A 110237-nucleotide genomic window follows, 5' to 3' on the forward strand; every position below is an offset into this window, starting at 1 on the left:
TCTCCCAGGCGATGAGGCGGGGCTGATAGCAGAGCGCGCGCGTCCTGTCCATGCGCGACGCGGCTTAAACACCAGTGTAGACTCGGATTCATGAGCGAAAATGTCGACACATCGGGTCAAGCTTCGGGTCAGGCGGGCGCCAACTGGGCCGACTCCGCCGAGCAGCGGGTTCTAGACGAGGCCCTGCGCCTGGCGTCGACCGCCGGCTGGAACGCGGGCCTCGTCAGTCGCGCCCTGGCCGCGGCGGGCCTTTCCGAGGCCGAGGGCCAGCTCTTGCTGCCCGAGGGGCCGCGTGATTTGGCCGCCCTGCTGTCGCGACGCCATGACGCGATGGCGCTGCAGCGCCTGGGGGCTTTCGATCTGGCGACTCTGAAGATTCGCCAACGGATTCGCGAGGGCGTGATCGCGCGCCTGGACGCCGCTCAGGAAAACGCCGATGTCCTGCGGCCGCTGGCGGTGTTTCTGGCCTTCCCGACCAATCTAGCCCTTGCCGCCCGTCTGACCTGGGAATCGGCCGACGCGATCTGGCGCTGGGCCGGCGATACGGCGACCGACGAGAACCACTATTCGAAGCGGGCGATTCTCTCGGGGATTCTGGTCTCGACCCTGGCCGTCGACATGGCCTCGGGTCGGGACTCGGCGCTGTCGCACCTGGACGCGCGGATCGACAACGTCATGGCCTTCGAAAAGTGGAAGGCGGGCCTCAAGCCCATGGATCTCGCCAGCGAGATGGTCGGGGCGTTGGCGAAGATGCGGTACGGGGGGTAGTTATCTCGTTCCGACCTCCCCGGCGAATGCCGGGGTTCAGATTCATTCAGAGCGTTTAGCGTGTTCGCGCCTGTGCGCCGCGCTGTGCCGTCTCGGATTTGTAGGTTCGATCTGGGTCCCGGCATTCGCCGGGAAGATCGGAGCCTTTCACCCGCCAAACGCCGCCGTCAGGCGGTCGAAGTGGGCCTGCACGGGGCGGGGAGCCTCTTCGCTGGGCGATTCCACGTACATGCGGCGGTCCAGGTGCCGGACGCGTTCGTACAGGCGCTCCGAGCGGTGCAGCAGGTTCGTCAGGCCGAACGGCAGCTCCTCGATCGGCGCGGGATCGCCGATCGCCTCCTCGGCCATGCGGTAGTTCTCGGCGCAGGCGGCTTCCGGCGGCATCTCGCCTTCGCGGACGGCGCGCTGGACCAGCAGCCATGAGGCCACCTGCATCAGGCGCGTCGTCAGGCGCATGCTTTCGCTGGCGTAGCTCAAGGCCGCGTTGCGCGAGAGGATCTTGCTGTCATGCCGGCCAGCCCCGTCGAGATAGGCGGCAGTCTCCTCGACCAGCTGCATGCCTTCCTCGAACGTGCGGTCAAACAGTTCCGATCGGGCGAAGTCCTGGATGACTCCGGCGCGCCAAGGCGTATCGGCCAACGCGTTGACTTCGGTCATAGCTACTCAATGCCCCTTCGAAAGGCCGCGAGGATATCTCGCTCAGACCGAGGGAACTGCAACCCTCATGCCAGACGCCGATGTCCCGTTTCGCGACCCGCCCCCGTCGAACCGACCCGATATAAAGACCGTCCGAAAGCGGATTGGAACGCTTTAAGACGCCAGTAACCTCACCGAAACCTTAAAAGAACCGTTAGTCGAGGCGACCAAACAGCGCATTTGCCGCGTCGCGGCCGGCCTTCTTCTTGGCCAGTTGGGTCTTGGTGCGCTCGATCTCGGCCTGGAGCGCGGCGATGCGCTCTTCCAGCTCCAAGACGCCGTAGACTTCCAGATCCTCGTGCGCGGCCTCGTTCAGAGCGCGTCCGCTGAAGGCGCGCGGTTCCGCTGCATCCTCGAACATCGGCATTCTCCCTTTTCCGGGCGATATCTGACGCCTACCTAGGTCGCAAGGCAAGTCACACGAGGGAGCCGCCATGGGCGAGACGATGACCGCGATCGCGATCGAAGGCGGCAAAGGCCCCGCCGAGGCCCTCAAGGCCGTGACCGCCAACCGTCCCGAACCGGGACCGGGAGAGATTCTGATCAAGGTCGCCGCCGCCGGCGTGAACCGTCCCGACCTCCTGCAGCGCATGGGCTTCTATCCGCCGCCGCCCGGCGCGCCCGAGACCCTGGGCCTGGAGGTCGCGGGCGAGGTCGTGGTCGGCGCGGGCCGCTGGAAGGCCGGCGACAAGGTCTGCGCCCTGCTGGGCGGCGGCGGGTACGCCGAATACGCCGTGGTCGACGCCCGCCACGCCTTGCCGATCCCGGGCGATCTCGACCTGGTCCACGCCGCGGCCCTGCCCGAGACGGTGTTCACGGTCTTCGCCAATGTGTTCGAGCATGGGGCGCTCAAGGCCGGCGAGACCCTGTTGGTTCATGGTGGGACGTCCGGAATTGGGACGACCGCCATCGCCATGGCCAAGGCCGCCGGCGCCAAGGTCATCGCCACCGGGCGCGGCGCCGACAAGAAGGCCAAGGCTCTGGCGCTGGGCGTCGACATCGCCATCGACGCCAAGGCCGAGGATTTCGCCGAGGTCGTGAAGGCCGCTGGCGGCGCCGACGTGATCCTCGACATGGTCGGGGCCAGCTATTTCGACAAGAATCTCGACGCCCTGAACACCGGCGGCCGCATCGTCTACATCGCCAGCCTGGGCGGCTCGACGCTGGAGGTCCCGGTGATGAAGATCATGCAGAAGCGGGCGGTGATCACGGGCTCGACCTTGCGCCCCCGCTCAGCCGACGAGAAGGCGCGCCTGGCCGCCGAGGTCGAGCGCGTGGCCTGGCCCTGGGTGGCGGCGGGCAAGCTGAAGCCCATCGTCGACGCGACGTTCCCGCTTGAAGAGGCAGCCAAGGCCCACGCGCACCTCGAGGTCGGGGAGCATGTCGGGAAGGTGGTGCTGGTGGTCGACTAGCGGTCGCCGGTTCTGGGGCGCTGGTGGCTTTCGATCCCCGTTCCCTTTTTCCCAGAACCGCATTATAGCGTTTACAACATCCCGCCCGGCCGAAAGGCCGGGCGCCGTCATTTCTGGAGGACCGCATGTCCGACATCCTGATGCCCAAGGCGACCGCCGTCTGGTTGGTGGACAACACGTCGCTCAGCTTCGAGCAGATCGCCGATTTCTGCGGCCTGCACCCGCTGGAAGTGCGTGGCATCGCCGACGGTGAAGTGGCGCGCGACATCCGCGGCGCCGACCCGATCGGCAACGGCCAGCTGACCCGCGAAGAGCTGGACCGCGCCCAGGCCAATCCCGACTACAGGATGAAGGCCCAGGTCAGCCGCCACGCCGAACTCTTGAAGCCGCAGAAGAAGGCCCCGCGCTACACCCCGGTGTCGCGTCGTCAGGACCGTCCGGACGCCATCGCCTGGTTCCTGCGCCACCACCCCGAAGTGACCGACGCTCAGATCTCCAAGATCCTGGGCACCACCAAGGCCACGATCGAGCAGGTCCGCGCCCGCACGCACTGGAACGCGGCCAACATCAAGCCGGTCGATCCGGTGACCCTGGGCCTGGTCGGTCAGCTGGAGCTGGACGCCCTCGTTAAGAAGGCCGCCGAGAAGAAGGCCAAGGACGACCTCAAGAAGGGCATCCTGCCGGAAGACCCGACCCTGCGTCCCGCTTCGGAAGCCGGCCAGTTCGAGCCCGAGGTCGAGGAAGAGGAAGAAGACTTCCGGGCCAAGCGCGGCGAGATCAAGGCCGAGGACGTGTTCGGCCAGTCGACGGCTTACGTCGACGAGGAAGACGAAGACTAGACCGTCGAAACTGTCATCCCGGCCAAGCGCGGAGCGCGCCGAGCCGGGACCGCAACAAGCGCTAGCGCATCCGGTGGTCCCGGGTCTCAGCTACGCTCGCCCGGAATGACGGTTTTCACGGCGCGAAAAACAAAGGCCCCGCTCCTTGCCGGAGCGGGGCCTCTCGTTTTTTCGGCTGCTATGACGAGCAGCTAGTGCATTCGAGCCCTAAGGCCTTCGATCTCTTCCTTCAGCCTAAGCTTCTGACGCTTCAGCTCTCGAAGCAGCGTCGCATCGTAAACCGGTCGATTGGTCTCCTCCTGGATCTTGCGGTCGAGGTTCTCGTGACGGGACCCAAGCTCGCGGATACGGGATTCGATGGCCATGGCTCTCGGCTCCTTGCTGTTGGAGAGGAAAGTGAACACCCGCTGCGCGACGCTGTCAGATCACATATGATTGCAATCGGCGGCGCTTGACGGGCCCGTTTTTGCTCCCATGACGGACGAACATTCACCATGACCGACGTTTCGAAGACCGTTGATCGCCCAAGGGAACCGGCGCGATTGACGGTCGGCATCACGGGGGCCTCGGGCGTGGCCTACGGCCTGCGGACGCTGGATGCGCTGCGCGAGCTAGGCGTCGAGAGCCACCTGGTGTTGTCCAAATCTGCGGCGCTGACGCTCGCGCAGGAGGCAGACCTGACCGTCTCCGAGGTCAATGCCAAGGCCGACGTGGTCCATCGCGCGGCCGATGTCGGGGCCTCGATCGCCTCGGGCTCGTTCCGCACGCTGGGCATGATCATCGCGCCGTGCTCGGTGCGGACGATGAGCGAGATCGCCACGGGCGTAACGTCTTCGCTGCTGACCCGCGCCGCCGACGTGACGCTGAAGGAGCGCCGGACCCTCGTCTTGATGGTCCGCGAGACGCCGCTGCATCTGGGCCACCTGCGAACCATGACCAAGCTGGCCGAGATGGGCGCGGTGATCGCGCCGCCGCTGCCGGCCTTCTACGCCAAGCCCGCCTCGATCGCCGAGATGGTCGACCAGTCGGTGGGCCGGGTCCTCGACCTCTTCGACCTGTCCTGGCGGCCGGTGAAGCGCTGGGGCGAGGACCTTGAAACGATCACCGGCAAGGGCGCCCAAGGGGACGAAGGTTAACGCCGATGCGGATCTGGGACTGGGCTCTAGAGGTCTATGCGCGACAACCTGTCGCGGAGGCGTGCCTGAACCTGCAGGACGGCCACGGCCAGAACGTCCCGTACCTGTTGTGGGCCGCTTGGGCGGCCGGCGAGGGGCGCTCGGCGGACCTCAAGGAGGCCGCTCGGCTGATGCGCGCCTGGGACGCCGAGGTCGGTGCGCCACTGCGGGGCGTGCGCCGGGCCTTGAAGCCGCCGCGCCCGCCCGTGGACGACGCCGCCAAGGAGGCGCTGCGCGACGCGGTCAAGGCCGTGGAGCTTCAGGGCGAGCGCGTGCTGCTGGAAAGCCTGGAGGCTCTGACCGGCCCAGCCGGTTCGCCGGCCTCGCTGATTGACGGCCTCGTCGCCGCCGCGGAAGCCTCCGGCGACCCGCCGCGCCGGGCCGCCTTGGAGCAGCTGGCCAAGGCCCTTGAAAATAAGGCAGCTTAAGCGCTTTTACCGGTCGTCAGCCTTTCCCATCTATCTTTCTAACGGGCCCATCTGAGATCATGTCCATGAACGACGACGATCCGTCGGACGACTCCGACATCGCGATCGAACGCCGCCTCGCCGACCTGCGCGAGGAGCACAAGGATCTCGACGACGCCATCCAGGCCCTGGAAGAGCGCTACCAGCCCGACATGCTGCAGATCGCCCGCCTGAAGAAGAAGAAGCTGATCCTGAAGGACGAGATCATCCGTCTGGAAGACCAGCTGACGCCGGACATCATCGCGTAGTTAGCCAGCGACCGCCTTCACGCACGCGGCGCGGGCCTCGGGCGTCAGGTTCGCGGGAATCACCACCTTCTGGACCGTGACCTCGCCCGTCCCCTTGGGCAGGAAGCGGATCACGCGCGGCTTGCCGCTCTCCTCGACCGCGAAGCCGATCTCCACCGAGCCGTCGCCTGGCTTGCCCCCCTGACGACCCAGGAACTTCATCCCATCGCGGAGGCCCGCCGCGTAGGCGGGGCCGGCTGGATCGACGCCCGCGACCATCCGCGCCTTGCCCGTAGCGGCCAGATCGAACCCAAGCTGATACGTCGGGCGCGTGAGGGTCTCCACCGTCAGGCAGCCGCCAAAGACGTCGGCCGGCAGCAGAATTCGTTCGCCCTTGGTGATGAACCGCTCGATCTCGGGTGTCACGTCGACGCCCGCCACCTCCCGCGCGACGCGGGGGAACAGGTTCCCGGCGCCTAGGGGACGAGACCCCGGTGGCGTCTTGGCCGCACGGTCGCGTAGCGCCAGCATGACCCGATCAAGGCCGCCCTTGGTCTTCAGCTTGCCGTCCATCAGCACCGCCAGCTGCGCGCCGCGTTGGTACGGCAGCTTCTGAACGGCCTTGTCGTTCCAAAACTTGGCGACGATCTCGGCGTTGCTGGCGGTGATAGCGGGCGAGGTCGCGTAGGCGTCGAGAGACTCGTTCCAGGCGGCGGCGAAAGCCTCCAGATTCACCAGGCCCGAACGCAGCCCCAGCCGGCGCGCGTAGTAGTCGGTGAACCCCTCGCTGAACCAGTAGCCGCTAGGCTCGTTCGGGCCCTCGATCGCGCCGCCCAGGCGCTGTGCGTTCCAGGTGTGCAGGTACTCGTGGGTCAGGAACAGGCGATAGTCGTCCAGCTTGACGTTCTGGGTCGAGATGACCGCGAAGGCGTCGCCCAGGCCCGTTCCGCGGTAGGAGACCCAGCCCGGCGGCGAGGGCTGGCCCGCCAGGGTGATCAGGAAAGGCTCGCGGCCGTCGCCCCAAAACGTCCGGACCGCGCGGATCGACCGCGCCGCCATGTCGGCGAAGGCCTGGATATCGAAGCCGAACTGGCCTCGCATGGCCACGCGTAGCGGCGCGCCGTCGACGTCGCGCTCTACCTCGACCAGGTCGGGATAGGCCATGAGCACGCTGGGGCCGAGCCGTTCGATGGAGCCCGGCGCCTTGCTCAGGGCGGTCAGGTCGGTCGCGAGGCGGAGGGGTGAACCGGCCGGGTCCCAGGCGAACCTCGCTTGGTCTGCGCCTCGGTCCTCCGGCGTGGCGAAGAGGGTGTGGCCGATCACATAGAAGCCGTCGGGCCCGATGATCGGCTGGCCATAGTTGGGACCATCCAGCGGCGGGTCGCCTTGATAGGCGCTGACCACCCGATAACGCACCTTCAGGGGCGCGCGGGGCTTTGACCGGATCACCCAGGTCTTTTCATCCGGCGTCGAGAGCGCGCCGCCGCTCACGACGGGGTCCTTGATGAACCTCCAAAGCCTCTCCCCGCCGCCCCAGGCGTCCGGCAGGCGCAGGCGGGTTTCGCCATCGGCGTCGGCGGGCAGGGTGATCGTCACTGATAGGGCGGCGATCTTGCCGTTCTCGACCACCGGCGAGACGGCATAGGCGTCGACGGGCGGCGTCGCGGCCAGGGCCGGCGTGGCTATCAAGGCGACCAACGTCGCCGCGAGGCATTTGCGGATCAAGGAAAGCTCCCCCGGAACTTAGCCGCACACTAGGTTGGGCGGGCGGTCCGGGTCAGCTTAAACTTCTGTCAGATCGCGGCCCGCGCCGCCTCGATCGCCCGAACCGTATCGAGCAGCCGCCCTGGGGTGATCGGCTTTTCCAGGCGCGCGTCGGCGTGCTGGTCGGCTCTGAGCAAGCGGGTGTCGACGCCTGAGGCCATCAGGGTCGCGGCGTGGGGGCAAGTGCGCCGGACGGCGCTGATCAGGTCCCCGCCGTTCATACGCGGCATCGAATGGTCGGTGATGACCAGATCGGGGGAAAAGCCGGCCAGCGCCTCGAAGGCCTCCAGGCCGTCATGGCACAGCAGCACCTCGAAACCCGCCTCGGTCAGGGTGATCTCGTAGATCATCGACAGGACGGGATCGTCCTCGGCGATCAGAATTTTCTGCATCCGCCCCGCGCCGCCATGCTTAACAGACCCTGAAAAGCATAGTCTGCGAATGACTCGCGGTCGCCGCGCGATAAGGTCGCACGATCTTCGGTTGTCCAAGCGCCCGGCGGTCCGAAACGGACGCCCTGGTCTATGGGCCGACGCCTCCACAAACTGGCGATCCGCGCGGCCGAGCTCCGCCGACGCCGCCTCCCTTCGACTTTGAGGCGTTTGGTGACGTTTTGGACTTGCGCGGAGGGGGCTGCCCGCATACGGGGCGGCTTTCATCAACGGGATGACGCCGATGCCTTCGACCACCCCGCCCGTCGCCATCATCATGGGCAGCCGTTCGGACTGGCCGACCATGAAGGGCGCCGCCGATGCGCTCGACAGCCTGGGCGTGGCCTGGGAGGCCAAGGTGGTCTCGGCCCACCGCACACCCCAGCGCCTGTTCGACTTCGCCACGGGCGCGGAAAAGGCCGGCTACAAGGTGATCATCGCCGGCGCGGGCGGCGCTGCGCACCTGCCGGGCATGGCCGCTTCGATGACTAATCTGCCCGTGCTGGGGGTGCCGGTGCAGTCCAAGGCGCTGTCGGGTCTCGATTCGCTGCTGTCGATCGTGCAGATGCCCGGCGGTATCCCCGTCGCCACCCTGGCGATCGGCGAGGCGGGCGCCAAGAACGCCGGCCTGCTGGCCGCCCAAATCCTGGCCCTGTCGGATGCGAGCCTGGCCCAGCGCCTGGCCGCTTTCCGCGCCGCCCAGACCGATAGCGTCGCCGAAAGCGTCGAGGACTAAGGTATAGTGATGGCTGAGTTTCCCCTGGTCCCCGGCTCGACCATCGGCATCCTGGGCGGCGGACAGCTGGGCCGGATGCTGGCGCTGGCCGCCGCTCGCCTTGGCTTCGACGTGGTGATCCAGGATCCGGAGGAGGGCTCGCCCGCCGGCCGCGTCGCCGCCCGCCAGATCGTCGCGTCTTACGACGACCGCTGGGCCCTGAAACGCTTGGCCGAGGCCTGCGACGTCGTCACCTACGAGTTCGAGAACGTTCCCGCCGCCACGGTGGCCGAGCTGACGGCGCTTGGCGCGATGGTCTCGCCCGGCGCCAAGGCCCTGGCTGCGGCCCAGGATCGCGTGGCGGAAAAGAGCTTCCTGGCCGAGATCGGCGTGCCCACCGTGGCCTTCGCCCCCGTCCACGACAGCGAGAGCCTGGCCGAAGCGGTGGCCCGCATCGGCGCGCCCTCGCTGCTGAAGACCCGCCGCGAGGGCTATGACGGCAAGGGCCAGGCCTGGATCCAGCGCGCCAGCGAGGCCGAGGCCGCTTTCGACCGCATCGGCCGTCAAGCGGCGATCCTCGAGGCTCCCGCAGACTTCGGCCGCGAACTGTCGGTCATCGCCGCGCGCGGCCGCGATGGCGAGATCGCCTGTTATCCGGTCAGCGAGAACCACCACGAGGGTGGCGTCCTGCGCCGCACCGTGGCGCCGGCCAAGATCACGCCCGCCACCCGCGATCAAGCCGAGTCTATCGCCGCCAAGATCCTGACCGCCCTCGACTATGTCGGGGTGATCGGCGTGGAGCTGTTCGAGCTTTCCGGCGGCAAGCTGCTGGTCAACGAGTTCGCCCCGCGCGTCCACAACACTGGCCACTGGACCCAGGACGGCTGCGAGGTCGACCAGTTCGAGCAGCATATCCGCGCCGTCGCCGGCTGGCCGCTAGGGCCGACGGAGCCGCACCATCACGTCGAGATGACCAACCTCTTGGGCGCCGATGTCGAGGCCTGGAAGAAGCTGGCCGCCGAGCCCGAGACCCGCGTCCATCTCTACGGCAAGGGCGAGGCTCGCACAGGCCGCAAGATGGGCCACGTTAATCGCCTGCGGCCGCTGCGGGACTGAGGGCGTAGCGAGGCGGGGCCTGGGTCAGTCGGGCCTTCAACCGTAGCGCCGGCTTCTCGACCAGGAACCAGGACAGCGCCGCGCAGGGCAGGGCGACCGCCAGAGAAGTCACGAGGTCCAGCCGCCCATGCTGAGCCAGCATCTGCTGCAGCGGAAAGCTGTAGATGTAGAGGCCGTACGACAGGTCCGCCGGGATCTTCGGCGCCTCGATCATCCCCAGGCGAAGCACGATCAGCGGCAGGCCCAGGAACCACAGCGGGGTATTCAACAGGAGCGCGGTCGCGATCGTCAGCCAGGACGGCGCTCGCCAGTCACTGGCCTTTAGCGCCGCGCCGCTCAGGAACAGGAAGCCATTGGTTCCGGCTAGATAGGCCATGCGGAAAAGGTCGCTGTGGGCGTCCAGGCCCAGGGCGTGGATGGCGATGGAGCCCGCCGCCGCCGCCAGCGCCAGGACGGTCAGGACCTTCGGCGTCGCCTGGCGAAGCGCGCCCAGCGCGCCGAGCGCCAGATAGGCCGTGAATTCCAGCCGCAGCGTCCAGAGCGAGCCGTTGACGACGCCGGCCAGCGGGACGCTCATGAAGACCCCGGGCAGGTCGTAGGTCACCGCGTACAGCGTCAGGTTCCTTAGAACGTAGCCATAGACCTCGGGCGCGGAGAGGTAGTCGCTGGCCTTCAACATAGTGCTCACCGGACCGATGACGAAGGCTGTGACCAGCAGCGCCGCCAGCAGGCCGGGGAATATCCGCAGGGCGCGCTTGGCCAGGAAGGTCGCCAGGCTGGGCGTCCGCGCCAGACTGCCCGCCACCAGATAGCCGCTGATCGCGAAGAAGACGCCGACACCCAGAGCGCCCAGGTCCAGGCTGGTCCCGATCATGGCTGGCGGGCGGCCATCCAGAACCCGGGCGTGATGAGCCACCACCAGGATCGCGGCGATCAGCCGTAGATAATCAAATCCGCCCATGGTGAACTCAAGATGGAACCCCGCGCCAAGTTAGACGGGGCCAATACATATCCGGCAAGACATAAAAGGGGGATGCGCATGAGGCCAACGATCGAGACCGAACGGCTTATCTTGCGCATGCCGTCTCAGGCCGACTTCGACGCCGGCTGGGCCGAGTTCCACACCGACCCGGACTGTATGCGCTATCTGGGCGGCGCGATGCCGCGAAGCGTCGCCTGGCGCGCCTTGGCCCAGGTGGTCGGCATGTGGTCTCTGCTGGGCTTTAGTCAGTTCTCGGCGATCGAGAAGGCGACGGGGCGCTGGGTCGGTCGGGTCGGTCCCTGGCGTCCGGAAGGCTGGCCTGCGCCGGAAGTTGGCTGGCTGTTCCATCGCTCGGCTTGGGGCAAAGGCTACGCGACCGAGGCGGGTAGGGCATGCCTTGAGCATGTCTTCGAGACACTGGGCTGGGATTTCGTCAGCCACATGATCCACCCCGACAATCTTCCGTCGCAGGCCGTGGCTCAGAGGCTGGGCTCTCGCCTCGTCGAGATGGTCACCCTGCCGCCGCCCATGGATGTGGCCGGACAGACCCAGATGTGGGGCCAGACGGCGGAGGACTGGCGGGCGGCTCAGTCCGCCTCTTCCGGCGCGTTCAGGTCATCGGCGTTGAACGCATAGTCCAGCAGGTCGCCCGGCTTGCAGTCCAAAGCGGCGCAGAGCCGGGCCAGGGTGCGGAAGCGGATGCCCTTGACCTTGCCCGAGCGGAACAGCGACAGCTGGGTCTCGCTGAGGCCGACCTCCGCCGCCAGGTCGCGCGCCTTCAGGCCCTTGGCGACGATCAGGGCGTCCAGAGTGACGCGGACAGGCATCAGATCATCTCGTCGAGTTCGGCCTGCGCCGCCAGCGCCTGGTCCATGACGCGTCCCAGCAGGAACAGCGCGCCGCCGATCATGCCCAGCGTCATGCCGGCCACGTCGAAGTTCAGATAGCCGCCCTTGGTCTGACCGGCCAGCCTCATCAGGTTGGTGACGACGAAGACGCTGATCACGCCGCCGATCCCCAGCGAGATCCCGACCTTGCGCATCGCTCCGGGCAGCGCGGCCTGGAGCAGTCGGCCTTTGGACACCTCGCCCAGCGCCTGACCGATCGACCAGACCCCGAACAGGTAGCAGACCGCTGGCAAACTCCAGGCGATCACGCTCAGCGCGTTAGGCGCCAAGCGATGAGACTTGAAGGTGAGCGCCCAACCGATCGGGTAGAACACCCCGAAGAGCGCCAATATCGCGCCCACGCCAATCACCATGACCACGGCCAGCCAGCGGAACTGGCCGCACCGGCGGCGAAAGCGGTCGATGTCGTGCTGAGGCATGGCTTTTTCTCTGTGCGGGATCCTGTCCGTTCTTTAATCTTGACTTAAAGATCGACCCCTCGCAACTTTATATCTAACTTAAAGATCGAGGGGCGCTGAAGCATGATCGCCGCGATAAAGACCGAAGGCCTTTCCCGACGCTTTGGCGCGCGTCTGGCTGTTGACGGGGTGTCCATGACCGTGCCTGAGAGGGCCGTCTACGGCTTCCTGGGCCGGAACGGCGCGGGCAAGACCACCACGATGAAGATGGTGCTGGGCCTGCTGAAGCCGACCGCCGGTCGCATGCGTGTCCTTGGCCTGGACGTCGCCCGTCAGCGGATGGCCGCGGCGCGCAAGATCGGCGCCCTGCTGGAGGCGCACGGCTTCTACGGCAACTTGACCGGTCGCGAGAACCTGGCGCTGACGGCGACCCTGCTGGGGTTGGGCGCGACCGAGGTCGAGCGGGTGCTTGAGGTGGTCGAGATGCGCGCCGACGCGGGCCGCAAGGTCGGCGGCTACTCCCTGGGCATGCGCCAGCGGCTGGGCCTGGCCCGCGCCATGCTGGGCGCCCCGCCCGTTCTGCTGCTGGACGAGCCGACCAATGGCCTCGATCCCGACGGCATCGCCGACATGCGCCGTTTCCTGAAGAGCCTGCCCGAGCGCACGGGCGCGACGGTGCTGCTGTCCAGCCATCTGCTGGGCGAGATCGAGCAGACCGCTACCCACGTAGGCGTCGTCAACGATGGCCGCCTGGTGCTGGAGGGCGAGCTGGCGCGGCTGAAGGCGGACCTCGCTCCAGAGCTGATCGTGCGCACCGGCGACGATACGCGGGCCGTGAGCCTGCTGCTGGCGCAGGGCCGCTCGCCCGTCGCCGCCGAGACGGGCCTGACCGTCGCGCTCCGGCCCGGAGAGGACGCTGACCAGGCCGCCGCCGCCATCACCCGCCTGCTGGTCGAGAGCGGCGCGTCCGTCTTCGCCATCGGCCCGCGCGAACAGTCCCTGGAGGACATCTATCGCCGCGTCGCCGGTTCCCGTTCGCTCCAAACCGAGGCCGCCTGATGATCGCCGTCCTGTCTGTCGAACTGCGCAAGCTGAACCGATCCCTGGCCGCCGTGCTGGTGCTGGCCGCGCCGTCCCTGATCGGCTTCTTCACGTTCTTCGTCCTGCTGCGGAACAAGCACCCCTCGTCCTGGGAGAACTTGCTTCAGGCGTCGACGGGGATCTGGGCCTTCTTCATGCTGCCGATGAGCGTCACCGCCCTGACGGCCCTGGTCGCCCAGATGGAGCACGCTCCACGCGCCTGGGACCACCTGCGCGCCCTGCCCGTGGCGCGCTGGAAGCTCTACGCGGCCAAGGCGATCTGCGTGGTGGCCCTGGTCGCGGTCATGACCCTGCTGAACCAACTGATCGCCTGGGCCGCGATCTCCGGCGCGGCGGCGTTGAAGCCCGCCGTGGCGCCGACGGGGGCGCTCGATGTCTCCCAGGCGCTTCTGCTGAACGGCAAGATCGTGGCCGCCGCCCTGCTGATGATCGCCATCCAGCTGTGGGCGGCGCTGCGGTTCTCCAGCTTCGTCCCGGCCCTGGCCCTGGGGATCGGCGGGACCTTCTTCTCGGTGGTCGCGACTTCGGCCAAGCAGGGGGTGTTCTTCCCCTGGCAGATGCCGATGAACATGCTGGCGCGAGACGCCTGGCGCGTAGAGACCGCCCTGGCGCTGGGTGGCGGCCTGGGCCTGCTGGCTCTGATCGTCGCGGTTCTGCATCTGGCGCGGCGGGAGGTTCTTTAGCGCGCTCCGGCCTGCTAGAGGGCGTCGCGTCCACCGCGCGGAGCTCGCCATGACCGAACAAGCCTTGATCGGACTGATCGGGGGCATGAGCTGGGAAAGCTCGGCCCAGTACTATCGGCTGATCAACGAGGCCGTGCGCCTGCGGCTGGGCGGCGTGGCGTCGGCGCGGACGCTGATGTGGTCGTTCGACTTCGCCGAGATCGAGCGCCTGCAGCACGCGGGAAGATGGCCCGAGCTGTCCCGGCGTCTCGCCGATGCCGCGCGGGCGCTGGAGGCCGGCGGCGCCGACTTTCTCGTCCTCTGCACCAACACCATGCACCGCGAGGCCGACGCGATCGAGGCGGCGGTCCGTATCCCGCTGCTGCACATCGCCGACCCGACGGGCCAGGCGATCACGGCGGCGGGCCTGTCCAGGGTGGGGCTGCTCGGCACGGCCTTCACCATGGAGCACGACTTCTATCGCGGTCGTCTGGAGGCGAAGCACGGCCTGACCGTGCTGACGCCCGACGCCGAGGGCCGCGCCGCCGTGCATCGGATCATCTACGAGGAGCTGGTCGCCGGTCGGGTCCTGGACGTCTCGCGCGAGGCCTATCGGGCGGTGATCGCGCGCCTGGTCGAGCGCGGCGCCGAAGCGATCATCCTGGGCTGCACCGAGATCATGCTGCTGATCGGTCAAGAGGACAGCCCCGTCCCGGTCTTCGACACCACGACCCTGCACGCGATGGCGGCGGTGGAGCGGGCGCTGCTTCCGCTCTCCGCTCAGCGCGGCTGAGAACGCGCCTGAAGCGCCCGCCTAGTCGCGTGGCGCGGATGATGGCTCCGGCAGGCTATCCCCGCCCGCGCCCTCCCGCTCCGACGCGGTCCGGGCGAGCTCGGCGGCCAGGGTCTCGTAGAAGCCGTTGCGCGGGTCGGGCTTGGTCTCGGCCACGGGATCGTCCAGCAGCCACGGGAAGTCGCTGACCGCCAGGGAGGCGTGGGCCGCGACCATGAAGCGCCGCCAGACCGCCGCCGGGATGTCGCCGCCGACCACCCTGTTCATCGGCCGCTCGTCGTCATTGCCGACCCAGACGCCGGTGACGTAGTCGGGGGTGAAGCCGACGAACCAGGCGTCGCGCCAGTTCTGGCTGGTGCCGGTCTTGCCGGCGGCGAGACGGCCGAACTCGGCGCGGCGGGCGGTGCCCTCGGTGACCACCTTCTCCATCATCCGCACCATGATGCTGGCGTGGCCAATGTCGTAGACGCGGCGCTCGGCGGCGGGCGGCTGGTGGGCCCAAATCTCCTGACCGCCTTGCGTGCCGACGGACTCGATGAGGTAGGGCTCCAGCCGGACGCCGCCCAGCTGGAAGACCTGGAAGCCCGAGGTCAGCTGCAGCAGGTTCACTTCGTACGAGCCCAGCGCCACCGACAGGTCCGGCGCGTCTGGCAGGCTGGTGATCCCGAAGCGGCGGGCCAGTTCGCCGATCGCCGCTCCGCCGACCTCCTTCCCCAGCTGGGCGGCGATGGTGTTCGTCGAGGCGATCAGGGCCTGCTCGATGCTCATCGGGCCGCGATACTCGCCGCCATAGTTCTCCGGGGTCCAGTCGCCGAACGTCACGGGTTCGTCGACGCGGATGTCGGTCGGCAGCGCACCGCGCTCGACGGCGGCGGCGTAGACGAACGGCTTGAACGTCGAGCCGGGTTGGCGGCGCGCCTGGATGGCGCGGTTGAAGGGGCTTTCGACATAGTCCGTCCCGCCGATCATCGCGCGGATGGCGCCGTCGGCCGACAAGGACAACAGCGCCGCCTGCGAGACGCCTGAGACGGGTCCGTCCACGGCGATGGTTTGACGGATTGTTTCGGCCGCCTCGCGCTGCAGCAGCGGGTCGATCGTCAGGCGCACGACCAGGTCCGGGGCATTGGAGCCGGCGATCTTGACCGCCTCGGCCGTGGCGTAGTCCAGCACCCAACCGAAATCGCCCTCGTCCTGGCCGATGGGGGACAGGGCGGGCCGATCCTCCAGCGCCTCACGCTCCTCCTGGACGGTGATCCAGCCCTCGGCGCGCATATTGGCCAGGATCAGACGCGAGCGGGCCAGGGCGCGCTCCATGTCGCGGTTCAAGGCCAGGCGCGAGGGGGCCTTGGGCAGGCTGGCCAGCAGGGCCGCCTCGGACAGGGTCAGCTGGCTGGCCGACTTGCCGAAATAGGTCTGGGCCGCGCCGTCCAGGCCGTAGGTCCCGGCGCCGAAATAGATGCGGTTCAGGTAGATCTCGAGGATCTCGTCCTTGGTCAGCACCTGCTCCAGCCGCCAGGCCAGCAGCATCTCCTGTAGCTTGCGTTTGAGCACCCGGTCGGGGCTTAGGAACATGCCCTTGGCCAGCTGCTGGGTCAGGGTGGAGGCGCCTTGCACCGTGCGGCCGGCCCGCCAGTTGATCCAGGCCGCCCGGAAGACGCCCTGCACGTCGATCGGCCCGTGCTGGTAGAAGCGCCGATCCTCGGCGGCCAGGAAGGCCTGGGAGACGTAGGGTGGCAGCTCGCCGACCGTGACCCGGCGGCCATAGCGGGGACCGCGCGTGGCGATCACCTGGCCGTAGCGGTCCTCGAAGCGGATGGCCGGTGCGCGGTTCAGGGCGAACAGCGCCTCGCGCGGCGGCAGCTGGGGCGTGTCCTTGAGGTACTTGGACCAGACGACATAGGCGCCGCTGGCGGTGGCGAGAGCGGCGACCAGGATCGCGGCCAGCAGCCCGCCCAGGACCCAGGCCCAGACGCGCCAGGCGCTACGCGGCTTGGCCGGCTTGGTCTCGAAACGCAGCGGGGCCTCAGGCGGCTTTTCGGCAGGCTGAGACGCCGGCGTGGGGGCCTCCGGGGGTGGGGTCTCGTCGGTCGGCGGCGTCGAGTCGGTCACGGTTACGGTCAGGCTCTGTTTGGTCGCCGGATCATTCGGGTTTAGGACGAGGCCATGAGTTCAAGCAAACCTTTCTGGCGAACCAAGACGCTCGCCGAGATGACTGTTCCCGAATGGGAGAGCCTGTGCGACGGCTGCGGCCTGTGCTGCCTGGTCCGCTTCGAGGACGAGGACACCGGCGAGATCGTGCCTACCCGCGTCCACTGTCAACTGTTCGACGAGCACCTGTGCCGCTGCAAGGACTATCCGAACCGCAAGAAGACAGTGCCGGACTGCATCAAGCTGACACCGTACAATATTGAGGATCTGGAGTGGATGCCGCGCTCCTGCGCCTACCGGCGCCTGCATGAGGGCAAGGATCTGCCGCAATGGCACCCGTTGATCACCGGCGATCCGGAGAGCACCCACAAGGCCGGAATCTCGGTGCGCGACCAGACGGTGTCGGAGCTGTGCTTCGACGACGCCGAGGACGCGCTGGACTTTACGGCGACCGACCTGATGCGCGATCGCGGTGATGATCCGTATGAGCCGGAGGAGGAATAGCCCCTCTCCCCTTGCGGGAGAGGGTGGCCGCCGGAGGCGGTCGGGTGAGGGGTTACGCTACGCTGTCCGAAAGGTTTATCGACCCCTCATCCGTCAGCTTCGCTGACACCTTCTCCCGCAAGGGGAGAAGGAAACAGACGTCCAGACACAGAAAAAGCCGGCCCGCGATGCGCGGAGCCGGCTTTTCGTCGCCCTTACGGCGAGAAGGGTGTTTAGGCCTTCTTGCCGGTGAAGCCGGCGAACTTGGCGTTGAAGCGCGAGACGCGGCCGCCGCGGTCCATCAGCTGAGCGTTGCCGCCCGTCCACGCCGGATGGGTGCGCGGGTCGATATCCAGCGCCAGGTTCGCGCCTTCCTTGCCGTAGGTCGAGCGGGTCTTGTAGCTCGAACCGTCGGTCAGGGTGACGGTGATGAAGTGGTAGTCGGGGTGAATGTCTTGTTTCATGGCGGCGATCCAGACCGACTAAGCCGGCGAGTGAGAATGGGGTAAGCGCCAAACCGCGCACGCGCGGGGTGGCCCTCGAAGACGCGCGGCTATAAAGAACGCGCGCGATTTTGGCAAGGGACTGTTGATGACCGACGTGACCGCCGGCGACCAAAAGGCCGAAGGCCGCCCCGGCGCGGGGGCGGAATTGGTCCAGGGCATGGCTGAAGCGAAAGCCCGGCGGCCGCGCCGCAAGGACATCCGTCCCCTTGCCCACTTGCTGCCGTTTGTCGCCGCCCACAAGGGCGATGGGCTGGCGGCGGCCTTCTTCCTGCTGTTCTCGACGGGCGCCACCCTGGGCCTCACGGCGGCCTTCAAGGAGGTCATCGACCACGGATTCGCCAAGGGCCAGGGCGCGGCGATCAATAGCGCCTTCGTCGGTCTCGGCGCCGTGGCCATGGTGCTGGCGGTGGCGACGGCCCTGCGATTCTTTTTCATTACGCGGCTGGGCGAGCGCGTGGTGGCCGATGTGCGCCGGGCGCTCTATCGCCACACCCTGACGCTGGATCAGGAATATTTCCTCAAGACCCGCACCGGCGAGGTGCTGTCGCGCCTGACGACCGACGTCTCGCTGATCGAGCAGCTGGTCGGCGCATCGGCCTCGATCGCCCTGCGCAACATCCTCAGCCTGGTCGGCGGCCTCGGCTACATGGCGGTGGTCTCGCCCAAGCTGGCGGGCTTCATCGTGGCGATGGTGCCGGTGATCCTGGCGCCGATGTTCCTGGTTGGCCGCAGGGTTCGCAAACTGACCGTCACCGCGCAGGACCGCTTTGCCGACGCCGTCGGCTATGCCGGCGAGAGCCTGGACGCTCTGGAGACCGTGCAGGCCTTCGGCCGTGAAAAGGCCTCCTCGACCCGCTTCGCCGGGGCGGTGGAGGCGGCCTACAAGGCGTCGGTCAAGCGGATCGTCACGCGCGCCACCATGACCGGCATGGTCATCATACTGGCCTTCGGCGGCATCACCCTGTTGCTATGGACCGGCGCGCGCCTTGTTATGTCCGGCGAGATGACTGGCGGCACCCTGGCCCAGTTCGCCATGCTGGCGGTGATGGCGGCTGGCTCGATCGGGGCGCTGGGCGAGGTCTGGGGCGACGTCCAGAAGGCCTCGGGCGCCATGGACCGCATCTCCGACCTGCTGAACGCCCGGCCCGGCATCGCCGCGCCGGACGCTCCCAAGCCGCTGCCGACTCCCGCGCGCGGCGAGATCGCCTTCGAGAACGTCACCTTCGCCTATCCCGGCCGCCCGGACCTGCCGGCCCTGAACGGCTTTGACCTGTCGGTGAGGGCTGGCGAGACCGTCGCCCTTGTCGGCCCCTCGGGCGCGGGCAAGAGCACCGTGCTGCGGCTGCTCCTGCGATTCTATGACCCGCAGGCGGGCTCAATCCGCCTTGACGGCGTTGATCTGCGCGACGCCGACCCCGCCGAGGTCCGCGCGCGCATGGCCCTGGTCGCCCAGGACTCGCCGCTGTTCTCGGGCTCGGCGCTGGACAACATCCGCTTCGGCCGCGCCGACGCCTCCGACGAAGACCTGAAGGCCGCCGCCGAGGCCGCCCAGGCTTCGGGCTTCCTGTCGGCCCTGCCGCAGGGCTTCGACACCCCGGTGGGCGAGCGCGCCAAGACCCTGTCTGGCGGCCAGCGCCAGCGCCTGGCCATCGCCCGCGCCTTGGCCCGCGAGGCGCCGATCCTCTTGCTGGACGAAGCCACCAGCGCCCTCGACGCCGAGAGCGAGCGCCTCGTTCAGCAGGCTCTGCACGCGGCCATGGCCGGCCGCACGACCCTGGTCATCGCCCACCGCCTGGCCACCGTGCTGAAAGCCGACCGGATCGTGGTCATGGAGGAGGGCCGCGTGGTCGAGCAGGGCACGCACGCCGAACTCTTCGCCAAGGGCGGCCTCTACGCCCGCCTGGCCCGCCTGCAGTTCGGGGTCGAGGCGGCTTAAGGGTCACGGTTGAAGGATCACCGCCGTGACCGCGACGATCAAGACAACGCCCTCGAGTCCGTGGATGAGCACGGCCAGCCAGTTGCTCCGGAACGCCTGGGCGGGAAGGCTGTAACACAGGCAGCTGATGACAAGGCCCGGCATCAGCCAGAACTTGTGGGCGTGGTAGGCGGCGAAGAGGAGGCCGTTGCCGAGCCAGGCCCATCGACCCCAAGCCTTCTCCATGCGCGGCAGCAGCACCCCGTGGAAGAGCAGCGCCTCGCCGAGCAGGTAGTTGAAGAGGCTGGAGACGAGCGCCAAACCCAAGATATCCCAACGACCGCTCGCGGCCGGAACATCAAGGGTCCTTATGTCGGCGTAGGCTGGGGCCATCTCCAGCAGATGCAACCCAATCGGCGTGGCCTGGAAGATGCGCGTCACCAGATCATCGCCGACGAAGCCCAGCGCGACGAAGGCTGGGACCAACAGGAAGGCCAGCACCATCGGCTCTCCGCTCGGTCGCCAGATCGGGCTTGTCAGCCAAAGCCGCCGCGCCAAGGCGTAAGGACGGAATGGGACGCCCTCCAGCTTTAGGATGAGCAGCGACAGGACCAACTGCCACGCCATTCCGGCGACAACCAATCGCCAGAAGACCAGGCCAGGCATTGGATCGTCGGGCCTGATCAGTTGCGGTGCGACGCCCCACGCGAGGATAGCCATTGGCCCCGTCGCCGCAGCCCAGATCAGAAGAATTTTGAAGCTGTCCCACGCGAGGCGCGCGGGTCCGGCGAAGCGCGCGGGAAAGTACATCGGCACGAAGGGCGATCGCATGGCGTTGGCCCTAGAACCGACGGACCACAGAGACAAAGCCGCTGCTGGCATGGTCCTTGGCCATCAGCGGGCTATCGGTGATGTCATTGTCGAAGAGTTCGACCTCGGCGGCGGCGATCACGAAGAGGCGGTCGGTGACTTGGTAGCGGGCCTGGACGCCCAGCGAGGGGACCAACACACCACCCGACGGGGCCCTTGCCGTGCGGCCGTACTCGAAGGCGCTTAGCTTGCCGGCTTCCGTCTCGCGCAGGCCGTAGAGCCAGGTGGCGAGCTTCTCGTCCTTCCATGAAACGCCGGCGACGACATCGACCGATAGCTTTTCCAGCGGGCTGGCCGACAAGGCGAGATCCAGGTTGATTTCCTGACCCTTGGCCTGGTCAGTGACATCGCGCAGATATTCCAAACTCAGCGTGGCGGGACCAGCGGCGGCGCTGAGCCGTCCGCCCAGATCAACGCCAGCGTCGCGTTGTAGGAAGGAAAAGTCTCGCGTGTCCTTGGGATCGACGAGTTGGAAGCGCGGCGCGACCCGGCCTTCCAGCTTGAAATGGTCGCTACTCCAGGCGGTGACCGCCAAGCCCGACAGGTCGGCGGTAAACCGCTGCGTCTGATAGACGAACAGCGGCAGCGCGCCGGTCTGGGTCTTCTTCTTGGCGGAGGCGTAGGGGTTGGTGGTTGCATAGACGCCGGCCCCCAGCAGGAAGAGGCGTTCGGGCGGCTGTTCGGCCTCCTGGGCCCGCGCCGCGAAGGGCGTGAGGACCAGGGCGCAGGCGGCGATAGCTAAATAGCGGATCATGACTGTTCTCGTGCAATGAGCAGGATAGTCACGGTCATGAAGGGGCAGCCGCTCGCCGTCGTCCGGACGGGTAGGCTCGAAGCCTCAGCGCTTCCGAGCCTGACGGTTCGGACGTTGCGCGATCAGGGCCGGAAGGCGCTGGGCGGCTGTCCGGCGTGCTTCTTGACGGCGGCGTTGAAGGTGGAGCGCGAGTTGAAGCCCACGTCGTAGGCGATGGCCAGGATTGGTTCGTCCGAGGCCTTGATCCGCCCCACCGCTTCTTCGACCCGCCAGCGATTGACGTAGTCGAAGAAGCTCTGGCCCAGGTGATCGTTCAGAGTCTGGGACAGGTGGTTGGGCGTGATCGCCACGCGGCCGGCCAGGGCGCTCAGCGACAGCAGCGGATCGCGATACAGGTGCTCGGCGCGCATGGCCTGCTCCAGCCTGGCCGCGATCTCCACCTGGCGGGCCTCGGGTAGCGCCGAGCGGGCGTACTTCTCGGCCGGTGGCAGGACGTTGGGTGTCTCAGTTTCCTGGCTATAGATCGGCTTCTGCGACAGGCCGAAGAGGCCAATGGCGGCGGTCCAGCCCAGTTCGACTGCGGCGGCGGCGACGTCCAGCCAGGAAGTATTCGCGCCGATCGCCAGCACCGACTTGACCGCGCCCCAGGCCCAAGCTGTCAGCATCAGCAGCACCAGCGCTCGCAGCCAGCTCAGCGTCCGATCCTCCAGGTTCGAGAAAAGGTCCCGCACGCGCCGCACGTGCTGGCTCAGCACCACCAGGGCGGCGGCTAGGTAACCCAGGGTGACCCCCAGGAACAGCGCGACGAAGACGAGCTGGAGCACGCCGGCCAGCACGTCCGTCCCCACCCCTGCGCCACTGTAGACCGCCAGTCGCGTCGGGGCGGGCAGCAGGAAGAACGGCGAAGCCAGTAAAGCCGCGACCCCGGCCGGCCAAGCGATCCGCCAGACGCGGACCTGCGTCCAGCGTTCCGGTTCGCCGGTCATAGCCAGCACATAGGCCAGGATTGACGGTCCCTGGAACAGCGACAGCGCCCACAGAATGCCGGTCGTCCACGGATGGGCGGCATAGATTCCGGTGCGGTCCAACAGCAGGTCGATTCCCGATAGACCGCTCAGCAGCAGAAACATCGCCAGCGCCGTCGTCGGTGCGGTCCGCCAGTTGCGCCGCAGACCCAGCTGCGCCGCTGAAAAAAGGCCGATGGCCGCCGTCGCGGACGATAGGATCAGCGCCGGAGCGTCGAACGTCATCACGATGCCTCTTGCTGTTGCGAGGCCTATCTCGCCAAATCCGCCGGCGTCGTCGGCTCGCTGAGCAGGCGCTCCATCGCTTTCCAGCGCGCCGTCTCGCTCTTGCCCGCGCGTTCGACGTGGGCGCGGACCAGGTCCTGGCCCAGGCTGTAGTTGATGATGTAGGCGCGATAGGTCTCGATGAAGGACAGCCGCTTCTCGGCTCGCGCGGTCGAGCTTAGGCCGTACTTTGCCAGAGCCTTCACGGCCTCGGGCTTGCTCATCTTGCCGTCCAGATAGGCCGCCGCGATGGTGAGCTCGCTCTGGGCGAGCGCCGCCTTGGCGTCCATCAGCGCGCCGTAGGCCGCCGCCGTCTTGGGATCCAGGCCCGCCAGCGGATAGAGCTTGTCGCGCTCGAAGTCGGTCTTGGCCTTGCCTGGGAAGGCCAGTTCGATGCCGTAGTTGGCGCTGCCCTCGGCGATCAGCGACTGCGGCGAGAACAGCGGGTAGACGCTGAACTCGACCCAGCCCTTTTCCTTGGTCAGCTTCTCTTCCAGCAGGGCGTTCAGCACGTGGTGGCCGGGATAGCCTTCGTGGCAGCCCAGGTCCAAGGCGCGGCTGATATAGATCGGCAGGTCGGTGTTGATCTCGATCAGGCTATGGGCCCCGCCCTGGTACCAGTTGTAGCCGCTCCAGGGTTTCTTGGTGACGAACGACAGATCGAAGCGCTCGCCCTCGGGCAGCTTGATGTGCGCCTCGGTCTTGGCCTTACAGGCGGCGATGCCGGCCTTCATCACCGGCTCAAGCCGGTCGGTCGGGATCACGTAGCCTGCCTGGAAGGCGTCGACGCGGGCGGCCAGGTCGCCCTTGCCCGGCGCCAGCTTGTCGATCCGCGCCAGGATCGGGTCGTAAGCCTTCAGCGGCTTGATCACGGGCCGCACGCCGAACAGGCCTTCCGCCTCGTCCTGGAAGCTGAACTTGTCGCCGGCGATCATGGCCAGACGCGTCTGGGCGGCCTTGACCTGGCCCTTCAGGAATAGCTTGCGGCGGCGCTGGTCGGCGGTGAGGCCCTCGTCCGGAATCTTGGCCAGCAATGCTTGCAGCCGGTCGGCCTCTTTGCGTAGGACCGAGACCGGACGCGGCGACCCCTTGGCGGCGGCTTGCCAGTCCTTGGGACCGTAATAGGCGTCGACATAGCCCGGCTCGCGCTCGCCGGCTTCCAGCGTCAGGCGCACGAAGTCGACGGCGACCTTATCCAGCTTTTCCGAACCCGGCGAGGCCAGGGCGGAGGCGCTCGTCCCAAGGGCGGCGATGGCCGCGAGCGTGGCGACGGCGTGACGGAACTTCATGGAACTCTTCCCAGGGCGAAGGCCGGCACGCTGCACCGGTCCGCCCCTTCAGGGCAAGAGGGACGCTAGGCTCTCGCGGCGACGGCGAGGGCCGGGAAGTCGCTGAACACGCCATCGACGCCGGCGGCGTACAGCGCCTTCAGCACCGCGATCGTGTCGCCATGCTGGGCCAGGAACGCCGGGTCCTTGGGATCGCCCTTCCGTAGGGTCGTGGGCAGGAAGTAGTTCTCGGCCCGCACGGTCCAGGGGTGGACGACCAGGCCGGCGGCGTGGGCGTTCTTGACGAGGTCGGTGGCCGGCAGCAGAGCGTCCGCGCTCTGCGGGACAATCATGGTCTTCTCCGGGCCCAGGCCGTCGGCATAGACCGCGACGTCCTTCAGGCCCTGGGCGGTGACGAGGTCGGCGTATTTGACGTTCGGCAGGTCGGCCGGGCCGCCATCGCTGGCGACCAGGAAGACGAGGCGGGCGGGGGTCTTGGCGCGCAGGCGCTTCAGGGGGGCGACCTCAAAGCATTGGACGAAGACCGGCGCGGTGGCCGAGTTCAGGTCCAGGGCCTTCAGCTTGGCGACCAGGCGGTCCTCGGTCGGCAGGCCGATGGAAGCGAAATAGGTCGGGTGCTTCAGCTCGGGATAGACCCCGATCGTCCGGCCCGTGCGCTGGGAGCCGGCGCGGGCGATGGCGACCACTTCCTCGAACGTCAGCAGTTGGGCCTGGCCGTCATAGGCGGTGTTGGCGGGGCGAAGCTGGGGCAGGCGTTCGCGGGCGCGCAGGGTCTTGATCTCGGCGAGGGTGAAGTCCTCGGTGAACCAGCCGGTGATCTGCTCGCCGTCGATGGTCTTGGTGGTCTTGCGGGCGGCGAACTCAGGACGGCTGGCGACATCGGTCGTGCCGCCGATCTCGTTCTCGTGGCGGGCGACCAGGTGGCCGTCCTTGGTCGGGACGAGGTCCGGTTCGATGAAGTCCGCGCCCTGCTCGATCGCGCGCTCATAGGCCAGGGCTGTATGCTCGGGCCGCTCGCCGCTGCAGCCGCGGTGGCCGATGACGATCGGCTTGCGGTTCTGGGCGCGGGCCAGGCCGGGCAGGAACGTGCCGGCGAGGGCGGCGGTGGTCAGGGCGCGACGGGTCAGCAGGGTCATGGGCCGCGATTTAGCGCGCGGATGTGACGTTTTGGCTAGGCTTTGAAAACAGTCATCCCGGCCAAGCGCGAAGCGCGCCGAGCCGGGACCGCCGGAAGCTCCGAACCTGCCGCGCTCCCGGGTCTGCGCTGCGCTTCGCCCGGGATGACATGCTTCTTCTAAGCCGCCCGCAGTTTCTCCAGGATCTGCGGGTGCAGGTCCTGGTTCGAGGCCAGCAGCGACTTGCCGGACACCAGGTCCAGGTCGCTCTCGTCGATCGTGGTGATCTTGCCGCCCGACTCCTGGATCATCAGGATGCCCGCTGCGACGTCCCACGGATTGAGGTTGCGCTCCCAGTAGGCGTCGAAGCGGCCGGCGGCGACCCAGGCCAGATCCAGGGCGGCCGAGCCGAAGCGACGCACGCCGGCGACCTTCTGGCTGACCTGGTGCAGCTCCTTCAGGAACTGGCCATGGCCCGGCTTGCCGGCGAACGGCACGCCGGTCGCGAGCACCGACTCGTCCAGGTGACGGCGAGCCGCGACGCGCAGGCGCTTCTCGGCGCCCAGGAACGCGCCCTTGCCCTTCTCGACCCAGAAGAGGTCGTTGCTGATGGGATTGTAGGTCACGCCGGCGACGATGCCTTCGCCCTCGCGTTGCAGGGCGATGTTGACCGCGAAGTGCGGGATGGCGTGCATGAAGTTGGTGGTGCCGTCCAGCGGGTCGACGATCCAGGTGTGGGTCTTGTCGGTGCCCTCGACCATGCCGCGTTCCTCACCCAGGAAGCCATAGCCGGGGCGGGCCTTGGTCAGGATCTCGAAAAGGGTCTGCTCGGCCTTGAGGTCGGCGTTGGTGACGAAGTCGGCCGCGCCCTTCTTTGAGACCTGCAGTTCGGTGACTTCGCCAAAGTCGCGGGCCAGGCCACGGGCGGCTTTCCGGGCCGCGTCGATCATGACGTTCAGAAGGGCGGAAGGCGTGGCCACGGGCGGACTATCCTCAATGAAAGCCGTCGACGCCGGCCGGAAAGTCCGGCGGCGGAGCGGTAGGTCGACGGTGTGAAAGAACGGGCGCGGAACCTAGTCGTCCACAGACGCGAAGGCAAGGCGTGCCTGATCGGGCGGAATTAACGACGAAGCCCGTCCCCTAAACACCGATTTCCCCGGCGAATGCCGGGGCCCAGATCCTATGGCGCTTAGGATGACTGGAAGCGCTCCGCGCCTCTGGAGCCCGCCCTCGCGCCTTTCCAGCTGGGCCCCGGCATTCGCCGGGGAGGTCGGATGGGAGGGGGCTAAGGCAGCTCGACCTTCGGCAAGCTGTCCTTGGTCTCGCATAGCAGCTTCCCGGACTTGCCGACCGCGCCGGAGATGTCCTCGATCTTGGTTTCCTTGCGCCAGCCCTTGGGCAGGCCCTTGGTCCCGTCGAAGTCCATGCCCAGGTCCATCCACTTGTCGGCCGGGCAGTCCAGCGCGAACAGCAGGATCGGGCCCTTGCTGGCAGGCCAGTTGCGGTAGGGGCCGTTTGGCTTGCCCTCGGCGATGCGGGTGACGATCAGGCCGGTCGTCTGATCCACGCGGGAGAAGTCCGCGTCGTAATAGGTCTTGGTTTCCCCCGGCGCCAGTTTCCAGGTCTCGGCGGCCGCAGCGGTCGAGATAGCCAGGGCCGTTACGCTAAGCAAACACACTACGAGCCGCTTCATATCGAGCGTCCTCCCCAGGTTTTTGTTCGCTGGGGATGACGCTAGGCCTGTGTGCGGCGCGTCACAAGTCGGCCTGGCGACCTCGTTTTACTTAGGGGATTGCTGGGGGGGCTTTCTGGCGCGCTTCCAGGCGAGCAGCCAGGCCTTCGGCGATCGCGGCGTTGAGGGCGGCCACGGCGGCGGCGGGACCTTGCGGATAGGCCCAGACGCCGGCCGAGACGGCCAGGAAGTCCGCGCCGGCCGTCGACAGGCTCGCGGCGTTGGCGGCGGTGATCCCGCCGATCGCCACGCAGGGCGTCTCCATCGTTTCCTGCCAGATGGTCAGGATTTCGGGATCGGCGGTGGTCGGGGCGTCCTTGGTCGTGGTCGGGAAGAAGGCCCCGAAGGCGACATAGTCGGCGCCGGCCTCGGAGGCCTCCATGGCCAGGTGGCGGCTGTCGTGGCAAGTGACGCCGACCATCCGCTGGCCCATCAGCTTGCGGGCTTCCTTGTAGGGCATGTCCGACTGGCCGATGTGCACGCCGTCGACGGCCAGGCGGGCGGCGAGGTCGGGGCGGTCGTTCAGGATCACGGCCACGTCTCGGGCCTGGGCGATCGGGGCCAGCACGTCAACGGCGGCGGCGACCAAGTCGTCGGGCGCGTCCTTCAGCCGGATCTGCAGCGCGGCGACGTCGCCGCCTTCCAGGGCTTGGGCCAGCGTCCGGCCGAACGTCGCCAGGTCGGGCAGGGCGGGCGGGGTGATCAGATAGAGGCGGCAATCGAGCGTCATGCGCTGGCTTTAGGCTAAATCCTCTCCCTGTGGGAGAGGTGTCGACCCGAAGGGGCGAAGGAGAGGGGCGTATTCATCGACTTCCCCTCCGGTCGCTGCGCGACCACCTCCCCCGCTAGGGGGAGGATTTGAGCGTGCTCCATCCATCGCAATGAGAGTCAGTTGCAAAACCCTCGGCATTAAGCTAGATGAGAATGACACTCATTCGGTAGGGCGTTCTTCCTTGTACGTCTGCAACTGTAACGGCATTCGCGAGCGCCAGGTGCGCGCCGCCATCGACGCCGGCGCCCAGCGCCCGGCCGATGTCTTCCGTCATCACGGTTGCCAGGCGCAGTGCGCCAAGTGCGTCTGCGAGATGCGACAAATGATCCAGGAAAACCGCGAAGCCCTGGCCTACGCCGCCGAATAACGGCGAAAAACACGATTAAATCAGAGATCGCGAAGCACTCTCACAGATTTCTGTGAGAGCGCGAAACACTCGCAAATATTCAAGTTGAAGGCAGCTTCGGCTTGCATCAGGTTCCGGCCAACAGTGACTCTGAAGGAGGCCGCCATGCAGGGCGATCCTGGTATTATTCGTTTGCTCAACGCGGTGCTCACCAACGAGCTGACGGCGGTCAACCAGTATTTCCTGCACGCGCGGATGTACGACAACTGGGGCTTCAAGCGCCTGGGCAAGATCACCTATGACGAGTCGATCGGCGAAATGAAGCACGCCGACATGCTGATCAACCGCATCCTGTTCCTGGAAGGTCTTCCCAACCTCCAGGACCTGCACAAGCTGAAGATCGGCGAGACGGTCCCTGAATGCCTGAACTCCGACCTTCAGGTCGAACTTGGCGGCCGCGAGACGCTGATCCCCGGCATCATCCAGTGCGAGCAGGTCCGCGACTATGTCAGCCGCGAGCTGCTGCGTGAAATCCTCAGCGACACCGAGGAGCACATCGACTTCCTCGAGACCCAGCTGTCGCTGGTCAAGTCGCTGGGCGAGGCCAACTACCTGCAGTCTGCCATGGGCGAACTGCCGGCGTAGCGCCTTCTAGACCGACCGCTGCATGAACAGGCGCGCGCGCTCATCGAGGCCGCGCGCCACATGCTCGCGACGCACCGCCTGCAAGGCGGGCGAAAGCGTCTCGTCGGCGATATCCACAAATCCCAGACGCCGATAGTACGGGGCGTTCCACGGAACCTCGCGGAATGTCGACAGCGTCAGGCGCGCTCGCCCCGTTATCGCCGCGCGCTCGGCGACGGCGTCGATCAGGGCGGCGCCGATCCGCCGCCCCTCGAACGCCGGGGCCACATCGATCTGCTCGATATAGAGGCTGTCCTCCAGCGGGCGGAACATCACGAAGGCCGCTAGCTCTTCGTCGAGAGTCGCCGTCAGCAGGCCGTCCGTTGCGATGCGATCGGCGAGTACACTCGCAGACGTGGGGGCGTCACCGGCCAGGGCGTCCATCACGCCGAGGAAGCGTCGCGAGGACGCGCGCTCGAGGTCCTGGATCGCGTCGATCTCGCTCTCGAAGGCGGGGCGGATGGCGAGCGTCATGCCCGCCGTCTTATCCTAGGCCGAGGTCGGGGCGAAGGCGTCAGGCCGCTATCGCGGTCTGCTCGTCGAACTTCTCGACCAGTTCGCCCAGGCGCGAGGCCTCGCCCTTCAGCGAGTGCGCCGCGGCGGTGGTCTGCTCGACCATGGCCGCGTTCTGCTGGGTCATCTGGTCCATCTGGTTCACGGCGCTGTTGAGCTGGCTCAGGCTCGTGGCCTGCTCCTTCGCGGCCGTGGCGATCTCCGAAACCAGGGCCGATATGTCCGTAACGCGCTGGATGATGCTGCCCAGGGCCGAGCCGGTGCGGTCGACCAGGGTGACACCGACCTCGACCTTGTCGCTCGCCGCGCCGATCAGGATCTTGATCTCCTTGGCGGCGTCGGCCGAGCGCTGAGCCAGCGCTCGCACTTCCTGGGCGACGACCGCGAAACCCTTGCCGCTGTCGCCCGCGCGGGCGGCTTCGACGCCGGCGTTCAGCGCCAGAAGGTTGGTCTGGAAGGCGATCTCGTCGATCACCCCGATGATCTGGCCGATCTGAGATGAAGCGGTCTCGATCTCGCGCACGGCGATGACCGCGTCACGCACCGAAACCTCGGTGGCGCGGGCTTCTTCGCGAGCCGCGTCGACCATGCCGTTGGCGCGGCCGGCGCTGTCGGCGGCCTGACGCACGGCGCCGGTGATTTCGTTCAGGGCAGCGGCGGTTTCTTCCAGACTGGCCGCCTGCTGCTCGGTCCGGCGCGACAGGTCGTCGGCGGCCTGGGCGATCTCGGCGGCGCCGACATGGACGCCGCGCGACGAGGTCCCGATGTCGCCGAGGGTGGCGTTCAGCGTCTCGGCCGTGGCGTTGAAGTCGTGACGCAGGCGCTCGTAGTCGGCGTGGAAGGTCTTGTTCAGGCGCACACCGATCTGACCGCCGGCCAGTCGCGCGAGACCTTGCGCCAGGCCGTCCATGGCCTCGCGGCGGGCTTCCTCGGCCGCGCGGCGCTCGGCTTCGGCCGAGGCGCGGTTGTGCTCGGCGTCCAGGCGGGCCTGGTCCTCGCGGTCGCGCAGCGCCCGCCGCTCCAGCAGGTTCTCGCGGAAGATAGCGATGGCCTTGGCCATTTCGCCCAGCTCGTCGGTCCGCTTGGCGAAGGGTACTTCGTTCTCGTAGTCCCCCTTGGCCAGCTTGGCCATGTAGGCTGTGATGGCCTCGATGGGACGCACGACCGAGCGGCGCATGGCCCAGACGCCGCCCAGGATCAGGCCTGCCAGCAACAAGGTCAGGCCGGCCATCAGGCCAAGGTCCCAGACTTGCTTGCGATGGGCCAAGGCCTCGATGGCGGCGTTGTTGGCGGCGATCATCGGCGTGGCCTTGTCGACCATGGCGCGATGGGCGGCATAGGCGGTCTTCAGCTCGGCATAGGCCGCGTCGGCGGTCGGTTGGTCCCCGGCCTCGACGGCGGCGACCAGGCGGTCAGCGGCGGCGAGCATCTGCTTGGCGTGGCCGTCCGAGTCCTCCAGCAGGATCTGCTTGACCTCGGGATCGACATCCGTCGTCCGCCAATAGGCCGTGCGGGCGTCGTACTCGCCGCGCAGGCGCTTGATCTCGCCGGCGGCCCAGCGGGCGGCGTCGGGCGTGCGGGTGTAGTAGGCTGTCTGGGCGTCGAGATAGGCCTCGATCACGTACATGGGCGGCGGCAGGATGTCGGCCGTCAGATCCTTGCCGGCGACGATCTGTCCATATAGTGGCCCGCCCACGCGTTGGTTGGCGATCGCGTTCCACGAGCCAGCCGTCAGCAAAACGAGACCCACGGCCAAGGCCGCGCCGAACAGGGTCATTGCCCCGGACAACTTCAGACGCATGACGCCCACTCCCCCAGACTGGGGCTAGAAACGCCACATCAAGCGTGAACTGCGTCTTAACCACGCAGGTAGCCTACCCATATTGGGGTGCTTTGCGCGTTCGTAACGCCTTTGCGCGCAAGGTTTTTGCGATGGTCTGGCGAGGTTGCGGCAAATCGACGCAGGGGCAGATCAAGGTCCCGCGCACCATGCCGCCTGGGGTGTTCAGGGGCATTTTCGGGTAGCGCCGGGCCAGGATCGCGCCATGATGAAACGAGCGCGGCCACCCTGGAACCAAGGCTTGAGCCGGGCTGTTTGACTTTGCGAGTTTAACAGGGAGTTCCGCCATGCACATCGCCCACGGAAAGTCGCGCGAGCGCGCTCTGCCCGGCCGCGAGGCTTTCGAGCTGGAGCAGCGGAAGGACTTCCACCCGGTCGGTCAGATCGCGGTCGGCGCGGCTTTGGCCAGCGGCGTGATCGTGGCGGCCCTGATCATGGGGCGGCGGCACGAGAAGGTGCTGGACGATGAGATGTACGCCGTCGAGTTCGCCGAGATGCACGAGCCTGTGGCCCATCAGCCCAAGCCGTTGACCAGCCTGCTGTTGCCGCCGCTGTTCATTGCCATGACCCTGTCGGGCCTGCGCACCTGGAACGCGCCGTCCAGCCCGGCCCGCACCCGAGCCCTGACCATCTGGAGCCTGGTGCAGGGCTTCAACGCGCTGTGGCTGGGCCTGGGGGCCAAGCGCCTGGGCGGCCAGCTCAGCGCGGCGACGGCCTCGATCGCGGCCTCGGCGGCCTATGCGATCGAGGCGCGCAAGGTCGGCGGCGGCACGGCGCCGGACCTTGGCTGGATCGGCCTGGCGAACGCCATCAGCTCGCAGCTCTGGCGCAAGCCCGTGCCGCGCGCGCCGACGATCCATTAGCTACGCGGTGGACGGGCCTTCCGCGCGCTTGGCCAGCCGCTGAAGGCCGGCGAGGATCTCGCCGAGGTTCTCGCTGTCGCCGTGCTGGCGGATGATCTTCAGCGCCTGGATGTTCACCCAGACGGATGTGCGATCCCAGGTCGAGCGCTCGGTGAGCGCACGGATCATGTCGCATAGGCGCCGCGCGGACTGCTCCAGCGCGGACAGGCCGAACATGCCCGCCATCGAGCCAATACTCTCTGCCAGGCGCGAGGCGGTCTCGGGCGCGACCATCTCGCCAGCGGCGAGCAGGGCCGCGATATCGGTGTCGATCTGCGAGAGCGCGCTTTCGCGATAGGCTTCGGCGTTGGCCCGGGCGTTGGCCAGAGCCGTCTGCATGTCCATGCCGTCGGGCAGGTCGATGAAGCGGGTGAGGCGGCTACCGGTCACTGGAGCAGCGCCGCCGTCGCGCCGTCGATCGACGCGCGGTACGTCCGCTCATCGCCCACGACGGCGGAGGACGGGGCGCTGGAGAAGACCGTCGAGGCGCTCCACAGAATGCGATTCAGCAGCACGTTGGCCGAGAACGGCTTGGCGACGATGTAGTCGGCGCCGGCCCTGCGAGCCTTGTCGATCAGGGGGCGCGGCGTGTGACCGGTCAACACGATGACCACCGAGGGCAGCGCGCTGGCCGCCTGCCGTCGGCGCAGTTCGTCGATGATCCGCAGGCCCGCCTCGATGTCGGGAAAGGGGTCGACGATGATCAGATCTGGGTCGAACCGGGTGCGAGGCGCCTCGGCGTCGCTCAGGCTCGCGCGGCGCTCGAACTTGCGGAACCCGAAGCCCATCAGGATCTGGGTGGTGAGGTCCATGAAGCCCGCGTTCTCGTCAACGATCAGTACGCCCGCGTCCTGGAACCTGAAGCTGTGCTGTTGGTCGTTCACGTCGTCCCCCATCTGGAACAATGTGACGCAAGCGTTGATCGGTGGCGCTCAAAACACTCTTAACGGGTGTAAAGCTTATTGGCGAATTTCCGAGGCGAATTGTCGCATAACGTGTGGTTGTGGCCTTTCGACGCGTCGGCGATCAGGGAATCCGGAAGGCCTTGTCCAGACCGAACCGCCCGCCGCCTCGGGCGATCAGAAGCAGCAGCAGACCCGCCCACGAGAGGTGGGTGGGCCAGGCGTCGGGATAGACGAAGATCTGGATCACCGCTGTCATCGAGAGGAACGCCAGGGCCGAAACGCGGGTGAACAGGCCCAGCACCAGCAGGATCGAGAACAGGTGCTCGGCATAGGTCGCGGCGTAGGCGGCCACCTCGGGCGGCAGTAGCGGCACGTGGTACTCGCTTTCGAACAGGGCGTAGGTCCCGTCGGTGATGTGCAGCAGGCCGTCGACCTTGGTCCGGCCCGACAGGAAGAAGACGCTCGCGACACCCAGGCGCGCGACCAGCAGCAGCAGGTCTTCGGGCAGCAGCTTTTCAGCGATACGGGCGAGCAGGGTCATCGGCGCGCGAAGCGCCGTCGAAAAAGCGGTCATGGGATTTGTCCTTTAGAGAGGGCTGGCGAAGACGGCGTCGGCGATTAAGGCGGCGAACAGGGAAGCAAGCGGGGCTTCGGGATCGGCGCTCGCGGCGGCCTGGGCGGCCTCGCCGGCGGTGAGGCCGTCTCGGCAGGCGCGCAGGAACGCGGTTTCGGCGAGGCCGACCACGCGGCAGGCCGTCGCCTGGCCGCGTCGGACCAGCAGCAGGGTCTCAGGCGTCTCGGAAAGGTCGAGGTCCTCTGCGCCATCGCGGGCCGCGCGCCACAGGCTTGGCAGGCCTGCTTCGAAAGCGGCGAAGCGGACGCTGGGATGGAGGGCAAGCTGCGTGTCGGCCAGGCCCTCGGGCGCCAGACGCGACAGCGTTTCGGCGTCAAGCACCGGCGCTTCGGCCTCGAACAGCGCCTCGGTCCACAGGCGGTCCAGGTGGGCGATGCCGGCGAGGTACGGCAGCTCGGCGGCGGGCGGGAAGCGCTCCAGCCAGGCGGGAAACGCCGCGCCATAGTCTAGCAGGGCGGCGCTGGTCGGCGGCGCCTCGCGGGCGAACAGGGCGGCTGCGGCGCGGAACCAGTCCTCGCCGACCATCGACTGGACCGTGGGGAAATTCGCGGCCAAGGCGTCGACGCAGCCCTTGGCGATGGTGTTGCGATAGACGGTAAGGCCGGGGTGGTCCGTATCGTCCAGCCATGGCGACAGGGCCGCGCGCTGGCCGCCGATCGCGGCGACGAAGGCGTCCTGGAAGGCGAGCAGCTCAGGCATCCGCCATCTCCAGGGCGGAAAGCTCGGCGGCGGCGCGGTCGCGCTCGGCCATCAGCGTGGCGAAAGCAGGAATCTCGTCATCCCGCTCAATGAGCGTTGGGCGCGGGCCGACGCGGCGGATCAGGCGGCGATAGAGGGTCCAGACGGGCTCGGCCACCGGCGCGCCGTGGGTGTCGATCAGCAGGCCAGAGCCCCCGGCGTCGGGGCCGTGGCCCGCCAGGTGGATCTCGCCGATCGCCTCGGCGGGCAGGGCGTCCAGATACGCCTCGGCGCTGTAGCTAAGGTTGCTGGCGCTGACGAACACGTTGTTGACGTCGACCAGCAGGCCGCAGCCGGTGCGCGCGACCAGGGCCTTGAGGAAGTCGACCTCGTCCAGGTCGTGGCCGGTCAGGGGCAGGTACAGCGACGGGTTCTCGATCAGCACGCGACGACCTAGCACCGTCTGCATCTGGTCGATGTTGTCGGCGATGCGGGACAGCGCGGCCTTGGTGCGGGGAAAGGGCAGCAGGTCGGGCTGGTGCGTCCCACGATGGGTCGACCAGGCCAGGTGCTCGGAGACGACGAACGGCTCGAACCGGTCGACCAGGCGCTTCAGCGTGGCCAGGTGCGCGGGGGCCGGAGCGGCGTCGGCGGCCAGCGACAGGCCCACGCCGTGCAGCGAGAGCGGACGACGCTGGCGGATCGCTTCCAGCGCCGACAGCCTGGGACCGCCGGCCGACATGTAGTTCTCGGGATGGACCTCGAACCAAAGGCCCTGCGCCGTCGCCGCGAGGGCGTCGGCATAGTGCTCGGGTTTCAGGCCAAGGCCGGCGGTGGGGGGCATGGTGTTTCTCTCACAAAACCGATTTTCCCGGCGAATGCCGGGACCCAGATGGAAGACGCTGAAGTGGGTTCCCTAAGCTCGAAGCGGCTCCAATCAGCCCCAGCGTCTTGGGATCTGGGCCCCGGCATTCGCCGGGGAGGTCGGATGGTTGAGCGCCTTAAGCCTTCGGCGTCAGCGAGCCCATGCCCTTGGGGGTCTTGATCGTGGCGCACGTGCCCTTGGGCACCATCTTCCAGGCGTCGCCCTGGTAGTCGACCTTCGAGGTGCCAGCGCACGAGGTGCCCGCGCCCGCCTTGCAGTCGTTCTGGCCGGCCTTGGACACGCCGTAGCACTTTTCGCTGTCGCCCTTGGCCTTGTGGTCATCGGCGGCGGCCATCGAGACGCCGGCGCTGAGCGCGATGATGGCGGCGAGGGCGGCGGAAGCGGTGCGGTTCATGGAAATTCTCCTAAGCGTTTCGCGCCGAGGCGGCCCTATCACCGCTCGGTCGTGGGGAAATACGAAGCGGAACCATTCGAGGTTACACCGGTCGGTGAACAAATTTTCGACCGATCTTCCAGAGCAGGTTCCGGCCGCGCGGCCGGGTGTGTAACCATCGGGACTTCGCGCGCGAATAGGGGTGAGCGTGACGGAGACCGAGACCCGTTTGAAGGCGCTGATGCTGCGCGGGCTGGAGGGCGACGCCCCGGCCTATCGCGCCGGCTTGGCCCTGCTTGGGACCCGGCTTCGCGCCTATTTCGCGCGTCGGATGGCCGGCGCGCCCGGTGATGTGGAGGATCTTGTGCAGGAGACGCTGCTGGCGGTGCATCTAAAGCGGTCGACCTGGGACTCGTCCCAGTCGTTCACCGCCTGGGCGCACGCGGTGGCGCGCTACAAGCTGATCGACCACTGGCGGCGGCGGAAAATCCGCCAGACCCTGCCGATCGAGGACCACATCGAATTCCTGGCCGCCGACGAGCCCGAACCCTCGGTCGGGATCGAGCTGGATAGGGCGCTGGCCAGCCTGCCCGAGCGCCAGCGCATCCTGGTCTCCGACGTCAAGCTGACGGGCCTGTCCCTGGCCGAGGCCGGGGCGCGGGCCGGCATCTCCGAGGGCGCGGCCAAGGTCGCTCTGCACCGAGCCCTGAAGGCCCTGGCCGAAAGGATGCGCCGTGCGGACGGATGACTTGATCAACGCCCTGGCCGCCGACGGCGCGCCCGTCCGTCCGCCGCCCCGTCGCCTGGCGGCGGTCGCGGCCGCCGGAGCCTTGACCGCGCTCGTGCTGGTGTTGGCCTGGCTGCATCCGCGCCATGACCTGGGCCAGGCCATTCAGGGCGGCATGTTCTGGATGAAGGCGCTCTACACCGCCGCCCTGGGCCTGGCCGGCTATCTGGCGATCGAGCGGCTGTCGCGGCCGGCGGCCGGCGGGCGGCGCGGCTGGTGGGTGGGCGGCGCGGCCCTGGCGTTGTTCGCGGTCGCCGGCGTCGTCCAGGCGATGGGCAGCCCCGACATCCAGGCGGCTCTGCACATGCTGCGCGGCCATTCATGGCACTCGTGCAGCGTCAACATCCTGATCCTGGGCCTGCCGATGCTGGCGCTGGGCCTCGTCGCCGTGCGCGGCATGGCGCCGACCCAGCCCGTCGCCGCCGGCTTCGCCACGGGCCTGTTCGCTGGAGGCGTGGCGGCGACCGTCTATGGCCTGCACTGCCCGGAGAGCACCTTCACCTTCGTGGCGCTTTGGTACAGCCTGGGTGTGCTGCTGCCGGCGGCGCTTGGGGCGCTGGTCGGGCGGTGGGTTCTGCGGTGGTAGCGCATCGCGCTATTGGCGGCTCTAGATCGCGCCACCGAGTATGTGATGTCCAAGTAGCACCCTGTGATCATTCTGTTCTGGATGGATCTTTAGTTTCCGTATTTTCAATTAACCTGCGGCAGGTCGGTGTTTTGAAATACCTCGAAAAAACTCTATTCTTTATACTTTTAGGGGCGATGTTTATTGTAACGTTTATCGTTTACCTCGTTTTTGCGGAATTATATTTCATAGAATATAGAGGTCATTCCTTAATTTTGAGAAAATCTGTTTTTATATTCGGTATTATTGCCCCGTCGATACCGATATTTTTCGCTATGAAAAGAGGTGTTAATTGGATTTCTTGCTTTCTTGTTGCGGTGACATTATTTGTGCAGATGGCGTTGCCGCAAATATTGTTCGTTTTTTGAATTATTTCATTGATGTATGTGTTCTTTGATTTGAGATATTCTAAAATATCTGCGGCGAGTATTCAGTAATATCGTTATTCGCTGGCTTGAGGTGGAGGCATTGGCGTCCGCAAAGTTCGCGCCCGCCTACCCCCAACGAAAAAGGCCTCCCGGATCGCTCTGGAAGGCCCTTCGTCTCGACAATCAGCCTCACCCTACTCGGCGGCGGCCTTGGTCTGGCGGTCGCCGAACTTGGCGTGCAGTTCGCCCGAGGCGTAGCGCTTGGCCATGGCGGCGGTCGATAGCGGCTTGATCTTGTCAGCCCAGCCGGCCGAGCCGAACTCGGTGAAGCGGGCTTCGCAGACCTTGCGCATGGCTTCCTTGGCGGGCTTCAGATAGGCGCGCGGATCGAACTCCGAGGGCTTTTCCATCAGCACCTTGCGGATCGCGCCGGTGATGGCCAGGCGGTTGTCGGTGTCGACGTTGATCTTGCGCACGCCGTGCTTGATGCCGCGCTGGATCTCTTCGACCGGCACGCCCCAGGTCTGGGGCATCTCGCCGCCGAATTCGTTGATGATGTCCTGCAGCTCCTGCGGCACCGAGCTTGAGCCGTGCATGACCAGGTGCGTGTTGGGCAGGCGCTGGTGGATCTCCTCGATCACGTTCATGGCCAGGACGTCGCCGTCCGGCTTGCGCGTGAACTTGTAGGCGCCGTGGCTGGTGCCCATGGCGATGGCGAGGGCATCGACGCCGGTGGCGTGGACGAACTCGACCGCCTGGTCCGGATCGGTCAGCAGCTCGTCGTGGGAAAGCTTGCCCTCGAAGCCGTGGCCGTCCTCGGCCTCGCCCATGCCGGTCTCCAGCGAGCCCAGCACGCCCAGTTCGCCCTCGACCGAGACGCCGCACGAATGGGCCATCTGGACGACGCGGCGGGTGACGTCGACGTTGTACTCATAGCTGGCGGGGGTCTTGGCGTCCTCCATCAGCGAGCCGTCCATCATCACCGAGGTGAAGCCGTACTGGATCGCCGTGGCGCAGGTCGCCGGACCGTTGCCGTGGTCCTGGTGCATGCACACCGGAATGTTCGGATAGAGCTCGACGAGACCGTCGATCAGGCGGGCCAGCACGATGTCACTGGCGTAGTTCCGCGCCCCGCGCGAGGCCTGGATGATGACCGGCGAGTTGACGGCGTCGGCCGCCTCCATGATCGCCAGGCCCTGTTCCATGTTGTTGATGTTGAAGGCCGGTAGCGCGTACTCATGCTCGGCGGCATGGTCCAGCAACTGTCGCAGCGTGATGCGAGCCACGTAAATCTCTCCTGCAAGCGTGAAGTGGGTTGGGTCGTTTCTTGTTGTTGGGGCCGTGACGCTTGTGCGTTCTCTGCCCTTTCTCTTCAGTCTAAAGCGCGTCGGGGCGGTGAAAAACCGCACACACTTTCGCCTAACGCGCTTTCTCGTCAGTCTGGCACAGGCTGGACGCGGATCTGCACGATCCGCGCCAGCGAAGTTACTCTTTTAGGCCTCGAGCGCGGCGACGCCCGGAAGGGTCTTGCCCTCCATCCACTCCAGGAACGCGCCGCCGGCGGTCGAGACGAACGTCATGTCGGCCGCGACACCAGCGTGGTTCAATGCGGAGACGGTATCGCCGCCGCCCGCAACTGCAACGAGTTTACCCGACTTGGCGAGCGCCGCGACGTGTTTCGCCGCCGAAACGGTCGCCTTGTCGAACGGAGGCACCTCGAAAACACCCAGCGGGCCATTCCAGATCAGCGTCTGGCTGTCGTCGATCGCGGCCAGCAGGCGCTTGGCGCTTTCTGGACCGGCGTCCAGGATCAGGTCGTCGGCCTGGACGCCGTCCAGCGGACGGACAGCGGTTTCAACGCCAGGCGCGACCTTCTTGGCCACCACCACGTCGACCGGCAGCAGCAGCTCGCAGCCGGCGGCCTTGGCCTTTTCGATGATCTCGCGGGCGGTCTCGGCCAAGTCCTTCTCGCATAGCGAGGCGCCGACATCGTGGCCTTGGGCGAACAGGAAGGTGTTGGCCATGCCGCCGCCGATCGCCAGGCGGTCGAGCTTGGCGACCAGATTGTTGAGCAGATCAAGCTTGGTCGAGACCTTGGAGCCGCCGACGATGCCGATCACCGGCTTCTTGGGCTTGCCCAGCGCCGCGTCCAGGGCCTCCAGCTCGCGCTGCATCGACAGGCCAGGATAGGCCGGCAGCAGGTGGGCCAGGCCTTCGGTGGAGGCGTGGGCGCGGTGGGCGGCGCTGAAGGCGTCGTTGACATAGACGTCGCCATTGGCGGCCAGAGCCTTGGCGAACTCGGGATCGTTCTTCTCTTCGCCGGCGTGGAAGCGGACGTTTTCCAAGAGGGCCACGCCGCCATTGGCGAGGCCGTTCACGACCTGCGCGCCGGCCGGGCCGACGCAGTCGCTGGCGAAGGCCACCGGCGCGCCCAGCAGCTTGCTCAGCGGCTCGGCGACGAAGGCCAGGCTCATCTCCGGCACGACCTTGCCCTTGGGGCGGTCGAAGTGGGCCAGCAGCACCACCTTGGCGCCTTGCTTGGACAGGTAGGCGATGGTCGGCAGCGCCGAGCGCAGGCGGGTGTCGTCGCTGATCTTGCCGCCCTCGACGGGCACGTTGAAGTCCACGCGGACCAAGGCGCGCTTGCCGGCGAGATCGGCGGTGTCGAGGGTGCGGAAGGTCATCGGTCGTCCTGAATATCGAGCAAGGAAAACCCCCGCTCCTTGCGGAGCGGGGGCTGGGTATTTCGGTTCCTTAGAGGAACTTCGCCATCACAAGAGCGGTGTCGCTCATGCGGGTCGCGAAGCCCCACTCGTTGTCGTACCACGACAGCACGCGGGCCAGCTTGCCTTCGATGACTTGCGTCTGGGGCAGAGCGGCGGTCGAGCTGGCGGCGATGTGGTTCAGGTCAGTCGAGACCAGCGGCTCGGTCGTCGTGGCCAGCACGCCCTTCATCGGGCCGTCGGCGGCGGCTTGCAGGGCCTTATTGATCTCGTCGATCGAGGTCTCGCGCGCGGCGACGACCTTCAGGTCGATGACCGAGACGTTCGGGGTCGGGACGCGGATCGACGAACCGTCCAGCTTGCCCTTCAGTTCCGGCAAGACGAGGCCCAGGGCCTTGGCGGCGCCGGTCGAGGTCGGGATCATGCTGAGGGCCGCGGCGCGGGCGCGGTAGAGGTCCTTGTGCATGGTGTCCAGCGTCGGCTGGTCGCCGGTGTAGCTGTGGATCGTGGTCATGTAGCCACGCTCGATGCCGAACAGGTCGTGCAGGACCTTGGCGACCGGGGCCAGGGCGTTGGTGGTGCACGAGCCGTTCGAGACGACGATGTCGTCGGCGGTCAGGGTCTCGTGGTTGACCTTGTAGACGATGGTCTTGTCGGCGCCGTCGGCGGGAGCCGAGACCAGGACGCGCTTGGCGCCGGCCTTCAGGTGGGCGCTGGCCTTGTCCTTGGCGGTGAAGATGCCGGTGCACTCAAAGGCGATGTCGACGCCCAGGTCCTTGTGCGGCAGCTCTTCGGGGTTACGGATGGCCGTGACCTTGATCTTGCCCTGGCCGACGTCGATCCAGTCCTCGCCCGAGGTGACGACGCCCGGGAAGCGGCCATGGACGCTGTCGTAGCGCAGCAGGTGGGCGTTGGTCTCGACCGGACCCAGGTCGTTGATGGCGACGACCTCGATGTCGCGACGGCCATGCTCGGCGATGGAGCGCAGGACCAGACGTCCGATGCGGCCGAAGCCGTTGATGGCGACGCGAACAGCCATGGGTCATTCTCCGATTTGGCCGCCGAACGGGATCGATCGGCGTTCCCTATTTTCGCTGCGCGTTTTGCGGCCTGGGGGCGCGAAGTCAAGTCCGGGAGGCCGCGATTTGGAGGGTTGGGCGCCAAAATCGGGCGGCGCCAAGAGCTTGGCCCGTCCCCAACGAAACAAGCTTTCGCCCGCACGGAGCGCGGACAAAAGGCGGCGAATGCTGCTATGGGCTCTGCGTCGCCCAATTGTCGCCCCGCGCGACTGGCTTAGAGGGCATCGTTCTGTATGTTGCGCCGCATGATGGAAATCCGCCGATGATCCCGGCCGACGGTACGGCCCTCGACCTTGCCGTGCGCCGTCTGGAGCGCGCGATGAGCCAGCTTGAGCAACGCCTGGCGGCCAAGACCGCCGAGACCAAGCGCGCCCTGGCCGCCGCCGCCGCTGCTGGAGGCGCCAGCGGCGTCGCGCCTGGACTGTTCGAGGAAGACGAGAAGGCCCAGCTGGTCGCCGATCTGGAAGCCGCCCGCGAGCGCGAGAAGGCGCTGGAGGAAGCCGGCGAGCAGGCCTCGGTCGCGCTGGGGCGCGCCATCGCCGAGATCCGCGCCGCCCTGGGCGAGGACGGGGTCGCCAACGACCTGCACTCGCCCAGTGACGACGATGACCTGTTCGAAGACTCCGAGGAGGCCTGACGCATGGCCCAGGTGACGATCCAGGTGAACGGCCGACCCTACATCGTCGGCTGCGAGGACGGGCAGGAGCCGCATCTGACCGAGCTGGCGCGCCTGTTCGACCGCCAGGTCCGCCAGGTCAGCTCTGACGTGGGACAGCTGGGCGAGACCCGGCTCTTCCTGATGGGCGCCCTGCTGCTGGCCGACGAGCTGTCGGACATGAAGCTGCGCCTGGCCCACGCCCAAAGCGAGATCGCCCGCATGCAGCAGGAAGGCACGAAGGCCGAGATCGCCGCGATCCGCGCCCTCGACGCCGCCGCCGAGAAGATCGAGAAACTGGCGGCGGACTAAAGGCTTAGGCCACCCGCACCGGCAACATCGCCTCGACGCCCTCGGGCGCGAAGATGAGCTCTGGCTTGCCGCCCAGGTCGCCGGCAAGACCGCGCTCCAGGAGACGGGTCCCGAAGCCGCGATGCAAGGGCGTGCGAACCTCGGGCCCGCCGCGCTCTCGCCATCGAACCAAGGCGTGCTTGTCGTCCTGCGCCGCCCATTCGACGCTCACCCGTCCGCCCGGCGTCGACAGGGCGCCGTACTTGGCCGCGTTGGTGCCCAACTCGTGGGCCGCCAGGGCCAGGGCCAGAGCCGCGCCGGGCTCGACGCGCAAGGAAGGGCCCTTGATTGTGATGCGGTCGGGATCGCGGTCGTCTGTGAAGGGGCGCAAGGCCTCGCGCAGGATGTCGTCGATCACCGCGCCCGCCCATCGTTCGTTGGTCAGGACGTTGTGCGCTGCCGACATCGCCATCAACCGGTCCACGAACTGTTCGCGCGCGCGAGACGAAACCTCGTCCCCCCGCAGGGTTTGACGGGCGATCGACTGGATGGAGGACAGGGTGTTCTTCACCCGATGGTTCAGCTCGTTGATCAAGAGCTGCTGCTGGACCTGAGCCGTCTTGATGTCGGTCAGGTCCATGGCCATGCCCACATAGCCCAGGAACGTCCCGCTGGCGTCGATGCGCGGCTTGGCGTTGACCAGCATCCAGCGCCAGCCTTCGGGATGACGGCGGAACCGGGCCTCGAAGCTGTAGGGATCGGGCCCCTTCCGCGCGGCTTCCCGCCGGACCAGGATCTCGGCGACGTCGTCGGGATGGATCAGGCCGACCCAGGCATGGCCCATCAAGTTGGCCCGGTCGGCATTGGCCAGCTCGGCGAAGGCGGCGTTGACGAACTCTACTTCGCCCGAGGGCTCGGTCATCCAGATCGGCGCCGGCGCGGCGTCGGCCAGGGTGCGGAACAGAGCCTCGCTTTCGCGCAGCTTTTCGGCGGCGGCCTTCTGCTCTGTGATGTCGATGTGGACGCCTACCCACTCGCGGATTTCGCCGTTGTCCCCGATCAGTGGAACAGCCCGGACCCGGCAGTCGCGCCAGGCCCCGTCATGGCGCCGCACGCGCTGCTCGCATTCGAAGGTCCGCTTTTCTGCGACCGCCGCCATCCATCCCCGCACCGACAGATCGACATCGTCGGGATGCACGGCCTTGGCCCAGCCCAGGCCCTCGTACTCCTCGCGGGACTGACCGGTCAGCGCGGCCCAGGCCGGTTGCTCGCCCGCCATGCGGCCGCTGGCGTTGTTGGTCCACAGCACGCCCTGAACCGCCTCGACCGCCGCGCGGAAGCGCGCCTCGCTGGCGATCAGGCCACTCCGGGCATCCTCGCGGCGGGAGATGTCACGGATCAGGCCTAGCACTAGCGTCCTGCCGTCGGGCTCCTCCCAGCGGCTCATGGAGAGCTCGATCGCCACCTTGCCGCCATTCCGGCGGTTCGCGATCAGCTCGCGCCGCGCATCCAGCATGACCGGACGCCCGTCGGCGGAGAAGAGGCTTGGAGTGTCCTGGTCGGCGTTAGCGGTCGGACGGTCGAGGATCAGCTCGCCCAAAGGACGCTGCAGCACCTCCTCGCGGGCCCACCCGAACAGGGCTTCGGCCCGGGGGCTCCAGTCGATGACGGCGCCGTCCGCGTCCATCACCACGATCGCGTCCAGGGCTGTCTTCAGGACAGACTGCAGTTTTTCCAGGTCGGACACGCGTGTCTCGCAGGGCTTTGGGGCGCGGTTCGAACGCTTGGCGACTCAACAAAGGACGTCGCTTAGATGTGCAGCACACAACTCAACCGTTCCAAACGCAACTGCGAAGGCCAACGGCTCGCGTCACGGTCCCGCTGGCTTTCCAGGCTCCGAGCGCCTATCTATGTCATCGGCGGGTCTTGCTGTGGCTCTCGTCGAAGATTTCTATTCCCAGGGACCTTAATCTCTCTATCGGGACCTGTTCCCTCCCGTGGCCGTGGCTGCGGGAACACGGGGCCCACCTGTAACTAACAGGTTCGAGTGGATTGAAACGTCTTCACGGTTCTTCGCGGCGCCGCCACCTTTTCCTTAGAAGCTGTTATCCCGGCCAAGCGTCAAACGGATGCGCCCAGCCGGGACCATCAGAAGCGCCGGCGCTCGCCGCGTTCCCGGCTCGGCGTGCTTCGCACTTGGCCGGGATGACAGTATTAAGCGGCATGACCATCGCCGACCCCGTCGCGGCCAAGACGGCCCTGCGCGTCTTCCTGCGCAACCAGCGCAAGCAACTGGCGCGTGAGCATCCCCAGGCCGACTGGATGATCGCCGAGGTCGCCCGCGAGCCTCTCGCCGCCCAGTTCCCAGAGCCCGCCGGCAAGGTCGCGGCGCTGTATCACGGGCTGGGCTCGGAGCTGTCGCCGCTGATCCTGGCCGACCACCTGCACGAGGCGGGCTGGACCCTGGCCCTGCCGGCCGTCGTGGACGCCGACGCCCATCGGATGGTGTTCCGCGCCTGGACGCCGGGCGAGCCCCTCGTCCACGACAAGATCGGCCTGCGCGCGCCCAGCGCCCGACATCGGGTGCTGGAGCCCGATCTGGTGATCACGCCGCTGCTGGCCTTCCAGCGCGACGGCGTGCGGCTGGGGCAGGGCGGCGGCTACTATGATCGGGCGCTGGCGGCTCTGCGGGCGACAAAGCCGACCTTCGTGCTGGGCGTCGCCTATAGCGGTCAGCAGGCGGAGAATTTGCCGCACGAGGCGCACGACCAAAGGTTGGACGCTATTCTCACAGAAAAAGAGTATATCGCCGTCAAAGCCTGAGCCGCTGACGGCTCGATCCATATTGTTTCTTGGGACTCTCGATGCGTTTCGCCTTTTTCGGCGATGTCGTCGGCAAGTCGGGCCGGGATGGCCTGGCCGACCATCTGCCCGACCTTCGCCGCCGGCTCTCCTTGGAGTTCGTGATCATCAACGCCGAGAACGCGGCCGCGGGCTTTGGCATTACCGAGAACACCGCGCGCGAGCTGTTCGAGGCCGGCGCCGACTGCCTGACCCTGGGCAACCACAGCTGGGACCAGCGCGAGGCCCTGACCTATATCGTGCGCGAGCCGCGCCTGATCCGCCCTGCCAACTATCCGATCCTGTCGGACGCGCCGGGACGCGGCAGCCATCTGTTCCAGACGGACTCGGGCAAGACGATCTATGTCGTGAATCTGCTCGGCCGGGTGCACATGGACGCCATGGACGACCCGTTCGCCGCGATCGACCGCGAGCTGGACAAGGCCCCGCTGGCCCAAGTGGCCGACGCGGTGGTGGTCGACATGCACTGCGAGGCGACCTCGGAAAAGATGGCGATGGGGCACTATTGCGACGGCCGCGCCTCGCTGGTGGTGGGCACCCACACCCACGTGCCGACCGCCGACTGCCAGGTGCTGCCCGGCGGCACCGCTTACCAGACCGACGCGGGCGCCTGCGCCGACTACGACAGCGTGATCGGCAACCAGAAGGAAGAGCCCCTGCGGCGCTTCACCACCAAGATCAGCGGCGGCCGCTACCAGCCGGCCAGCGGCCCGGCCACGGTCTGCGGCGTCTTCGTCGAGACCGACGACCGCACGGGCCTGGCCGTGCGCGTGGAGCCGATCCGGGTGGGCGGGCGGCTGAGCCCGCACATCCCGCAGCTTTAGCGCCCAGGCTCAGCTTGCGGCTGTCACGATAGCGGTCTCAGATACGGCTCCCCCTCTAGAGGAGCTCCCCCATGACCGACGCCATCTACACCGCCCACGCTCACGCTGTCGGCGGCCGCAACGGTACGGCCAAGTCCGACGACGGCCATCTGGACGTCAAGCTCGCCTATCCGAAGTCGATGGGGGGCGACGGGAACGGGACCAATCCCGAGCAGCTGTTCGCGGCCGGCTACAGCGCCTGCTTCCTGGGCGCGCTGGGCCTTGTGGCCCGCAACCAGGGCGTCAAGCTGGGCGAGCACAGCCTGGACGCCGAGGTTGATCTGATCAAGGACGAGACCAGCTTCCACGTCGGCGTGCGTCTGAAGCTGACGGCCCCGGAGTTGGATCGCGACACCGCCGAAAAGCTGCTCGCCGCCGCCCACGCGGTCTGCCCCTATTCGAAGGCCACGCGCGGCAACGTCGAGGTGGCGCTGGAGGTCGCCTGATCCACGGCGCGGCGCGCACGGCCAGCCCGCCGGGGGTGACAAAACCCGCCTCCGGGGGCTAGAAGCGCGCCCACGCTTCTTTTTCAGACCAGAGACAGAGCCTCTTCAATGGCCGGCCACTCGAAATTCAAGAACATCATGCACCGCAAGGGCCGCGCCGACGCCGCGCGGTCCAAGCTGTTCTCCAAGCTGTCGCGTGAAATCACCGTGGCGGCCAAGACGGGCCTGCCCGACCCGGCCATGAACCCGCGCCTGCGCCTGGCCGTGAACAACGCCAAGGCCGAGAGCCTGCCCAAGGACGTCATCGACCGCGCGATCAAGAAGTCGCAGATGGGCGACGCGGCCGACTACTCGGAAATCCGCTACGAAGGCGTGGCCGCCGGCGGCGTTGGGATCATCGTCGAGGTGCTGACCGACAACAAGAACCGCGCCGCCGCCAATGTCCGCTCCTACTTCACCAAGATGGGCGGCAACATGGGGGCCACCGGCTCGGTGACCTTCAACTTCGACCGCGTCGGCCAGATCAGCTATCCGGCCAAGGCCGCGTCGGAAGACGACATGATGGAAGCCGCCATCGAGGCCGGCGCCGACGACGTCACCTCCGACATGGACGAAGAGGGCGAGGGCCACACGGTCTACACCGCCTTCGAAAGCCTGAACGAGGTGGCCGCGGCCCTGGAAGCCAAGTTCGGCGCGGCCGCCAACACCAAGATCGCCTGGCGCCCGAAGATGCAGGTGCCGGTCACGGGCGACAGCGTCGCCACCCTGATGAAGCTGCTCGACATGCTGGACGAGGACGACGACGTCCAGGCCGTCTACTCGAACGAAGACATCAGCGACGAAGACCTGGCCAAGCTGGGCTGATTTTCACGCGCCTTCTCCCCGTCGTGTCCCGCAGCTAGAGTGCCTCCCATGGTCTTGCGGGTTCACATCGACACCGATTGCGGCGTTGACGACGCGCTGGCGTTGGCCCTGCTGGCGCGCGCCCGGCAGGCGGTCGAGGTGGTCTCGGTGTCGGCGGTGTTTGGCAACACCTATGTAGACCAGGCGGCCGCCAATGCGCGGGGCGTGCTGCGCCTGGCCGGCTGCGGGGCCGAGGTCTATATCGGCGCCGGTTCGGGCCTGGCCAAGCGCCGGGTCGAGCGGATGCGCCCCGCCCACGGCGTCGACGGCCTGAACGGGGCGGGCTTCTCCCAGCGCTGGAAGCTGCCGGAGCTGGATCGCGGCCATTCGGCCAACTTCCTGGCCTTCGCCGCGCGCCGCAAAATCGTTGGCCTGTTCCTGGGGCCGCTGACCAACCTCGCCAAGGGTCTGCTGGAGGATCCGGCCGCCTTCCGCGACTGGCGCCCCACGATCACGGCCGGCGCCTTCGCGGTCGAGGGCAAGGCGGCGGGCGGCGCCGACTTCAACAGCTGGAGCGATCCGGAGGCTCTTCAGCGGACGCTGGACTCGGGGGTCATGCCGCGCCTCGTGCCGCTGGACGTCAGCCGTCTGGTCACGGTGACCGCCGCCGACCTCTCGCGCGGCGCCGACTGCTGCGGCTCGCCGCTGTCGGCGCGGCTGACCAAGGCGGCGGGGGGCTATATCGCCTTCCACCAAAGCGTCTGGGGCGGTGAGGGCTGCCGCCCGCACGACGCCGTTGCGGCCGCCAGCCTGATCGCGCCCGAGCTCTTCACCTTCGAGCCCGCGCGGTTGCGGGTGGCCGTCGAAGGACCACGCCTGGGCCGCGTGGAGTGTATCGACGGGACGCCCAACGCCGAGGTCTGCACGGGTCTTGATGTCGACGCCGTCAAGCGCCTGGTCGTCGGGGGACTGTTTGGAATGGGCGCGGTGGAGGCGGCTTAGGCCGGCGGGTTTTGCTCGAACTGCATCGCGCCGTCGTGCGGCCGGTGCCAGGACGGCGCGCTGGCCATCCACATGTCGGCCTGGACCTTGAAGTCCGAGGCGTCGTCCAGACCGCCGACCTTAACCGCCACCATGCCTCGGTTCTTGTCGGGTCGTGAGAAGACCTGGACGCCGCAGGTCCCGCAGAAATAGCTGCCGCCGCTGGTCTCGCGCGCCTTGAAGACGCGCGGCTCGCCTTGCGTGACCGTCAGGGCGTTCGCGGGAAACACCATGGTCAGGTTCGGCGAGCCGCCCGCCACGTACTGGCAGTCGCGGCAGTGGCAGGCGACGTGGAACATCGGCGCGGCCGAAAGTTCGTAGCGAATTTCGCCGCAGCGGCAGCCACCGATTCGCAAGGTCATGGTCACCTCCCTCGATCGGGAGAGGTGAAGTTGATCCTGGATCGGAGGCAAGCCCCCCGGCGCTGAAGCTCATACGCCCGCCCGCCCAGGGGGCGTCGGCGTTTACGACTCGTTAGGCAAGAGGGGGCTTTTCCTCGGGGGCGGAAGCGAGGAAAGTGCGAGAACACATGATGAACGCGAATCGCACGCCTATCCGAATTCTTGGCCTCGATCCGGGCCTGCGCCGCACCGGCTGGGGCGTGCTGACCATCGACGGCGCGCGCATGAGCCACGTGGCCCACGGCGTGATCGTCCCCGACGAGAAGGCCGACTTCGCCCAGCGCCTGCTGCACCTGTTTGAAGGTATCTGCGCGGTGATCGAGCAACACCGTCCCGACGAGGCGGCGGTCGAGGAGGTGTTCCTGAACACCAACGCCCAGTCGACGCTGAAGCTGGGCCACGCCCGCGCAGCCGCCCTGATCGCGCCCGCTCGCGCGGGGCTGCCGGTCGCGGAATATTCCACGCGCCTGGTCAAGAAGGCGGTGGTCGGCACCGGCGCGGCTGACAAGGCCCAGATCGGCTTCATGATCGCGCGTCTTCTGCCGACCGCCGGCAAGACCACGGCCGACTGCGCCGACGCTCTCGCCGTCGCCATCACCCACGCCAACCTGCGCGTCGCCAATCGGAGAGTGGCATGATTGGTCGCCTGCGCGGCGCCGTCGCCGAGGTCGGCGAGGAAGAGGCTCTGATCGACGTGATGGGCGTCGGCTATGTGGTCCGCTGCGGCCATCGCACCCTCCAGCGCCTGCCGGCCCTGGGCGATGAGACCCTGCTGCATATCGAGAGCCAGTGGAGCGAGAGCGCGGGCTTGCGGCTCTATGGCTTCGCCACGCGCGAGGACCGCAAGGCCTTCGTGCTGCTGCAGGCGATCCAGGGCGTGGGGCCCAAGGCCGCCATGGCGGTGCTGGACGTGCTGTCGCCCGCCGAGTTGGCCAGCGCCGTCGCCCGCGAGGACAAGGCCGCGGTCGGCCGCGCCAACGGGGTGGGTCCCAAGCTGGCCCTGCGCATCGTCACCGAGCTGAAGGACAAGCCGATCACCGACGGACCGGTGCTGATGAGCACGCCGTCCTCCGGCGCCGCGCCGTCCGCGCCCGCCAAGCCCGCCCCGACCGGCGACGCCGTGGCCGCCCTGATGGGCCTGGGCGTGGCCGAGGTGAACGCCCGCCGCGTCGTCGAGGCCGCCGCCGATCGCCTGGGCGAGGAAGCGACCGTTCAGGCGCTGATCAAGGCTGGCCTGCAGGAGCTTGGCCGATGAGCGCGAAGCGCCAAGTCGGGAGAGAAGCGTGACCCGCGTCATCTCCGGCGAACCCCAGCACGGCGATCTTGCGCCCACCGACCGCGCCATGCGTCCCCAGACCCTGGCCGAGTTCGTTGGCCAGGAGCAGGCCAAAGGCAATCTCCGCGTCTTCATCGAGGCCGCCAAGGGCCGGGGCGAGGCCCTGGACCACGTGCTGCTGTTCGGCCCGCCGGGGCTGGGCAAGACCACCCTGGCCCAGATCGTCGCCCGCGAGCTGGGGGTCAACTTCCGCGCCACCTCGGGTCCGGTGCTGAACAAGCCGGGCGACCTGGCGGCGATCCTGACCAATCTGGAAGCCAACGACGTCCTGTTCATCGACGAGATTCACCGCCTGTCCTCGAACGTCGAGGAGATCCTCTATCCGGCCATGGAAGACCATGTCCTCGACCTCGTGATCGGGGAGGGGCCTTCCGCCCGCTCGGTCCGCATTGATCTCGCGCCCTTCACCCTGGTGGCCGCGACGACGCGGGCGGGGATGCTGGCGACGCCCCTGCGCGACCGCTTCGGCATCCCGATCCGCCTGGAGTTCTACACCCCGGCCGAGCTGCGCCATGTGCTGCAGCATGCCGCCCGCAAGATGGGCGCGCCGCTGTCGGACGATGGCGCCGACGAGATCGCCAAGCGGGCCCGGGGTACGCCGCGCGTCGCCGGCCGCTTGCTGCGTCGCGTCCGCGACTTCGCCACCGCCGACGGCGCGAGCATCATCGACCGCAAGGCTGCGGGCCTGGCCCTGGCCCGGCTGGAGGTCGACGAGGTGGGGCTCGACAGCCTGGACCGCCGCTACCTGCGGGCTATGATCGAGCACTATGGCGGCGGCCCGGTGGGCGTGGAGACCATCGCCTACGCCATCGCCGAGGCCCGCGACGCGGTCGAGGACGTGATCGAGCCCTATCTGATGCAGCAAGGCTTCATCCAGCGCACCCCGCGTGGCCGCATGGCCTGCGGCAAGGCCTATCTGCACTTGGGCCTGACCCCGCCCGCCGCTCCGCCAGGCCCAGCGCAGGGGGCGTTGTTTGATGAAGGCTAGCAGCGTGCTCGTGATCCGCCTGTTGACCGCCGGTCTAGCCGCCGCCTGCCTCGCCGTCTCCCTCGCGGCGATCAGTGCGGCCGGCGCGCCGCGCAATGCTCTGATCGTACAGGCCCTCGCCGCCGTGCTCGCCCTAGGTCTGGCGCTGCTTTTGGGGCGGTTCTGGCGCCGAGCCCGTTGGCGGCTCTGGGTGTTGATGGCCGCCTGCGGCCTGGCCCTGGTCCTGACGCTAATGAACGGCGTCTCGCTGGAGGGGGCTAGGCGTTGGGTGGCGCTGGGGCCGATCCAACTCCACACGGCGTTCATGGTCCTGCCGTTCGCGGCCTGTGCTTTAGCCAAAGGCTTTGGCGACCGTCGCGTGGCGCCGATCGCGGCCTTGCTGGCTTTCCTGCTGCTGTATCAACAAGACGCGGCCTCGTCGCTGGCCTGGGCTCTGGCGCTCGCGGTGGCGGCGCTGGTCGAGCGCCCGCGTCAGGCGATACCCTGGGCGTGCGTGGCCATCGCCGGTCTCCTGGCCTACGGAGCCTGGGTCGAGCCCGACACCTTGCCCGCCGTGCCTTACGTCGAGGGACTGCTGGACCACACGTTCGCCGCCAATCCGGTGCTGGGCGTGCTGGCCGGCATTTTGATGATCAGTCTGCCCGCGCCGTTCCTCCTAGTCGCCCGCACGCAGCCAGAGCGTCGCGCCGAAGCCCTGGCTCTGGCCGCTTTATGGGTTGGCTGGATCGCCGGGAACCTGTTTGGAAACTACCCAGCGCCTGTTCTAGGGTACGGCGCAGCGCCGATCCTGGCCTGGGGCCTGTCCCTGGGTCTGGTGTTTGGCGATCCCGTCAACCAGGACCCGCCTGCGCCATGATCGAACCGACCGCCGGCGTCTTCGACGGCCGCGAGCACCGGCTGCCCGTGCGCATCTATTACGAGGACACCGACTTCACCGGCATCGTCTATCACGCCAACTACCTGCGCTATCTGGAGCGCGGGCGCAGCGACTTCTTCCGGGCGGTGGGCATTTCGCACACCGAACTTGCTCAGCAGGACACGGGCTTTGCGGTGATCCGCATGGAGCTGGACTTCAAGCGCGCGGCCAAGATCGACGACGCCCTGGTGGTGCGGACCTTGTTCGAGCGGGCCGAGGGCGTGCGGCTGCATGTGCGCCAGACGATCACCCGGGGCGAGGAGGTTCTGTTCGAGGCCCAGGTGGTCGCGGTCTGCATCAGCCTGTCGGGACGGCCGCGCCGGCCGACGCCGGACATGCTGGCCAAGTTGACGCCCTGGCTGGCGCCCAAAGGCGAGGCCTGACCGCGCAGCCTCTCGCCGTCCCCATTTTTTCGGATCGAACGACCCTCGTCATAGTTTCACCCAAGCGCCGCTTCATGCCATACGGCGCAGATCCTTCCTGATCAGACGCCCCAACGGAGCCCTATCCCGCATGGACGCCTCGGCCGCCGCCCCCAATTTCTCGTTCTTCGCCCTATTCATGCAGGCCGACTGGGTCGTCAAAGGCGTGATGATCGGCCTGATCCTAGCGTCGCTGGGATCCTGGGCCGTGATTTTGGACAAGCTATTTCGCTTCAACACCCTCAACCGGGCGGCAGACCGCTTCGAGGAGCAGGTCGGCGGCGGGCGCTCGCTGGAGGACGTGGCCGGCGAGGCCGGCGCCAACCCGCCTCACGCCCTGCCGCGCATGCTGCAGGCGGCGTTGAAGGAGTGGCGCGAGGCCAAGGCGCGGCCCATGACCGAGAATCAGACGGCGTTCCTGGTCGCTCGCATCGACCGCATCCTCGACACCATCATCGCCCGCGAGACCGCCAAGGTCGAAGAGGGCCTGGGCAGCTTGGCCATCGTCGCCACGGCCAGCCCGTTCATCGGCCTGTTCGGCACGGTCTGGGGCATCATGCACGCCTTCCAGAGCATCGCCCTGTCGAAGAACACCTCGCTGGCCGTCGTCGCGCCGTCGATCGCCGAGGCCCTGTTCGCCACGGCGATCGGCCTGATCGCCGCGATTCCCGCCTATATCGCTTACAACAAGTTCTCGACCGACGCCGGCAAGTACGCCGGTCGCCTGGAAGGCTTCGCCGATGACCTGTCGACGGCGATCCAGCGTCGCCTGACCGAGCGGGTCTAAGCCATGGCGATGTCCTCCAACGACGCCTTCGCCACGGGAGGCGGCCGTGGCCGCCGCCGTCGCGGCCGCCGCTCGCGCGGGGCGCTGTCCGAGATCAACGTCACGCCGCTGGTCGACGTGATGCTGGTGCTCTTGATCATCTTCATGATCAGCGCGCCGCTGCTCACCGCCGGCGTGCCGCTGGAGCTGCCCAAGACCGAGGCCGCGGCCCTGCAGAACCAGGAAGAGCCGATCACTGTCTCGATCCGCAAGGACGGCGGCATTTTTGTCGGCGAGACCCAGATTCCGTTCGAGAACCTCAGCCCCCGGATCAGCGCGATCGCCGGCGACGGCTATGACAAGCCGATCTTCGTCCGCGCCGACGGCGGAGCGACCTATGAGGTCGTCGCCCAGGTGATGGCGGGCCTTTCGAACGCTGGCTTCAACAAGATCAATCTGATCACCGAGACGGGCGGTCCGTCTTCCGGTTCGGCCCCGCTCGACGCGCAACCGGCGGCCGACGCGGGCGACCTGCGACCGGCGCAGTAGAGGCGGCATGATCGCTCGCCGCGAACAACGGGTCTCTCCGGCCCTCCTGGCCTCGATCGCGCTGCACGGCGCGGTCGCGGCGCTGGCCGTCTTCGGACTGCCGTGGCAGTCGTCCAAGCCGATCACCATCGGCGAGTCGGTGCCCGTGACCATCGTCGCCAACGGTCCGACCAATGTCCGTCCGGCCGAGCAGGCGCCGGTCGAGCAGACGGCCCAGGCGCCGGAGCCGGAGGCGCAGGCGACGCCGCAGCCGCCCGCTCCGACCCCCGCCCCAACCCCGACGCCTGCGCCCGCTCCGCCGCCCAAGCCGGCGCCGGTTCCCAAGCCCGCGCCGACGCCGGCCAAGCCAACGCCGCAGAAGAAGACCGAAAACAACGACTTCTTCGCCTCGATGGAAGCCACCCTAGCCAAGACCAAGAAGGCGACCGGCAAGCCGACCTCGAACGCGCCGAAGGGCCCCGCTCGCCAGGAGACATCCGTGTCGGCGCGTCCCGCTCTGGGCGCGGCCACGGGACTCTCAGCCTCGGCGCTGGGCCGCCTGCAGGGCGAGGTTCAGGATCGCTGGAACCCCAATTGCGAGGTCGAGGGCGGGGCCAACGTCAACGTCCGCGTCGTGTTCGTGATCGGTCCGGGCGGCCGTGTCGTCGGACAGCCGGAGTCGCCGGGCACGTCATCGCCCGACCCGGTGGTCAAGGCGGCCTCGGACCGCGCCATCCGCGCGTTGTTCGCCGCCTCGCCGTTCGCCTATCTGCCGCCCGATCTGTACGGTCAGAAAATCGCCCTGAACTTCAACGCAAAACAGGCCTGTTCGCGTTGATGTTGGGAAAGAACAAGAGGGAGACCCCGATGCGCTTGAAGGCACTTGTGCTCATGGCCGCCGTCCTGATGAGCGGCCCGGCCTTCGTCACGCCGGCCGCCGCGCAGATCGAGGTCGACATCAACGCCGGCGCGGTCAAGCCGATGCCGATCGCCGTGCCGGCCTTCTCGGGCGCCACGCGCGGGGCCGAGATCGCCCAGGTCATCACCGGCAATCTTGAGCGCTCGGGCCTGTTTCAGCCGCTTAACGTCTCGGGCGTTCCGGACAAGCTGGCCGACGTCAACATCCAGCCGCGCTTCCCAGACTGGCAGGCCACCGGCGCCCAGGCCCTGATCAACGGCCAGGTCACGGTCGGTCCCGACGGCGGTCTGCGCGTCGACTTCCGCCTGTGGGACGTCTTCTCGCAGCAGCAGTTGCTGGGCCTGCAATTTTCCTCGACGCCGGACAACTGGCGCCGCGTGGCCCACAAGATCAGCGACGCGGTCTATGAGCGCCTGACCGGCGAGAAGGGCTATTTCGACACCCGCGTGGCCTTCGTCGCCGAGAGTGGCCCCAAGCTCAACCGCGTCAAGCGCCTGGCGATCATGGACCAGGACGGCGCCAATCCGCAGTACCTGACCGATGGCTCGTACATCGTCATGACGCCGCGCTTCAGCTCCACCAGCCAGGAGCTGACCTACATGGCCCTGCGGCCGACGGGGTCGTCGATCTACCTGCTGAACCTGGAGACCAGCCGCCAGGAGACGGTCGGCAAGTTCCCCGGCATGGTGTTCGCTCCGCGCTTCTCGCCCGACGGCGGCAAGGTCGCCTTCTCGGTGGAGCGGGCCGGCAACAGCGACATCTATGTGATGGACCTGCGCAGCCGCGCGACGACCCGCATCACCACGGACCCGGCCATCGACACCTCGCCCTCGTTCTCGCCGGACGGGACCAAGATCGCTTTCAACTCCGACCGCGGCGGCCAGGCGCAGCTCTATGTGATGAATACCGACGGCTCTGGCGTGCGCCGGATTTCCTACGGCGGCGGCCGCTATACGACCCCGGTGTGGAGCCCGCGCGGAGACTTCATCGCCTTCACCAAGCAGACGGGCGGCCAGTTCCACATCGGGGTCATGCGTCCGGACGGCAGCGATGAGCGCCTCTTGACCACCAGCTATCTGGACGAGGGTCCGACCTGGGCGCCGAACGGCCGGGTGCTGATGTTCTTCCGCGAAGGCGGCGGCGGTGTTCCCAAGCTTTGGACTGTGGACATCACCGGCCGGATCCTGCGGCCGGCGGCCTACAACGGCTCGGGTTCAGACCCGGCCTGGTCGCCGCTTTTAGACTGACAAATTGTCGGGCAAAGCAACCTTAGCCTTGCGAGTGCGTTCCCAGGGCACTAACTCGAAGATGCTGGGCGCCGAGCGCTCTCTAGCGGAAGAGTTTCAATGTCGTCTGACGGAGTTCTGACGTCATTGTGAGGTATGGTCTGACATTTAAAAGGTCCATTCGCGGCGTCTCGCAGGTATGGATCAGGTCCAAAGTTGTTGACTTGAGGAGAAACTGGATGAGCTTCGACACCCAGCGCGCCGCTAGACTGGCGCTCGTCGGCCTGGCCGCCGCCTCGCTTGCCGCCTGCGCTTCGCGTCCGAAGCCCCAGCCCGCCGCGCCGGCTCCCCAGCCGCCGCCCGTTCAAGAGCCCGCGCCCTACACGCCGCCGCAGCCGCCGCCGGTCGCCCAAGGTCCGCTGCCCGGTTCGGTGCAGGACTTCGTGGTCAATGTCGGCGACCGCGTCTATTTCGACACCGACGAATATTCGGTCCGCGCCGACGCCCAGCCGGTCCTGGCTGGTCAGGCTCAGTGGCTGAACCGCTATTCGGCCGTGAAGGTCCGCATCGAAGGCAACGCCGACGAACGCGGCACCCGCGAATACAACCTGGCCCTCGGCGCCCGCCGCGCCAACGCTGTGCGCGACTTCCTGATCGCCCAGGGCGTGGCCGCCTCGCGCATCGAAACGATCTCGTTCGGCAAGGAAAAGCCGATCGACGCTGGCACGACCGAAGAGGCCTGGGCCAAGAACCGTAACGGCCACACGGCCATCACGGACGGCGCTCGCTAAGCGCTACGCTAAAATGGGGCGGCGTCTCATCGAGATGCCGCCCTAGTTTTGTCTGCCTCCTGGGGCTAGATCACGGTCATGAAGCTCAAATCCGCCCTGCTTGCCGTCCTGTTCGCGTCCAGCGCCGCCGTGGCGATGGCCCAGACCCCGCTGCCCGAAGTCGACCCGCTGGACGATCGCTCGGTCAAGCGCGTGGAACGGATGGAAAAGGTGGTCCGCGAGCTGCGCGCGATCGTCTTTCAGGGGCGCGACACCGGCAAGCCCGTGGTGGTTCAGCCCGCCGAGACCGACGCTCAGATCGCCGCCCTGAACGACCGGATCACCGATCTTGAGCAGACCCTGACCAAACTGAACGGTCAGAACGAGGCCGTCACCTTCGAGCTGAACAAGGCCAACAGGGCCGCCGTCGATCAGAAGGCTCGCGCCGACGCGCTGGAGCAGCGTTTAGCGGCGATCGAAAAGACCCTGGCCGACCTACAGGCGGCGGCCGCCGCCCAGACCGCCGCCGCTCAGAATGCTAGCGAGGCCGTTCCCCCGCCGCCCCCGCCGCCGGCCGATCCGGCCGTGGCCTTCAAGCAGGCTCGGCAGCTGCTGCTGGATGGCGACTACGCCAATGCCGAGCAGGCCTTCTCGACCTATGTCACGAACTATCCGGACAACGCCAAGACGCCGGAGGCCCGCTATTGGCTGGGCGAGACCCTGTTCGTCCGCGAGGCCTATACCGACGCCGCCGCCGCCTATATCGGCGCGATCCGGGGCTGGCCGCAGACGACCTGGGGTCCCGACGCGACCTTGAAGCTGGCCCGCGCGATGGTGGCTTTGAAGAAACCCACTGAGGCTTGCCGCACTCTGGACGAGCTTTCCAAGCGCTATCCGAAAGCCTCGTCGCAGATCACCTCCCGCGCGGCCTCGACCCGTGTCGCGGCGAAGTGTTCCTGACACCGTGAACCCTCTCTCAAAGAGAGAGGGGGTTTCGCGCACTTTCGACCGACGTCTGGATGCCCTGTCCAAGGCTCCGCTGGCCGTTGGCTTCTCCGGCGGCGGCGACTCCCTGTTCCTGTTGAAGGCGACGCTAGACTGGGCGCGGCCGCGCGGTCGTCCCGTGCTGGCGCTTGTCGTCGATCACCAACTGCAGGAGGGCAGCGCCCGCTGGACCGCCGAAGCGGTGGAGAAGGCCCGGCGCCTAGGCGCCGATGCGCGCGCCCTGGCCTGGACCGGTCCCAAGCCCATGTCTGGTCTGCCCGCCGCCGCCCGTCGCGCGCGCCATGCCTTGCTGGCCGAGGCCGCCCGCGATGCCGGAGCCTTGGTCCTGCTGCTGGGCCATACGGCCAGCGATCTGGCCGAGAGCGCGGTGATGCGGGCTGAGGGCTCGACCGTTCCCGACCCGCGCGAATGGGCCCCGTCCCCCGTCTGGCCGGAGGGGCGAGGGGTTTTCCTGCTACGGCCGCTGCTGTCCCTCGCCCGCGCCGAGATCCGGGCGGCCTTGGCCGCCGAGGGCGAAACCTGGCTGGAGGATCCCGCCAACGTCGATTTGCGCTATGCCCGAGCGCGCGCCAGGGCCAGCGGCGCGGAAGAGGCGGCTTCGGAGCTGGAAGCCGCGAGGCCGCCCCCCGCCTTCGCCATCGACGCGGCGGGGGCCATTCGCCTCCCGCGGGACATCGCGGCGGCTCATCTGGCCGCCGCCCTGCTGTGCGCCGCCGGAACCGAGCGGCCGCCGCGCGGCGAGCGGCTGGAGCGGCTAGTCCAGCGCCTGCGGAGCGATGAGGCCTTCACGGCCACCCTGGCCGGCGCGCGGATCGAGGCCGGGGCCGATGCGCTGATCTGCCGCGACGCCGGCGAAACGGCGCGGGGCGGTCTCGCGCCGCTTTCGCTGACGCCGGGCGAGATCGGGGTCTGGGACGGCCGCTGGGAGATCGCCGCCGGTTTTGAGCCGCTGACCATCGTCGCGTTGAAAGGCCGAGCCCTAGCCCTCTCGCCCGAGCAGCGTGCGCGCCTGGCCAAGCTTCCCGCCGCGACCCGGCCCAGCCTGCCGCTGCTGCTGCGACAAGGCGCGGCGCCGTGCGCGCCCGCGCTTGACGGCCCGGAGTTTGCAGTCGAAGGGGGAGGGGGCGCGCGTCTCCTCGTTGTGGATCGTTTCGAGGCCGCCGTGGGCCTTTGTGACCAAGAATGCGTGACTGCGCGTCTCGTCCGTGGCGCAACCGCTTGCGAGCCCTTATCTTGACGGGCGAAGACCTATCGTTGGGAAGACGAACCGAATGAATTTCCGAAACGCAGCCATCTGGCTGGTGATCGTGGCGGCGCTGATGGGGGTGTTCTTCGTCAGCCAGAACGCGCGGACGAAGGGCAGCGGCGAGATCAGCTATTCGCAGCTTCTCAAGCAGGTTGACGCCGGCCAGATCAAGTCGGCCGAGATCGCCGGCCAAGTCGTGCAAGCCAAGGACGCCAGCGGCAAGATGTTGACCGTCAACGCGCCGATCGACTCCGATGAACTGGTCAACCGCATGGTGGCCAAGAACGCCGACGTGAAGTTCAAGAGCGGCGGCGTCAGCTTCCTGGCCATCCTGATCCAGCTGCTGCCGATCCTGCTGATCGTGGGCGTGTGGCTGTTCTTCATGCGCCAGATGCAGGGCGGAGCGAAGGGGGCCATGGGTTTTGGCAAGTCCAAGGCCCGCCTGCTGACCGAGAACAAGAACCGCATCACCTTCGAGGACGTCGCGGGCGTCGACGAGGCCAAGGAAGAACTGCAGGAGGTCGTCGACTTCCTGAAGGACCCGGCCAAGTTCCAGCGCCTGGGCGGCAAGATCCCCAAGGGCGCGCTGCTGGTCGGCCCTCCGGGTACGGGTAAGACCCTGATCGCTCGCGCGGTCGCGGGTGAAGCCGGCGTGCCGTTCTTCACCATCTCGGGTTCGGACTTCGTCGAAATGTTCGTCGGCGTCGGCGCCAGCCGCGTCCGCGACATGTTCGAGCAGGCCAAGAAGAACGCCCCCTGCATCATCTTCATCGACGAAATCGACGCCGTGGGCCGCCATCGTGGCGCCGGCCTGGGCGGCGGCAACGACGAGCGCGAGCAGACCCTCAACCAGCTGCTGGTCGAGATGGACGGCTTCGAGGCCAACGAGGGCATCATCCTGATCGCCGCCACCAACCGTCCCGACGTTCTGGACCCGGCCCTGCTGCGTCCGGGCCGCTTCGACCGCCAGGTCGTGGTGCCCAACCCCGACGTCGCCGGTCGCGAGAAGATCATCCGCGTGCACATGAAGAACGTGCCGCTGGCCGCGGACGTCGACGTCAAGACGCTGGCGCGCGGCACCCCGGGCTTCTCGGGCGCGGACCTGGCCAACCTCGTCAACGAAGGCGCCCTGCTGGCCGCCCGCAAGAACCGCCGCATGGTCACCATGCACGACTTCGAAGCGGCCAAGGACAAGGTCATGATGGGCGCTGAGCGCCGCTCGATGGCCATGAGCGACGCCGAAAAGAAGCTGACCGCCTATCACGAGGGCGGCCACGCCCTGGTGGCCCTGCGCGTTCCCGTCGCCGATCCGGTCCACAAGGCCACGATTGTGCCGCGCGGCCGCGCCCTGGGTATGGTCATGCAGCTGCCCGAGGGCGACCGCTACTCGATGAGCTACGACATGATGACCTCGCGCCTGGCCATCATGATGGCCGGCCGGGTCGCCGAGGAGCTGATCTTCGGCAAGGAGAAGATCACCTCGGGCGCGTCCAGCGACATCAGCGCCGCCACCAGCCTGGCCCGCAACATGGTCACTCGCTGGGGCTTCTCGGACGAGCTGGGCACCGTGGCCTATGGCGACAACCAGGACGAGGTGTTCCTGGGCCACTCGGTCGCTCGCACCCAGAACGTCTCGCCCGAGACGATGATCAAGATCGACAAGGAAGTCCGTCGCTTGGTGAAGGGCGGCGAGGACGACGCCCGCAGGATCCTGACCGAAGAGCTCGACAACCTGCATGTGGTCGCCAAGGCCCTGCTGGAGTTTGAAACCCTGAGCGGCGAAGAGATCATCGGCGTCATGAAGGGCGAGCTGCCCAAGCGCGACGAGGATGAGAGCAACAAGGAAACGGTCGCCGCGCCGTCCCTGGTTCCCCTCTCGCCGGGCGCGGGCGCCAGCGTCACCGCCTGACCCGCCAAACGCTTCCAAGGATCAAGCCGGCTCGAAAGGGCCGGCTTTTTTCTTGTCCGGCTGCAACCAGGTCGCGCGCGGATCGTTCAAGCTTGGCCGCAGGTTCGCGGTGAGGGGCTGACGCCGATCCATGGTCATCACGGCTACCGACGAAATGGTCGGCGCGAGCGACCTTTCCGCCGCCGAGGGCGCCTTCCTGGCCCGGGGCGGGACGATGGGCGCCGTCATCGCGGCCAGCGATTGGGTAGGCGTGGGACTGCCTTCGCCGGGAGCCTGGCCCGCCGCCCTAAAGGTGGCGGTCGGGATGATGCTGGCCTCGCCGATCCCTTCCTTCCTGGCCTGGGGCGATGCGGCCGTCACGCTCCACAACGACGCCGCGCGCGCCATGCTGGGCCTGCCGGACGCGCTGGGCCGCCCTTTTGCCGAGGCGTTCCCGATCGCCCAGGGCGCCGAGCTTTTGGCGCGTGGGCGCCTGGGCGAAAGCGTCGTGCTGGAGAACGTCCCGTTCAGCCGACTGGGACAAGAGGCGTGGTGCAACCTCCTGGCCTCTCCCGTCCGTGATGAGGATGGCGTCGTGCGGGGCGTTCTGGTCCACTGCAACGACATTACCAAGCGCGTCCTCGACGATCGGGCGCGCCTGGCCGAAGAGCGCCGCTATCGCGCCCTGTTTGAGTCGATGGATGAGGGCTTCTGCGTCATCGAATTCTTCGACGGCCCGCACGGCCCCGACAGCGACTACATCCACATCATGGCCAACGCCGCCTATGAGCGGCACGCGGGCATTCCCAATGCCGTTGGCCAGACCCTTCGCGAGATGGTTCCGGACGAGGCCGACGCGTGGGTGGCGCGCTATGGCGCGGTGCTGCGCACCGGCGAGCCGATCCGCTTCGAGCAGGAGCTGGTCGCCACCGGACGACAGCTTTCGCTCTCGTCGTTCCGCATCGAGCCGCCCGAGCTGAAGCAAGTGGCGGTGCTGTTCCAGGACGTCACCGACCGCAATCGGGCTGAGACCGAACTGCGCCATCTGAACGAGACGCTCGAAGCCCGCGTCGCCCAGGCGCTGGAAGAGCGCGAGCGCACCGAGGAGGCCCTGCGCCAGGCCCAGAAGATGGAGGCGGTCGGCCAGCTGACCGGCGGCCTCGCTCACGACTTCAACAATCTGCTGGCCGGCATCTCGGGCGCTTTCGAGATGATCGGCGCGCGGCTGGCCCAGGGGCGGACCGGCGACGTCGAGCGCTATCTGGGCGCCGGACAGGGTGCGGCGCGCCGGGCGGCCGCCTTGACCCACCGCCTGCTGGCCTTCTCCCGCCGCCAGACCCTGGCGCCCAAGGCGATCATCATCAACCGGCTGATGGCTGACTTCGTCGAGCTGGTCCGTCGCACGGTGGGACCGTCGATCGAGGTGGACATGATCGCCGCCACCGGGCTCTGGCCGACCCTAGTCGACGCCAACCAGCTGGAAAACGCGCTGTTGAACCTGTGCATCAACGCCCGCGACGCCATGCCGGAGGGGGGGCGCATCACGATCGAGACCGGCAACCGCTGGCTCGACGACCGCATCGCCCGCGAGCAGGGGCTAGAGCCGGGCCAATACGTCTCGGTCTGTGTCAGCGACACGGGCTCTGGCATCGACAAGGCGACGCTGGAGCGGGTGTTCGATCCCTTCTTTACGACCAAGCCGATTGGCCAGGGAACGGGTCTGGGCCTGTCTATGGTCTATGGCTTCGCGCGGCAGTCGAACGGCCACGTGCGGATCTATTCCGAGGTCGGCCAGGGCACGATGGTCTGTCTCTATCTGCCACGCCACCTGGGCGAGGAGGACGAGGAGTCAGCGTTCGCGCCGCTCGACGCGCCGCTGATGCATGCCAACCAGACCGTGCTGGTGGTCGACGACGAACCGACCGTGCGGATGCTGGTGACGGACGCCCTGAGCGAACTGGGCTATGCCTGCCTGGAGGCTCAGGATGGGGCGGCGGGGCTGCGCGTGCTGCAGAGCGACCGCCGTGTCGATCTGCTGATCACCGATGTCGGCCTGCCCGGCGGGCTGAACGGGCGCCAGGTGGCCGACGCGGCGCGCGCTCTGCGGCCGGACCTGAAGGTCCTGTTCATCACGGGCTACGCCGAGAACGCGGTCCTGAATCACGGCCATATCCAGCACGGCATGGAGGTGCTGACCAAGCCCTTCGCGATCGGCGACCTGACCGGGCGGATCGACCGGATGCTGCGCGACGCGTAAAAGCCAGGCCATGAGCCTCGCCGCCCGTTCAGCCGCCTCGCGCCCCCAGGTCATGGGGATCGTCAATGTCACGCCCGACAGCTTCTCGGACGGCGGGCGGTTCTTCGACTCGGGCGAGGGGATCGAGCATGCGCGACGGCTGATCGCCCAGGGCGCCGACATCCTCGATATCGGCGGCGAGAGCACCCGGCCCGGCGCGACCCCTGTCTCGGCCTTCGAGGAGATTCGCCGGGTGGTTCCGGTGATCGAAGCCGCGCGGGCGGCCAGCGCCGTTCCCATCTCGATCGACACCATGAAGTCCGAGGTCGCCCGCGCGGCGGTCAAGGCCGGCGCGACGATCTGGAACGACGTCAGCGCCCTGCGCTTTTCGCCCGACGCGCCCGAGGTCGCCGCCGAGCTGGGCTGCGAGGTCGTGCTGATGCACATGCTGGGCGAGCCCGGCTCCATGCAGGACGCGCCGCGCTATGACGACGTGGTCGCCGAGGTCGAGGCCTTCCTGCTGGCCCGCGCCTTTACCGCCATGGCCGCCGGGGTGGCCAAGGAGAAAATCTGGCTCGATCCCGGCATCGGCTTTGGCAAGACGCCTGCGCACAATCTGGCCCTGCTGGCGGCGCTGCCGAGGTTGGTGGCCCTGGGCTATCCGGTCCTGCTGGGCGCCAGCCGCAAGCGGTTCATCGCCAGCGTCGATCCGTCGGCGCGTGAGGCCGACGACCGCCTGGGCGGCTCCCTGGCCGCGCACCTCGCGGGCGCCGCCGCTGGTGTGGCGGCGGTGCGGGTCCACGACGTGCGTGAGACCGTCCAGGCCTTGGCGGTGCAGGCGGCGATCGCGGGGGGTTAGACCCCGCTCAGCCGCCAGTAGGTCGCGTAGCGCTCGTGGGCGATGCGATGGTAGGGGACGAGGCGCACAGCGTCCCCCTCCGCCGAGGTCACGGTGAACTCCAGCGGCTTGCCGGTCGGTCGGATGCGCGCGGCGACCGAGGCCGGATCGCCGGCCAGGGTTGGTGGCTTGAACGGGCTGTCGTTGTACGTCCCGTAGAGTCGCTCGTTGACGACGATGTCGGCGCCGGGCGCCAGGCCCTGGGTCCCCAGTGCGCCGGCTAGCACCAGCGGGCCATAGGTGAAGGCGGCGATGCCGGGGGCGGTGGGATCGGTCTCGAAGCCGGTCCGCATCTCCATCCGAAGCTCCACTGTGTCGCCGTCTTTCCAGGTGCGGGCGATCTCCAGGAAGCCGGGTGTCTTTGAGCGCAGGGCGACCTTGCCGTTGATCAGCACCGTGGCCGACGGGCTCCAGCCCGGATGACGCAGCTTCAGCGTCAGGGGGGTTGCGCGCTTGAGGCTCCAGCGAAGAGTGGTGGTCGGATCGTCCGGGAAGGTCGTGGTCTGGGTCAGGACCGCGTCGTGGGCCGTCCAGGCGACCTTCGAGGGGATGAAGAGGTTCACGTACAGCGTCTGGCCGTCGTGGAAATAGATGCTGTCGCGGTACTTGGCGTGGTTCTCCATGCCCGTGCCGGTGCAGCACCAGAACGAGTCCACGGGCGTGCAGTAGAGCTTCATGTAGCCCGGCCGCGCGCCCTGGAAGTACGTCACCATGCCGCTACCTGGGTCCTGCGAGGCCAGGATGCCGTTGTAGAGCGTGCGCTCATAGTCGTCGGCGTATTCGGCGCGAGGATCCTGGGCGAACAGGGCGCGGGTCAGCTTCAGCATGTTGTGCTGGCAGCAGGTCTCCGAGCCCTTGGCCGAGAAGACGTGCTTTTCGAAGTCGGCCCTGGGGAAGAAGTGCTCGTTGTCGCCCGAGCCGCCGGTCGCGAATGACCGGGTCCGCGTGACCGTTCGCCAGAAGAATAGGGCGGCGTCGCCGTAAGCGCCTTGGCTCGTGATCTCGTGAACGCGCTGGAAGCCGATCACCTTCGGGATCTGGGTGTTGGCGTGCAAGCCATCCAGTGTGTCGCGGCCCTGCGACAGCGGCGTCAGCAGGGCCTTATGCGAGAAGCGCTCGGCGGCGATGCGGTAGCGCGTATCGCCCGTCAGGGCGAAGAGGTCGGCGAAGACCTCGTTCATCCCTCCGTGCTCGGTCGCCAGCATGGCCTCGAACTGGGCGTCCGACAGCGGCGCGGTGGCCTGTACCGTCCAGTCGGCCAGCCGCAGCAGGACGGCGCGGCTCGTCTGGCTGTCGGCCAGTTGCCAGCCGTCGCGCAGGCCGGCGAACACCTTGTGCAGGGTGTACCAGGGCACGCCGGTGATTTTTTCGCCCCGGATGTGGGCCTCGACCAGGGCCGGGCCCTTGGGGAAGGCGCAGACAAGGCCCGAGTTCGACGCCGCCTGGCAGGCGGCCAGTTCTTCGGCGATATAGTCCACGCGCTGCTTGAAGCGCGCGTCGCCGGTCGAGCGGTACATCAGGGCGCAGGCCGACTGGTAGTGGCCCAGGGTGTGGCCGTGGCAGTTGATGTCGGCCCAGGTGGCCTCCGACTCCCAGCCGCCATAGGGCGCGGCCTTGGGCGCAAGGCCTGCGTTGGCGCGGAAGGCGCTAAGCAGGCGGTCGGGCTCCAACGACAGCAGATAGGCCTCGGTCTGGCGCTGGGCGTGCAAGAAGGGGCTGTCCAGCAACTCGACGTCGCGCATGTCGAACGGCGAAAGGCGGGCGCCTTCACGCGCGCGCGGGGCCTGGGCCGCCAGCGCCGGCGTCGCGCTCATGGCGGCCAGCGCGCCGGCGATCACGGAACGCCTTGGCCATCCCGCGCGCAGGCCCTCGGAGCAACAGTCACCATGGGCCATGCGCGAACTCCCTGACGCGATGCGGCCGTCGCCGCTTATTAGTAGGAGTAATAGGCGCTGGACGATGCAGAGGAAAGCGCTTCGGCGAGGCCTCCCCATCGCCGCGATTCCCGCCTAAACCTCTTCCATGTCCCAAGCTCCCGCTCCGGCGCCGAAAGGCCGCGTTCTCGTCATCGCCGGATCGGATTCCGGGGGCGGGGCGGGGATCCAGGCCGACATCAAGACCATCACCGCGCTGGGCGGCTATGCGGCCACGGCGATCACGGCGGTGACCGTGCAAAACACCCTGGGCGTCACCGGCGTCCACCCGATCCCGCTCGACATCATCGCCGCCCAGGCCCGCGCGGTGCTGGACGATATCGGCGCCGACGCGATCAAGACCGGCATGCTGGGCGACGCGAGCGTGGTCGAGACCGTCGCCGCTGCGATCGACCACGCCGGCAAGGTTCCGGCGGTGATCGACCCCGTCATGGTTGCCAAGGGCGGCGCGCCCTTGCTGGCGGAGGCGGCGATCGGCGCGGTGAAGACGCTGATGATCCCGCGCGCCGCGCTGCTGACGCCGAACGCTCCCGAAGCGGCCGCCCTGACCGGCCTGGTGGTCGAGACCACCGACGACCTGCGCCGGGCGGGCGAGGCCCTGCTGGCCCTTGGCGCCAAGGCGGTGCTGATGAAGGGCGGCCATGTGGCCGGAGAGCGCGTCGTCGACGTGCTGATGACGCCCGACGGCGAGACCACCTACGAGGGCGAGCGGATCGAGACCCGCCACACGCACGGCACCGGCTGCACGCTGGCCAGCGCCTGCGCGACGGGCCTGGCTCAGGGCCTGCCGTTGGAGCAGGCCGTGGCGCGGGCCTGGAACTACGTCCACGAGGCCATGCTGCGCGCGCCGGGCTTTGGCGGCGGCCACGGCCCGCTGGACCACGGCTGGACGCTGCGCGCATGACACAGACGCTGGAAGCTCGCCTCGCTGAGATCGTCCGCGCCACCCCGACCACCTGGGCGGTGCTCCAGACGGCGCGCGAGCTTGATCTGCCTGACTGGATGATCTTTTCCGGCGCGGTCTACCAGCCCGTCTGGAACCAGCTGACAGGGCGGCCGCTGGACTACGGCATCAAGGACTATGATCTGGCCTATCACGACGCCAGCGACGTCAGCTACGAGGCCGAGGACGTGGTCATCAAGCGCGTGGCCGCCGCCTTCGAGCCGCCGCTTCGTGAGCTGGTCGAGGTCCGCAACCAGGCGCGGGTGCATCTGTGGTTCGCCAAGAAGTTCGGCGCCGACGAGCCCTATCCGCCGCTGGAAAACAGCGCCGCGGCGCTGAAGCGCTTCGTGGCCACGGCCTTCTGCGTCGGGGTGCGGCTGGAGGCGGACGACAGCCTGACCGTCCATGCGCCGTTTGGCCTGGAGGACCTGTTCGACCTGCGCCTGCGCCCCAATCCGCTTCGTCCGTCTGGCGCGGGCGGCTGGGAGCGCACTACGGGTTCGGCCAAGGCGCGCTGGCCCGAGATTTCGATCGACGGCTAGCGAAACCTGTCATCCCGGCCAAGCGCGAAGCGCGCCGAGCCGGGACCGTCAGGCGCTCTGAGCTCTCCGCGATCCCGGGCCACCGCTGCGCTCGCCCGGGAGGACAGCGTGGATTGTCACCGGGACAATAAAGGCTTTGCGCCTCGTCCGGCGCACGCATAACAGCGATGTCCATCGGAGTTCCGGGAGATCGCCCGCCATGCGCCAGTGGACCATAGACGCCTTCGCCAACGCCCCCTTCAAGGGAAATCCAGCCTGCGTGGTCGAGCCGTTCGCGGCCTGGCCCTCAGACGCCTGGATGCAGGCTCTGGCCGCCGAGAACAACCAGGCCGAGACGGCCTTCCTGCTGAAGACGGACGACCCGGCGCGCTTTGGCCTGCGCTGGTTCACGCCGGCCCTTGAGGCGCCGCTATGCGGCCACGCCACACTGGCGGCGGCGCATTTGCTGTTCGAGGAGCTGGGCGTCGAGGTTCCGCTGCTGACCTTCGACACCCTGTCGGGCCCTCTGACTGTGAAGCGGGCGGGCGAGGGGCTGGAGATGGACTTTCCCGCCGATCCGCCGCGTAGGACCTCTGTTCCCGACGGCCTGGTCGACGCGCTGGGCGCGACGCCGGTCGAGGTCTGGGCGGGCGCCTATCTGATCGCGGTGCTGGCCGACGAGGCGACGGTGCGGGCGCTGAAGCCAGACCTGGCGGCTCTGAAGGCGATCGGCGGCGAGGCGACCGGCGGGCCGGGCCAGACGGTCGTGGTGGCGCTAGCCGATCCTGGCCAGGCTTACGCGGTGGTCAGCCGCTTCTTCGCGCCCGGCTTCGGCATCCCAGAGGACCCCACGACGGGCTCGGCCCACTGCATTCTCATGCCGCTCTACGGCGATAAGCTGGGCGCGGAGGTCCTGAGCTTCCATCAGGCCTATCCAGGCCGTGGCGGGGACCTGGAATGCGAACGCCGCGGCGCGCGCATCTTGCTGCGCGGCCGCGGCGTCACGGTGGTGGAGAGCCGGCTGCGGGTGCAGTCGGCCTAGTCGTTGCTACCAGCGGTTCGGGCCGCGGTGGTCGCCATAACCATAGCCATAGTCGCGGTCATGGCGCTCATAACGGATTTGGGCGCTGATGCGGTCGAAGCGGCGGTCGAGATCGGCGCGCTCCCAGCCGCTCAGGCCGCCTCGGCGATAGCGCTGTTCCAGGCGCTCGGTGTCACGCAGCTCGGCGCGCAGGCGTTGGGCTTCGTTGCGGGTCAGCGCGCCGTTGCGCTGCCCCATGTCGATCCGGCGCTCCAGCTGGTCCTGGCGCTGGTTGACCGGTTGGGCCGAGGCGACAGCGGGAAGCGCGGCGGCCGCCAGGGCCGAGACCGTAACGATCGGGATCAGGATCTTCTTCATCGGTTCGGTTCCTCTTGAACATCTCCGCCGACCTGTCCCGGGGAGGTGGGAGGACGACGTTGAGGTCAGAGAAACATGCGACGGCTGAAGCGGTTCTGAGCCGCTCGTTGTCTCGTGTTCAGGAAGATTGGGGCTCAGGTTGGACTCAAGCGGCCTTGGCCATACGGGCCGAGGCGATGGCGTCCTCGATCGCGCCGTAGAGCTTGGTCACCTCGACCGGCTTGGCGACGTGGCCTTCCATGCCGGCGGCCAGATAGTCCTCGATCTGGTGGGCCAGGGCGTTGGCGGTCACGGCGACGATCGGAGTGCGGGTGCGGCCTTCCTGCGCTTCTAGGGAGCGGATCGCGCGGGCGGCCTCAATGCCGTCCATGACGGGCATGTGGATGTCCATCAGGATGATGTCGAACCTGGCGGCCTTCCAGGCTTCGAGGCAGGCCTTGCCGTCTGGGACCATCGTCACTTCGGCGCCCAGCGGGGCCAGGACAGCTTCGATGACCTTCTGGTTCGTCGGATTGTCGTCGGCGGCGAGAACCCGCAGCGGCGCTCTTCCGCCTCGCGCGGACTTGCGGACGACGGCGGGGGCCTCGTCGTCGTCGATATAGTGGACCTCGGTCAGGGTCTCCTCGCGCGGCAGGGCGACCAGGACGGTGAAGGTCGAGCCCCGGCCTTCGCGGCTCTGGACCTTGATCGAGCCGCCCATCAGGGCCGTCAGCTCGCGGCAGATGGCCAGGCCCAGGCCCGAACCGCCGAAGCGGCGGGTTGTCGAGCTGTCGGCCTGAACGAACTTGTCGAACAGACGCGGCAGAATCTCAGGCGCGACGCCGATGCCGGTGTCGGCCACGTCGATCCGCAGGCCCGAGCCGTCCTCGGCTGAGGCGAACCGAACGGCGACCGCGCCCTCGAGCGTGAACTTCAGCGCGTTCGAGATCAGGTTGCCGAGAATCTGGCGCAGGCGATCGACGTCGCCGCGCCACAGGCCATGGGCCTCGGGCGCCACGGCCACCTCGAAGGCCAGCCCCTTGTCGCGAGCCTGGCAGGCATAAGCCTCGCGGATGGATTGGGCCAGCTGGGCGATGTCGAAGGGGCGGTCCTGAATCTCCAGACGGCCAGCCTCGATCTTGGACAGGTCCAGTACGTCGTTCAGCACCGCCAGCAGTAGGCTTCCCGACTCGCGGATCACCGCCAGGCGCTCGCGCTGTGCGGGGGTCAACTCGTCCATGTCCATGACCTCGGCCATGGCCAGCACGCCATTCAGGGGCGTGCGGATTTCGTGGCTCATATTAGCCAGGAAATGCGACTTCAGGACGTTGGCGGTATTGGCCTCGTCGCGGGCCCTGACCAGTTCCGCCATGGCCCCGCGCAGATCCTCGTCATTGGCGCGGAGCCGGCTGACCAGATGGTTGAAGCTGTCGATCAGACTCTGGAAAACCTCGTCGTCGGCGGTTTGCTCCACTGGCATGAAGCGCCCGCCCACGGCGGTTTCGTGCATGGCTTCCGAGAGGCGCTCCATCGGACGTGTCATGCGGCGCGCCAGGCCGTTGGCCAACAGGATCGCCAAGCCCGCCGAGCCGAAGAACAGGGCGCCGGTTAAGGCGAGATCCCGGGCTAGAATCTGGCCGATGCCCGGGCGGCGGGCGACCAGCGACGCGGCGCCGATCTTGCGGCCGTTCAGCTCGACTGGACGCGTCAGGATGTCGGCGTCCGCCGGCGTGGGCTCCCCGATCTGGGCGACGATCCGGCCACTGGAATCGGTGATGCGCACGGCCGCGACGCCCGGCGCCTTGGCCACGGCGCTCAGCGCCCGGTAGACGCCGGCCAGATTGTTGTCGGCCAGAGGGCCCGCCGCGCCGGCCGCCACCATCTGGGCCAGCACCGCATGGTTGGCGCGAGACTCCTGTCGCGCCACGCTCCACTGCTGCAGCATGAAGCACAGACACGCCGCCACGAGGGCGATGACCGTGGTGGCGAGGGCCACGCCGGCGATTCGCGCCTGAAGGGGCGCGTGGGTCGATTCGCGGTTCGCGCGCGTGATCTGTCTGTCGCTCATAGGCGTCCAGGACTCAATTCTAGCGTCAGTTTGCCGCAAGGTTCCTAACGCTTCACTTCCAAATCGACGCCGTGCCCGTCACGCTAACGATTGCGTGCATTTACGCGTTGCCTTTTCGTTAACTTCCTATTTACCGTCTTTCTTAGTGTTTTGTTTACGGAGAGCGGGCGTGGAAAAAGTGTTTGTTGCTCAACGGGTCGCGACGAAGTTGTTTGCGTCGGAGAAGGCCGTGGACGCTGCCATGGTGCAGGTCTCGGAGATGATCGCCGAACTGGTGCAGGCGCGTAAGGACATGGGCCTGTCGGCCACGGTCGGAAATGACGCGACGGCCAAATTCGCCGAAGCGATGCAGGCGCTGGCCTCGGCCCGCACCTCGATCGTCGAGGCCCACGCCCAGCTGGACGAAACGCGCCTGCGCGTTGGCATCCGCACCAAGCTGGCCGGTTTCGAGGACAAGGACGCCTATCCGGCGGTGCAGGGGGTCCTGCGCGAAGTCGGGTGAACTTAAGATTGCAATAGTTTAATACAAAAGGCCTCTAATCACGGTTAGAGGCCTTTTTCATGTTCCCTTCTGCTTCAGTGATCCTTGGGTTGCTCATCTTCGTCCTTGTCTGCGTGTTCGCGTGGGTGAAGGGCGGAGCGGCCGAACGCGCGGCGGCGACCCTGATTCTTTTTTCGATCCTGGCGAATTTCGCGATCCATGCTTTCACGCCGAAGGAGACCCAGAGCTTCCTGTTGCTGGGTCTCGACGGTTTCCTCGCGGCGAGTCTGCTATTGCTGGCGCTGCGCTATGCAAGCTTCTGGCTGGGCGGCGCGGTGATGCTGCAGGCGGTTCAGTTCAGCCTGCACGCCTACTACCTGGTCACCGAAATGCGCCACGACCGCAACTATGCGGTGGTCAACAACCTTGTGACCTATGGCTTGCTGCTCTTGATCCTTCTCGGGACGGTGCGTGCGTGGCGTTCGCGGAAGTCCGGAAAATAATTCCTCCAGCGCGCCGACACTCCGGCGAGGCGCGACAAATCTCTCCTTGCCTTTCGCCCGCGAACAGGGTTTCTCGCCGGCGGGCCACGCCCCCCAACGGGGCGCAGTCCATCTGTAAGGATGGGAGACATCGCTATGACCACGACCCTCGCCAAGCCGGCGATCCGCCCGGCTCGCCCCGAGTTCTCTTCCGGCCCCTGCGCTAAGCGCCCTGGCTGGACCCCCGAAAATCTCAGAAACGCTGTCCTGGGTCGGTCGCACCGCTCCAAGCTTGGCAAGGCGCGCCTGAAGGCCGCCATCGACCAGACGCGCGAAGTGCTGGAAGTCCCGGCCGACTTCCTGATCGGCATCGTCGCCGGCTCGGACACCGGCGCCGTCGAAATGGCGATGTGGTCGATGCTGGGCGCGCGCCCCGTCCAACTGCTGGCCTTCGAGTCCTTCGGCAAGGACTGGGTCACGGACGTCACCAAGCAACTGAAGCTGCCCGACGTCGAGGTGCTGAGCGCCCCGTACGGCCAGCTGCCCGACACCTCCAAGGTCGATCCGGCCAAGGACCTCGTCTTCACCTGGAACGGTACGACCTCGGGCGTGCGTGTGCCCAACGCCGACTTCATCTCGGCCGACCGTGAAGGCATCACCATCTGCGACGCCACCTCGGCCGCCTTCGCCCAGGACCTGGACTGGGCCAAGCTGGATGTCGTGACCTTCTCCTGGCAGAAGGCGCTGGGCGGCGAGGGCGCACACGGGATCCTGATCCTGTCGCCGCGCGCCGTGGCCCGCCTGGAAAGCTACACGCCGGCCTGGCCCATGCCCAAGCTGTTCCGCATGACGAAAGCCGGCAAGATCGCCGCCGACATCTTCGAAGGCGCGACGATCAACACCCCGTCGATGCTGTGCGTCGAAGACGCCCTGGACGCCCTGAAGTGGGCTTCGTCCATCGGTGGCCTGCAGGCCATGCAGGCCCGCGCCGACCAGAACCTGAAGGTCCTGGCCGACTGGGTCGCCAAGACCCCGTGGGTCGATTTCTTGGCCGCCACGCCGGAGATCCGGTCGAACACCTCGGTGTGCCTAAAGGTCGTGGATCCCAAGATCTGCGCCCTGCCGGACGATGCTCAAGCCGACTTCGCCAAGAAGCTGGCCAGCCTGCTCGAGAAGGAGGGCGCGGCCCTCGACATCGGCGGCTATCGCGACGCCCCGGCCGGCCTGCGCATCTGGTGCGGCGCCACCGTTGAGGCTTCGGACCTCGAGGCCCTGACGCCCTGGCTCGACTGGGCCTTCGCCACCGTCTGCGCCGAACTGGCCGCCGCTTAAAGCCCTTTACGGGCCCCCTCCGCGCTGCGCGCTCCTCCCCCAGAGGGGGAAGAAAGATCGCGCTTCCCCTTCCTCCCCCACCCGGGGGAGGGGGACCGCCGAACGGCGGTGGAGGGGGCTTCCCCACCCCATTCTCCGCAAGGAAACCTCCATGACCGCTCCCCGCGTCCTCATCGCCGACAAACTCAGCCCCGCCGCCGTCGACATCTTCAAGAACCGCGGCCTGGACTTCGACATCAAGGTCGGCCTGTCCAAGGACGAGCTGATCGCCGTGATCGGCGACTATGACGGCATCGCCATCCGCTCGGGCGCCAAGCTCGACAAGGACGTGATCGCCGCCGCCCACAAGCTGCGCGTCATCGCCCGGGCCGGTATCGGCGTCGACAATGTCGACATCCCGGCCGCCACGGCCAAGGGCATCGTCGTGATGAATACGCCGTTCGGCAACTCGATCACCACGGCCGAGCACGCCATCGCCATGATGTTCGCCCTGGCCCGCCAGATCCCCGCCGCCGACGCCTCGACCCAGGCTGGCAAGTGGGAGAAGAACCGCTTCATGGGCGTGGAGCTGTACGCCAAGACCCTGGGTTTGATCGGCGCCGGCAACATCGGCGGCATCGTCGCCGACCGGGCTCTCGGCCTGAAGATGAAGGTCGTGGCCTACGACCCCTTCCTCTCGCCCGAGCGCGCCGTGGAAATGGGCGTCGAGAAGGTCGAGCTGGAAGACCTGCTGGCTCGCGCCGACGTCATCACCCTGCACACCCCGCTGACCGACAAGACCCGCAACATCCTGTCGGCCGAGGCCCTGGCCAAGACCAAGAAGGGCGTGCTGATCGTCAACTGCGCCCGCGGCGGCCTGGTCGACGAGGCGGCTCTGCGCAAGCTGCTGGACGAGGGTCATATCGGCGGCGCAGGCTTTGACGTGTTCGTCACCGAGCCGGCCAAGGAAAACCCGCTATTCGGTTCGGACAAGGTCGTGGCCACGCCGCACCTGGGCGCCTCCACCTCGGAAGCCCAGGAGAACGTGGCCCTGCAGGTCGCCGAGCAGGTCAGCGACTATCTGCTGACCGGCGCGGTCACCAATGCCCTCAACAGCCCCTCGATCACCGCCGAAGAAGCCCCCAAGCTGAAGCCGTTCGTGGCCCTGGCCGAAAAGATCGGCGCCTTCGCCGGCCAGATGGTCGACTTCGGCATCAAGGCCATCGACATCGCTTTCGAGGGCGAGGTGTCGAACCTCAACGTCAAGCCGATGACCTCGGCGGCGCTGGCCGGCGTGCTGAAGCCGATGCTGGCCGAGATCAACATGGTTTCGGCCCCGGCCGTGGCCAAGGAGCGCGGCATCACCGTCTCCGAGAGCCGCCAGGAAGTCAGCCCCACCTATGACAGCCTGATGCGCGTGACCATCACCACCGAGAAGGGCAAGCGCGCCTTCGCCGGCACGGTGATCGCCGGCGCGCCGCGCATCGTCGAGGTCAAGAGCATGGAGCTGGACGCGGCCTTCTCGCCGGCCATGCTGTACATCAACAACCTGGACAAGCCGGGCTTCATCGGCGCGCTGGGCGGTCTCCTGGGCGAGGCGGGCGTCAACATCGCCACCTTCAACCTGGGCCGCATGGCCGCCGACGAGGACGCCATCGCGCTCGTGGGCGTCGATCAGGCCCCGGACGCGGCCCTGCTGGCCAAGATCCAGGCTCTGCCGCACGTCAAGGAAGCGCGCGCGCTGACGTTCTGAGACGAAGTTGCTCCCCCGCTCGCGGGGGAGCTGTCACGGAGTGACTGAGGGGGCTAATGCTGACTGGGCCGAGTTGGCCCCCTCCGACCCTCCGGGCCACTTCCCCCGCATGGCGGGGGAGGAACTGGTCCTCAGTTCCCCCCCACCGTCGTCACCACCCGCGCGCCTTTCGTCAGCAGCTGGTGGATCGGGCATTTCTCGGCGATTTCGAACAGGCGCTCCAACTGCTCGTCGCTCAGGTCGCCCTCGATGGTGATCACGCGCTCGAAGCGCTCGTGCGGGGTCTGGTCCTTGTCGAAGTGCGAGAAGACCTCGACGTGCATGTGGCTGATCGCCCAGCCCTTGCGGTTGGCGTAGAGGCGCAGGGTCATGGTGGTGCAGGCCGCCAGGCCCGCGGCGACCAGCTCGTGCGGATCAGGGCCCAGGTCCAAGCCGCCCGAGGCGACGGCGATGTCGGCGACGATGGTCGAGGGGCCGGCCGTGACGAAGGTCTGCAAGCCGCCATGGCCGCTGTCGGTGGCGGTGGCGAACGGACGGGTGCGCAGGTCTTCGGTCATGGCTCTTCCTCGGAAAAGGGTCGCTAGCTGAGCCTTCCTACCATCCCGCTCAAGGCCGCGCTTGCACGATCGGGGTCAGCACGAAGTCCGGCTCGTGGTCGGGACCCAAGGTGATCGAGGCGACCGGGATCACCGGTCGATCGTCCGCGAGTCCGATCTCGACCCTTGCCAACACGGTCGCCAGGATGATCTGGGCCTCGGCCAGGGCGAAGCCCGCGCCGATGCAGACGCGGGGGCCGCCGCCGAACGGCAGAAAGGCCTCCATACCCCACGGATGCGGTTGGTCCAGAAACCGCTCGGGCCGGAAGGCGGTTGGTTCGTCCCACAGCTTGCGATGCCGGTGGATCAGCCAGGGGCTGATGGTGACCATGGCTCCGGCCGGGATCTGATGGCCCAGCACCGTCTCGTCGGCCAGCGCCTGGCGGCCGAAGGTCGGGGCGGTGGGATAGAGGCGCAGGGTCTCGAACAGCACCGACCGCAGTAGCGGCCAGGCCTTGAGGTCGTCGAGACCGTTCACGCGCTCGACCGCGGAGGCCAGGACTTCGGTCCGCACACGGTCTTGGGTCGAGGGATCGCGGGCCAGCAGATAGGCCGCCCAGAACAGCAGGCGCGAGGTCGTCTCGAAGCCCGCCGCCAGCATCGAGCTGCACTGGTCGCGGATTTCCTGGTCGGGCAGGGGGCGGCCGTCCTCGTCGCGCGCCGCCAGCAGGCGGTCCAGCAGGTCGCCCGGCCGATCGTCCGACTCCGGGCCGGCCTTGCGCTGGGCGATCAGGGCGTCGACCTCGGCCAGCCATCGCGACCCCAGCCGGCGGCGTTCGCCGTCCACGAAGGTCAGGTCATCGAGCCCCCGGGCGGCGAAGTCGAGCAGGCTGAAGTGCGCGGGGCCCTCCACATAGCGCCGCGCGATCTCCGCGAGCACCGCGCCTTCCCGGTCGGCGCGGCGCGAGAAGAGCGCACGCAGCACCGCATCGAGCGTGGCGTGATGGAAGGCCTCGGACAGGTTGGCTCGGTCTTGGCCCGTCAGCCGGTCGGCCAGGCTGCCGCCCGCCGCGACGAAGTGGGGCAGCAGACCGCCGATCGCCGCCGGGGTGAAGACGGGCGCCAAGCTCTTGCGCTGGCGCTTCCAGGTTTCGCCCTCGGTCAGCAGCAGGCCCTCGCCGACCAGGGGCTTGAGCGGCCGGCCCAGCTTGATCGGCCGGCGGAAGTTCGGCGAGGCTAGCACCTGGCGCACGCCGGCCGGATCGCTGACCACCAGACCGGGCTGCCCCATGAAACGGAAGGGGATGATCAGGTTGTCGAAATCGGCCTCGGCCCAGGCGCCGACCAGATTGCGGCTCATCTCCCAGGCAATGCGCAGGTCGCCGAAAGGTAGGGCCGCCAAGGGACGGGGGTGCACTTTAGGAGCGGGAGGGATCAGCGGCCCAGAACGCAGCAGAGCGTCGTGGGCCTTCGCGTCGCGGACTGAAACGTCCATGGAGCGGCCTTCCGGAGAGCGGGGCGCTAAAGAGGCCCCATCCGGAAACACAGCCTAGCGCCGCTCACAACGCGACGCAATAATTCATCGGGCGCTGAATTACGCCGCCGCTGCCTGGGCCGATACGTCGAACGCGCGCTGGGAACCGCGCCACACTTCCACGAAGTCGCAGCGGCGGTGCATGTCCAGCAGCTCGAACGCCCGAGCGCGCGCGGCGCGGTCGTCCGCGCAGGGCGTGACGTCGAAGCGGGGGACCGAGCCGTCGGACTCGACACAGAAGAAGGTGAACACCTGCATGGGAACTGTGCGCTCTCATCAGGCGGGACCGCGCATATTCGATGGCGGGAGCCGCAGTGGGCGCGGGTCGGCTTCCGCGCCCCGCTGCAAAATCAACATAGGACTCTATGTCGCGATTCACCAGACCAAGAGAGTCCTGAATCGAGACTCACCTGTTGATCAAGCCTGTGGATAAATCCCGGCGGATTCGGGGCCATTCCCTGACGGAATCTCGCCTCTTTCCCTCGGAGGATTCCGCCACTAGGTTCGCACCCTTTCATTCACGGCGACGTTTGAGAGTCCATGGCCGCCCATTATCTCGATTTCGAACGTCCGATCGCTGACCTGGAAAGCAAGATCGAAGAGCTGTCCAAGCTCTCCGAGACGGCCGGTCCTGGCGCGTTCGACCTCGAAATCCAGGCCCTGCGTGACCGGGCCCAGGAGCTCCGCAAGGAGGCCTACGCCAACCTCGACGCCTGGCAAAAGACCATGGTCGCGCGGCATCCGCAGCGGCCGCACCTGCGCGATTATGTCGCGGGCCTGATCGACGAGTTCGTCGAGCTGCGCGGCGACCGCAAGTTCGCGGACGACCAGGCGATCGTCGGGGGCCTTGGTCGCTTCCGGGGGCAGCCGGTCGTGGTCATGGGCCACGAGAAGGGCCACGACACCACCACCCGCCTGAAGCACAACTTCGGCATGGCCCGCCCTGAGGGCTACCGTAAGGCGGTCCGCCTGATGGACATGGCCGAGCGTTTCAACCTGCCGGTCATCACCTTCGTCGACACCGCCGGCGCCTATCCGGGCCTGGGCGCGGAAGAGCGCGGTCAGGCCGAGGCCATCGCCCGCTCGACCGAGCGCTGCCTGACGCTCGGCACCCCGATGGTCGCCACGATCGTGGGCGAGGGCGGCAGCGGCGGGGCCATCGCCCTGGCTGGCGCCAACCGCGTGCTGATCCTGGAGCACTCGATCTATTCGGTGATCTCGCCGGAAGGCGCGGCCTCGATCCTGTGGCGCGACGGCGCCCGGGCCAAGGACGCGGCGACCCAGATGCGCATCACCGCCCAGGACCTGATCAAGCTGGGCATCGTCGATCGCATCGTCGACGAGCCAGCCGGCGGCGCCCACTCCAACTCGGAAGTGGCGATCCAGGCGGTCGGCGACGCGGTCGAGGAAGAGCTGAAGGCCATGGCGCACATGAGCGCCGAGCAGCTGCGCAAGCAGCGGTCGGACCGCTTCTACGCGATCGGCCGCGCGGGCCTGCAGTAGGAGGCCAGATCCGCCCCGCGATGCGGGGGAGGATCAAGGCTTGCCTGACCTAAGGGCCGCCTCGCCATAGTTCCCTCAAAACCAGAGGGAGGCCGCGCGCCATGGCGATCAAGACCCGTTTCACCGAGCTGTTCGGCGTCGAGCATCCGATCGCCCAGGGCGGCATGCAGTGGGTCGGCAAGGCCGAGCTGGTGGGCGCCGTGGCCAACGCCGGGGCGCTGGGCTTCCTGACCGCCCTGACCCAGCCGACGCCGGAAGCGCTGGCCAAAGAGATCGCCCGCACGCGTGAGATGACCGACAAGCCGTTCGGGGTGAACCTGACCATCCTGCCGGCCATGACCCCGCCGCCCTACGCCGAGTACCGGGCGGCGATCATCGAGAGCGGGATCAAGATCGTCGAGACCGCCGGCTACAAGCCCCAGGAGCACGTCGATCACTTCAAGGCCCACGGCGTGAAGGTGATCCACAAGTGCACCGCCGTCCGCCACGCTCTGTCGGCCGAGCGGATGGGCGTCGACGCCATCTCGATCGACGGTTTCGAGTGCGCTGGCCATCCGGGCGAGGACGACATCCCGGGCCTCGTCTTGATCCCGGTGGCCGCGGAGAAGGTGAGGATCCCGATGATCGCCTCGGGCGGCTTTGGCGACGCGCGCGGCCTGGTCGCGGCCCTGGCCCTGGGCGCTGACGGGGTCAACATGGGCACCCGCTTCTGCGCGACGGTCGAGGCGCCGATCCACGAGAACTTCAAGCAGACCATGGTCGCCAATGACGAGCGCGGCACCGACCTGATCTTCCGCACCCTGCACAACACCGCCCGCGTGGCCAGGAATGCGATCAGCCAGCAGGTCGTGGCCATAGAGCGAGCCGGCGGCGCCAAGTTCGAGGACGTGGCGGACCTGGTGAAGGGCGCGCGGGGTCGGGAAGGGCTGGAGAGCGGCGACGTCGACCACGGCGTCTGGACCGCCGGCATGGTCCAGGGGCTGATCCACGACGTGCCGACGGTGCGCGAGCTGGTCGATCGTATCGTCTCCGAGGCCGAAGCCCTGATCCGTGGCCGCCTGGCGGGCATGGTGTCCTAGACCGACCAAATGACAGGCTGGGAGGCCGTTTCGCCGATGCCGCCTAGGGCTTCCTTCCTAGGAAGGCCGGATCTGACGACGTCTCCGCTGGGCGCGTCGACTTGGCTTTGCGGGCGCCTGGTAAGTCTTGGATGACGTTCGCCGATCCCCAGATTGAGGAGGGACGGGGCGTCATTTTGTCGCAAATCCATCGTCAAGGCCAAATGGCCCAGTTCAAGGGCTCGACGGCCGCGCTCGCAGGCTCTATCGACCCTCGAAAGCTAGATTTTCCGCGTTTCCTGGGGGCATGACCATGGCGACCTACACCTTCTCCAAGATCACGGCCGCCGAAGCGCAGCGCTTCAACATCCTCAGCTACGACACCCTGGTCTTCACGACGGGATCTGCGACGGACGTGACGATCGCGTTCAATCCGCAATCGAATGGCTATGGGACCTACACCCTGACCCTGGGCGCGCGTTCGGTCACCTTCCCGCAGGCGGGGGTCAATTTTGGCCTGCCGGCCGCCGCTTCGGCGGACCGCATCCAGTTCTCCGACGGCTCGCAACTGTTCATCGGCGGGGGCGACAGCGATTCCTACGAGCCCACGGCCGACGAGGCTTTGCGCGTCATCGCGGCGTTCGGCGGCGCGGGCGATGACGTACTGACCGGCGGCGACATGGGTGACCGCCTCGTCGGCGGCGCTGGCAGCGACGTGCTGGACGGCGCGGGCGGCAACGACAGTCTCGATGGCGGCGACAGCGGCGACACGCTGTTTGGCGGTGATGGCGACGACACGCTGGAGGGCGGCGTGGGCGGAGATGTGCTGGCGGGCGGCTCGGGCGCCGACAGCCTGAGCGGCGGCACGGGCAACGACGCGCTGGACGGCGGTTCCGGTAACGACACCCTGCGCGGCGGCTCGGGCGCCGACACCCTGACCGGCGGCCGCGGCGACGACACGCTGGACGCCGGCGTTGGCAATGACAGCCTCGTGGGCGGTGTCGGCAGGGACATCCTGCTGGGCGGCGCCGGCGATGACACCCTGACCGGCGGCGCGGGCGCCGACACCCTGACGGGCGGGGCGAGCGCGGATGTCTTCGTGTTTGGCGCGTCGGATTCGCTGACGTCCGCGGTGGATCGCATCACCGATTTCGACGGTGAGGATTCCATCGACTTCCAAGGTCTGGCGGCCGCCACGACCGCGACCTACCAGCTGCTGGCTGGCGCGACCTCGTTCGCGACCGCCCTGGCGGCGGCCAATGCGGCCTTCACCGCCACGGCGGCGCTGATCTATGTCGGCGTGCAGGTCGGCGATGACTTCTACATCTTCGCCGATACTCTGGGCGAGAACGAGGTCGGCGCGGCGGTCGTGCTGGAGGGCGTTTCCGGCTTTGACGCACTGACGGGGATCATTTAGGCCCCCGCCCCCGCCTGCTGCATCGTCTGGGGCTTAAAGCTCAGCGCCAGAGGTCGATCCCTTAAACTTGGGCCGAGAGGCTTCTAGGACGTGCGCAGGCCGCGCCGCCGAGATCTTTGACGCCGGGTCTGCATGGTAAATATGCTTTAAGTCAAAAATCCAGACCCGGGAGGCCCTGGCTAGCCGTCGGGACCTTGCCCAAGCGCCGGGCTCCATCTACGCGCAATCGCTTGCCTGTCTTGGGATCGCCCACCACGTTGCGCCTTCTGCGCGCGACAGGGATGCGACAATAGAACGCGTGGGTTCGGCCTGGGATGTTGCCGCGACTGCCCGTATACCGGGCCTTGTAGATAGTGCGGAGAATGTTCCAGTAATCTGAGCGACTATTTTGCAGTAGAGCTTGTTGGATAACGTTATTCATTGAAATGAATTTCGCGTCCAGGTCGCATATTTCTTCTGGTTGTCTCTCAGGTTTACCCGAATTGGGTTGTATAAAGTTGGCTTTCAGTTCGAGGCTCTTGACCCAGGGTGCTTGCGATAGTGTACATGCGTTTACCTTGTTGTGTTGTGCTCAAAGGTTGTTTGGGCTGAGCTGAAGGGTGAACAAGCCGTTAATAAAAAGAAACTGTGGGTTGCAACTTTACTTTTTGGGGCGGGGGCTTGCATCGTCGAACTCTGTACAGTTTCAGCGCTCCATTGGGTCGGCGACGCAGAAAGAAACAATTTCAAGCCTTGCGCTTTGAAGTTGTGGGCTTAGATCAAAAGTTTCTGACGCATCTCTAGTCTTGCAATCGCTGCACTGATTGGAACGAAGGAATTGGCCGGTGAGCGACGTTAGCGCGTTGATGGATAAGTTGAAGGCGACCGTCAGCTATAAGCAGTTCGACGCGCCGCCCGCTTCGGAGCAGGCTTGGCCTGTTCTTGAGAAGATGGCGCGGGCCAAGAGCGCGTTGTCCGAGCCTGTGTCTCAGGTCGCGGCGGCGAGCGCTGGCGATCAGATCGCCCCCGCCGCCCCTGTCGCGGCTCCCGTCGCCGCGCCAGCCAGTGCGCCCGCGCGCATGGCTGACGTTCTCGTTACCGAGGCTCCCGCAGAAGGGTCGCTGTTCGAGCGCCTGCAGGCCGACGCCGCGCCTGCCAAGAGCGCCGCTTTTGGCCGCTACGGCGCCGCCCAGACCGCCCGGGCCGCCAAGACCGCCGAGGCCGAACCGCAAGCCCTTTCGGAGATCTTTGAGCGGATCGGGCGGAAGGCGCTCTAGATGGTTCTTGTTGTCGTGTCGTCGCCCAAGGGGGGCGTGGGAAAGACGACGCTTGTCGCAAACCTGGCCGTGGCTCTGAGCCGCCGGGGGCGACGCGTCACCGCCGTCGATTTCGATTCCCAGAACGCGCTGCGCTTCCTGCTCGCGCCGCATCATGAAGGCGATCTGGGCGTCGCGCGCTGCACCGCGCGCGGCCTGCCGTGGTCGGACGCCATCGTCAGCGGCGTCGAGGGCGTCCGCGTCGCGCCCTATGGCGAGGCGACGACGGCCGAGCGCCTGCTCATGAAAGACCTGTTGGTCCAGGAAACGCTGTCGGGCGCCTTGGCGGGTCTGGCCCGCGCGCCCGACGAAATCGTGATCGCCGACACGACCCCGGGCGAAGGACGCATGCAGGAGCGTCTCGAAGCCCTGGCCGACGTCAAGCTGATCGTGCTGCTGGCCGACGCTGGCTCCATGGCGCTGGTGCCGACCTATCGCGACGGCCTGATGCTGCGCCCGCTGTCGGAGCGACCCGACACCTTCGGCGTCCTCAACCAGGTAGATCCGCGCCGCCGGCTCAGCCGCGACATCGCCGACTTCATTTCCGTCCATGCGGCCGAGCGCTTCATCGGCGTCGTGCACTATGACGAAGCCTTGGCCGAGGCCGCCGCGCGCGGCGAGCCGGTGGTCGGGGCCGCGCCGGGCAGCGTGGCGGCGCTGGACATCGACACGATCGCGAGTCGTCTTGATCGCCTGACAGCGCCGGGATCCTACTGACCATGAACATCCAGGGGGCATCGGACCTCGGCGAAGGCCTTTTTGGCCGCGTCGCGGCGTCCGCGCCGGCGCGCTATGCGATCTTCGCGCTGGCGGCGATCGTTGTCTTGCTGGCCGTCGTCGTGCCGCTGGACACCAATGGGCAGCTGATCTTTGGCCTGGGCGTCTTCGCCGTCGCCGCCGCCATTGGTCAGCTCAGCGACAGCCGGAAGATGACCATCGGCCTGGTCGTGGTCTCTACGGCCTTGTCGACCAGATACCTATGGTGGCGAACCACCCAGACTCTGCACTTCGACAATCCCCTGGCCACCGGCCTGGGGATCGGTCTTTATCTGGCCGAGCTCTATGCCTGGCTGATCCTTGTTCTCGGCTATGTGCAATGCGTCTGGCCGCTGGACCGCAAGGTTCGGGAAATCTCCGGCCCGCCCGAGACCTGGCCGACCGTCGACATCTACATCCCGACCTATAACGAGAGCCTCGAGATGGTGCAGGACACCGTCTTCGCGGCGATGGATCAGGACTATCCGCCCGATCGCTTCAAGGTCTACATCCTCGATGACGGCCGTCGGCCCGAGTTCGAAGAGTTCGCGCGCAAGGCCGGCTGCGGCTACATCACCCGCAACGACAACAAGCACGCTAAGGCTGGTAACCTCAACAACGCCATCCCGCAGACGACGGGCGAGCTGCTCTGCATCTTTGACGCCGACCACGTGGCGACGCGCGCCTTCCTGCAGCTGACCGTCGGCTGGTTCCAGGCCGACCCACGGTTGGCGCTGATGCAGACGCCGCACTACTTCTACTCGCCCGATCCGGTGCAGCGGAATATCCGCGCCGTGAAGGACATCCCCGGCGAGGGCGACCTGTTCTACGGCGTGGTCCAGAAGGGCAACGATTTCTGGAACGCCACCTTCTTCTGCGGCTCCTGCGCGGTGATCCGTCGCGAAGCCCTGGAGCAGACCAACGGCTTCGCCGGCGAGACCGTCACCGAAGACGCCCACACCGCGCTGAAGCTGCAGCGCATGGGCTGGAACACGGCCTATCTGAACACGCGTCTGTCAGCGGGTCTGGCGACCGAGCGCCTGGCGCTACACATCGGCCAGCGGGCCCGGTGGGCGCGGGGCATGACCCAGATCTTCCGGATCGACAATCCGATGCTCGGCCCGGGCCTGACCCTGGGTCAGCGCCTCTGTTACCTGAACGCGATGCTGCACTTTCAGTTTCCGCTGCCGCGCATCGTGTTCCTGACCTCGCCGCTGGCCTATCTGATCTTCGAGCAGAACATCATCGCCGCCGGGGCCTTCACGATCGTCACCTACGCGATCCCGCACCTTCTGCTGTCGGTGCTGGTCAATGAGCGCATCCAGGGAAAGTATCGCCGCGCCTTCTGGGGCGAGGTTTACGAGTCGCTGATCTCGTTCCACCTGGTGGGGCCGACGATCCTGCCGCTGTTCGACCCGAAGAAGGGCAAGTTCAACGTCACCGACAAGGGCGGGCTGCTCGAGGAAGGCTATTTCGACTTCAAGGTCCTGCTGCCGCTGCTGATCACCACGGGCCTACTGTTCGGCGCGATCGGTTCGGGGATCGCCAAGTTGCTGCTACCGCAGTATTTCGACGTTCAGCTGGGTACGATTATGCTTAACGTCGCCTGGTCGAGTTTCAGCCTGCTGATCCTGATCACGGCGATCGCGGTGGGACGCGAGACCCGCCAGATTCGCAAGCACGAGCACCTGGGCGTTGTGCTGCCCACGCGGCTCTATTTCGACGACGGCCATGTGCTCTCCACCGAGACGATGAACATCTCGATGGGCGGCATGGCGGTGCCGGCGCCGGACGACGAAGTTATCGAGGGGCGGACCGTGACCCACGTAGAGGTGTTCGCGGCCGAGAAGACGTTTGGATTCCCGGTTAAGATGTTGGGAAGCGGGAAGGGCGGGCTGAGGTTTATGTTCACGGAAATGACGCTGGAATCGCGGCGGCAACTGGTGCGGGTGGTCATGGGCCGCGCCGACGCCTGGCCGTTGATCGACGATCACGTTTCCTGGTCGGCCTGGCAGTCGTTCACCGACCTGTTGCGCGCCTCCATCTCGATCCTGCTGTGGTGGCGCTATCGCGACACCCCGCGCGCCTCGATCGCCTACAAGCGCGCCGGGCCGACGGCCGTCGTCGCGCTGCTGGCCCTGGGGCTGGGCCTTGGCCTGCTGAGCCCGAGCCAAGGTCACGCCCAGGCCGCGCGCGCCACGGCTCCCGCTGCGGCGGCCGCGCCCGCCAAGGCTCCGCCCGCTGGCGTGCGCACGATCTCCATGACGCTGGAGGACCTGAAGGTCAGCCGCCCCCTGCGCCTGATCGGCTCGGCCGGCGAGGCTGGCATTCCGGTCAACCTGCGCCAGGACGAGGTCGTCACCCAGGCCCAGCTGACCCTGAACTTCGCCTATTCTCCCACGCTGCTGGCCGATCTCAGCCATCTGACCGTGCTGATGAACGACGAGGTGATCGGCACCGTGCCCCTGACGCCCGACGGCGCCGGCGGCGTGGTCGTCAACCTGCCGATCGACCCGGGCCTGTTCACGAACGAGAACCGCCTGGGCTTCCGCTTCATCAGCCACTACACGCGCAGCTGCGAGGACCCCCTGCACTCGACGCTGTGGGCCAATATCAGCAACACGCGCAGCCGACTGACCCTGACCCTGCAGCAGCTGTCGGTGGGCGACTCTCTGGCCCGTCTGCCCGGCCCCTTCTTCGACGCGACCGAAGGCCGTCAGTTGAAGTTGCCGTTCGTGTTCGCCGGCGCGCCGAGCAATGAGCTGATCGCCGCCGGCGCGGCCGCGGCCTCGTATTTCGGCATGTCGGCCAGCTTCCACGGCTTCTCGTTCCCGGTGTTGTTCAGCGACCTGCCGGACGGCAACGCCATCGTGCTGGCCCGCAGCGGCAGCCAGATCGGCGGCTGGGTCGCGCCCCAGGTGGCCGGCCCGACGATCAGCCTGGTTCGCAATCCGCGAAACCCCTACGCCACCCTGCTGGTGATCACCGGCGCCTCTGACGAGGACGTGCTGGCCGCGGCCCGGGTGCTGGCCGCCTCGCCCAAGAGCTTGTCGGGCCAGAGCGCCCAGATCACGCCGCAGCCAATCGCCCGTCGCCAACCCTATGACGCGCCACGCTGGGTCGACACGCGCCGTCCCGTGCGGCTGGGTGATCTGGTGGGTCAGTCAAACCTGGAAGGGGCGGGTCTGCGTCCTGGCCTGCTGACGGCGGAGTTCCGCACCGCGCCGGACCTGTTCTTCTGGCCGCGTCCGGGCGCCAAGTTGAACTTCGGCTATCGCTATCCGGCGGGGCCCTGGCTGGACTATTCGATGTCGCGCCTGGATGTGCTGGCCAACGACAAGTACATCCGCTCGATCCCTCTTCGTCCAGAGCGGACCGCCGCCAAGGTGCGTGACGCGATCGGCGTGTCGGCCCTCCAGAACTCGGCCTCTGTGGATATCCCCGGCTACAATATCTTCGGGGAGAACCAGCTGCAGTTCTATTACGACCTGCACGGCATCAAGAAGGGCGCCTGCCAAGGCATGCTGCCGGTCGGCATCCGGGTCGGCATCGACGCCGACTCCACGCTGGACATGACCGGCGCGCACCATTTCTCGCGCATGCCCGATCTGGCGTTCTTCGCCAGCTCCGGCTTCCCGTTCAGCCGCGTCGCCGATCTGTCGGAGACCCTGGTCCTGATCCCGCAACAGCCGCAGCCGGATACGCTGCAGGCGCTGTTCACCCTGATCGGCCGCATCGGCGACTCCACCGGCGCGCCGGCCGTCGCCCTCACCATCGCTCGCCCGGGCGAGGCGCCCAGCCTGCGCGGCCGGGACATCCTGGTGGTTGGCCCGCTCTCCCTGGCCTCGCAGGCCTCTGAGCTGTTCCAGAGCGCTCCGGTGCGGGTGGAAGGCAGCCAGCTGCGCGTAGTGTCGACCTCGCCGATCTCGCGCCTGTTCTCGCGCTTCGGCTCCAATGTCGACCAGCGCAACCCGGTTGCCGCCGATGCGGCGCTGGTCACGGTCAGCGATTTCGCCGGCGTCTCCAGCTGGCGTTCGCCGTTCGACAAGAGCCGCGTGGTGGTGGCGGTGCTGGCGGCGACGCCGTCGCGTCTGCCCGAGATCGTCAATTCGATGGATAAGCCGGAAGCCAACGCCGCGATGCAGGGCGATCTGGCCATCGCCACCGACAAGAGCTTCAACAGCTTCCAGGTGTCGCCGGGGTTCTGGTCGGGTCATCTGCCCTGGTGGGTGGCGATCATGTGGTGGTGCAGCCGCAATCCGTTGGTGCTGGCCCTGGCGGTGATCGGCGCGTCTCTGGTAATCGGTTTGGGCTTCTGGGTCGTGCTCCGCGCCCTTGAACGCAAGCGTCTGGCCGACAGGGAAGTGGACCCGCGATGAGAGCGATCGCCTGTATCTCGCTGGCGTCGAGCCTGATGGCCTCGACGGCCATCGCCCAGGTCCAACCTAAACTGCCCAGTGACAAGCCTGCGGCTCAGCCCCTGGTCCCCGGCGCCAAGACGCTGAAGCCGGAGGTGGCGACGCCACCGGCCGCTCAGGGCGCCAGTCAGGGCGGGGTTGTGCAGGCGCTGCTGAACCAGGCGGCCAGCCAGCGTAAGCGCGGCCGCAAGGATCTCAGCCTCCAGGCCCTGCAACGGGCTCTCAGAGAGAGCCCGAACAATCCGCAGGTGCTGCAGCGCCTGGCGTCCTACGCCATCGAGGACGGCGACGTCGGGGCCGGCGATCGCTGGACGCGGCAGCTGCGCGCCGCCACCAGCGCTTCCGACCCGCGGGTCGTAGCGCTGGACAAGGCGCTCAAGGCGCGTTCGGCCATGTCCAACGCGAGCACCCAGGACGCCGCGGTAATCGACCCCCGCGAGGGCCGGACCGACACCAGGCCCTCGGCCCCGATCGACCCCAGCGGCGCCTCGCGCGCGGCCGGTTTCGAGGCGCTGGAGCGCAAGGATCTCGCTGGCGCCGAGCGTCTATTCAACCAGGCCCTGCGCGAGCGGTCGAGCGATCTGGACGCCGCCGGCGGCCTAGGGATCATCCGCCTGCAGCAGGGCCGTTTCGCCGACGCCGAGACGCTGCTCAAGCGCGCCAGCGGCGGCCCGTCGGGCGCCCAGCGCTGGGGCGAGGCCCTGCGTTCGGCCCAGTTCTTCTCGACCCTCTCGCGCGCCCGCGCGGCTTATGAGGGCGGCCGCTATGCTCAGGCCGAGCAGGACGCTCGCGTCCTGGCCAATAGCCAAAGCCCCGACCGCATCGAGGCTCAGGTCCTTTTGGGTCAGTCCCTGGTCGCCCTGGGGCGGCCCGCCGACGCCGAGACCGCCTTCCGCGCCGCCCAGGCGAGCGCGCCACAGCGCCCGGAGGTCATCTCGGGCCTCGCCCAAGCCCTGGCTGATCAGGCCCGCTACGACGAGGCCAGCGAGGTCGCCGCGAACCTGACCGGCCCCGCCGCCGGCCAGACGCGCGCGGCGATCGAACGCGCCCGCGCCAACGAGCTGCAAAAGCGTGGCGACACCTTCGGCGCCGGCGCGGCCCTTTCGGCCGCCCTGAGCGCCAATCCGAACAATCCGTGGTCGCGCTACGACTACGCCCGGTTCCTGGCCGAGCAGGGCCAGGAGGCCGAGGCCCAGTCGCTGATGGCGGCGCTCTACCAGTCCAGCGATCCCGAGGCCCTGCAGGCCGCCGCGCTCTATTCGGAATCGCGCGGCCGCAACGACGAGGCCATCGGCCTGCTGCGCCGTGTGCCCGACGCCAGCCGCACCCGCGCGGTCAAGGACCTGATCGCCCGCGTCGAGGCGCTCAGCACGATCGAACAGGCCAAGCGCTGGGGCGCCCAGGGGCGGCCGGTCGACGGCGTCAGCCTGCTGCGCGGCCTGATGTCCCGCACCTCGCCCAGCTTCGGCGTGCGGGGCCGCATCGCCGAGACCCTGCTGGACCTTGGCGACAGCTATCAGTCCACCGCCCTGGCGATGGAGGCCTCGCGCCAGCCGCCGGCCAGCTTCAAGCCTTCGGAGGCCTCGGGCTTCCTGGCGGTGTTGGCCCAGACGGGTCAGGACGCGGCCGCGATCAACCTGCTCAACGCCGCCGCTCAGCAGCAGCCCCAGAGCGAGTATCGGACCCTGGCGGCGCTCTACAGCGCCCGCCGCGCCGACCGCCTGCGCCTGGCGGGAGACTTCGCCGGCGCCTTCGACACGCTGTCGCAAGGCTTCACGGTCGCCCCGCGCGACCCGACCCTGCTGTCGGCCCTGGCCCGCCTGTACGACTCCGGCGACCTGGCCCCGCAGGCGGCCCAGACCTACGACGCCCTGCTGTCGATCAATCCCAGCGACTCCGAAGCACTGGCCGGCTCGGCCCGCGTGGCGGTCCGAACGGGCGAGTACGACCGCGCCAGCGACCTGTTGCGCCGGGCGATCACGATCCAGCCCAACAACGCCGACCTCTACTATCAGCTGGGCCAGATGGAGCAGGCGCGGGGACGCGAACGCGCGGCCCTGAAGGCGTTCGAGCGCGCCCAGAGTCTGCTGGCGCGCGGCCAGGGCGGCGCTCCGGGCGCGCAGCCTGGCGTCGCCGGCGCCCTGGGGGCCAATCCGTTCGCTGCTCGGGCGATCGCCCAGGCCGCGGACGCCCCGACCTATGGCGCGCCGGCGACCTCCGCCGCGCCGACCTACGCTCTGCCGCAGATTTCCAATCCCGCCGCCGCGCCGGTCCAGGCCTATGCGTCCTACGCGCCAGCTCCCGCGCCCGCGCCGTTCCAGAGCTTCTCGCCCATTCCGTCGAACGCGCCGCAGAGCGATTTCGGCGCGATGGACCAGGGGCTGAGCCTGCCGGCCAATTCGAATCCCGTCGCGACCCCGGCTCCCTCGGCTCCCGCCTATCAGGCCTCGCCCTACGCGGCTTCGACTCCCGCCGCCCTGGCCCCGCTGCCGACGCCGGCCCCGGTCTATGCGCCGCCGCGCGCCTACGCCGCCGCCTCGGGCCGGACGCAGGTGGTCGGCGCCGCGTCCGACGCGACCGCGCCGCTGCCGACCAAGGTCGGGCGCGAGATCGCCGCGCTGCGCCAGTCGACCGCCCCGCAGCTGGAAGGCGTGGCCAACATGCGCGCTCGCAGCGGCGAGAAGGGCACGAGCCGCCTGTTCGAGGCCAACACCCGCATCGCCGCCTCGGTCTCGCCTTTCGGCGTCGGCCGTCTGGGCGTGGCGGTCAATCCGGTGATCATCAGCTCCGGCGCGCCCGCCCAGTCGGCGGTCGCCAACATCGGGACCAACCCGCTGGTCAACGCCGAGGCGATCGTCGCCGGCGCCACCATCGTCCTGCCCGCCCTGGACAGCCGCAGCGAAGCCGGCGCGGGGGTGTCGCTGTTCTACGACTCTGGCCCCATCTCGCTGGACGCCGGCGTCACGCCGCTGGGCTTCATGCGCAAAAGCTTCACCGGCGGCCTGACCGGGCGTCTCGACATCGGCGAGGCCCAGGTGCGGGCCACGGTCGAGCAGCGTCCGGTGACCGACAGCGTGCTGGCCTATTCCGGCGACCGCGACCCGCTGACAGGCGTCGAGTGGGGCGGCGTGATCAAGCGTAACGCCAGCCTGGGCGCCTCGGCCAACTTCGGCTCGGCCGGCGCCTATCTGGACGCGGCCTACCGCCACCTGACCGGCCTCAACGTGGCCAGCAACACCGGCTATGAGATCAACGCCGGGGCCTATTTCCGCCCCATCAACAGCGATGGCGACCAGCTGCAGATCGGCCTCAACGCCAATATGCAGGCCTATGACAAGAACCTGCGCTTCTTCAGCTTTGGCCAGGGCGGCTATTTCAGCCCGCAGCAGTTCGTCAGCCTGGCCCTGCCGGTGTCGTATGAGATGGATCGCGAGCGCTGGCGGGCCAAGGCCGCCTTCAGCGTCGGCGTTCAGTCCTACAGCGAAGACAGCTCGCCGATCTTCCCCAACAACCCGGCGGCCCAGCAGGCCATCGAGTCCTACGCCGCGTCCGACAATACGGTCCTGGCGCGCTACGACTCGGCCAGCAAGACCGGCATCGGCCTGACCGGCCTGCTGCAGGGCGAGTACAAGTTCCGCGGTGGCTCGGCCGCCGGCGGCGAGGTCTCGCTCGACACCTTCGGGATCTACAATGAGTACAAGTTCCGCTTCTACCTGCGGCGGATCCTGGCCAGCCAATAGGAACGACCGATGTTGAAGAGCCTTTCCTCCCGGACCGCCGCGCCGGAAGCCGCCAAGGTCGCCGACACCGCCGACCTGCGCTACCTGGCCGCCCGCCAGTTCAGCGCCCAGTGGCGCGCCGTCATGCTGGCCATGGCCGACGAGCTGTTCGAGAACTTCAGCGCCCAGGAGGCCTGGGGCTTCTACCGCCAGATCGGCCTGCGGGTGTCGCGCTCGGTGGCCCTGCCGCCGGTCAAGACCCTGGACGAGCTGGAAGCCTCGCTGAACGTCGTCCTGGCCGAGATGGACTGGGGCTATGTCTCGCTGTCGCTGGCCGACAGCGCCATCGCCATTCGCCACCGCGCCTATCCGGGCCAGCACCTGGAAGACGCCAGCGGCCACTGGCGCCGCGCCTTCTGCGCCCTGCTGGAAGGCGTCTACACCGTCTGGCTGCAAAGCCAGGGCGGCCGGCCGGAAATGACCGCCACCCATCGCGAGGGCGCCAGCGATGACGTCCTGGAATTCTCGTATGGCCTCTAGACGGGGGGTCATGCTGCTGATGGCCGCCGTCCTGGGCTTTCAGGCGGTGACCATGAGCGCCTGCGCCGCGCCCGCGCCGGGCAACTGGACGGACTACAAGGCTCGCTTTGTCCAGTCCGACGGGCGGGTGGTCGACACCGGCAACGGCGATGTCAGCCACTCCGAGGGCCAGGGCTTCGCGATGATCATGGCCACGGCCTATGATGATCAGGCGACCTTCAAGAAGATGTGGACCTGGACCGACAAGACCCTGTCGCGGCCGGACACGCGCCTGTTCAAGTGGCGGTACATCCCCACTGGCGACCTGCGCACCCCCGATCCGAACAACGCCTTGGACGGCGACCTGCTGATCGCCTGGGCCCTGCTGCGCGGCGGCGAGCGCTGGAAACGTCCTGAATACCTCGAGGCCAGCGCCCAGATCCGTAGCGCCATCCTGAGCAAGCTGCTGGTCCGTCAGGGCGATCGCACGCTGCTGGTCCCGGGGATGGACGGTTTCGTCAACGCCCACGGCATGATCTTCAATCCGTCCTACGCGGTCATGCCGGCCCTGGACGCCTTCGCCGCGCGTGAGCCCAAGTCGCCCTGGCCGATGGTCCGCGACCAGGCGCTGAAGGCCATTCGCGACGCCCGCTTCGGCGCGACCGACCTGCCGGTCGACTGGGTCAAGGTCGACCCCGCCGGCGCGATGTGGACCGATCCGGACCGTCCGCCGCGCTTCGGCTTCGAAGCGATCCGGGTGCCGCTCTACATGTGCTGGTCGGGTCGTTGCGGCGATCCCGCCCTGCAGTCGGTCAAGCGTTGGTGGTCCTCGTTCCGCGCGGCGGGCAAGCCGGCCCCGGCCTGGATCGACGTGCGCACCGGCGAGGTGGCCCCGTTCGCCGCCTCGGTCGGCGCGGCCAGCGTCGCGGACCTGGCCCTGACCGGCAAGGCCTCGACCGCGGCGGTCCAGAACGAGGACTACTACTCCTCTTCCCTCTTGATCCTCAGCCAGATCGCCGCCGACGAGCGCCGCGAGAAGGGCAAGCCAAGCCCCGCGTCCCAGCCCAAGCGCTGATCCCGCCACCAAGCCTCGCCATGCGCCATTAGGTCGCCGTGCAGATAACGGTGATCTGAAATATGATCTCGATGAGTGCTCGTGTCGGCGGCGAGTGTGATTTTGATTACACTCCAAGGTATGCCGACCGGCGTGCGCCTTACTAGTTTTGGGTCGGCCGGCGATGGTTCTTTGCAAAATCTCGTGTTAACGACGTTTTACGCGAGATGGATCCGACGTGTCGGGTCAGCTTGACGACAGGCGGAGATTTTCCATGTCCGGAAACGCAGCGAAAGGACCGACGACGCGATCGTCCGTTCCTCGCGCGCTCGCGCCCTATCTGATCCTGCTGGCCTTCGTGGCGTTCCTGGCGGTGGGCTACCACCCCAGCGCCAAGTCCGCGCAGATCGAGACCCCCCTGGCCCTGCCGCGCATCCGCCAGATGGAGCTCACCGGCGCTCAATGGACCGTCAAGCGCCAGATGGAAGTCTGGGACAACGTCGCGTTCCGCAACGACCACATCGAGCACCGCCAAGGGCGCGTGGCGGTCTGCGGCGAGGTCCGCCTGGGCTCCGACGCCGAGTTCCAGCCCTACATCGTCGTCAACGGCCGCGCCGCCCTGGCCGCCGACACCCAGAACGAGCTGCACTCGGTGTGGGTCGAGATCTGCTCGGTTGGCGAGCCTGAGCCGCAGGCGACGCTGTAAAACTCGCGCGCATTCCGCTGAAATCATCTTCTTTCGCCATCCAGGCCGGAAGACCGCATAGAGAGCGGTGGCGTTGGGACCATGGGTCCTAAGACGGCCGCTGCGCCGTTGATCCCGAGGGACTGGAGCGGCTTGAGGGCGCCGCCGCCTATGCCGAGTAGCGCTAGATTGGGAGCCGATCCTGCGGGGCCGGCGCCGCACTCAAACCTGACCCCTTGAGGCGCCAGTTCGCCGGGCTGCACCGCTACTCACCGATCAAGGCATACCATTGACCGAGCCTGGGTGGACGGGCGTGCAGCGAACGGGTCAACTCACGCCATGCCAAGCCCATCTCTCAGTCAACGCGCCGTTGCGCCCGACGCAGTTCCTGTTCTTCCCGCCCTGGTGATCGCAAAGGCGCGTCGCCAGGCCGATCCGCCATCGCCGCCGATACCCTCCCAAACTCTGGATAGCCAAAAGAATGCTGAACAAAATTTCCGCTGCAATCGGCCTGATTGCGATCATGGGTGGTCTTGCGAATAGCGCGAACGCCAACACGATGCAGATCGCAGCAGCCGACAACAAGACCGCCGCGATTGAACGCTTGGTCCAAAGCGAGATGGCGGCTCGCCGTATTCCGGGGCTCCAGCTGGCGATCGTGAAAAACGGCAAAATCATCTTCACGGGCGCTTACGGCCAGTCCGACCTCACGACCGCGAAGCCTGTCACGGACCGCACGGTTTTCGGCATCAATTCGATCAGCAAGGCCTTCACCGGCGTCGCGGCGATGCAGCTTGTCGAGGCCGGAAAACTCGATCTCGACGCCTCGGTGACGCAATATCTCGAAGGGCTTCCGCCAGCGTGGAAACCGATCACCGTCCGCCAGATCCTGACGCACACATCAGGCCTGCCCGAGATCATCGACGACAACACCCGGCTGATCGACGGCGCCGAGCCTGACGCCGCCTGGGCAAGGGTGCAGGAACTTCCCCTGAGATACACGCCCGGGACGCAGTATGCCTACAACCAGACCGGCTATGCCCTGATGGGCAAGATCATCGAGAAGCTCTCGGGCAAGCGCTTCGTTGATGTCGTTCGCGAGGGGCAGTTCAACGCGGCGGGCATGGCGCACGCCCGCTTTGGAAACACGGCCGACACCGTGCCCGAGCTGGCCCGGCTCTATACGTATCTGACGCTGCAGATCACGGACATGAGGACCGTCGGTGTCGAGCGCAGCGAGACCCCGATTGCGCGCCAGGAGGTGTGGCCGGCCTACATGCATCCCACCGCAGGCGTCCAGGCCACGGCCACAGATCTGGCCGCATGGGTTATCGCGCTGCAGAAGCGGGAATTGGTCAGCGAAAGAGGCCTCCAGCAGCTCTGGACGCCGCAGCAACTGCCCGACGGCAGCTATCGCGGCTTCAACAAGATCATCAACGGCTATGGACTGGGCTGGCCGGTCATTCGCCGCGCGGAACACCCCGCGATCACGCCCACGGGCGGCAATCGCGCGGCCATCTTCATCTACCCCAAGGATGACCTTACGGTGATCGTCCTGACGAACCTGCTGGGCGCTTCGCCCCATAGTTTTGTCGACAAGATCGCGTCGCAATACATCCCCGATCTCGCTGTCGAAAACTGACGATAGCGTCTCGTCGCGAGGGCGGCCGGATGGGCGGTTAGCGCTCCAGCAGGGCGCCCAGCGTCGCCCGTTCCGCCGGAGCCAACACCCGCCCGTAGTGCTCCAGGCACCCCGCCTCGACGGTCACGAACCGCGGCACAGCGCTGGCCCGCAGGCGCTGGTCCACGACGGCCAGGCGCGGGACCAGATCGGAGAGCTTCTCGCTCGTCCGGACCAGGCGCGCCTCGCGGCCGGTGGGGAAGGTGACGTCGTAGTTCAGGGCGAACTCGCCGGCCTTTTCGCCCTTCGCGCAGCCGGCGGCGATGGTCGTCGCCGCGCCCCAGGACCAGTATTCGCGCACCTTGCCGTCCTTCAGCCAGCTGACGCCGACTGGCGTGGCGACGGCGACCTCGGCGCGGCCAAAGACGCCGCCCACCCCGACCCCGGCGGCGACCAGCACGGCCGACAGGGCCACGATCGCCCAGCGGGTCCGCGCGGACGCCAGTGGCAAGGCCTGGCGATGGCGCACGCCGAACGCGCTGGGGATCAGGGCCAGCGGCGGCGTGATGATCAGCAGGAACGCCCAAAGCAGGGCCGACGACTCTTCCTCGCGCCAGATGGCCAGGACGTCGGGGATCGTGGCGACGACCGCCGCGTTGGGTCGATCCAGCAGGGTGTGAACGGCCTGGAGCCCGAAGAGCCCCAGCAGGGTCAGGCCGAACGCCAGCGCCAGGCCGAGAGCCTTGCGGCCCAGGGTGGCCTGGATGCTCTCTTGCGGCGGCCGGGGCCTGGGCGCGTCTGTCGCCAAGGTCCTAGCGCCGCTTCTTTCGGAACTCGGCGGCCTTCTCGTCGCGGATCTCGGCGCGCAGGCGCTTGGGCGCGGCCTTGTCGACCTCGTCGCCGGTGGCGGCCAGAACCTCGTTGGCGAACTCCAGGTCCATCAGCTTCATGCGCTTGATCTCGTCGCGCAGGCGCGCGGCGGTCTCGAACTCCAGGTTGGCGGCGGCCTCGCGCATCTTGGCCTCCAGGTCCTTGAGCGCGGCCTTGAAGTTGTCGCCGCTGAACGGGCGGTCGTCGGTCTCGGACATGCCCATCGGCACCAGCACGCGGTCGCCGCGCTCATAGGGGCTGTTGAGGATGTCCTTGATGTCGCGCTTGACGCTCTCGGGCGTGATGCCGTGTTCCAAATTGTAGGCGTGCTGCTTCTCGCGGCGGCGCGAGGTCTCGGCCATGGCCCGCTCCATCGAGCCGGTGATCCGGTCGGCGTAGAGGATGACCTTGCCGTCGACGTTCCGCGCGGCCCGGCCGATCGTCTGGATCAGCGAGGTCTCCGAGCGCAGGAAACCTTCCTTGTCGGCGTCGAGAATGGCCACCAGGCCGCACTCGGGGATGTCCAGGCCCTCGCGCAGCAGGTTGATGCCGACCAGCACGTCGATATGGCCCATCCGCAGCTCGCGGATGATCTCGATGCGCTCCAGGGTGTCGATGTCCGAATGCATGTAGCGGACGCGGATGCCCTGCTCGTTCAGATATTCCGAGAGGTCCTCGGCCATCTTCTTGGTCAGGACGGTGACCAGGGTGCGGTAGCCCTTCTTGATGGTCTGGCGGATCTCGTCGACCACGTCATCGACTTGCGAGGCGCCGTCCTTGGCGACCGGGCGCACCTCGACCGGCGGGTCGATCAGGCCGGTGGGGCGGATGACCTGCTCGGCGAAGACGCCGCCGGCCCGCTCCATCTCCCAGTCGGCCGGGGTGGCGCTGACGTGGACCGACTGGGGCCGCATGGCGTCCCACTCTTCGAACTTGAGGGGGCGGTTGTCCAGGGCCGAGGGCAGGCGGAAGCCGTACTCGGCCAGGGTCCATTTGCGGTTGCGGTCGCCCTTGTACATGGCGCCGATCTGCGGAACCGTCTGGTGGCTCTCGTCGGTGAACAGCAGGGCGTTGTCGGGGATGTATTCGAAGAAGGTCGGCGGCGGCTCGCCGGTCTTCCGGCCCGACAGATAGCGGCTGTAGTTCTCGATGCCGGCGCACGAGCCGGTGGTCTCGATCATCTCCAGATCAAAGGTCGTGCGCTGCTCCAGCCGCTGGGCTTCCAGCAGCTTGCCGTTGGCGGTCAGCCACTCCAGCCGGTCCTTCAGCTCCTTGCGGATCTCGATGATCGCCTGGCGCAGGGTCGGGCGCGGGGTGACGTGGTGGCTGTTGGCGTAGACCTTGATGGTCTCCAGCTCGGCGGTCTTCTTGCCGGTCAGGGTGTCGAACTCGGCGATCGCCTCGACCTCGTCGCCGAACATGGTCACGCGCCAGGCGCGGTCCTCGTAGTGGGCGGGAAAGATCTCGATGGTGTCGCCCCGGCGGCGGAACGTGCCGCGCTCGAAGGCCTGGTCGTTGCGCTTGTACTGCTGGGCCACCAGGTCGGCGATCAGCTGCTTCTCATTGACCTTGTCCCCGACCGTCAGGGTGAAGGTCATGGCCGTATAGGTCTCGACCGAGCCGATGCCGTAGATGCAGCTGACGCTGGCCACGACGATGACGTCGTCGCGCTCCAGGATCGCCCGGGTGGCCGAGTGGCGCATGCGGTCGATCTGCTCGTTGATCGAGCTGTCCTTCTCGATGAAGGTGTCGGTGCGCGGGACGTAGGCTTCGGGCTGGTAGTAGTCGTAGTAGCTGACGAAATACTCGACCGCGTTCTCGGGGAAGAACGACTTCATCTCGCTGTAGAGCTGGGCGGCCAGGGTCTTGTTCGGGGCCAGGATCAGCGCCGGGCGCTGGGTGGCCTCGATCACCTTGGCCATGGTGAAGGTCTTGCCCGAGCCGGTGACGCCCAAGAGCACCTGATCCTGGTCGCCGTTCTGCAGGCCTTCCACCAGTTCGGCGATGGCGGTCGGCTGGTCGCCGGCCGGCTGGTACTCGCTGACCAGCTTGAATGTCTTGCCGCCCTCGGACTTGGAGGGACGCGCGGGCCTGTGCGGGGTCCACAGCATCGGCATGACGCCGGCGGAAACGTCGCCGACGGTGTCCCCAAGGGTGTCCATCACGAAGGGCGTGGAGACATCCGAAACGCCGGGGGGCTGGTTGCGAGGCATGGCCCCAAGTTAGGCGCGCGGGCGCCCCACGGCTAGGGGGGCTGCTGACAGGGAATGGCGGCAGAGTGGCGGGAGGGGGCTCCCCCTACTCCTTCACCGTGTTCGAGCAGGCCTGGCCGTGGCCCCAGAAGATTCCCTTGCGCCGCTCCAGCAGGTTCTGGTCGCGACGGGACAGGTTGGCGAAGAAGTCGAGGCCGGTCTCGACCTCCAGGTCCTCGATGGGCGCGATGAAGGTGTCGGTCGGCGTCTTCTTGTAGGCCTTGTTGTCCAGCCGGAAGCCGACGGTGCGGCCGGTCCGGACGTCGTAGAGGATTTTGAAATAGGCCGCTGGCGACAGGATCTTTTGCTTGTTCTGCCCGATCCAAGTCCCGCTGGAGCCGTAGATCGGGCCGGTGATGACGATCACGTCCTCATGTCCGCCGCACAGCACCGCCGCCCGCACGTCCTCTTCCAGGAACCGCCACTGGGCGCGGTTGAAGCCGGGCCCTACCTGCGGCGACATGTTGGTCATGTAGAAGCTGTCATCGGTCTGCGGTTGGCTGAACTTGAAGTCGGCGGCCGGCGCCTGGTGGCCTCGGTCGCGCGGGTTGACCGGATCGCTGTAGTCCTTTGCCGTCGGGCTGAACTCCCCGGCCGCAGGATCGGTCAGGAACTTGTCGGACCGCTTGGCGCTCCCCTTCAGCGCGGCTGGCGTCAGCCGCTCGACCACCCAGTCGGGATTGCGGGTGGCCTTGTTGAACGACAGCACATAGCCATCGCGGCAGATCAGAATCTGCTTGCTGGCGATGTCCGCGCCGCGATGGACGGGCAAAGCCACGGGCGTGAACCGCGACAGGCAGGCGGTCGTCGGGGCGCCGTTAGGTGTCGGCGCTTGGGCGTAAGCCGAGGCGCCCAGGGCCAGGGTCGCGGCGAGAGTGGCCGCGCCGAAAAGCGAGCGGATCATGGCGAGCCTCCGAGTTCGGGGCGGACAGGCAAGGCCCGTCCGGCTAGCTGTTGGAGATGCCTTTGGAGACCACGAAGCTGCCGCCGCTGAGGCCTATCAGGGTCAGGACCGTCGGAGGCACCTCGACAAAGGCGCCGGCCTCGATCGACAGCAGCAGGAACAGGCCCGCGACCACAAAGGTAAAGATCAGGAACTGGAAGCGCGACAGACTGGCCTTGGCGGCGGTGCTCCGGATGGCGTCGTTCAGCTCGGTGGTGGTGATGTTCGGATTGGCGGCCTTCAGCGCGTTGGTGAGGGCCGTGACCGTTGCGGCGTCGGTCGGCTCGGCGATCAGGCCGTCCAGCACGCCTTTCGTGGTGATCAATCGCCAAACGACGACCGCGGCGAAGCCGAGGATGATCACGACGACGGCGATGCCGACGATGTAGGCGAGGGCGGCCCAGGGCGTGGCGGGCATGGCGGGTCTCCGTCAGGGTCAGGGTTGGGTCTTGCCGCGAGGTCTGCGGCGGATTGGTTTGCGGCGAGGTCTTCTCGGCGGAGCGCTGTCGGGCGGTCCGGCGTCACGGCGCGGGCGTTCATAGAGCTTGCCGCCCAGATGCACGCCCAGGCTTGCGCCTAGGGCCGACAGCGCCTCGGGCCGGATATCCGGTAGACGCGCCTCGCCTTGCGACAGCGCGCCCAGTCCCTCGGTCACGTAGTAGCCGGCGAAGGCGACGGTGACGGCCAGGGCCTGAATTCGTGCGGGGCTGGGTCCGGCGCCGTGCGGACCGGCCACCAATTGGCGCAGCCGGCCGCTCGCCAGGCCACGATGCACAAGCACGGCGACCAGGACTGCTAGCACGGCCAGAAGGCCGTACTCTCCGATCTGCGCGACCTGCTTGAGCGGCATGCTCATGGGCGATCCGTAGCGAGGGTGGCTGACACGGGATGTCGGGCTCGCTAAGGCCAGGCCGTGCGCGAGCGGAAGCGACTGAGAACGCGGACTTGATCGTCTGACAACGCGGACTTAATCGGCGACTTTGTCGGATACAGGCGCACAGGGCGGCGATTTTTTACCGGGCGTCATTCAGCCCGATCCTACGCCCCCGCGTTCTCACAAGCTTGCGCGAGTTAACCTTTTTGTCAACGTAGAGATGCGTCGTCGCGTAAGACTTTTCGAGGGCGTGGCGCGCGGACGTCGCCGGATCTTCGCCGCCGCGACGGTAAGGCGTCTGGCGACGAGTCGGCTTAAGGGCGTAGGTTCTCTGGGGTGGTTTGAAGGGGTTGACGTCTTGCGAGTGAGGACGGGCCAGGAGCGGTGCGCGTGACGTCGGTCGTCCGCTGGCTGGAGCGCGCCAACCTGACGCCTCGCACGCTTCGGGAATGGCTGCTGGTCGCCAGCCTGGCGCTGATCTACTGCGTCGGCGCGGTGATCAGCCTGCGCTGGGCGGTGGTGCCGGGCGCGGGGACGGCGTTCTGGCCGTCGGCCGGGATCGCCCTGGCGGCCGTGGCCTATTACGGGCCTCGCGTCTGGCTGGGCGCCTTGCTGGGTCGCCTGCTGACCTTCTGGGTCATGGCCGCGCCTCAGCCGCTGTGGACCCAGCTGGTGATCGCCACGGCCACGGCGCTGGGCGCTCTGATCCCCGTCCTTGTGTTGAACTGCCTGAAGACCAACGCCAAGCTGGACAGTTTGCACAGCGCCCTGTGGCTGGTGATCGTGGCGGGCGCGGGCGGCGCGACCATCTCGGCCGGGGTCGGGGCTCTGATGCTGCTGCTGGGCGGTTCGCCACCAGACAAGGTCGACCAGGCTTTCATCAATTGGTGGTTCGGCTTCGTCACCGGCGTCCTGACCTTCGCGCCTGTGTTCCTGACCTGGCGCGGGGCGCTGGAGCGTTGGACGCCGAGCCGCATCACGCATCTCTCGCTGATCTGCGTGGCGACGGGCGCCCTGGCCTATCTGGTCTTTTTGTGGGGCGAAGGGGCCTATTCCAGAGCCTGGTTTGTGTTCCCCCTGCTGGTCTGGGCGGGCCTGGCCTTCGACGCCCGCGGCGCGGCCCTGGCCTCGATCCTGGTCAGTTTCTGCGCGTTCGTGGGGACGTTGCAGGGCAGCGGGCCGTTCCAGAACGCCGGGCCGTCGGCCGCTATCCTGCTGACCCAGCAGTTCGTGGCCGTGATGGCCTCGACCACCCTGATCCTGGCCGCGGTCGCCAGCGAGCGGCGCGGTCGCGAGGCGCTGGCGCGCAGCGAAAGCCGCTACAAGGCCGAGAGCGCGGCCCTGGCCGTGCTGAACGAGACCGGCGCGGTGATCGCCGCCGAGCTCGATCTGGAGCGGGCGGTCCAGGTGGTGATCGACGCCGGCGCGGCCCTGACCCGCGCGCGCTACGCCGCCTTCTTCTACACCGCGCCCGACGCCCAAGGGCAGTCGATGATGCTCTACGCTCTGTCGGGGGCGCCGCGCTCGGCGTTCGAGGCCTTTGGCCACCCCCGGCCCACCGAGGTCTTCGCCCCGACCTTCGAGGGAACTGGCACGGTCCGCTCGGGCGACATCACTCAGGATCCCCGCTACGGCCAGAACGCGCCGCATCGCGGCATGCCCGAGGGACACCTGCCGGTGCGCAGCTATCTGGCCGTGCCCGTCCGCTCCCGCTCGGGCGAGGTCATCGGGGGGCTGTTCTTTGGCCACCCTGACCCGGATATCTTCGACGAGCGCGCCCAGTGGCTGGCCGAGGGCGTGGCCTCGTACGCCGCGATCGCCATCGACAACGCCCGCCTCTACCAGTCGGCCCAGGCCGAGCTGGCCCAGCGCCGCCGGGCTGAGGAACTACAGCGCCTGCTGATCAACGAGCTGAACCATCGGGTGAAGAACACCCTGGCGACGGTGCAGTCCCTGGCCGCCCAGACCCTGCGCTCGTCCGACGACCTGACCACCGCGCGCGAGGCGTTCGATCGGCGGCTGATGGCCCTGTCGGCGACCCACAATCTGCTGACCCAATCCAGTTGGACCAGCGCCGAGCTGGGCGACCTGGTGCGGCAGGCGGCCGAGCCGTTCGTCGCCGATCGCTTTATCGCCCAGGGGCCGTCGATCAGCCTGTCTCCCGCGCGGTCGCTGGCCCTGTCGATGGCGCTGCACGAGCTGAGCACCAATGCGCTGAAATATGGAGCGCTGAGCGCGCCGGAAGGCTTGATCCGCGTGACGTGGCGCGTGGCGGCGGGTCAGCTGGAGTTCCTCTGGACCGAAGAGGGCGGGCCGCCCGTCGTCGCCCCGACCCGCAAGGGGTTCGGCACGCGCCTGATCTCGCAAGCCTTGGCGCGCGAACTGCGCGGCAAGGTGCGCCTGGAGCACGACCCGGCCGGGGTCCGCTGTGAGATCAGCTTCCCGCTCGACGCCGACGACGCGCCGGGGCCGGCTCGACCGCTGCCGGAGGTGTAGGGGGCGATCGCGCCCCCCATTCCAATCGCCCGTCATTCCCGCCCTTGTGGCGGGAACCCCCGGTTCAGCTGACACGTGAGACGCCAGCGGATCGCCAGCGATCCGCCCCTGCCGCACCTGCGGCGGACAGAGAGGTTCCCGCCACAAGGGCGGGAATGACGGGCGTTATGTTTGGATACCGGTGCGATAGACGACCGGCAGCCCTCGCAACCCCTACCGCTTCGGCTCCAGGCTCTTCAGATACGCCCTCAGGTCCGCGCGCTGGTCGTCGTCGAACTTGGCCATCGGCATGCGCGGATGGGTGCGGGGCGGGCCTTCTTCCGGGGGATCGGCGGGCGCCAGCATGCCCTCGTCGAGCAGGGCGTCGAGGCCACCCTTGTGATACCGGGCGTGCAGCCGTGCGAACGGCGGCGCGTCGGGCAGGGGGCTCTTGGTCCCCCGCACCGCGTGGCAACCGCCGCAGGTGCGCTGGGCCAGACGCTCGCCGCTCTCGGCCGAGGCCTGGGCGAAGGCGGGCGAGGCGATCAGCGCCACGCCCAGCGCCAGGAGGACGGTTCTCACCGCGCGGCCTCGAAGTCCAGCACCACGCGGCCCTCGATCTCGCCCTTCTCAAGCCGGTCGAAGATGTCGTTGATGGCGCTGAGGCCCTCGGTCGAGACCGTCGCCTTGACCCGGCCGTCGGCGGCGAAGGCCAGGGCTTCCTGCAAATCGAGCCGCGTCCCGACGATCGAGCCGCGCACGGTGATGCCGCGCAGCACGGTGTCGAAGATCGACAGCGGGAAGTCGCCCGGCGGTAGGCCGTTCAGCGACACCGTCCCGCCGCGCCGGACCATGCCGATCGCCTGGCTGAAGGCCGCGCGTGACACGGCGGTGACCAGAACGCCCTGCATGCCGCCGACCTTGGCCTGGAAGACGGCGACGGGATCCTCGCGGCTGGCGTCGACGGTCAGTTCGGCGCCCAGCGCCCGGGCCAGGGCCAGCTTGTCCTCGGCCACGTCGACGGCGGCGACCTTGAAGCCCATGGCCTTGGCGTACTGCACGGCGAGATGCCCGAGGCCCCCGACGCCCGAGATCGCCACCCAGTCGCCCGGCTTGGCGTCCAGCACCTTCAGGCCCTTATAGACCGTGACCCCGGCGCAGAGGATCGGCGCGGCCTCGACATAAGAAAGGTTCGCCGGGATCAGTCCCACATAGTCGGCGTCGGCCAGCACGTATTCGGCAAAGCCCCCGTCAACCGAGTAGCCGGTGTTCTGCTGCTTTTCACAGAGGGTCTCCCAGCCAGCCAGACAGTGGACGCAGCGCCCGCAGGCGGTGTGCAGCCAGGGGACCCCCACCCGGTCGCCGAGCTTCAGGTGCTCGACATCCTCGCCCAGTTCGACGACGGCGCCGACGCCTTCATGGCCGGGGACGAAGGGCAGGGAGGGTTTGATCGGCCAGTCGCCATGGGCGGCGTGCAGGTCGGTGTGGCAGACGCCGCAGGCGGCGATCTTGACCAGCACCTGGCCGCGTCCGGGCTTGGGGCGCGGCCGATCCTCGATCACCAGCGGCTGGCCAAAGGCCCGCACCACGGCGGCCTTCATCATCGTGTTCATGGCGTTCTCCCCGAGGCCTATGAGCCTCTGGGCGGGATAGTACGCCTGGCGGGACGCGAACGCAGTCGGGGCGACTACCTACGGTTTGGCCACAAGGGGCGTTGACTCGTGATTTTACTGTGTGACATACAGTGTGCATCACACACCATGTGATGCACACTATGTGGCGCACACGTTCATGCCGACCGATACGGACATCTTTGAATCGCTCCGCCAGGAGCTGCGGCGGGGGACGCTGATCCTCGCCGTCCTCGCCCAGCTGCGGGAGGAGCGGTACGGCTACAGCCTGCGCCAGGCCCTCTCGTCGGTGGGCGTCGAGATCGACGAAGGCGCGCTCTATCCCATGCTGCGCCGGCTGGAGGCTCAAGGGCTCCTGGCCAGCGAGTGGCGCGAGGAAGACAAGCGCAAGAAGCGTTTCTACCAGCTGTCGGAGGAGGGCCGGGCCGTGCTGGCGCGCCTCGCCGACGAATGGCGCGCGATCAACGCCGCCCTCGAGCCTCTGTTGTGACAGCGGCCACTCTTACCGAAGGACCCTATGACATGAGCGATCTGGTTGACCGTTACCTGGGCGCCGTCGCCGCCCTGCTGCCTAAGGCCCAGCGCCAGGACATCGTCGCCGAATTGCGCGACCTGATCCTCAACCGCGTCGAGGACGCCGAGGCCCAGCGCGGCCGCCCGCTCGACAAGCGCGAAATGGAGGATCTGCTGCGCGAGATCGGCCATCCGATCGCGGTGGCTGGCCGCTATGGCTCCGCGCGGGCGCTGGTCGGGGCTGAGATCTATCCGTTCTGGCTGTTCGGGGTGAAGGTCCTGTTGGCCATCGCCGCCCTGGCCGCGGCGATCCCGACGGGCGTGGCGCTGCTGACCGCCCATGGGGACGCACGCCTGGTCGTCCGGACGATCCAGGACTTCATCCCCACGGCGCTCAGCCTGATTGGCGCCGCCACCCTGGTCGCCGCCGCCATCGAGCGCGGTTGGATCAAGACCGAGGGGTTCCGGCGCTGGAAAGTCAGCGAGCTGCCCCGCGCCTCCGACAGTCGAGAGTGGTTCGTGAAGAGCCGCTTCGACGGGCTGTTCGAGTTGGTGGTGATGCTGCTGTTCATCGGGTGGTGGACGGGGGTCGTCGCGTCCCCCGCGGACAATGTGATCAAGACGCGCGGAGGCGAGGCGTTCCTGCAGGTTTCGTCCGTTTTCCAGACGCTCTACTGGCCGATTCTGACCCTGGCGGTCGTGCAGGTGGTTTCGTCCCTGTTGCTGGTCGTCAAGCCGGGCTGGACGGTCGCTCGCAATCTCCTCGAGATCGTCGGCGCGGTGGGCGGCGTCGCCTTGGTCTGGGTGCTGTGGTCCGCTCAGCCCCTGGTCACGGTCTTGGCGCCCGCGGCCTCTGAAGCGGGACTGGAGAACCTTCAGCGCACTCTGGACCTGAGCCTCGAAATCACCCTTTGGGTCGTCGCCGCCATCAGCTTGACCAAGGTCGCGGTCCACGGCTGGCGCCTCCTGCGAGGGCGCTAAAACCCGCCTCGCGGAAAGCTCAGCTTAAGGTTCCGCATTAACCTTTTTATCGCGGCGGATGCGGCGGGCGAGGTCGGCGGAGCGTCGCCACCATGAGTGGAAATCAGGCCGCGCAAGGGTTTTGAGGACGAAAAAAATAGCGGCTCGCTCCTGTCCAGCTTTTTACACGGATTCAACGGATTAACGATTTGAGCCTGCGACGCGTACGCGCAACCGGGCTTTGGAGCGGGGCCGAGCGCTTGCGAGTCGGTCACCAATCGTTCATAAGCCGCTAACAGCGGGATTTTGGCCACGTCGTGATACGGCCAGTCCCCCGCTTCGAAGGCCTCCCCGACAGTGCTTTTCCGGGGATCTCGAAGCGGTTTTTGTCGGGGGGCCAGAGCGCCCTCGCCGCGCAGGACACGAGTTTTGTATATCAAGTCGCAGACGCGCGCGGATGCGCGCGGGCTGGTCGGCGCCGTATTGGTCGGATCCATCACGGGTCTGGCTCTGGGCGGCGTTTACCTTATGGGTGGCCTGGCCCAATCGGCCTCCACCCACGCCCGCGTCGCCCGCTTGGCCGATGGCGCCTCCGGAAGCTTTTCGGACGCGGCCCTCGTCAGCGCGGCTACGCGTATGGACCCCGGCGCCCTCGCCGTGGCCAAGCGTCACGATCCTTATCTTTTCGCCGCCGTCGACCAGCGGGACCGCCAGTCGGCCCAGCTGGCGGCTCGCCTCGAAGGCGCCGGCGCCAGCCTGATGCCCGGCCAGAGCGGCCGCACCGGCCCCCTGATGCTGCGGGCCAGCTTCGGTTCGGTCTTCGGTCCCGGCGCCGCCGGCCCGTTCCAGCTGGGCAGCGCCCTGGAAAGCTCGCGCGAGCTGGAGTGCCTGGCCCAGGCCATCTATTACGAAGCCCGCGGCGAGACCCCCAGCGGCCAGGCGGCCGTGGCCCAGGTGGTCCTGAACCGCGTGCGCCACCCAGCCTTCCCGAAGTCGATCTGCGGCGTGGTGTTCCAAGGCGCCTATCACCGCACGGGCTGCCAGTTCAGCTTCGCCTGCGATGGTTCGATGCGCCAAGCGCGCGACGTCAGCGCCTGGAGCCGGGCCCGCAAGATGGCCGCGCGCACCCTGTCGGGCTCGATCAGCAACCAGGTGGGCTCGGCGACCCACTTCCACACCATCAACGTCTCGCCGGTCTGGGGGCCGCGCCTGATGCGCGTGACCCAGGTGGGCATGCACATCTTCTACCGGTTTGGTCGCCGCAACGCCTCGACGCCGCATCTGCCGACGGTCGACGACATCGCGCCTTCGGACATCGCCAGCCTTACCGCCGACGGCAAGCCGCTGGTCGCCTACGCCGCCAGCGCCGTCACCCGCGTCGAGCCGGCCTCGGTGCAAGGCCAGGGCGGTCCTCTGGGTCCGGTGAGCGAGCCGGCCTCAGCCCCGGCCGCCGACAAGGCGGTCGCCAAGCCGATCGCGATCTCGACCGATCGCGCGCCGCTGGACGGCCTCAAGTCGACAGTAGGGGCCGGGAGCGGAGCTGCTTCCTGACGACGCCGGGCATGTGGCTGGAGGCAAAGCGCATCTGCTTGGCCCGCTTGCCCACGAAGTAGTGCAGGGCCTTGCCCTGCGCCGCCTCCCAGACGACCTGGGCGGCGTCCTCGACCGGATAGACCTCCAGGCCCCCCGCGCGCAGGGCGTCGCTCATGTGCTCGTTCGTGCCTGAGGCCCCGGCGTTCAGGATCGGCGTCTCGATGAACCAGGGCATGACGCAGGCGACGCTGACCCCGTGCCGCGCGTATTCGACGTCCAGCGCTTCGGACAGGCCCCGCACCGCGAACTTGGTCGCCGAATAGACCGCCAGCTTGGGTGAGCCATAGAGCCCCGCGCACGAGGCGACGTTGATCAGCCGTCCGCCGGCCGCCTTCAGTAGCGGCAGACCGGCCCTAGCCCCGTTGATCACGCCCTTGATGTTGATGTCGATCTGGATGTCGCAATCGGCGTCGGACATGTCTTCGAGCACGCCAAAGCGCGCGACGCCGGCGTTGTTGAGCAGCACATCGGCTTTGCCGCCGGTATCGCGTCCAAAGTCGCCCAGGGCGTTCTCCCAGCCTTCGCGGTCGCGGACGTCCAGCGGATGGATCGAGCCGTTGGCCGCGCCGATGGCCAGCAGGGCCGCCTTCAGGCCAGCCTGGTCGATGTCCGACAGGCCCACGAACCAGCCCTCGGCCGCGAAGCGCTTGGCGCAGGCCAGGCCGATGCCGCTGGCCGCGCCGGTGATGAAGATGCTCTTGCGACCGTTGGCGGCCATGACGACGTCCCTCCCGATATCTTTGTTATCGCCGATCAGATGCTGGCGTGGGTGAAGGGTCAAGTCTGGAGGCGCTGCCCGAACGTCGAGGCCTGCCTGGACCATGGTCGCGTGAGCGGGGCGCGTCTATGCTCGCGCTCTGTCTTCAGGAGACCCCAATGCGCATCGCGGTGCTGACGTTCGACGGCTTCAACGAGCTGGACTCGTTCGTGGCCGCCGCGATCCTGAACCGCATGAAGGCCAAGGGCTGGAAGGCCGAGATCACCTGTCCGACGGAGGCTGTGACCTCGCTGAACGGCGTGACGATCCAGCGCCAGCAGCCTCTGGAATTCGCCGCCGAAGCCGACGCTGTGCTGATCGGCAGCGGCTCCAAGACGCGCGAGGTGGCGGCCGACGCGGCGCTGCTGTCGCGCATCCGGCTGGATCCCACGCGCCAGCTGATCGGGGCCCAATGCTCGGGCACGCTGATCCTGGCCAAGCTGGGCCTGGTCGGCGACCTGCCGGCCTGTACCGACCTGACCACCAAGCCCTGGGTCATCGAGGCGGGCGTTAAGGTGCTGGATGCGCCGTTCGTGGCGCACGGCAATGTCGCCACGGCCGGCGGCTGTCTGGCCTCGCAATACCTGGCCGCCTGGCTGATCGCCCGCGCCGCCGGCCGCGCGGACGCCGAAGAGGCGATCCGCTATGTCGCCCCGGTCGGCGAAAAGGAGGCCTATGTCGAGCGGGCGATGGCGGTGGTCTCGCCGTTCCTGCCGGCGCGGGCCGACGCGGCGTGAGCGACTGCGGGGCGGCGATCTGAATGTCCGCTTGTCGGCCGCAAGCCCAAGGCGTTCTTCGACCCTAGTTGGACGTTGGAGCGCCCCCTCCGTCACGTCGCCTATCGGCGCCGCGCCACCTCCCCCGTTTCACGGGTGAGGAGGAGGCCACACCCTCCTGCCCCGCTTGCGGGGGAGGTGGATCGCTGCGGATACGCAGCGAGACGGAGGGGGCGCTTCTGAGCCAACTTCCGCTACCCACTCTTGTAGGGCGTTCCGAAAGTCCGCTTTCGGGCGGGTCTTCGGTCTTGCATGGCGAGATGCAGGGCCGCACAGCTTCCACTGTCCGCACTGGAGGCGTCTATGCCTGACTTCACACCCGCTAGCTGGATCGCGGTTCTCGTGGCGATCAGTGGAGCGCTCATCGTCGTCTTCATGAATCGCGGGCGTCGATAGCCCCGTCCTGACGCGCATTTACCCCGCCTTCGCCGCCCGCCTTAGCGCCTGGGGCGGCTGGCCGAAGGCGCGGACGAAGGCTCGGCGCATGCGTTCGGGATCGCCAAAGCCGGTCTCCAGGGCCACATCCTCGACCTGCAGCGGCTGGCTGTCGAGCAGGGCGCGGGCGGCTTCGACGCGCAGGCGCTCGATGGCTTTCGCCGGGGTGACGCCGGTCTCCTGGGCGAACAGGCGGGCGAAGTTGCGCGGGCTCATGGCCGCGCGGTCGGCCAGTTGCTCGACGCTGAGCGACTCGGCCAGGTTCTGGCGCGCCCAGGACAGCAGGGCGTCGAAGCGGCCGGGGCGCAGGTCGATCAGGGCCGAGTGCTGCGACTGGCCGCCGGGGCGGTGGTGATAGACGACCAGCTGCTGGGCCGTGCGGCGGGCGATGGCCTCGCCCAGGTCCGCGCCGATCAAAGCCAGGGAGAGGTCGATGCCCGCCGTGATGCCGGCCGAACTCCACATCTTGCCGTCCTGGATCCAGATACGGTCGGGCTCGAGCCGGATGTTGGGATAGCGGCGCTGGAAGTCCTGGGTGCGGCTCCAGTGGGTGGTGGCGCGCTTGCCGTCCAGCAGGCCCGCCTCGGCCAGCACATAGGTTCCCGAACAGACCGAGGCGACGCGGCGCGCTTCGCGGCCCGCCTTGCGGACGAAGGCCAGGGTTTCGGCGCAGGTCGATGGCGCATGGACCCCGTCGCCGCCCGCCACGACCAGGGTGTCCAGCGGCGGCGCCTCGTCCAGCGCCTTGGTCTGCACCACGAGGCCAGAAGAGCTGGGTGTCGGCTCGCCGCGTAGCGACAGGAAGTGCAGGCTATAGGCTCCGGGCGAGAACCGGGCGGCGATCTCGAACGCGGCGATCGGGCCGGTGGCGTCCAGCAGCTGGAAGCCTGGATAGACGAGAAAGCCGATCGCGCGGGTCATGGCGAAGCGCCTTGGCTGAATCCGTGGGAACTATGTCATTTCCGCCAGAGGCTAATCGAACCATGTTCTCCGCGTCAATCGCGGCGGAGATCATCGCATGAGCCAGCCCACTAAGCACGACGCCTTGAGCATCGTGATCGCCCTGTTCCCGGGCGTGACCCACCTGGACTTCACCGGCCCCCACCAGGTGCTGTGCCGACTGCCTGGCGCCAAGGTCACGGTCGCCAGCCTGGCCGGCGGCGAGATCGAGGCTGACGGGCTTGTCTTCGCGCGCCTGCCCAAGCTCTCGGATACCCAGGCGTGCGACGTCCTGATCGTGCCGGGCGGCTTTGGGACCACCGAGGCGATGGGCGATCCTGACTTCATGGCGCAGATCCGCCGGCTGGCGGACGGCGCGCGCTATGTCTGCTCGGTCTGCACTGGCTCGCTGGTGCTGGGGGCGGCGGGTCTGTTGAAGGGCAAGCGGGCGGCCTGCCACTGGGCCTGGCGCGACCAGCTAGCGTTGTTTGGCGCGATCCCCGATCCGTCACGGGTGGCGCGGGACGGGCGCTACATCACCGGCGGCGGGGTGACGGCCGGGATCGACTTTGCTTTGACCCTGATCGCGGAGTTGGCGGGCGACGAGGTGGCGCAAGGCATCCAGCTGGCGGTCGAATACGCGCCCGCGCCGCCGTTCGACTCCGGACGCCCGGAGACCGCCCCGCCCAAGGTGCTGGAGCGCATCACCGCGCTCTATGGCAAGGCGATGGACGAGCGCGTCGAGGCGGCCAAGCGCGCGGCGGCGGTGCTCTAAGTTCCTCCCCCGCGTTGCGGGGAGGTGGCCCAGAGGGCCGGAGGGGGCTAGCTCGGCGATACCGCGTTCGCCCCCTCAGTCACTCCGTGACAGCTCCCCCGCAACGCGGGGGAGCATCTCTCTCTCACCCCACCTTCACGCCCGTCATCGAGATCGCCGCCCAGACGTCGTCGGTGAAGAAGCTCACGGGCTCGTCCTTGCCCGCCGCACCCAGCACATAGAGCAGCGGCAGGTAGTGCTCG

111 protein-coding genes, 1 other RNA gene and 3 pseudogenes (1 of these 115 cut by a window edge) are annotated in these 110237 nt (G+C 67.8%); 66 read left to right on the plus strand and 49 right to left on the minus strand.

The genetic code is table 11. The features are described 5' to 3' along the window. Positions 1 to 90 precede the first annotated feature (90 nt). A complete protein-coding gene (locus tag CSW59_RS15950) occupies positions 91 to 768 on the plus strand; it encodes a COQ9 family protein (protein ID WP_099444961.1) in 678 nt (225 codons plus the stop codon). 147 nt (positions 769 to 915) lie between these two features. Here CSW59_RS15950 and CSW59_RS15960 read toward each other — a convergent pair whose 3' ends face one another. Together CSW59_RS15960 and CSW59_RS15965 are read right to left on the minus strand one after the other, a co-directional pair. Next, positions 916 to 1425: a DUF1465 family protein gene (locus CSW59_RS15960; protein WP_099444962.1), complete on the minus strand. Its 510-nt coding sequence runs from the start codon at positions 1423 to 1425 to the stop codon at positions 916 to 918. Positions 1426 to 1618: 193 nt separating this feature from the next. Then, positions 1619 to 1825 (minus strand): DUF1192 domain-containing protein, encoded by a 207-nt coding sequence (locus tag CSW59_RS15965; RefSeq protein WP_099445275.1) that lies wholly within the window; start codon positions 1823 to 1825, stop codon positions 1619 to 1621. Between the two features lie 73 nt (positions 1826 to 1898). On the opposite strand from CSW59_RS15965, the gene CSW59_RS15970 reads away from it, so the two are divergent. Both CSW59_RS15970 and CSW59_RS15975 read left to right on the plus strand, forming a co-directional pair. Next, positions 1899 to 2876, plus strand: a complete 978-nt coding sequence (locus tag CSW59_RS15970; RefSeq protein WP_099444963.1) for an NAD(P)H-quinone oxidoreductase — start codon at positions 1899 to 1901, stop codon at positions 2874 to 2876. A gap of 125 nt (positions 2877 to 3001) precedes the next feature. After that, positions 3002 to 3715, plus strand: coding sequence for a DUF1013 domain-containing protein (locus tag CSW59_RS15975; RefSeq protein ID WP_013077812.1), 714 nt, complete (start codon positions 3002 to 3004; stop codon positions 3713 to 3715). A gap of 191 nt (positions 3716 to 3906) precedes the next feature. On the opposite strand, the gene CSW59_RS15980 is transcribed toward CSW59_RS15975, so the two are convergent. Further along, complete coding sequence (locus tag CSW59_RS15980; RefSeq protein ID WP_099444964.1) at positions 3907 to 4080, minus strand: YdcH family protein; 174 nt, start codon at positions 4078 to 4080, stop codon at positions 3907 to 3909. Between the two features lie 129 nt (positions 4081 to 4209). Between CSW59_RS15980 and CSW59_RS15985 the strand changes: the two genes are divergently transcribed. The 3 genes and pseudogenes from CSW59_RS15985 to CSW59_RS15995 all read left to right on the plus strand — a co-directional run bounded on the left by CSW59_RS15985 (position 4210) and on the right by CSW59_RS15995 (position 5605). Next, positions 4210 to 4851, plus strand: a complete 642-nt coding sequence (locus CSW59_RS15985; RefSeq protein WP_099444965.1) for a UbiX family flavin prenyltransferase — start codon at positions 4210 to 4212, stop codon at positions 4849 to 4851. After that, a pseudogene (locus CSW59_RS15990) lies at positions 4808 to 5318 on the plus strand (TIGR02444 family protein). The gene CSW59_RS15985 and the pseudogene CSW59_RS15990 overlap by 44 nt, the downstream one beginning before the upstream one ends. Positions 5319 to 5374: 56 nt before the next feature. Further along, positions 5375 to 5605 carry a YdcH family protein gene (locus tag CSW59_RS15995; RefSeq protein WP_201722838.1) on the plus strand — a complete coding sequence of 77 codons (231 nt, stop codon included), beginning with the start codon at positions 5375 to 5377 and terminating at the stop codon, positions 5603 to 5605. Here CSW59_RS15995 and CSW59_RS16000 read toward each other — a convergent pair whose 3' ends face one another. Next, entirely contained in the window at positions 5606 to 7270 is a 1665-nt protein-coding gene (locus tag CSW59_RS16000) for a M61 family peptidase (protein WP_369825790.1), read from the minus strand. 107 nt (positions 7271 to 7377) lie between these two features. After that, on the minus strand, positions 7378 to 7740 hold the full coding sequence (locus CSW59_RS16005) for a response regulator (protein ID WP_099444967.1): 363 nt from the start codon (positions 7738 to 7740) through the stop codon (positions 7378 to 7380). A gap of 283 nt (positions 7741 to 8023) precedes the next feature. On the opposite strand from CSW59_RS16005, the gene purE reads away from it, so the two are divergent. Beyond that, on the plus strand, positions 8024 to 8515 hold the full coding sequence (gene purE, locus CSW59_RS16010) for a 5-(carboxyamino)imidazole ribonucleotide mutase (protein ID WP_099444968.1): 492 nt from the start codon (positions 8024 to 8026) through the stop codon (positions 8513 to 8515). Between the two features lie 9 nt (positions 8516 to 8524). Then, entirely contained in the window at positions 8525 to 9610 is a 1086-nt protein-coding gene (locus CSW59_RS16015; protein ID WP_099444969.1) for a 5-(carboxyamino)imidazole ribonucleotide synthase, read from the plus strand. On the opposite strand, the gene CSW59_RS16020 is transcribed toward CSW59_RS16015, so the two are convergent. Then, positions 9582 to 10571 carry an acyltransferase gene (locus CSW59_RS16020; protein WP_099444970.1) on the minus strand — a complete coding sequence of 330 codons (990 nt, stop codon included), beginning with the start codon at positions 10569 to 10571 and terminating at the stop codon, positions 9582 to 9584. The two genes, CSW59_RS16015 and CSW59_RS16020, sit on opposite strands and share 29 nt — an antisense overlap. Before the next feature lie 78 nt (positions 10572 to 10649). Here CSW59_RS16020 and CSW59_RS16025 point away from each other — a divergent pair, with 78 nt between their 5' ends. Next, positions 10650 to 11228 carry a GNAT family N-acetyltransferase gene (locus CSW59_RS16025; protein ID WP_099445277.1) on the plus strand — a complete coding sequence of 193 codons (579 nt, stop codon included), beginning with the start codon at positions 10650 to 10652 and terminating at the stop codon, positions 11226 to 11228. Here CSW59_RS16025 and CSW59_RS16030 read toward each other — a convergent pair. Together CSW59_RS16030 and CSW59_RS16035 are read right to left on the minus strand one after the other, a co-directional pair. Beyond that, on the minus strand, positions 11180 to 11419 hold the full coding sequence (locus CSW59_RS16030; protein ID WP_099444971.1) for a helix-turn-helix transcriptional regulator: 240 nt from the start codon (positions 11417 to 11419) through the stop codon (positions 11180 to 11182). The two genes, CSW59_RS16025 and CSW59_RS16030, sit on opposite strands and share 49 nt — an antisense overlap. After that, positions 11419 to 11919: a DUF2975 domain-containing protein gene (locus tag CSW59_RS16035; RefSeq protein WP_099444972.1), complete on the minus strand. Its 501-nt coding sequence runs from the start codon at positions 11917 to 11919 to the stop codon at positions 11419 to 11421. Before CSW59_RS16035 ends, CSW59_RS16030 begins: the two co-directional genes overlap by 1 nt. Positions 11920 to 12021: 102 nt before the next feature. Here CSW59_RS16035 and CSW59_RS16040 point away from each other — a divergent pair, with 102 nt between their 5' ends. From CSW59_RS16040 to CSW59_RS16050, 3 genes are read left to right on the plus strand one after another with little or no spacing between them, the layout of a single operon-like run. Then, positions 12022 to 12957 (plus strand): ATP-binding cassette domain-containing protein, encoded by a 936-nt coding sequence (locus tag CSW59_RS16040; RefSeq protein WP_099444973.1) that lies wholly within the window; start codon positions 12022 to 12024, stop codon positions 12955 to 12957. After that, positions 12957 to 13682, plus strand: a complete 726-nt coding sequence (locus CSW59_RS16045) for an ABC transporter permease (protein WP_099444974.1) — start codon at positions 12957 to 12959, stop codon at positions 13680 to 13682. Before CSW59_RS16040 ends, CSW59_RS16045 begins: the two co-directional genes overlap by 1 nt. Before the next feature lie 49 nt (positions 13683 to 13731). Then, on the plus strand, positions 13732 to 14454 hold the full coding sequence (locus CSW59_RS16050) for an aspartate/glutamate racemase family protein (protein ID WP_099444975.1): 723 nt from the start codon (positions 13732 to 13734) through the stop codon (positions 14452 to 14454). A 21-nt stretch (positions 14455 to 14475) separates the two neighbouring features. On the opposite strand, the gene CSW59_RS16055 is transcribed toward CSW59_RS16050, so the two are convergent. Continuing rightward, positions 14476 to 16563, minus strand: coding sequence for a transglycosylase domain-containing protein (locus CSW59_RS16055; RefSeq protein WP_099444976.1), 2088 nt, complete (start codon positions 16561 to 16563; stop codon positions 14476 to 14478). A 54-nt stretch (positions 16564 to 16617) separates the two neighbouring features. Here CSW59_RS16055 and CSW59_RS16060 point away from each other — a divergent pair, with 54 nt between their 5' ends. Beyond that, positions 16618 to 17106 carry a YcgN family cysteine cluster protein gene (locus CSW59_RS16060; protein WP_099444977.1) on the plus strand — a complete coding sequence of 163 codons (489 nt, stop codon included), beginning with the start codon at positions 16618 to 16620 and terminating at the stop codon, positions 17104 to 17106. Positions 17107 to 17318: 212 nt separating this feature from the next. Here the strand turns inward: CSW59_RS16060 and rpmE are convergent, their stop codons facing one another. Beyond that, the gene (gene rpmE, locus CSW59_RS16065) at positions 17319 to 17549 is read right to left on the minus strand and encodes a 50S ribosomal protein L31 (protein WP_004616338.1); all 231 of its coding nucleotides are present in this window, start codon (positions 17547 to 17549) and stop codon (positions 17319 to 17321) included. A gap of 124 nt (positions 17550 to 17673) precedes the next feature. Here rpmE and CSW59_RS16070 point away from each other — a divergent pair, with 124 nt between their 5' ends. Next, positions 17674 to 19527, plus strand: a complete 1854-nt coding sequence (locus CSW59_RS16070; RefSeq protein WP_201722822.1) for an ABC transporter transmembrane domain-containing protein — start codon at positions 17674 to 17676, stop codon at positions 19525 to 19527. Between the two features lie 3 nt (positions 19528 to 19530). Here CSW59_RS16070 and CSW59_RS16075 read toward each other — a convergent pair whose 3' ends face one another. From CSW59_RS16075 to thiE, 8 genes are all read right to left on the minus strand, one after another. Beyond that, positions 19531 to 20337, minus strand: coding sequence for a CPBP family intramembrane glutamic endopeptidase (locus tag CSW59_RS16075; RefSeq protein WP_201722823.1), 807 nt, complete (start codon positions 20335 to 20337; stop codon positions 19531 to 19533). Positions 20338 to 20347: 10 nt separating this feature from the next. After that, positions 20348 to 21130: a MipA/OmpV family protein gene (locus tag CSW59_RS16080; RefSeq protein WP_099444980.1), complete on the minus strand. Its 783-nt coding sequence runs from the start codon at positions 21128 to 21130 to the stop codon at positions 20348 to 20350. Positions 21131 to 21252: 122 nt separating this feature from the next. Next, positions 21253 to 22380 carry an AraC family transcriptional regulator gene (locus CSW59_RS16085; protein WP_099444981.1) on the minus strand — a complete coding sequence of 376 codons (1128 nt, stop codon included), beginning with the start codon at positions 22378 to 22380 and terminating at the stop codon, positions 21253 to 21255. Between the two features lie 26 nt (positions 22381 to 22406). Then, positions 22407 to 23708 (minus strand): hypothetical protein, encoded by a 1302-nt coding sequence (locus CSW59_RS16090; RefSeq protein WP_099444982.1) that lies wholly within the window; start codon positions 23706 to 23708, stop codon positions 22407 to 22409. Between the two features lie 65 nt (positions 23709 to 23773). Further along, positions 23774 to 24844 carry a glycerophosphodiester phosphodiesterase gene (locus tag CSW59_RS16095; protein WP_099444983.1) on the minus strand — a complete coding sequence of 357 codons (1071 nt, stop codon included), beginning with the start codon at positions 24842 to 24844 and terminating at the stop codon, positions 23774 to 23776. A 158-nt stretch (positions 24845 to 25002) separates the two neighbouring features. Next, positions 25003 to 25803, minus strand: a complete 801-nt coding sequence (locus CSW59_RS16100; protein WP_201722824.1) for an inositol monophosphatase family protein — start codon at positions 25801 to 25803, stop codon at positions 25003 to 25005. Between the two features lie 305 nt (positions 25804 to 26108). Beyond that, positions 26109 to 26516, minus strand: coding sequence for a hypothetical protein (locus CSW59_RS16105; RefSeq protein ID WP_099444984.1), 408 nt, complete (start codon positions 26514 to 26516; stop codon positions 26109 to 26111). Positions 26517 to 26607: 91 nt separating this feature from the next. Continuing rightward, entirely contained in the window at positions 26608 to 27285 is a 678-nt protein-coding gene (gene thiE / locus CSW59_RS16110) for a thiamine phosphate synthase (protein ID WP_099444985.1), read from the minus strand. 223 nt (positions 27286 to 27508) lie between these two features. Between thiE and CSW59_RS16115 the strand changes: the two genes are divergently transcribed. After that, positions 27509 to 27694 carry a bacterioferritin-associated ferredoxin gene (locus CSW59_RS16115; RefSeq protein ID WP_099444986.1) on the plus strand — a complete coding sequence of 62 codons (186 nt, stop codon included), beginning with the start codon at positions 27509 to 27511 and terminating at the stop codon, positions 27692 to 27694. Positions 27695 to 27838: 144 nt separating this feature from the next. Beyond that, positions 27839 to 28318: a bacterioferritin gene (bfr, locus tag CSW59_RS16120; RefSeq protein ID WP_099444987.1), complete on the plus strand. Its 480-nt coding sequence runs from the start codon at positions 27839 to 27841 to the stop codon at positions 28316 to 28318. Between the two features lie 6 nt (positions 28319 to 28324). Here bfr and CSW59_RS16125 read toward each other — a convergent pair whose 3' ends face one another. Next, entirely contained in the window at positions 28325 to 28831 is a 507-nt protein-coding gene (locus CSW59_RS16125; RefSeq protein ID WP_099444988.1) for a GNAT family N-acetyltransferase, read from the minus strand. A gap of 40 nt (positions 28832 to 28871) precedes the next feature. Next, a complete protein-coding gene (locus tag CSW59_RS16130) occupies positions 28872 to 30671 on the minus strand; it encodes a methyl-accepting chemotaxis protein (protein WP_143755006.1) in 1800 nt (599 codons plus the stop codon). A gap of 326 nt (positions 30672 to 30997) precedes the next feature. Here CSW59_RS16130 and CSW59_RS16135 point away from each other — a divergent pair, with 326 nt between their 5' ends. Continuing rightward, a complete protein-coding gene (locus CSW59_RS16135) occupies positions 30998 to 31573 on the plus strand; it encodes a tryptophan-rich sensory protein (RefSeq protein WP_099444990.1) in 576 nt (191 codons plus the stop codon). Here the strand turns inward: CSW59_RS16135 and CSW59_RS16140 are convergent, their stop codons facing one another. The 6 genes from CSW59_RS16140 to CSW59_RS16165 form a co-directional block, all read right to left on the minus strand. Further along, positions 31574 to 32002, minus strand: a complete 429-nt coding sequence (locus CSW59_RS16140; RefSeq protein ID WP_099444991.1) for an Hpt domain-containing protein — start codon at positions 32000 to 32002, stop codon at positions 31574 to 31576. Next, positions 31999 to 32496, minus strand: a complete 498-nt coding sequence (locus CSW59_RS16145; RefSeq protein WP_099445279.1) for a PleD family two-component system response regulator — start codon at positions 32494 to 32496, stop codon at positions 31999 to 32001. The genes CSW59_RS16140 and CSW59_RS16145 overlap by 4 nt, the downstream gene beginning before the upstream one ends. A 142-nt stretch (positions 32497 to 32638) precedes the next feature. Further along, positions 32639 to 33091: a DoxX family protein gene (locus CSW59_RS16150; protein WP_099444992.1), complete on the minus strand. Its 453-nt coding sequence runs from the start codon at positions 33089 to 33091 to the stop codon at positions 32639 to 32641. A 12-nt stretch (positions 33092 to 33103) separates the two neighbouring features. Next, on the minus strand, positions 33104 to 33850 hold the full coding sequence (locus CSW59_RS16155) for a DNA-binding domain-containing protein (protein ID WP_099444993.1): 747 nt from the start codon (positions 33848 to 33850) through the stop codon (positions 33104 to 33106). After that, entirely contained in the window at positions 33843 to 34673 is an 831-nt protein-coding gene (locus tag CSW59_RS16160; RefSeq protein WP_099444994.1) for a DUF692 domain-containing protein, read from the minus strand. The genes CSW59_RS16155 and CSW59_RS16160 overlap by 8 nt, the downstream gene beginning before the upstream one ends. A gap of 157 nt (positions 34674 to 34830) precedes the next feature. Next, positions 34831 to 35109, minus strand: coding sequence for a DUF2282 domain-containing protein (locus CSW59_RS16165; RefSeq protein WP_099444995.1), 279 nt, complete (start codon positions 35107 to 35109; stop codon positions 34831 to 34833). Positions 35110 to 35296: 187 nt separating this feature from the next. Here CSW59_RS16165 and CSW59_RS16170 point away from each other — a divergent pair, with 187 nt between their 5' ends. Beyond that, a complete protein-coding gene (locus CSW59_RS16170; protein ID WP_099445280.1) occupies positions 35297 to 35836 on the plus strand; it encodes a sigma-70 family RNA polymerase sigma factor in 540 nt (179 codons plus the stop codon). After that, a complete protein-coding gene (nrsF, locus tag CSW59_RS16175) occupies positions 35823 to 36461 on the plus strand; it encodes an anti-sigma-F factor NrsF (protein ID WP_099444996.1) in 639 nt (212 codons plus the stop codon). Before CSW59_RS16170 ends, nrsF begins: the two co-directional genes overlap by 14 nt. 601 nt (positions 36462 to 37062) lie before the next feature. Here nrsF and fba read toward each other — a convergent pair. The 3 genes from fba to gap all read right to left on the minus strand — a co-directional run bounded on the left by fba (position 37063) and on the right by gap (position 40630). Continuing rightward, complete coding sequence (fba, locus tag CSW59_RS16180) at positions 37063 to 38154, minus strand: class II fructose-bisphosphate aldolase (RefSeq protein ID WP_099444997.1); 1092 nt, start codon at positions 38152 to 38154, stop codon at positions 37063 to 37065. 207 nt (positions 38155 to 38361) lie between these two features. Next, positions 38362 to 39552 carry a phosphoglycerate kinase gene (gene pgk / locus CSW59_RS16185; RefSeq protein ID WP_099444998.1) on the minus strand — a complete coding sequence of 397 codons (1191 nt, stop codon included), beginning with the start codon at positions 39550 to 39552 and terminating at the stop codon, positions 38362 to 38364. A 70-nt stretch (positions 39553 to 39622) separates the two neighbouring features. After that, positions 39623 to 40630, minus strand: a complete 1008-nt coding sequence (gene gap / locus CSW59_RS16190; RefSeq protein ID WP_099444999.1) for a type I glyceraldehyde-3-phosphate dehydrogenase — start codon at positions 40628 to 40630, stop codon at positions 39623 to 39625. Positions 40631 to 40932: 302 nt separating this feature from the next. Here gap and CSW59_RS16195 point away from each other — a divergent pair, with 302 nt between their 5' ends. Beyond that, entirely contained in the window at positions 40933 to 41307 is a 375-nt protein-coding gene (locus tag CSW59_RS16195) for a hypothetical protein (RefSeq protein ID WP_099445000.1), read from the plus strand. Positions 41308 to 41310: 3 nt separating this feature from the next. Continuing rightward, positions 41311 to 41637, plus strand: a complete 327-nt coding sequence (locus CSW59_RS16200; RefSeq protein WP_099445001.1) for a cell division protein ZapA — start codon at positions 41311 to 41313, stop codon at positions 41635 to 41637. A 4-nt stretch (positions 41638 to 41641) separates the two neighbouring features. Here CSW59_RS16200 and CSW59_RS16205 read toward each other — a convergent pair whose 3' ends face one another. Then, complete coding sequence (locus CSW59_RS16205; RefSeq protein ID WP_099445002.1) at positions 41642 to 43363, minus strand: PAS domain S-box protein; 1722 nt, start codon at positions 43361 to 43363, stop codon at positions 41642 to 41644. 176 nt (positions 43364 to 43539) lie between these two features. Here CSW59_RS16205 and ssrS point away from each other — a divergent pair. From ssrS to CSW59_RS16235, 6 genes are all read left to right on the plus strand, one after another. Beyond that, positions 43540 to 43702, plus strand: a non-coding RNA gene (ssrS, locus tag CSW59_RS16210) — 6S RNA. 119 nt (positions 43703 to 43821) lie between these two features. Next, entirely contained in the window at positions 43822 to 44439 is a 618-nt protein-coding gene (locus CSW59_RS16215; protein WP_099445003.1) for a 5-formyltetrahydrofolate cyclo-ligase, read from the plus strand. Positions 44440 to 44468: 29 nt separating this feature from the next. Continuing rightward, positions 44469 to 45302 carry a TIGR00282 family metallophosphoesterase gene (locus tag CSW59_RS16220; RefSeq protein ID WP_099445004.1) on the plus strand — a complete coding sequence of 278 codons (834 nt, stop codon included), beginning with the start codon at positions 44469 to 44471 and terminating at the stop codon, positions 45300 to 45302. A gap of 71 nt (positions 45303 to 45373) precedes the next feature. Next, entirely contained in the window at positions 45374 to 45787 is a 414-nt protein-coding gene (locus tag CSW59_RS16225) for an organic hydroperoxide resistance protein (RefSeq protein ID WP_099445005.1), read from the plus strand. Positions 45788 to 45895: 108 nt separating this feature from the next. Next, positions 45896 to 46651: a YebC/PmpR family DNA-binding transcriptional regulator gene (locus CSW59_RS16230; protein ID WP_099445006.1), complete on the plus strand. Its 756-nt coding sequence runs from the start codon at positions 45896 to 45898 to the stop codon at positions 46649 to 46651. A 48-nt stretch (positions 46652 to 46699) separates the two neighbouring features. Continuing rightward, a complete protein-coding gene (locus CSW59_RS16235; RefSeq protein WP_099445007.1) occupies positions 46700 to 47632 on the plus strand; it encodes a nucleoside hydrolase in 933 nt (310 codons plus the stop codon). On the opposite strand, the gene CSW59_RS16240 is transcribed toward CSW59_RS16235, so the two are convergent. Further along, the gene (locus CSW59_RS16240; protein WP_099445008.1) at positions 47629 to 48033 is read right to left on the minus strand and encodes a GFA family protein; all 405 of its coding nucleotides are present in this window, start codon (positions 48031 to 48033) and stop codon (positions 47629 to 47631) included. The two genes, CSW59_RS16235 and CSW59_RS16240, sit on opposite strands and share 4 nt — an antisense overlap. 155 nt (positions 48034 to 48188) lie before the next feature. On the opposite strand from CSW59_RS16240, the gene ruvC reads away from it, so the two are divergent. The 15 genes from ruvC to folP all read left to right on the plus strand — a co-directional run bounded on the left by ruvC (position 48189) and on the right by folP (position 63177). Next, positions 48189 to 48710, plus strand: coding sequence for a crossover junction endodeoxyribonuclease RuvC (ruvC, locus tag CSW59_RS16245; RefSeq protein ID WP_201722825.1), 522 nt, complete (start codon positions 48189 to 48191; stop codon positions 48708 to 48710). Further along, positions 48707 to 49327 (plus strand): Holliday junction branch migration protein RuvA, encoded by a 621-nt coding sequence (gene ruvA / locus CSW59_RS16250; RefSeq protein WP_099445010.1) that lies wholly within the window; start codon positions 48707 to 48709, stop codon positions 49325 to 49327. The genes ruvC and ruvA overlap by 4 nt, the downstream gene beginning before the upstream one ends. 28 nt (positions 49328 to 49355) lie before the next feature. After that, the gene (ruvB, locus tag CSW59_RS16255; protein ID WP_099445011.1) at positions 49356 to 50396 is read left to right on the plus strand and encodes a Holliday junction branch migration DNA helicase RuvB; all 1041 of its coding nucleotides are present in this window, start codon (positions 49356 to 49358) and stop codon (positions 50394 to 50396) included. Beyond that, positions 50386 to 51252, plus strand: a complete 867-nt coding sequence (locus CSW59_RS16260; protein ID WP_099445012.1) for a hypothetical protein — start codon at positions 50386 to 50388, stop codon at positions 51250 to 51252. Before ruvB ends, CSW59_RS16260 begins: the two co-directional genes overlap by 11 nt. Then, positions 51249 to 51695, plus strand: coding sequence for a tol-pal system-associated acyl-CoA thioesterase (gene ybgC, locus CSW59_RS16265; RefSeq protein WP_099445013.1), 447 nt, complete (start codon positions 51249 to 51251; stop codon positions 51693 to 51695). Before CSW59_RS16260 ends, ybgC begins: the two co-directional genes overlap by 4 nt. Positions 51696 to 51825: 130 nt before the next feature. Beyond that, the gene (gene tolQ, locus CSW59_RS16270; protein WP_099445014.1) at positions 51826 to 52521 is read left to right on the plus strand and encodes a protein TolQ; all 696 of its coding nucleotides are present in this window, start codon (positions 51826 to 51828) and stop codon (positions 52519 to 52521) included. A gap of 3 nt (positions 52522 to 52524) precedes the next feature. Continuing rightward, positions 52525 to 53049 carry a biopolymer transporter ExbD gene (locus CSW59_RS16275; RefSeq protein WP_099445015.1) on the plus strand — a complete coding sequence of 175 codons (525 nt, stop codon included), beginning with the start codon at positions 52525 to 52527 and terminating at the stop codon, positions 53047 to 53049. Positions 53050 to 53056: 7 nt separating this feature from the next. After that, a complete protein-coding gene (locus tag CSW59_RS16280) occupies positions 53057 to 53866 on the plus strand; it encodes an energy transducer TonB (protein ID WP_099445016.1) in 810 nt (269 codons plus the stop codon). A 29-nt stretch (positions 53867 to 53895) separates the two neighbouring features. Next, complete coding sequence (gene tolB, locus CSW59_RS16285) at positions 53896 to 55194, plus strand: Tol-Pal system beta propeller repeat protein TolB (protein ID WP_099445017.1); 1299 nt, start codon at positions 53896 to 53898, stop codon at positions 55192 to 55194. Positions 55195 to 55397: 203 nt separating this feature from the next. Continuing rightward, positions 55398 to 55964 carry a peptidoglycan-associated lipoprotein Pal gene (gene pal, locus CSW59_RS16290; RefSeq protein ID WP_099445018.1) on the plus strand — a complete coding sequence of 189 codons (567 nt, stop codon included), beginning with the start codon at positions 55398 to 55400 and terminating at the stop codon, positions 55962 to 55964. Between the two features lie 78 nt (positions 55965 to 56042). After that, positions 56043 to 56903 carry a tol-pal system protein YbgF gene (gene ybgF, locus CSW59_RS16295; RefSeq protein ID WP_099445019.1) on the plus strand — a complete coding sequence of 287 codons (861 nt, stop codon included), beginning with the start codon at positions 56043 to 56045 and terminating at the stop codon, positions 56901 to 56903. Positions 56904 to 56907: 4 nt separating this feature from the next. Beyond that, complete coding sequence (tilS, locus tag CSW59_RS16300) at positions 56908 to 58185, plus strand: tRNA lysidine(34) synthetase TilS (protein WP_099445020.1); 1278 nt, start codon at positions 56908 to 56910, stop codon at positions 58183 to 58185. A 34-nt stretch (positions 58186 to 58219) separates the two neighbouring features. After that, positions 58220 to 60103, plus strand: coding sequence for an ATP-dependent zinc metalloprotease FtsH (gene ftsH / locus CSW59_RS16305; protein ID WP_099445021.1), 1884 nt, complete (start codon positions 58220 to 58222; stop codon positions 60101 to 60103). Positions 60104 to 60233: 130 nt separating this feature from the next. Then, positions 60234 to 62339, plus strand: a complete 2106-nt coding sequence (locus CSW59_RS16310; RefSeq protein ID WP_369825788.1) for an ATP-binding protein — start codon at positions 60234 to 60236, stop codon at positions 62337 to 62339. Positions 62340 to 62349: 10 nt separating this feature from the next. Further along, complete coding sequence (gene folP, locus CSW59_RS16315; protein ID WP_099445022.1) at positions 62350 to 63177, plus strand: dihydropteroate synthase; 828 nt, start codon at positions 62350 to 62352, stop codon at positions 63175 to 63177. Here folP and CSW59_RS16320 read toward each other — a convergent pair. Next, on the minus strand, positions 63174 to 65111 hold the full coding sequence (locus tag CSW59_RS16320) for a beta-L-arabinofuranosidase domain-containing protein (RefSeq protein ID WP_099445023.1): 1938 nt from the start codon (positions 65109 to 65111) through the stop codon (positions 63174 to 63176). The two genes, folP and CSW59_RS16320, sit on opposite strands and share 4 nt — an antisense overlap. 127 nt (positions 65112 to 65238) lie before the next feature. Between CSW59_RS16320 and thiD the strand changes: the two genes are divergently transcribed. The 3 genes from thiD to CSW59_RS16335 all read left to right on the plus strand — a co-directional run bounded on the left by thiD (position 65239) and on the right by CSW59_RS16335 (position 67656). Continuing rightward, positions 65239 to 66054 carry a bifunctional hydroxymethylpyrimidine kinase/phosphomethylpyrimidine kinase gene (gene thiD, locus CSW59_RS16325; protein ID WP_099445024.1) on the plus strand — a complete coding sequence of 272 codons (816 nt, stop codon included), beginning with the start codon at positions 65239 to 65241 and terminating at the stop codon, positions 66052 to 66054. Next, complete coding sequence (locus CSW59_RS16330) at positions 66051 to 66635, plus strand: nucleotidyltransferase family protein (RefSeq protein WP_099445025.1); 585 nt, start codon at positions 66051 to 66053, stop codon at positions 66633 to 66635. Before thiD ends, CSW59_RS16330 begins: the two co-directional genes overlap by 4 nt. Before the next feature lie 199 nt (positions 66636 to 66834). Next, positions 66835 to 67656, plus strand: a complete 822-nt coding sequence (locus tag CSW59_RS16335; protein WP_099445026.1) for a PhzF family phenazine biosynthesis protein — start codon at positions 66835 to 66837, stop codon at positions 67654 to 67656. A 6-nt stretch (positions 67657 to 67662) separates the two neighbouring features. Here the strand turns inward: CSW59_RS16335 and CSW59_RS16340 are convergent, their stop codons facing one another. Beyond that, positions 67663 to 68013 (minus strand): hypothetical protein, encoded by a 351-nt coding sequence (locus tag CSW59_RS16340; RefSeq protein ID WP_099445027.1) that lies wholly within the window; start codon positions 68011 to 68013, stop codon positions 67663 to 67665. A 145-nt stretch (positions 68014 to 68158) separates the two neighbouring features. Beyond that, positions 68159 to 70060: an ATP-binding protein gene (locus tag CSW59_RS16345; protein WP_236632245.1), complete on the minus strand. Its 1902-nt coding sequence runs from the start codon at positions 70058 to 70060 to the stop codon at positions 68159 to 68161. A 169-nt stretch (positions 70061 to 70229) separates the two neighbouring features. On the opposite strand from CSW59_RS16345, the gene CSW59_RS16350 reads away from it, so the two are divergent. The 4 genes from CSW59_RS16350 to serA all read left to right on the plus strand — a co-directional run bounded on the left by CSW59_RS16350 (position 70230) and on the right by serA (position 74087). After that, positions 70230 to 70562 (plus strand): hypothetical protein, encoded by a 333-nt coding sequence (locus CSW59_RS16350; RefSeq protein WP_099445029.1) that lies wholly within the window; start codon positions 70230 to 70232, stop codon positions 70560 to 70562. Positions 70563 to 70621: 59 nt separating this feature from the next. Further along, positions 70622 to 71044 (plus strand): hypothetical protein, encoded by a 423-nt coding sequence (locus CSW59_RS16355; protein WP_099445030.1) that lies wholly within the window; start codon positions 70622 to 70624, stop codon positions 71042 to 71044. A gap of 135 nt (positions 71045 to 71179) precedes the next feature. Further along, complete coding sequence (locus CSW59_RS16360; RefSeq protein ID WP_099445031.1) at positions 71180 to 72355, plus strand: phosphoserine transaminase; 1176 nt, start codon at positions 71180 to 71182, stop codon at positions 72353 to 72355. A gap of 151 nt (positions 72356 to 72506) precedes the next feature. Continuing rightward, a complete protein-coding gene (serA, locus tag CSW59_RS16365) occupies positions 72507 to 74087 on the plus strand; it encodes a phosphoglycerate dehydrogenase (protein WP_099445032.1) in 1581 nt (526 codons plus the stop codon). A 131-nt stretch (positions 74088 to 74218) separates the two neighbouring features. On the opposite strand, the gene CSW59_RS16370 is transcribed toward serA, so the two are convergent. The 3 genes from CSW59_RS16370 to CSW59_RS16380 all read right to left on the minus strand — a co-directional run bounded on the left by CSW59_RS16370 (position 74219) and on the right by CSW59_RS16380 (position 76415). Beyond that, positions 74219 to 74644: an OsmC family protein gene (locus CSW59_RS16370; protein ID WP_099445033.1), complete on the minus strand. Its 426-nt coding sequence runs from the start codon at positions 74642 to 74644 to the stop codon at positions 74219 to 74221. Positions 74645 to 74693: 49 nt separating this feature from the next. Beyond that, positions 74694 to 76118: a cytochrome P450 gene (locus CSW59_RS16375; protein ID WP_099445034.1), complete on the minus strand. Its 1425-nt coding sequence runs from the start codon at positions 76116 to 76118 to the stop codon at positions 74694 to 74696. Positions 76119 to 76217: 99 nt separating this feature from the next. Then, the gene (locus CSW59_RS16380) at positions 76218 to 76415 is read right to left on the minus strand and encodes a hypothetical protein (protein ID WP_099445035.1); all 198 of its coding nucleotides are present in this window, start codon (positions 76413 to 76415) and stop codon (positions 76218 to 76220) included. A 282-nt stretch (positions 76416 to 76697) separates the two neighbouring features. Here CSW59_RS16380 and CSW59_RS16385 point away from each other — a divergent pair, with 282 nt between their 5' ends. The 11 genes from CSW59_RS16385 to CSW59_RS16435 all read left to right on the plus strand — a co-directional run bounded on the left by CSW59_RS16385 (position 76698) and on the right by CSW59_RS16435 (position 94223). Continuing rightward, positions 76698 to 77660 (plus strand): acetyl-CoA carboxylase carboxyltransferase subunit alpha, encoded by a 963-nt coding sequence (locus tag CSW59_RS16385; protein WP_099445036.1) that lies wholly within the window; start codon positions 76698 to 76700, stop codon positions 77658 to 77660. 101 nt (positions 77661 to 77761) lie between these two features. Further along, positions 77762 to 78739: a nitronate monooxygenase family protein gene (locus tag CSW59_RS16390; RefSeq protein WP_099445037.1), complete on the plus strand. Its 978-nt coding sequence runs from the start codon at positions 77762 to 77764 to the stop codon at positions 78737 to 78739. Between the two features lie 292 nt (positions 78740 to 79031). Next, positions 79032 to 80135 carry a calcium-binding protein gene (locus CSW59_RS16395; RefSeq protein ID WP_201722826.1) on the plus strand — a complete coding sequence of 368 codons (1104 nt, stop codon included), beginning with the start codon at positions 79032 to 79034 and terminating at the stop codon, positions 80133 to 80135. 824 nt (positions 80136 to 80959) lie between these two features. Next, positions 80960 to 81391 (plus strand): hypothetical protein, encoded by a 432-nt coding sequence (locus CSW59_RS16400; protein WP_143755007.1) that lies wholly within the window; start codon positions 80960 to 80962, stop codon positions 81389 to 81391. Next, positions 81392 to 82147, plus strand: coding sequence for a cellulose biosynthesis protein BcsQ (bcsQ, locus tag CSW59_RS16405; protein ID WP_099445040.1), 756 nt, complete (start codon positions 81392 to 81394; stop codon positions 82145 to 82147). A gap of 2 nt (positions 82148 to 82149) precedes the next feature. Next, a complete protein-coding gene (gene bcsA / locus CSW59_RS16410) occupies positions 82150 to 86565 on the plus strand; it encodes a UDP-forming cellulose synthase catalytic subunit (protein ID WP_099445041.1) in 4416 nt (1471 codons plus the stop codon). Further along, complete coding sequence (locus CSW59_RS16415) at positions 86562 to 90344, plus strand: cellulose synthase subunit BcsC-related outer membrane protein (protein ID WP_099445042.1); 3783 nt, start codon at positions 86562 to 86564, stop codon at positions 90342 to 90344. The genes bcsA and CSW59_RS16415 overlap by 4 nt, the downstream gene beginning before the upstream one ends. Before the next feature lie 9 nt (positions 90345 to 90353). Beyond that, the gene (gene bcsD, locus CSW59_RS16420) at positions 90354 to 90863 is read left to right on the plus strand and encodes a cellulose biosynthesis protein BcsD (RefSeq protein ID WP_099445043.1); all 510 of its coding nucleotides are present in this window, start codon (positions 90354 to 90356) and stop codon (positions 90861 to 90863) included. Further along, positions 90853 to 91917, plus strand: a complete 1065-nt coding sequence (locus tag CSW59_RS16425; RefSeq protein ID WP_161495063.1) for a glycosyl hydrolase family 8 — start codon at positions 90853 to 90855, stop codon at positions 91915 to 91917. Before bcsD ends, CSW59_RS16425 begins: the two co-directional genes overlap by 11 nt. Before the next feature lie 253 nt (positions 91918 to 92170). Continuing rightward, positions 92171 to 92602 (plus strand): hypothetical protein, encoded by a 432-nt coding sequence (locus CSW59_RS16430; protein ID WP_099445045.1) that lies wholly within the window; start codon positions 92171 to 92173, stop codon positions 92600 to 92602. Positions 92603 to 93062: 460 nt separating this feature from the next. Continuing rightward, the gene (locus CSW59_RS16435) at positions 93063 to 94223 is read left to right on the plus strand and encodes a serine hydrolase (protein WP_099445046.1); all 1161 of its coding nucleotides are present in this window, start codon (positions 93063 to 93065) and stop codon (positions 94221 to 94223) included. Positions 94224 to 94260: 37 nt separating this feature from the next. Here CSW59_RS16435 and CSW59_RS16440 read toward each other — a convergent pair whose 3' ends face one another. The 5 genes from CSW59_RS16440 to CSW59_RS16460 all read right to left on the minus strand — a co-directional run bounded on the left by CSW59_RS16440 (position 94261) and on the right by CSW59_RS16460 (position 99123). Then, positions 94261 to 95010, minus strand: a complete 750-nt coding sequence (locus CSW59_RS16440; RefSeq protein ID WP_099445047.1) for a hypothetical protein — start codon at positions 95008 to 95010, stop codon at positions 94261 to 94263. A 4-nt stretch (positions 95011 to 95014) separates the two neighbouring features. Beyond that, positions 95015 to 97285: an excinuclease ABC subunit UvrB gene (gene uvrB / locus CSW59_RS16445; protein ID WP_099445048.1), complete on the minus strand. Its 2271-nt coding sequence runs from the start codon at positions 97283 to 97285 to the stop codon at positions 95015 to 95017. Between the two features lie 85 nt (positions 97286 to 97370). Next, positions 97371 to 98228 (minus strand): DNA/RNA non-specific endonuclease, encoded by an 858-nt coding sequence (locus CSW59_RS16450; protein WP_099445049.1) that lies wholly within the window; start codon positions 98226 to 98228, stop codon positions 97371 to 97373. A 43-nt stretch (positions 98229 to 98271) separates the two neighbouring features. After that, a complete protein-coding gene (locus CSW59_RS16455; RefSeq protein ID WP_099445050.1) occupies positions 98272 to 98685 on the minus strand; it encodes a hypothetical protein in 414 nt (137 codons plus the stop codon). 18 nt (positions 98686 to 98703) lie between these two features. Continuing rightward, positions 98704 to 99123 carry a hypothetical protein gene (locus tag CSW59_RS16460; RefSeq protein ID WP_099445051.1) on the minus strand — a complete coding sequence of 140 codons (420 nt, stop codon included), beginning with the start codon at positions 99121 to 99123 and terminating at the stop codon, positions 98704 to 98706. 408 nt (positions 99124 to 99531) lie between these two features. Here CSW59_RS16460 and CSW59_RS16465 point away from each other — a divergent pair, with 408 nt between their 5' ends. Next, positions 99532 to 101637: an MASE1 domain-containing protein gene (locus CSW59_RS16465; protein WP_161495064.1), complete on the plus strand. Its 2106-nt coding sequence runs from the start codon at positions 99532 to 99534 to the stop codon at positions 101635 to 101637. Positions 101638 to 101646: 9 nt separating this feature from the next. On the opposite strand, the pseudogene CSW59_RS21475 reads toward CSW59_RS16465, so the two are convergent. From CSW59_RS21475 to adhP, 3 genes and pseudogenes are all read right to left on the minus strand, one after another. Continuing rightward, positions 101647 to 101799, minus strand: a pseudogene (locus CSW59_RS21475) (hypothetical protein); the annotation flags it as partial. 51 nt (positions 101800 to 101850) lie between these two features. Next, positions 101851 to 102198, minus strand: coding sequence for a cytochrome c (locus CSW59_RS16475; RefSeq protein ID WP_099445053.1), 348 nt, complete (start codon positions 102196 to 102198; stop codon positions 101851 to 101853). After that, complete coding sequence (adhP, locus tag CSW59_RS16480; protein ID WP_099445054.1) at positions 102195 to 103229, minus strand: alcohol dehydrogenase AdhP; 1035 nt, start codon at positions 103227 to 103229, stop codon at positions 102195 to 102197. Before adhP ends, CSW59_RS16475 begins: the two co-directional genes overlap by 4 nt. Positions 103230 to 103407: 178 nt before the next feature. On the opposite strand from adhP, the gene CSW59_RS16485 reads away from it, so the two are divergent. The 3 genes from CSW59_RS16485 to CSW59_RS16495 all read left to right on the plus strand — a co-directional run bounded on the left by CSW59_RS16485 (position 103408) and on the right by CSW59_RS16495 (position 106271). After that, complete coding sequence (locus tag CSW59_RS16485) at positions 103408 to 103737, plus strand: PadR family transcriptional regulator (RefSeq protein WP_013080539.1); 330 nt, start codon at positions 103408 to 103410, stop codon at positions 103735 to 103737. 32 nt (positions 103738 to 103769) lie between these two features. Next, positions 103770 to 104741, plus strand: coding sequence for a hypothetical protein (locus tag CSW59_RS16490; RefSeq protein WP_236632246.1), 972 nt, complete (start codon positions 103770 to 103772; stop codon positions 104739 to 104741). 408 nt (positions 104742 to 105149) lie between these two features. Next, on the plus strand, positions 105150 to 106271 hold the full coding sequence (locus CSW59_RS16495) for a cell wall hydrolase (protein ID WP_099445056.1): 1122 nt from the start codon (positions 105150 to 105152) through the stop codon (positions 106269 to 106271). On the opposite strand, the gene CSW59_RS16500 is transcribed toward CSW59_RS16495, so the two are convergent. Continuing rightward, positions 106231 to 107031: an SDR family oxidoreductase gene (locus tag CSW59_RS16500; RefSeq protein WP_201722827.1), complete on the minus strand. Its 801-nt coding sequence runs from the start codon at positions 107029 to 107031 to the stop codon at positions 106231 to 106233. The genes CSW59_RS16495 and CSW59_RS16500 overlap by 41 nt on opposite strands. Before the next feature lie 158 nt (positions 107032 to 107189). Here CSW59_RS16500 and CSW59_RS16505 point away from each other — a divergent pair, with 158 nt between their 5' ends. Further along, positions 107190 to 107807, plus strand: coding sequence for a DJ-1/PfpI family protein (locus CSW59_RS16505; RefSeq protein WP_099445057.1), 618 nt, complete (start codon positions 107190 to 107192; stop codon positions 107805 to 107807). Between the two features lie 101 nt (positions 107808 to 107908). Here CSW59_RS16505 and CSW59_RS21480 read toward each other — a convergent pair. Together CSW59_RS21480 and CSW59_RS16510 are read right to left on the minus strand one after the other, a co-directional pair. After that, positions 107909 to 108021, minus strand: a pseudogene (locus CSW59_RS21480) (hypothetical protein); the annotation flags it as partial. 239 nt (positions 108022 to 108260) lie between these two features. Next, positions 108261 to 109202, minus strand: coding sequence for a GlxA family transcriptional regulator (locus CSW59_RS16510; RefSeq protein WP_099445058.1), 942 nt, complete (start codon positions 109200 to 109202; stop codon positions 108261 to 108263). Between the two features lie 97 nt (positions 109203 to 109299). Between CSW59_RS16510 and CSW59_RS16515 the strand changes: the two genes are divergently transcribed. Next, positions 109300 to 109995, plus strand: coding sequence for a DJ-1/PfpI family protein (locus CSW59_RS16515; protein ID WP_099445059.1), 696 nt, complete (start codon positions 109300 to 109302; stop codon positions 109993 to 109995). Between the two features lie 124 nt (positions 109996 to 110119). Here the strand turns inward: CSW59_RS16515 and ygiD are convergent, their stop codons facing one another. Next, positions 110120 to 110237: the end of a 4,5-DOPA dioxygenase extradiol gene (gene ygiD / locus CSW59_RS16520; protein ID WP_099445060.1), read on the minus strand. The gene runs 653 nt beyond the window's last position; the window shows 118 of its 771 coding nt (coding positions 654–771); its start codon lies off the right edge, out of view; its stop codon occupies positions 110120 to 110122.

Origin of the sequence: Caulobacter sp. BP25, assembly GCF_002737755.1 — a bacterium.
Classification (GTDB): Bacteria; Pseudomonadota; Alphaproteobacteria; order Caulobacterales; family Caulobacteraceae; genus Caulobacter.

Coding starts and splice junctions, on each gene's coding strand:
- CSW59_RS15950 (WP_099444961.1), top strand. CDS start 91: ATGAGCGAAAATGTCGACACATCGGGTCAAGCTTCGGGTCAGGCGGGC.
- CSW59_RS15960 (WP_099444962.1), bottom strand. CDS start 1,425: ATGACCGAAGTCAACGCGTTGGCCGATACGCCTTGGCGCGCCGGAGTC.
- CSW59_RS15965 (WP_099445275.1), bottom strand. CDS start 1,825: ATGTTCGAGGATGCAGCGGAACCGCGCGCCTTCAGCGGACGCGCTCTG.
- CSW59_RS15970 (WP_099444963.1), top strand. CDS start 1,899: ATGGGCGAGACGATGACCGCGATCGCGATCGAAGGCGGCAAAGGCCCC.
- CSW59_RS15975 (WP_013077812.1), top strand. CDS start 3,002: ATGTCCGACATCCTGATGCCCAAGGCGACCGCCGTCTGGTTGGTGGAC.
- CSW59_RS15980 (WP_099444964.1), bottom strand. CDS start 4,080: ATGGCCATCGAATCCCGTATCCGCGAGCTTGGGTCCCGTCACGAGAAC.
- CSW59_RS15985 (WP_099444965.1), top strand. CDS start 4,210: ATGACCGACGTTTCGAAGACCGTTGATCGCCCAAGGGAACCGGCGCGA.
- CSW59_RS16005 (WP_099444967.1), bottom strand. CDS start 7,740: ATGCAGAAAATTCTGATCGCCGAGGACGATCCCGTCCTGTCGATGATC.
- purE (WP_099444968.1), top strand. CDS start 8,024: ATGCCTTCGACCACCCCGCCCGTCGCCATCATCATGGGCAGCCGTTCG.
- CSW59_RS16015 (WP_099444969.1), top strand. CDS start 8,525: ATGGCTGAGTTTCCCCTGGTCCCCGGCTCGACCATCGGCATCCTGGGC.
- CSW59_RS16020 (WP_099444970.1), bottom strand. CDS start 10,571: ATGGGCGGATTTGATTATCTACGGCTGATCGCCGCGATCCTGGTGGTG.
- CSW59_RS16025 (WP_099445277.1), top strand. CDS start 10,650: ATGAGGCCAACGATCGAGACCGAACGGCTTATCTTGCGCATGCCGTCT.
- CSW59_RS16030 (WP_099444971.1), bottom strand. CDS start 11,419: ATGCCTGTCCGCGTCACTCTGGACGCCCTGATCGTCGCCAAGGGCCTG.
- CSW59_RS16035 (WP_099444972.1), bottom strand. CDS start 11,919: ATGCCTCAGCACGACATCGACCGCTTTCGCCGCCGGTGCGGCCAGTTC.
- CSW59_RS16040 (WP_099444973.1), top strand. CDS start 12,022: ATGATCGCCGCGATAAAGACCGAAGGCCTTTCCCGACGCTTTGGCGCG.
- CSW59_RS16045 (WP_099444974.1), top strand. CDS start 12,957: ATGATCGCCGTCCTGTCTGTCGAACTGCGCAAGCTGAACCGATCCCTG.
- CSW59_RS16050 (WP_099444975.1), top strand. CDS start 13,732: ATGACCGAACAAGCCTTGATCGGACTGATCGGGGGCATGAGCTGGGAA.
- CSW59_RS16060 (WP_099444977.1), top strand. CDS start 16,618: ATGAGTTCAAGCAAACCTTTCTGGCGAACCAAGACGCTCGCCGAGATG.
- rpmE (WP_004616338.1), bottom strand. CDS start 17,549: ATGAAACAAGACATTCACCCCGACTACCACTTCATCACCGTCACCCTG.
- CSW59_RS16075 (WP_201722823.1), bottom strand. CDS start 20,337: ATGCGATCGCCCTTCGTGCCGATGTACTTTCCCGCGCGCTTCGCCGGA.
- CSW59_RS16080 (WP_099444980.1), bottom strand. CDS start 21,130: ATGATCCGCTATTTAGCTATCGCCGCCTGCGCCCTGGTCCTCACGCCC.
- CSW59_RS16085 (WP_099444981.1), bottom strand. CDS start 22,380: ATGACGTTCGACGCTCCGGCGCTGATCCTATCGTCCGCGACGGCGGCC.
- CSW59_RS16090 (WP_099444982.1), bottom strand. CDS start 23,708: ATGAAGTTCCGTCACGCCGTCGCCACGCTCGCGGCCATCGCCGCCCTT.
- CSW59_RS16095 (WP_099444983.1), bottom strand. CDS start 24,844: ATGACCCTGCTGACCCGTCGCGCCCTGACCACCGCCGCCCTCGCCGGC.
- CSW59_RS16105 (WP_099444984.1), bottom strand. CDS start 26,516: ATGAAGCGGCTCGTAGTGTGTTTGCTTAGCGTAACGGCCCTGGCTATC.
- thiE (WP_099444985.1), bottom strand. CDS start 27,285: ATGACGCTCGATTGCCGCCTCTATCTGATCACCCCGCCCGCCCTGCCC.
- bfr (WP_099444987.1), top strand. CDS start 27,839: ATGCAGGGCGATCCTGGTATTATTCGTTTGCTCAACGCGGTGCTCACC.
- CSW59_RS16125 (WP_099444988.1), bottom strand. CDS start 28,831: ATGACGCTCGCCATCCGCCCCGCCTTCGAGAGCGAGATCGACGCGATC.
- CSW59_RS16130 (WP_143755006.1), bottom strand. CDS start 30,671: ATGCGTCTGAAGTTGTCCGGGGCAATGACCCTGTTCGGCGCGGCCTTG.
- CSW59_RS16135 (WP_099444990.1), top strand. CDS start 30,998: ATGCACATCGCCCACGGAAAGTCGCGCGAGCGCGCTCTGCCCGGCCGC.
- CSW59_RS16150 (WP_099444992.1), bottom strand. CDS start 33,091: ATGACCGCTTTTTCGACGGCGCTTCGCGCGCCGATGACCCTGCTCGCC.
- CSW59_RS16155 (WP_099444993.1), bottom strand. CDS start 33,850: ATGCCTGAGCTGCTCGCCTTCCAGGACGCCTTCGTCGCCGCGATCGGC.
- CSW59_RS16160 (WP_099444994.1), bottom strand. CDS start 34,673: ATGCCCCCCACCGCCGGCCTTGGCCTGAAACCCGAGCACTATGCCGAC.
- CSW59_RS16165 (WP_099444995.1), bottom strand. CDS start 35,109: ATGAACCGCACCGCTTCCGCCGCCCTCGCCGCCATCATCGCGCTCAGC.
- pgk (WP_099444998.1), bottom strand. CDS start 39,552: ATGACCTTCCGCACCCTCGACACCGCCGATCTCGCCGGCAAGCGCGCC.
- gap (WP_099444999.1), bottom strand. CDS start 40,630: ATGGCTGTTCGCGTCGCCATCAACGGCTTCGGCCGCATCGGACGTCTG.
- CSW59_RS16195 (WP_099445000.1), top strand. CDS start 40,933: ATGATCCCGGCCGACGGTACGGCCCTCGACCTTGCCGTGCGCCGTCTG.
- CSW59_RS16200 (WP_099445001.1), top strand. CDS start 41,311: ATGGCCCAGGTGACGATCCAGGTGAACGGCCGACCCTACATCGTCGGC.
- CSW59_RS16215 (WP_099445003.1), top strand. CDS start 43,822: ATGACAGTATTAAGCGGCATGACCATCGCCGACCCCGTCGCGGCCAAG.
- CSW59_RS16225 (WP_099445005.1), top strand. CDS start 45,374: ATGACCGACGCCATCTACACCGCCCACGCTCACGCTGTCGGCGGCCGC.
- CSW59_RS16230 (WP_099445006.1), top strand. CDS start 45,896: ATGGCCGGCCACTCGAAATTCAAGAACATCATGCACCGCAAGGGCCGC.
- CSW59_RS16235 (WP_099445007.1), top strand. CDS start 46,700: ATGGTCTTGCGGGTTCACATCGACACCGATTGCGGCGTTGACGACGCG.
- CSW59_RS16240 (WP_099445008.1), bottom strand. CDS start 48,033: ATGACCTTGCGAATCGGTGGCTGCCGCTGCGGCGAAATTCGCTACGAA.
- ruvA (WP_099445010.1), top strand. CDS start 48,707: ATGATTGGTCGCCTGCGCGGCGCCGTCGCCGAGGTCGGCGAGGAAGAG.
- CSW59_RS16260 (WP_099445012.1), top strand. CDS start 50,386: ATGAAGGCTAGCAGCGTGCTCGTGATCCGCCTGTTGACCGCCGGTCTA.
- ybgC (WP_099445013.1), top strand. CDS start 51,249: ATGATCGAACCGACCGCCGGCGTCTTCGACGGCCGCGAGCACCGGCTG.
- tolQ (WP_099445014.1), top strand. CDS start 51,826: ATGGACGCCTCGGCCGCCGCCCCCAATTTCTCGTTCTTCGCCCTATTC.
- CSW59_RS16275 (WP_099445015.1), top strand. CDS start 52,525: ATGGCGATGTCCTCCAACGACGCCTTCGCCACGGGAGGCGGCCGTGGC.
- CSW59_RS16280 (WP_099445016.1), top strand. CDS start 53,057: ATGATCGCTCGCCGCGAACAACGGGTCTCTCCGGCCCTCCTGGCCTCG.
- tolB (WP_099445017.1), top strand. CDS start 53,896: ATGCGCTTGAAGGCACTTGTGCTCATGGCCGCCGTCCTGATGAGCGGC.
- ybgF (WP_099445019.1), top strand. CDS start 56,043: ATGAAGCTCAAATCCGCCCTGCTTGCCGTCCTGTTCGCGTCCAGCGCC.
- ftsH (WP_099445021.1), top strand. CDS start 58,220: ATGAATTTCCGAAACGCAGCCATCTGGCTGGTGATCGTGGCGGCGCTG.
- CSW59_RS16310 (WP_369825788.1), top strand. CDS start 60,234: ATGGTCATCACGGCTACCGACGAAATGGTCGGCGCGAGCGACCTTTCC.
- folP (WP_099445022.1), top strand. CDS start 62,350: ATGAGCCTCGCCGCCCGTTCAGCCGCCTCGCGCCCCCAGGTCATGGGG.
- CSW59_RS16320 (WP_099445023.1), bottom strand. CDS start 65,111: ATGGCCCATGGTGACTGTTGCTCCGAGGGCCTGCGCGCGGGATGGCCA.
- thiD (WP_099445024.1), top strand. CDS start 65,239: ATGTCCCAAGCTCCCGCTCCGGCGCCGAAAGGCCGCGTTCTCGTCATC.
- CSW59_RS16330 (WP_099445025.1), top strand. CDS start 66,051: ATGACACAGACGCTGGAAGCTCGCCTCGCTGAGATCGTCCGCGCCACC.
- CSW59_RS16335 (WP_099445026.1), top strand. CDS start 66,835: ATGCGCCAGTGGACCATAGACGCCTTCGCCAACGCCCCCTTCAAGGGA.
- CSW59_RS16340 (WP_099445027.1), bottom strand. CDS start 68,013: ATGAAGAAGATCCTGATCCCGATCGTTACGGTCTCGGCCCTGGCGGCC.
- CSW59_RS16345 (WP_236632245.1), bottom strand. CDS start 70,060: ATGAGCGACAGACAGATCACGCGCGCGAACCGCGAATCGACCCACGCG.
- CSW59_RS16355 (WP_099445030.1), top strand. CDS start 70,622: ATGTTCCCTTCTGCTTCAGTGATCCTTGGGTTGCTCATCTTCGTCCTT.
- CSW59_RS16360 (WP_099445031.1), top strand. CDS start 71,180: ATGACCACGACCCTCGCCAAGCCGGCGATCCGCCCGGCTCGCCCCGAG.
- serA (WP_099445032.1), top strand. CDS start 72,507: ATGACCGCTCCCCGCGTCCTCATCGCCGACAAACTCAGCCCCGCCGCC.
- CSW59_RS16370 (WP_099445033.1), bottom strand. CDS start 74,644: ATGACCGAAGACCTGCGCACCCGTCCGTTCGCCACCGCCACCGACAGC.
- CSW59_RS16375 (WP_099445034.1), bottom strand. CDS start 76,118: ATGGACGTTTCAGTCCGCGACGCGAAGGCCCACGACGCTCTGCTGCGT.
- CSW59_RS16380 (WP_099445035.1), bottom strand. CDS start 76,415: ATGCAGGTGTTCACCTTCTTCTGTGTCGAGTCCGACGGCTCGGTCCCC.
- CSW59_RS16385 (WP_099445036.1), top strand. CDS start 76,698: ATGGCCGCCCATTATCTCGATTTCGAACGTCCGATCGCTGACCTGGAA.
- CSW59_RS16390 (WP_099445037.1), top strand. CDS start 77,762: ATGGCGATCAAGACCCGTTTCACCGAGCTGTTCGGCGTCGAGCATCCG.
- CSW59_RS16395 (WP_201722826.1), top strand. CDS start 79,032: ATGGCGACCTACACCTTCTCCAAGATCACGGCCGCCGAAGCGCAGCGC.
- bcsQ (WP_099445040.1), top strand. CDS start 81,392: ATGGTTCTTGTTGTCGTGTCGTCGCCCAAGGGGGGCGTGGGAAAGACG.
- bcsA (WP_099445041.1), top strand. CDS start 82,150: ATGAACATCCAGGGGGCATCGGACCTCGGCGAAGGCCTTTTTGGCCGC.
- CSW59_RS16415 (WP_099445042.1), top strand. CDS start 86,562: ATGAGAGCGATCGCCTGTATCTCGCTGGCGTCGAGCCTGATGGCCTCG.
- bcsD (WP_099445043.1), top strand. CDS start 90,354: ATGTTGAAGAGCCTTTCCTCCCGGACCGCCGCGCCGGAAGCCGCCAAG.
- CSW59_RS16425 (WP_161495063.1), top strand. CDS start 90,853: ATGGCCTCTAGACGGGGGGTCATGCTGCTGATGGCCGCCGTCCTGGGC.
- CSW59_RS16430 (WP_099445045.1), top strand. CDS start 92,171: ATGTCCGGAAACGCAGCGAAAGGACCGACGACGCGATCGTCCGTTCCT.
- CSW59_RS16435 (WP_099445046.1), top strand. CDS start 93,063: ATGCTGAACAAAATTTCCGCTGCAATCGGCCTGATTGCGATCATGGGT.
- uvrB (WP_099445048.1), bottom strand. CDS start 97,285: ATGCCTCGCAACCAGCCCCCCGGCGTTTCGGATGTCTCCACGCCCTTC.
- CSW59_RS16450 (WP_099445049.1), bottom strand. CDS start 98,228: ATGATCCGCTCGCTTTTCGGCGCGGCCACTCTCGCCGCGACCCTGGCC.
- CSW59_RS16455 (WP_099445050.1), bottom strand. CDS start 98,685: ATGCCCGCCACGCCCTGGGCCGCCCTCGCCTACATCGTCGGCATCGCC.
- CSW59_RS16460 (WP_099445051.1), bottom strand. CDS start 99,123: ATGAGCATGCCGCTCAAGCAGGTCGCGCAGATCGGAGAGTACGGCCTT.
- adhP (WP_099445054.1), bottom strand. CDS start 103,229: ATGAACACGATGATGAAGGCCGCCGTGGTGCGGGCCTTTGGCCAGCCG.
- CSW59_RS16485 (WP_013080539.1), top strand. CDS start 103,408: ATGCCGACCGATACGGACATCTTTGAATCGCTCCGCCAGGAGCTGCGG.
- CSW59_RS16490 (WP_236632246.1), top strand. CDS start 103,770: ATGAGCGATCTGGTTGACCGTTACCTGGGCGCCGTCGCCGCCCTGCTG.
- CSW59_RS16500 (WP_201722827.1), bottom strand. CDS start 107,031: ATGGCCGCCAACGGTCGCAAGAGCATCTTCATCACCGGCGCGGCCAGC.
- CSW59_RS16505 (WP_099445057.1), top strand. CDS start 107,190: ATGCGCATCGCGGTGCTGACGTTCGACGGCTTCAACGAGCTGGACTCG.
- CSW59_RS16510 (WP_099445058.1), bottom strand. CDS start 109,202: ATGACCCGCGCGATCGGCTTTCTCGTCTATCCAGGCTTCCAGCTGCTG.
- CSW59_RS16515 (WP_099445059.1), top strand. CDS start 109,300: ATGAGCCAGCCCACTAAGCACGACGCCTTGAGCATCGTGATCGCCCTG.